92 protein-coding genes and 4 pseudogenes (2 of these 96 cut by a window edge) are annotated in these 115343 nt (G+C 59.0%); 62 read left to right on the top strand and 34 right to left on the bottom strand.

The window, feature by feature from the left end:
• The 3 genes from ACYZTX_RS04750 to ACYZTX_RS04740 form a co-directional block, all read left to right on the top strand.
• Positions 1–3787 carry the 3' end of an Ig-like domain-containing protein gene (locus tag ACYZTX_RS04750; RefSeq protein ID WP_462033168.1) on the top strand. 11663 nt of this gene lie to the left of the window's left edge, so the window shows 3787 of its 15450 coding nt (coding positions 11664–15450); the start codon falls outside the window, past its left edge; the stop codon is at positions 3785–3787.
• A 309-nt stretch (positions 3788–4096) separates the two neighbouring features.
• Complete coding sequence (locus ACYZTX_RS04745) at positions 4097–4414, top strand: transposase (protein ID WP_462036986.1); 318 nt, start codon at positions 4097–4099, stop codon at positions 4412–4414.
• Positions 4415–4449: 35 nt separating this feature from the next.
• A complete protein-coding gene (locus ACYZTX_RS04740; protein ID WP_462033167.1) occupies positions 4450–4836 on the top strand; it encodes a transposase in 387 nt (128 codons plus the stop codon).
• 39 nt (positions 4837–4875) lie between these two features.
• On the opposite strand, the gene tssI is transcribed toward ACYZTX_RS04740, so the two are convergent.
• The gene (tssI, locus tag ACYZTX_RS04735; protein WP_462033166.1) at positions 4876–5991 is read right to left on the bottom strand and encodes a type VI secretion system tip protein TssI/VgrG; all 1116 of its coding nucleotides are present in this window, start codon (positions 5989–5991) and stop codon (positions 4876–4878) included.
• A 289-nt stretch (positions 5992–6280) separates the two neighbouring features.
• On the opposite strand from tssI, the gene ACYZTX_RS04730 reads away from it, so the two are divergent.
• Positions 6281–6583 carry a helix-turn-helix domain-containing protein gene (locus tag ACYZTX_RS04730; RefSeq protein ID WP_462033165.1) on the top strand — a complete coding sequence of 101 codons (303 nt, stop codon included), beginning with the start codon at positions 6281–6283 and terminating at the stop codon, positions 6581–6583.
• A gap of 1256 nt (positions 6584–7839) precedes the next feature.
• Here the strand turns inward: ACYZTX_RS04730 and ACYZTX_RS04725 are convergent.
• Positions 7840–8733: a PA4780 family RIO1-like protein kinase gene (locus tag ACYZTX_RS04725; RefSeq protein ID WP_123369234.1), complete on the bottom strand. Its 894-nt coding sequence runs from the start codon at positions 8731–8733 to the stop codon at positions 7840–7842.
• A gap of 400 nt (positions 8734–9133) precedes the next feature.
• Between ACYZTX_RS04725 and ACYZTX_RS04720 the strand changes: the two are divergent.
• A pseudogene (locus tag ACYZTX_RS04720) lies at positions 9134–10222 on the top strand (cache domain-containing protein); the annotation flags it as partial.
• 90 nt (positions 10223–10312) lie between these two features.
• Positions 10313–11080 carry a methyl-accepting chemotaxis protein gene (locus ACYZTX_RS04715; RefSeq protein ID WP_462036985.1) on the top strand — a complete coding sequence of 256 codons (768 nt, stop codon included), beginning with the start codon at positions 10313–10315 and terminating at the stop codon, positions 11078–11080.
• A 73-nt stretch (positions 11081–11153) separates the two neighbouring features.
• On the opposite strand, the gene ACYZTX_RS04710 is transcribed toward ACYZTX_RS04715, so the two are convergent.
• From ACYZTX_RS04710 to ACYZTX_RS04700, 3 genes are all read right to left on the bottom strand, one after another.
• The gene (locus ACYZTX_RS04710) at positions 11154–12149 is read right to left on the bottom strand and encodes an IS110 family RNA-guided transposase (protein WP_462033164.1); all 996 of its coding nucleotides are present in this window, start codon (positions 12147–12149) and stop codon (positions 11154–11156) included.
• A gap of 300 nt (positions 12150–12449) precedes the next feature.
• Entirely contained in the window at positions 12450–13241 is a 792-nt protein-coding gene (locus tag ACYZTX_RS04705) for an AraC family transcriptional regulator (protein WP_462033163.1), read from the bottom strand.
• A gap of 113 nt (positions 13242–13354) precedes the next feature.
• Positions 13355–14632: an acetyl-CoA C-acetyltransferase gene (locus tag ACYZTX_RS04700; protein WP_462033162.1), complete on the bottom strand. Its 1278-nt coding sequence runs from the start codon at positions 14630–14632 to the stop codon at positions 13355–13357.
• Between the two features lie 120 nt (positions 14633–14752).
• Between ACYZTX_RS04700 and ACYZTX_RS04695 the strand changes: the two genes are divergently transcribed.
• Together ACYZTX_RS04695 and ACYZTX_RS04690 are read left to right on the top strand one after the other, a co-directional pair.
• On the top strand, positions 14753–16105 hold the full coding sequence (locus ACYZTX_RS04695) for a 3-oxoacyl-ACP reductase (RefSeq protein ID WP_462033161.1): 1353 nt from the start codon (positions 14753–14755) through the stop codon (positions 16103–16105).
• Positions 16106–16107: 2 nt separating this feature from the next.
• Entirely contained in the window at positions 16108–16962 is an 855-nt protein-coding gene (locus tag ACYZTX_RS04690; protein WP_462033160.1) for a MaoC family dehydratase, read from the top strand.
• Positions 16963–16994: 32 nt separating this feature from the next.
• On the opposite strand, the gene ACYZTX_RS04685 is transcribed toward ACYZTX_RS04690, so the two are convergent.
• Both ACYZTX_RS04685 and ACYZTX_RS04680 read right to left on the bottom strand, forming a co-directional pair.
• Positions 16995–17408, bottom strand: a complete 414-nt coding sequence (locus ACYZTX_RS04685) for a response regulator (RefSeq protein WP_462033159.1) — start codon at positions 17406–17408, stop codon at positions 16995–16997.
• Positions 17409–17487: 79 nt separating this feature from the next.
• A complete protein-coding gene (locus tag ACYZTX_RS04680; protein WP_462033158.1) occupies positions 17488–17757 on the bottom strand; it encodes a Flp family type IVb pilin in 270 nt (89 codons plus the stop codon).
• A gap of 255 nt (positions 17758–18012) precedes the next feature.
• Between ACYZTX_RS04680 and cpaB the strand changes: the two genes are divergently transcribed.
• The 8 genes from cpaB to ACYZTX_RS04640 are packed head-to-tail and all read left to right on the top strand — an operon-like array spanning position 18013 to position 25510.
• Positions 18013–18960 (top strand): Flp pilus assembly protein CpaB, encoded by a 948-nt coding sequence (cpaB, locus tag ACYZTX_RS04675; RefSeq protein WP_462033157.1) that lies wholly within the window; start codon positions 18013–18015, stop codon positions 18958–18960.
• 21 nt (positions 18961–18981) lie between these two features.
• The gene (locus ACYZTX_RS04670) at positions 18982–20253 is read left to right on the top strand and encodes a type II and III secretion system protein family protein (protein WP_462033156.1); all 1272 of its coding nucleotides are present in this window, start codon (positions 18982–18984) and stop codon (positions 20251–20253) included.
• On the top strand, positions 20250–21440 hold the full coding sequence (locus ACYZTX_RS04665) for an AAA family ATPase (RefSeq protein WP_462033155.1): 1191 nt from the start codon (positions 20250–20252) through the stop codon (positions 21438–21440). The genes ACYZTX_RS04670 and ACYZTX_RS04665 overlap by 4 nt, the downstream gene beginning before the upstream one ends.
• Entirely contained in the window at positions 21437–22717 is a 1281-nt protein-coding gene (locus tag ACYZTX_RS04660) for a CpaF family protein (RefSeq protein ID WP_462033154.1), read from the top strand. Before ACYZTX_RS04665 ends, ACYZTX_RS04660 begins: the two co-directional genes overlap by 4 nt.
• A gap of 9 nt (positions 22718–22726) precedes the next feature.
• Positions 22727–23611 carry a type II secretion system F family protein gene (locus tag ACYZTX_RS04655; protein WP_462033153.1) on the top strand — a complete coding sequence of 295 codons (885 nt, stop codon included), beginning with the start codon at positions 22727–22729 and terminating at the stop codon, positions 23609–23611.
• A complete protein-coding gene (locus tag ACYZTX_RS04650; protein WP_462033152.1) occupies positions 23608–24498 on the top strand; it encodes a type II secretion system F family protein in 891 nt (296 codons plus the stop codon). The genes ACYZTX_RS04655 and ACYZTX_RS04650 overlap by 4 nt, the downstream gene beginning before the upstream one ends.
• A gap of 10 nt (positions 24499–24508) precedes the next feature.
• Positions 24509–25222, top strand: coding sequence for a hypothetical protein (locus ACYZTX_RS04645; RefSeq protein ID WP_462033151.1), 714 nt, complete (start codon positions 24509–24511; stop codon positions 25220–25222).
• Between the two features lie 12 nt (positions 25223–25234).
• Positions 25235–25510 carry a DUF3613 domain-containing protein gene (locus ACYZTX_RS04640; RefSeq protein WP_462033150.1) on the top strand — a complete coding sequence of 92 codons (276 nt, stop codon included), beginning with the start codon at positions 25235–25237 and terminating at the stop codon, positions 25508–25510.
• 441 nt (positions 25511–25951) lie between these two features.
• On the opposite strand, the gene ACYZTX_RS04635 is transcribed toward ACYZTX_RS04640, so the two are convergent.
• Complete coding sequence (locus ACYZTX_RS04635; RefSeq protein ID WP_462033149.1) at positions 25952–26773, bottom strand: response regulator; 822 nt, start codon at positions 26771–26773, stop codon at positions 25952–25954.
• 63 nt (positions 26774–26836) lie between these two features.
• Positions 26837–27307 carry a prepilin peptidase gene (locus ACYZTX_RS04630; protein WP_462033148.1) on the bottom strand — a complete coding sequence of 157 codons (471 nt, stop codon included), beginning with the start codon at positions 27305–27307 and terminating at the stop codon, positions 26837–26839.
• A gap of 75 nt (positions 27308–27382) precedes the next feature.
• On the opposite strand from ACYZTX_RS04630, the gene ACYZTX_RS04625 reads away from it, so the two are divergent.
• Both ACYZTX_RS04625 and ACYZTX_RS04620 read left to right on the top strand, forming a co-directional pair.
• Complete coding sequence (locus tag ACYZTX_RS04625) at positions 27383–27823, top strand: TadE/TadG family type IV pilus assembly protein (protein ID WP_462033147.1); 441 nt, start codon at positions 27383–27385, stop codon at positions 27821–27823.
• Complete coding sequence (locus ACYZTX_RS04620) at positions 27820–30573, top strand: PAS domain-containing sensor histidine kinase (protein ID WP_462033146.1); 2754 nt, start codon at positions 27820–27822, stop codon at positions 30571–30573. Before ACYZTX_RS04625 ends, ACYZTX_RS04620 begins: the two co-directional genes overlap by 4 nt.
• On the opposite strand, the gene ACYZTX_RS04615 is transcribed toward ACYZTX_RS04620, so the two are convergent.
• The 5 genes from ACYZTX_RS04615 to ACYZTX_RS04595 form a co-directional block, all read right to left on the bottom strand.
• On the bottom strand, positions 30543–32525 hold the full coding sequence (locus ACYZTX_RS04615; protein ID WP_462033145.1) for a pilus assembly protein TadG-related protein: 1983 nt from the start codon (positions 32523–32525) through the stop codon (positions 30543–30545). The genes ACYZTX_RS04620 and ACYZTX_RS04615 overlap by 31 nt on opposite strands.
• 113 nt (positions 32526–32638) lie before the next feature.
• Complete coding sequence (locus tag ACYZTX_RS04610; protein ID WP_462033144.1) at positions 32639–33193, bottom strand: DUF4136 domain-containing protein; 555 nt, start codon at positions 33191–33193, stop codon at positions 32639–32641.
• Between the two features lie 53 nt (positions 33194–33246).
• The gene (locus tag ACYZTX_RS04605) at positions 33247–33861 is read right to left on the bottom strand and encodes a DUF4136 domain-containing protein (RefSeq protein WP_462033143.1); all 615 of its coding nucleotides are present in this window, start codon (positions 33859–33861) and stop codon (positions 33247–33249) included.
• Between the two features lie 12 nt (positions 33862–33873).
• A complete protein-coding gene (locus ACYZTX_RS04600) occupies positions 33874–34623 on the bottom strand; it encodes a methyltransferase domain-containing protein (RefSeq protein WP_462033142.1) in 750 nt (249 codons plus the stop codon).
• Positions 34623–34925 (bottom strand): MazG-like family protein, encoded by a 303-nt coding sequence (locus tag ACYZTX_RS04595; RefSeq protein ID WP_462033141.1) that lies wholly within the window; start codon positions 34923–34925, stop codon positions 34623–34625. Before ACYZTX_RS04595 ends, ACYZTX_RS04600 begins: the two co-directional genes overlap by 1 nt.
• A gap of 197 nt (positions 34926–35122) precedes the next feature.
• On the opposite strand from ACYZTX_RS04595, the gene ACYZTX_RS04590 reads away from it, so the two are divergent.
• Both ACYZTX_RS04590 and ACYZTX_RS04585 read left to right on the top strand, forming a co-directional pair.
• Complete coding sequence (locus tag ACYZTX_RS04590) at positions 35123–35416, top strand: hypothetical protein (protein ID WP_033059560.1); 294 nt, start codon at positions 35123–35125, stop codon at positions 35414–35416.
• A gap of 96 nt (positions 35417–35512) precedes the next feature.
• The gene (locus tag ACYZTX_RS04585) at positions 35513–36862 is read left to right on the top strand and encodes an MATE family efflux transporter (protein WP_462033140.1); all 1350 of its coding nucleotides are present in this window, start codon (positions 35513–35515) and stop codon (positions 36860–36862) included.
• On the opposite strand, the gene ACYZTX_RS04580 is transcribed toward ACYZTX_RS04585, so the two are convergent.
• From ACYZTX_RS04580 to ACYZTX_RS04550, 7 genes are all read right to left on the bottom strand, one after another.
• Complete coding sequence (locus ACYZTX_RS04580; protein WP_462033139.1) at positions 36856–37731, bottom strand: alpha/beta hydrolase; 876 nt, start codon at positions 37729–37731, stop codon at positions 36856–36858. The genes ACYZTX_RS04585 and ACYZTX_RS04580 overlap by 7 nt on opposite strands.
• Positions 37732–37749: 18 nt before the next feature.
• A complete protein-coding gene (locus ACYZTX_RS04575) occupies positions 37750–38532 on the bottom strand; it encodes a DUF4123 domain-containing protein (RefSeq protein ID WP_462033138.1) in 783 nt (260 codons plus the stop codon).
• Positions 38529–39845: a contractile injection system protein, VgrG/Pvc8 family gene (locus tag ACYZTX_RS04570; RefSeq protein WP_462033137.1), complete on the bottom strand. Its 1317-nt coding sequence runs from the start codon at positions 39843–39845 to the stop codon at positions 38529–38531. Before ACYZTX_RS04570 ends, ACYZTX_RS04575 begins: the two co-directional genes overlap by 4 nt.
• Positions 39846–40078: 233 nt before the next feature.
• Positions 40079–41992, bottom strand: coding sequence for an arginine decarboxylase (gene speA / locus ACYZTX_RS04565; RefSeq protein WP_462033136.1), 1914 nt, complete (start codon positions 41990–41992; stop codon positions 40079–40081).
• A 217-nt stretch (positions 41993–42209) separates the two neighbouring features.
• Positions 42210–42581 carry a translation initiation factor Sui1 gene (locus tag ACYZTX_RS04560; protein ID WP_462033135.1) on the bottom strand — a complete coding sequence of 124 codons (372 nt, stop codon included), beginning with the start codon at positions 42579–42581 and terminating at the stop codon, positions 42210–42212.
• Between the two features lie 273 nt (positions 42582–42854).
• A complete protein-coding gene (locus ACYZTX_RS04555) occupies positions 42855–43424 on the bottom strand; it encodes an NUDIX hydrolase (protein ID WP_462033134.1) in 570 nt (189 codons plus the stop codon).
• 3 nt (positions 43425–43427) lie between these two features.
• On the bottom strand, positions 43428–44495 hold the full coding sequence (locus ACYZTX_RS04550; protein WP_462033133.1) for a DUF2333 family protein: 1068 nt from the start codon (positions 44493–44495) through the stop codon (positions 43428–43430).
• A gap of 288 nt (positions 44496–44783) precedes the next feature.
• Between ACYZTX_RS04550 and gcbA the strand changes: the two genes are divergently transcribed.
• The 14 genes from gcbA (at position 44784) to ACYZTX_RS04480 (ending at position 63377) form a co-directional block, all read left to right on the top strand.
• Entirely contained in the window at positions 44784–46454 is a 1671-nt protein-coding gene (gene gcbA, locus ACYZTX_RS04545) for a diguanylate cyclase GcbA (protein ID WP_462033132.1), read from the top strand.
• 52 nt (positions 46455–46506) lie between these two features.
• Positions 46507–48453 (top strand): methyl-accepting chemotaxis protein, encoded by a 1947-nt coding sequence (locus ACYZTX_RS04540; protein WP_462033131.1) that lies wholly within the window; start codon positions 46507–46509, stop codon positions 48451–48453.
• A 163-nt stretch (positions 48454–48616) separates the two neighbouring features.
• The gene (locus tag ACYZTX_RS04535; protein ID WP_462033130.1) at positions 48617–50356 is read left to right on the top strand and encodes a protein-disulfide reductase DsbD; all 1740 of its coding nucleotides are present in this window, start codon (positions 48617–48619) and stop codon (positions 50354–50356) included.
• A 131-nt stretch (positions 50357–50487) separates the two neighbouring features.
• Positions 50488–50940, top strand: coding sequence for a type II 3-dehydroquinate dehydratase (gene aroQ / locus ACYZTX_RS04530; protein WP_462033129.1), 453 nt, complete (start codon positions 50488–50490; stop codon positions 50938–50940).
• Between the two features lie 46 nt (positions 50941–50986).
• The gene (gene accB / locus ACYZTX_RS04525; protein WP_282481510.1) at positions 50987–51448 is read left to right on the top strand and encodes an acetyl-CoA carboxylase biotin carboxyl carrier protein; all 462 of its coding nucleotides are present in this window, start codon (positions 50987–50989) and stop codon (positions 51446–51448) included.
• A gap of 17 nt (positions 51449–51465) precedes the next feature.
• Positions 51466–52824, top strand: a complete 1359-nt coding sequence (gene accC / locus ACYZTX_RS04520; RefSeq protein ID WP_462033128.1) for an acetyl-CoA carboxylase biotin carboxylase subunit — start codon at positions 51466–51468, stop codon at positions 52822–52824.
• A gap of 244 nt (positions 52825–53068) precedes the next feature.
• Positions 53069–53947: a 50S ribosomal protein L11 methyltransferase gene (gene prmA / locus ACYZTX_RS04515; RefSeq protein ID WP_462033127.1), complete on the top strand. Its 879-nt coding sequence runs from the start codon at positions 53069–53071 to the stop codon at positions 53945–53947.
• A gap of 30 nt (positions 53948–53977) precedes the next feature.
• Positions 53978–55186, top strand: a complete 1209-nt coding sequence (locus ACYZTX_RS04510) for a DUF3426 domain-containing protein (RefSeq protein WP_462033126.1) — start codon at positions 53978–53980, stop codon at positions 55184–55186.
• A 185-nt stretch (positions 55187–55371) separates the two neighbouring features.
• Complete coding sequence (gene dusB, locus ACYZTX_RS04505; protein WP_462033125.1) at positions 55372–56382, top strand: tRNA dihydrouridine synthase DusB; 1011 nt, start codon at positions 55372–55374, stop codon at positions 56380–56382.
• On the top strand, positions 56379–56699 hold the full coding sequence (fis, locus tag ACYZTX_RS04500) for a DNA-binding transcriptional regulator Fis (protein WP_007907419.1): 321 nt from the start codon (positions 56379–56381) through the stop codon (positions 56697–56699). Before dusB ends, fis begins: the two co-directional genes overlap by 4 nt.
• 81 nt (positions 56700–56780) lie before the next feature.
• Positions 56781–58388: a bifunctional phosphoribosylaminoimidazolecarboxamide formyltransferase/IMP cyclohydrolase gene (purH, locus tag ACYZTX_RS04495; protein ID WP_462033124.1), complete on the top strand. Its 1608-nt coding sequence runs from the start codon at positions 56781–56783 to the stop codon at positions 58386–58388.
• A gap of 156 nt (positions 58389–58544) precedes the next feature.
• Entirely contained in the window at positions 58545–59840 is a 1296-nt protein-coding gene (gene purD, locus ACYZTX_RS04490) for a phosphoribosylamine--glycine ligase (protein WP_462033123.1), read from the top strand.
• 99 nt (positions 59841–59939) lie between these two features.
• A complete protein-coding gene (locus tag ACYZTX_RS04485; RefSeq protein ID WP_462033122.1) occupies positions 59940–62717 on the top strand; it encodes a hybrid sensor histidine kinase/response regulator in 2778 nt (925 codons plus the stop codon).
• 63 nt (positions 62718–62780) lie between these two features.
• A complete protein-coding gene (locus ACYZTX_RS04480; RefSeq protein WP_007937197.1) occupies positions 62781–63377 on the top strand; it encodes a MarC family protein in 597 nt (198 codons plus the stop codon).
• A 53-nt stretch (positions 63378–63430) separates the two neighbouring features.
• Here ACYZTX_RS04480 and ACYZTX_RS04475 read toward each other — a convergent pair whose 3' ends face one another.
• Positions 63431–64234: a hypothetical protein gene (locus ACYZTX_RS04475; protein WP_462033121.1), complete on the bottom strand. Its 804-nt coding sequence runs from the start codon at positions 64232–64234 to the stop codon at positions 63431–63433.
• A gap of 517 nt (positions 64235–64751) precedes the next feature.
• Positions 64752–64859, bottom strand: a pseudogene (locus ACYZTX_RS04470) (hypothetical protein); the annotation flags it as partial.
• A 145-nt stretch (positions 64860–65004) separates the two neighbouring features.
• On the opposite strand from ACYZTX_RS04470, the gene ACYZTX_RS04465 reads away from it, so the two are divergent.
• The 3 genes and pseudogenes from ACYZTX_RS04465 to ACYZTX_RS04455 all read left to right on the top strand — a co-directional run.
• The gene (locus ACYZTX_RS04465; RefSeq protein ID WP_462033120.1) at positions 65005–65775 is read left to right on the top strand and encodes a hypothetical protein; all 771 of its coding nucleotides are present in this window, start codon (positions 65005–65007) and stop codon (positions 65773–65775) included.
• A 137-nt stretch (positions 65776–65912) separates the two neighbouring features.
• Positions 65913–66079, top strand: a pseudogene (locus ACYZTX_RS04460) (IS256 family transposase); the annotation flags it as partial.
• Positions 66080–66277, top strand: a pseudogene (locus ACYZTX_RS04455) (hypothetical protein); the annotation flags it as partial.
• 82 nt (positions 66278–66359) lie between these two features.
• Here the strand turns inward: ACYZTX_RS04455 and ACYZTX_RS04450 are convergent.
• The 3 genes from ACYZTX_RS04450 to ACYZTX_RS04440 form a co-directional block, all read right to left on the bottom strand.
• Positions 66360–73418 carry a TcdA/TcdB pore-forming domain-containing protein gene (locus ACYZTX_RS04450; RefSeq protein ID WP_462033119.1) on the bottom strand — a complete coding sequence of 2353 codons (7059 nt, stop codon included), beginning with the start codon at positions 73416–73418 and terminating at the stop codon, positions 66360–66362.
• A gap of 77 nt (positions 73419–73495) precedes the next feature.
• On the bottom strand, positions 73496–73756 hold the full coding sequence (locus ACYZTX_RS04445; protein ID WP_462033118.1) for a hypothetical protein: 261 nt from the start codon (positions 73754–73756) through the stop codon (positions 73496–73498).
• Positions 73722–80243: a TcdA/TcdB pore-forming domain-containing protein gene (locus tag ACYZTX_RS04440; protein ID WP_462033117.1), complete on the bottom strand. Its 6522-nt coding sequence runs from the start codon at positions 80241–80243 to the stop codon at positions 73722–73724. Before ACYZTX_RS04440 ends, ACYZTX_RS04445 begins: the two co-directional genes overlap by 35 nt.
• Between ACYZTX_RS04440 and ACYZTX_RS04435 the strand changes: the two genes are divergently transcribed.
• The 3 genes from ACYZTX_RS04435 to tnpC all read left to right on the top strand — a co-directional run bounded on the left by ACYZTX_RS04435 (position 80229) and on the right by tnpC (position 82752).
• A complete protein-coding gene (locus tag ACYZTX_RS04435) occupies positions 80229–80510 on the top strand; it encodes a hypothetical protein (RefSeq protein ID WP_462033116.1) in 282 nt (93 codons plus the stop codon). The two genes, ACYZTX_RS04440 and ACYZTX_RS04435, sit on opposite strands and share 15 nt — an antisense overlap.
• 311 nt (positions 80511–80821) lie before the next feature.
• Positions 80822–81181 (top strand): IS66 family insertion sequence element accessory protein TnpB, encoded by a 360-nt coding sequence (tnpB, locus tag ACYZTX_RS04430; RefSeq protein WP_412041168.1) that lies wholly within the window; start codon positions 80822–80824, stop codon positions 81179–81181.
• 17 nt (positions 81182–81198) lie between these two features.
• Positions 81199–82752, top strand: coding sequence for an IS66 family transposase (gene tnpC / locus ACYZTX_RS04425; RefSeq protein WP_462033115.1), 1554 nt, complete (start codon positions 81199–81201; stop codon positions 82750–82752).
• Positions 82753–82887: 135 nt separating this feature from the next.
• On the opposite strand, the gene cobJ is transcribed toward tnpC, so the two are convergent.
• Genes cobJ through cobG form a run of 4 tightly spaced genes read right to left on the bottom strand, consistent with a single transcriptional unit; the run spans position 82888 to position 87248 of the window.
• Entirely contained in the window at positions 82888–84591 is a 1704-nt protein-coding gene (cobJ, locus tag ACYZTX_RS04420; RefSeq protein ID WP_462033114.1) for a precorrin-3B C(17)-methyltransferase, read from the bottom strand.
• Positions 84591–85322 carry a precorrin-2 C(20)-methyltransferase gene (locus ACYZTX_RS04415; protein ID WP_033053597.1) on the bottom strand — a complete coding sequence of 244 codons (732 nt, stop codon included), beginning with the start codon at positions 85320–85322 and terminating at the stop codon, positions 84591–84593. The genes cobJ and ACYZTX_RS04415 overlap by 1 nt, the downstream gene beginning before the upstream one ends.
• Positions 85322–85948: a precorrin-8X methylmutase gene (locus tag ACYZTX_RS04410; RefSeq protein ID WP_462033113.1), complete on the bottom strand. Its 627-nt coding sequence runs from the start codon at positions 85946–85948 to the stop codon at positions 85322–85324. Before ACYZTX_RS04410 ends, ACYZTX_RS04415 begins: the two co-directional genes overlap by 1 nt.
• Positions 85941–87248, bottom strand: coding sequence for a precorrin-3B synthase (gene cobG / locus ACYZTX_RS04405; protein ID WP_462036984.1), 1308 nt, complete (start codon positions 87246–87248; stop codon positions 85941–85943). Before cobG ends, ACYZTX_RS04410 begins: the two co-directional genes overlap by 8 nt.
• Positions 87249–87392: 144 nt before the next feature.
• Here cobG and cbiE point away from each other — a divergent pair, with 144 nt between their 5' ends.
• From cbiE to ureC, 21 genes are all read left to right on the top strand, one after another.
• Entirely contained in the window at positions 87393–88604 is a 1212-nt protein-coding gene (cbiE, locus tag ACYZTX_RS04400; RefSeq protein WP_462033112.1) for a precorrin-6y C5,15-methyltransferase (decarboxylating) subunit CbiE, read from the top strand.
• The gene (locus tag ACYZTX_RS04395; RefSeq protein WP_462033111.1) at positions 88597–89694 is read left to right on the top strand and encodes a cobalt-precorrin-5B (C(1))-methyltransferase; all 1098 of its coding nucleotides are present in this window, start codon (positions 88597–88599) and stop codon (positions 89692–89694) included. Before cbiE ends, ACYZTX_RS04395 begins: the two co-directional genes overlap by 8 nt.
• Positions 89691–90419, top strand: a complete 729-nt coding sequence (locus tag ACYZTX_RS04390) for a cobalt-precorrin-6A reductase (RefSeq protein ID WP_462033110.1) — start codon at positions 89691–89693, stop codon at positions 90417–90419. The genes ACYZTX_RS04395 and ACYZTX_RS04390 overlap by 4 nt, the downstream gene beginning before the upstream one ends.
• Positions 90420–90611: 192 nt before the next feature.
• Entirely contained in the window at positions 90612–90914 is a 303-nt protein-coding gene (locus tag ACYZTX_RS04385; RefSeq protein ID WP_462033109.1) for a type II toxin-antitoxin system RelE/ParE family toxin, read from the top strand.
• Between the two features lie 3 nt (positions 90915–90917).
• Positions 90918–91208, top strand: a complete 291-nt coding sequence (locus ACYZTX_RS04380; RefSeq protein ID WP_462033108.1) for an addiction module antidote protein — start codon at positions 90918–90920, stop codon at positions 91206–91208.
• Between the two features lie 98 nt (positions 91209–91306).
• Positions 91307–91705, top strand: coding sequence for a DUF2946 domain-containing protein (locus ACYZTX_RS04375; protein ID WP_462033107.1), 399 nt, complete (start codon positions 91307–91309; stop codon positions 91703–91705).
• Positions 91706–91753: 48 nt separating this feature from the next.
• Positions 91754–92233: a copper chaperone PCu(A)C gene (locus ACYZTX_RS04370; RefSeq protein ID WP_462033106.1), complete on the top strand. Its 480-nt coding sequence runs from the start codon at positions 91754–91756 to the stop codon at positions 92231–92233.
• A gap of 21 nt (positions 92234–92254) precedes the next feature.
• Positions 92255–92683, top strand: a complete 429-nt coding sequence (locus tag ACYZTX_RS04365) for a DUF2946 domain-containing protein (RefSeq protein ID WP_462033105.1) — start codon at positions 92255–92257, stop codon at positions 92681–92683.
• 84 nt (positions 92684–92767) lie between these two features.
• Positions 92768–94885, top strand: coding sequence for a TonB-dependent copper receptor (locus tag ACYZTX_RS04360; protein WP_462033104.1), 2118 nt, complete (start codon positions 92768–92770; stop codon positions 94883–94885).
• Between the two features lie 131 nt (positions 94886–95016).
• Positions 95017–96396 (top strand): PepSY-associated TM helix domain-containing protein, encoded by a 1380-nt coding sequence (locus ACYZTX_RS04355; RefSeq protein ID WP_462033103.1) that lies wholly within the window; start codon positions 95017–95019, stop codon positions 96394–96396.
• A gap of 272 nt (positions 96397–96668) precedes the next feature.
• Positions 96669–97934: an urea ABC transporter substrate-binding protein gene (gene urtA, locus ACYZTX_RS04350; RefSeq protein WP_462033102.1), complete on the top strand. Its 1266-nt coding sequence runs from the start codon at positions 96669–96671 to the stop codon at positions 97932–97934.
• Positions 97935–98095: 161 nt separating this feature from the next.
• A complete protein-coding gene (urtB, locus tag ACYZTX_RS04345) occupies positions 98096–99598 on the top strand; it encodes an urea ABC transporter permease subunit UrtB (protein ID WP_462033101.1) in 1503 nt (500 codons plus the stop codon).
• Positions 99598–100677 carry an urea ABC transporter permease subunit UrtC gene (gene urtC, locus ACYZTX_RS04340; protein WP_462033100.1) on the top strand — a complete coding sequence of 360 codons (1080 nt, stop codon included), beginning with the start codon at positions 99598–99600 and terminating at the stop codon, positions 100675–100677. The genes urtB and urtC overlap by 1 nt, the downstream gene beginning before the upstream one ends.
• Complete coding sequence (urtD, locus tag ACYZTX_RS04335) at positions 100674–101543, top strand: urea ABC transporter ATP-binding protein UrtD (RefSeq protein ID WP_462033099.1); 870 nt, start codon at positions 100674–100676, stop codon at positions 101541–101543. Before urtC ends, urtD begins: the two co-directional genes overlap by 4 nt.
• Positions 101544–101675: 132 nt before the next feature.
• Positions 101676–102374, top strand: a complete 699-nt coding sequence (urtE, locus tag ACYZTX_RS04330; RefSeq protein WP_462033098.1) for an urea ABC transporter ATP-binding subunit UrtE — start codon at positions 101676–101678, stop codon at positions 102372–102374.
• A gap of 30 nt (positions 102375–102404) precedes the next feature.
• Positions 102405–103244 carry an urease accessory protein UreD gene (locus ACYZTX_RS04325; protein ID WP_462033097.1) on the top strand — a complete coding sequence of 280 codons (840 nt, stop codon included), beginning with the start codon at positions 102405–102407 and terminating at the stop codon, positions 103242–103244.
• 168 nt (positions 103245–103412) lie between these two features.
• Positions 103413–103715 carry an urease subunit gamma gene (gene ureA, locus ACYZTX_RS04320; RefSeq protein WP_462033096.1) on the top strand — a complete coding sequence of 101 codons (303 nt, stop codon included), beginning with the start codon at positions 103413–103415 and terminating at the stop codon, positions 103713–103715.
• A 9-nt stretch (positions 103716–103724) separates the two neighbouring features.
• A complete protein-coding gene (locus ACYZTX_RS04315; protein WP_462033095.1) occupies positions 103725–104258 on the top strand; it encodes a GNAT family N-acetyltransferase in 534 nt (177 codons plus the stop codon).
• Positions 104259–104264: 6 nt separating this feature from the next.
• Positions 104265–104798 carry a GNAT family N-acetyltransferase gene (locus tag ACYZTX_RS04310; protein WP_462033094.1) on the top strand — a complete coding sequence of 178 codons (534 nt, stop codon included), beginning with the start codon at positions 104265–104267 and terminating at the stop codon, positions 104796–104798.
• Positions 104798–105106, top strand: coding sequence for an urease subunit beta (locus tag ACYZTX_RS04305; RefSeq protein WP_462033093.1), 309 nt, complete (start codon positions 104798–104800; stop codon positions 105104–105106). The genes ACYZTX_RS04310 and ACYZTX_RS04305 overlap by 1 nt, the downstream gene beginning before the upstream one ends.
• A 170-nt stretch (positions 105107–105276) precedes the next feature.
• Positions 105277–106977: an urease subunit alpha gene (ureC, locus tag ACYZTX_RS04300; protein WP_462033092.1), complete on the top strand. Its 1701-nt coding sequence runs from the start codon at positions 105277–105279 to the stop codon at positions 106975–106977.
• Positions 106978–107021: 44 nt separating this feature from the next.
• Here the strand turns inward: ureC and ACYZTX_RS04295 are convergent, their stop codons facing one another.
• From ACYZTX_RS04295 to ACYZTX_RS04285, 3 genes are all read right to left on the bottom strand, one after another.
• Positions 107022–112109, bottom strand: coding sequence for an NEL-type E3 ubiquitin ligase domain-containing protein (locus ACYZTX_RS04295; protein ID WP_462033091.1), 5088 nt, complete (start codon positions 112107–112109; stop codon positions 107022–107024).
• A gap of 175 nt (positions 112110–112284) precedes the next feature.
• Entirely contained in the window at positions 112285–112590 is a 306-nt protein-coding gene (locus ACYZTX_RS04290; RefSeq protein ID WP_131058858.1) for a chaperone modulator CbpM, read from the bottom strand.
• Between the two features lie 23 nt (positions 112591–112613).
• On the bottom strand, positions 112614–113561 hold the full coding sequence (locus ACYZTX_RS04285) for a DnaJ C-terminal domain-containing protein (RefSeq protein ID WP_462033090.1): 948 nt from the start codon (positions 113559–113561) through the stop codon (positions 112614–112616).
• A gap of 297 nt (positions 113562–113858) precedes the next feature.
• Here ACYZTX_RS04285 and ACYZTX_RS04280 point away from each other — a divergent pair, with 297 nt between their 5' ends.
• Positions 113859–115133: an Hsp70 family protein gene (locus ACYZTX_RS04280; RefSeq protein ID WP_462033089.1), complete on the top strand. Its 1275-nt coding sequence runs from the start codon at positions 113859–113861 to the stop codon at positions 115131–115133.
• Between the two features lie 134 nt (positions 115134–115267).
• Here the strand turns inward: ACYZTX_RS04280 and ACYZTX_RS04275 are convergent, their stop codons facing one another.
• Positions 115268–115343: the 3' portion of an AI-2E family transporter gene (locus ACYZTX_RS04275; protein WP_282376737.1), read on the bottom strand. The gene runs 938 nt beyond the window's last position; the window shows 76 of its 1014 coding nt (coding positions 939–1014); its start codon lies off the right edge, out of view; it ends in the stop codon at positions 115268–115270.

The following is a 115343-nucleotide window of genomic DNA, read 5'->3' as shown; positions in this document are numbered from 1 at the left end:
GCTGGGAGCCGGCGAAGAGGTACTGTTCAGCATGGATGGCGGCACCACCTACTTCAGCGCCACCGTGTCCGGCACCACCTGGAGCTACGACAACAGTGCCAACACCCTGAGCGATGGCATTTACAACCTCAGGGCGCGGGTCGTGGATGCCGCAGGCAACTTCGTCAACACCGCCAACCAAACGATGACCGTCGATACCACCCCACCGAGCGCATCGATTACCATCACCTCAATCACCACCGACTCGGCAATCGCCACCGACTTCATCACCACCGACACCACCCTGATCTTCTCCGGCACCTTGAGCAGCACACTGGCCACTGACGAACGGGTGGAGATTAGCCTGGATGGCGGAACATCCTGGTCGACGGCCACCGTGACCGGCACCAGCTGGAGCTACAACAACACCGCCAACGTCATGGCCAGCGGCGCCTACACCGTCGTCGCCCGAGTCATCGACATTGCCAACAACCTCGGCCTAAGCACCACCCAAGTGGTGCAGATCGATACCGTAGCCCCAACGGCGACGGCAACCATCAGCGCCATCACGACCGATAGCGGAACCAGCAGCACCGACTTCATCACCAACGATCAAACGCTCACCATCAGCGCCACGGTCACCGGGACCGTGGGCAGTGGGGAAACCGTCCAGATCAGCCTGGACAACGGATCGACCTGGAACACGGCAACACTGGTCAGTGGCTCGCTCTACAGCTTCAACAACACCGCCAACACCCTGGCCGCCGGCAGCTACAACTTCCGGGCCCGGGTCGTGGACACCGCCGGCAACATCGGCACCGTATCGGCCGCCACGGCGGTGACCATTGATCTGGTCGCCCCCGCGATGAGCGCCGTATCACTCACCGCCATCACCACCGACACCACCGCCGGGCTGGTCCTGGGCACAGGCAGCACGACCGACAGTGCGCTAAACACCGACCTCACCACGCGTGATCCGTTACTGACCGTCAATGGCAGCTATACCGGCAACGTACTGACAGGCGAGTTTCTCCAGATCAGCACCGACGGCGGCACGACGTGGACCAACGTCACCACCTTTAACAACACGGCCAAGACCTGGAGTTATACCGATCCGGTGGCCAGAACCAGCGCCACCACCTATCAACTGCGCGCCATCGACATCGCCGGTAACGTGGCAACGGGCACCGCCTCAACGGTGGTCACCGTGGACAGCACCGCGCCGCTGATCACCAGCCTGATTGCCCCGGTACTGACGAGCGCATTTGATACGGGCGTGGTGGGCGACAACATCACCACCACCACGACGGCCATCACGTTCAGCAGTGCGACCAGTGGGCTGGGCGAAGTGGGTTCCACCCTGGTGCTCATCAATGACATTGATAATGACGGTATCTACTCGCAAGGCATCGACTCGATTTTGGCGATGACCACGGTGGCGGCGGGAGGGAGTTGGTCGTTGAGTACGGCGGGGCAGGCGGTGGGCAGTTATCACCTGGCCTTTATGGGGGTGGATGCCGCGGGGAACAGGAGTTTGCAATCGAGCGTAAGTCACCTGAGGGTAGTCAGTTCGGACCTGGCAACTACCGTGTCGGCCCCTTACGGCACCACCCAATTTTCAAATATTGTGGGTCTGAGTGAGAGTGGCAGTTTCAATATAATATTATTTAATAACGCTGGCACATTTATGATTCATCAGCCAGGCATTGTAGTGGGCGACTTCACATCCACCTCAGTTTCAAATGGAGGCAATCCAAACGCTGCAATATTTGTGGATTTCCTGCGAACCGGCTACCAAGGCGTTGTTTCAATTAATGCATCAAATGCCGTCGTTGCTTTAACTACGCTAAATAATGATTCTTATTCTGTCGTTACGTTAAGTGGTAATAATCGGACGTACGGTGGCGTGGTTGCCTATGACAAAACGGGGGATGGCTATCTTGATTTTGCCTTTGGTGATATGGCCAACACTTCGTTGACTTTCGTGACCAATACGTCCGGGACACTTACCTGGATGAATGGCACTGCCACCACAGGCACAGGTCGCCCCACTGGTACGGGAGTAATCAATAACTATGCTGAAGTGTCTGCAGTGGACCTGAACAACAATGGCACGGTCGACATTGTTGAACACACCAATGGTAGTGGTATTTTTGCGCTTACGACATTCATGAACAGCCAGCTGACAACAAATACATTTGTATTGACCAGTTTGGCGGGGGTCTTCGCTACGCCATCTGGTAGTACTAATGCGGTCGCAATGACGTGGGCTGACTTTAATAATGATGGTTTCATGGATTTATACTTGGACAAAGGTCGCAATGTGACCAATACCGCCGATAGTAATGCAGGTCGGATTTACTGGAATAATCAAAGTGGTGGCTTCGGTACCGCTGCGGGAACTGCCGGGGGAACGGCAACCTATTTTAACGATACGCTGAATGGGTCAGGCTCGCTGGCGCTCGATTGGAATCACGATGGCAAAATGGATATAATCGAAGTTCCCGCAAACGGTGTAAGTGGCAATATTGTTTGGTATGCAAATCAGGGGAGTGGTTTTTTTGATGTTGGAGCAAGTATTGGGGTTGCGGCCGCGAGTAATTTTTTAGGGGTCAGCCCTATGGACTTTAATTGGGATGGCGCGGCAGATCTATTTTTAAACGTAGTTCCTTCGGGGTCACCATTCCAGACTTTTATCTATAATAATAAAAATGTTGAAGATGGGACTAGTATGCATCTGCGGATTTTTGACCTTCAGGGTGTCAATGTTTTTTATGGCAATACAGTGCAACTTTTTAACTCTTCCGGTGTGCTGGTGTCCTCCCAAATCATCAACCCGCAATCCGGATTAACCACTAATGACTCGTCTGCGCTGGTGTACTTCTACGGCCTTAGCGCTTCAGAGACCTACACAGCTGTATTATTGAAAAGTGTGGCTGGTGTTTCAAGTGACGTGTCCGGTGTTGCAACGTTGGGTGGCAACAGCATTGAAAACGTCAACACCACCTGGACTGGGTTAACAGCCGGCCTGGCCACTAGCAACTATGTACTGTCCGCGGAAGCCGGCAACAACAATGCCAACGGTAATTTCATCGGTACTGGGTACAATGACACCTTCTTCGCTACTGCAGGCACGGACACCTTCATAGGCGGCGGCGGATGGTTAACCCATTACGGTACACCTGCCTGGCAAATCACTCGCGGCGAAGACATCGTGAACTTCACTCTTGCAGGCACGACCGGGGTGACCGTGAACCTCAACACTGCCACGGCTCAGGCCACCGGTTTTAACACCGTGACCCTGACCGGTATCGAAGGGATCATTGGCGGGGGCGGAAACGACAGCCTCACCGCTAACAGCACCGCTAGCGTGAACTCACTTCTTGACGGACGTGGCGGCAACGACACCTACACCATCACCGCTGGCGGTCATACGCTGCTGACCTTCACCAATGTGAATAACAGCGATGCTACCGGTGGCAACGGTACTGACACAGCAATCGGCTTCGGCCTGGGCAACATCAACAGTGTGGCCGCCGCCGATATGATTGATCTTAGCGCCTTGCTGACAGGCTACACCGGTACGGCCTACGTCTACACCGATGTCACCACCGCCAAACCGGTATTGGATAAAGCCTCAGAGGGGCTGATGAATTACCTGAGTGTCACCAACAACGGGACTAACACCTCGATCAGTGTCGACCGCGACGGTGCAGGTTCAACGTTCTCATCCTCCTTGGTGCTGACACTGAACGGGGTGGCCACGGACATGGAGACCTTGTTGATCAATCACCAGTTGATTGTATAAAGCGACGTTGTGAGAGGGGAGCGTTTTCATGCGCCCCTCTCATGAAGCGGTCATTGATCTCGAAATTTGGGAAAGAAGGGCGCGCAGAAGACGAATCAATACAGGGGGTGTAAAGCGTCGGACGTTAGGTCCGTTTCCCAGCCTGGTGCTTGCTTGTAGCAGATTTATACGATTTCACTTTTAACCCGGCGTAGCCGTCTCCAAATGCGCCGGGTTATTTTTTTGTTAGATGACGATGAGGCACACTGCGAATTTTGCTCATGGTGTTATGAGCGGGTAGAGGCGTGGGTGAGAGTTTGAGTTGATGTACTGTCTTTCCTGGAGCGGCGTCGCCGCTGGAGCCCAGAGCAAAAACTGGCCATGGTTCGCGAGAGCCTTGAGCCAGGGCTAAGTGTTTCGCTGGTGGCTCGGCGTCACGGCATCAATCCCAACCCGTTGTTCCTGTGGCGCAAGCTTGACCAGGAAGGCAGTTTGTCGACGGTCAGTGCCGGTGAAGCCGTGGTACCTGGCTCTGAACTGCGCGATGCGCTCAAGCAGATCCGTGAACTGCAACGGATGCTGAGCAGGAAAACGATAGAAGCAGAAATCCTCAAAGAGGCCGTGGAGATTGCCCGGTCGCGAAAATAGGTTGCGCACTCACCCTTGTTGCCGGAGGGCGACCAGTGAAGCTGATGAGCAAATGTCTCGATGTAGCGCGCTCGCTATTAACGGTTCGAATCAAACCATCGGTATCGCCCAAAGTGCGGCGAAGCAGGCCTGTGGACGATGCTGATCTGGTGGTTGAAATCCAGCACCAGGTCAGCGGGCTACCCAGCGATGGCTACCGTCGGGTCTGGGGATTGCTGCGTCGCGCCAGTGAAATACAGTCGCTACCGGCGATCAATGTGAAGCGGGTTTGCCGGGTCATGCGTGATCATAACTGGCTGCTTGAACGCCGAATCAAGCAGCCCGGTCTGCCGCGCCGGCACGAAGGCCGTATTACGGTGAAACCAGCGATACGGTTTTGTAGAGGCAAGCCCAGTCGGACCATGCGCCTAATTTCACCATGACATTAGGCGTGCAGTGCATCGTTACCCCTAGATAAATGACTAATCTCTCGGGCCACTAGGCTTCTTGTGAACCCGAGGTGGGTGATAGAACAACTCCCAGGGACGTGCAATAAAACAGTTGCGGTAACCATGATGGAAGCCATCCTCATTGTCAGTGCTGCCAATGGTGGCGTTCCCGCTCCATATTGGTGCCTGCTTGCCTTCGTGAAAGACCTTAGTCAGGAGCCATAGATCGTTCAGCTCTTGGCGCGGGTGCCCTGATATTTCCAGGACGTGGCCACTGACCAACTGGGAGTGGTTACTTTGCCCCTCGGCTTGGCAATAAGCAGCGTGGCGGCGTTCCAGCGTATGCAGATTGATTTGTTTACCGGACTCAGGGCCGATAAAACGCATCAAGGCATCCTCGTGCCCCGCGCTTTTCTCACGATGAGAGGATGCGCCTTCCGGAAGGCGCGGCGGCTCAGAATTATAGGTGTGGCGAAATACACAGTGGGTGAGGGTCTTCAACTGTAGAGTGAAGCGTTTGATCAGCGGCTTGTCGGACGCTGGATCACTCTCCGGTCGATAAGGTGTGGGTTGCCCCATCTTCGGAAAAACCGGCTGCTCATCGCCAAAGACCAGCGCGTGGCCTTGAGCGCTGTGCTGGAAGTGGTAATGAATGCCCTCTTCTTCGCACAAGCGTTGAATAAAATGCAGGTCAGATTCTCCGTATTGCTCACAATGTTCGCGCTCAGCATAGATCGAGTTCAGTTGAAACCGATAAGCGTCGCTCAAAATGCCGTGCTCTTCCAAAGTTAAAGCGACGATTTCCGGCACGGAGAGCCATTGATAGACTTTGGTGCTGACACGATGACGCAAGTAGGCTAGATCTGGGACTAAAGCCACGCTGTAGCGCGTAAATTGCTGATCAACACCTCCTTGGACGACGTGGTAAATTCGCCCATGGATGCCGTCTCCCTTCGTGCCAAAAGCCAGGTAAGCCGGTTTGTCAGTAAGGCTTTTGAGGTCTATGTCCGACCGACCGCTAACGAGCTCAACGTTGAAAAAGTAGGGACTGCTGATTGCTTCCTGACCGCTGAACGCAAGCACTTGGAAGTCATGGTCGTAACCGTCGATTGTCAACCTGAAGTGCGGCTGATTGGCTGGGTTGAACATCCGCTGTTCTCTCCTTGATAAAGTGTTGAGTTGGCGCTGTCGCAGATATTGGTATCGGAAACGCTCAGTGAGAGCAGGCCAATGGCCAAACCACTTGTTACGGTCCACACCATCGCAGGCACTGGGGCGATCACGGCCTGTGACTCACTCTCTCTCAGCGAGTTCACCGCTGAAACTACGCACGATCGGCAAAATCACTAATACGCTCGCACCTAGATACTACCAATACGGTAGTATTTAGCGAGCCTTTGATCTGCACGATGTTGTTTTTTACATCTGGATCGATTCGATGGGTATGTTGGGCAAGCGAATCAAGCAAGCACGCGTGCTCGCCGGCCTATCGCAAGAGGGGCTTGGGCTACAGGCGGGGCTGGACGAAATGTCAGCGAGTACCCGAATGAATCGCTATGAGTTGGGGAAAAGAGTTCCCAACCCGGATTTTATGGAGCGTTTAGGCAGAGTGCTCAACGTGCCAGCATCGTATTTCTATGCTGTGGATGACGACGAAGCTGAACTGCTGGTGAAATTCCACAGGCTCAGTCCAGCAGCGCGCCGGCAATTTATGAAGCACCTGACACAGCTGGTTGACTAAAGCCGCAGCCTGCATCAGCCAAATCAGCGATGAGTTGATTCCGTTTGGAGCGCTCAGTGTTGGATCACGAGGGGATCACTAAGGCAACCAGTGCGGGCAGCAGGCACTTTTATGTGAGAAGGGTTGTGAATTCTGGTGAGCAGGTGGTTTTTACGTTGCCTGGACTGCGGCACGTGCGCACGGGGTTGCGTCACGTCCGTAGCCACAGGCAATTTGATTAAATGACTTCGCATCGAAACAACCTCCACGACGAAGGCCGCACTTGCGCCCCGCGAGCCGCGCGAGTGAGTCCGAGATCTTCAGACGATCTTCCGAGTGACGGCTTGGTCGCGCTGGCCCTGTTACGGTTCGGGCGCATCCCGTTGATGTGTTTATTTGCCTTTCCCGGGCAAGGCGTGCTGAGCGCCAGCGCTTTTGCTTACTCGATGCCCGTTACCGAAATGGAACGCTCACTCTTGAGCACCCGGGGCGCAGTGTCGGCGGGGGTTGTTGGCGCACCCGGTGCCTGGGATGGCACCGCATAGCGCAATCAAGCGGTGCAGGTGGTGATCGCTCATTACGCGGATATAACCTTTGATCGGGTGAAAAACCTGGATGTCGGCGCGGGGATCAACATCAGCAAGAACATACCGTTTGACGCTGGGCGAAGTGTCAGATTTTGCAACGAATAATAATACCCGAGGTACTTCTTTCCCCGTGACGTTTGGCGTCACCGGTCGCCCAACAAAAGATGTTGCTGTTGGTGTGGCCGTTGATTATGAGTCGTCGGGAAAGTCTACGGCAGTCTCAGGCACAAAATTCTACGCGCTGAAAAGCGTACGTGGGAAGGTGCGGCATCCCGGACGCTGAACCGGTGTGGAGCAAAATCGACATTGGCTTTAAAACTAGCCACCTCTCCTGCAAAATGATGCGTCATAATAACGCTTCAAACGAGGTGATGAGGTCAATCAACACTTGTAGGGCTTGTGAAGGCTGCGTTGATCTAGCCGAGAGATCAAATAGGTGTCAACACGGGTTGAAAACTGACCCGCCCGGGGGGGGTAAAAACGGTTTTTTCGTGCTCATAGTGTGTGGTTTTCGGCAAACTATGACTGGTTTTTATGTGGTTTTCGTGCTGTGTATGTGTGGTTGTTTCACTCCTTTCGCAAGTTTTTTAGGTGTCCACTTGTCGTGCGGAAAGGCCCATTCTTTCGGTATGTAGCTCAATCCGCACATTTGGAAAATAGATCCCTCCCCCCTAGTTTCTCATCAACCAATCACTGCATCCAGGGCGGAGGCGGCTCTTCGGTTTTGCCCGGTGGCGCATCATCTGCCGCACGCACCGCTTGCTTACGCTCTTCATCCAGGCGTGCCGCCTCGATCTCGCGCATGATCCCGCCAACGTCGGCCAACTCTTCCGGCTCGTCGAACTCGCCGGTCAAGACACTGGCCGGGTGCAAGGTGCCGGCTTCAAACAAAGCCCACATTTCCTTGGCGTACTTGGTCTTTTTCAACTCCGGCGCAAACCGCCCGAAGTAGGACGCCATGTTGCCAACATCCCGCTCCAGCATGCTGAACGCGTGGTTGTTGCCCGCCGCATCCACCGCTTGCGGCAGGTCGATGATCACCGGGCCAGTCGGGGTCAGCAGTACGTTGAACTCCGACAGGTCACCATGCACCAGCCCGGTGCACAACATCAGCACGATCTGCGAAATCAGAAATGCGTGATATTCGCGCGCCTGATCCGGTTCCAGCACCACGTCGTTCAAACGCGGGGCGGCATCACCGTACTCGTCGGCCACCAGTTCCATCAGCAGCACGCCTTCAAGGAAGTCGTAAGGCTGAGGGACCCGAACGCCAGCACCGGCCAGACGGAACAACGCCGCCACTTCGGCATTCTGCCAGGCGTCTTCGGTTTCTTTCTTGCCAAACTTGGAGCCCTTGGCCATCGCCCGAGCCTGACGGCTGTTGCGCACCTTACGGCCTTCCTGATACTCGGCCGCCTGACGGAAACTGCGTTTATTTGCCTCCTTGTAGACCTTCGCGCAACGTAGCTCGTTACCGCAGCGCACTACATAAACAGCTGCTTCTTTACCACTCATGAGTGGGCGCAGCACCTCGTCGACCAGACCGTCCTCGATCAGGGGTTCAATGCGTTTTGGAGTCTTCATCAGCTTTTATTGGGGGTCCTTTATTACCAAACACGCGAAAGTCATTCGTTATACGGCAATCCACTCATTCGGGGGAGGGGTTGCCGACCTATGAACGTTCCCATCGACATCAAGAAACACACACTGTGCCGGATTAATCAGGCAAATCCGACCCTCGTCATCGGCCGCCCCAGATCATAGCTGAACCAGCGTCACGTGTTGCTGTAGGGCTGGGGGGTATTTGCGACAGAAGTTGACACCTCGATTCATACCCTTCGTAGGATTTTTCTTAATAGGCCTCAATTTCCGCCTCCATCAGCCGAATTCATCAGTGACAAAGTGATTTGTCCGACAATCGTTCTGCCAATAATCCGCGAGTCATCTGCACTGCGTGGGCCTACAAGAAAAATCTGGAGCGCGGATGAACATCAAACAGAAGTTGACCTGGGCGTTTGCAATCATCGCCTGCTTGCCGGTGGTGCTGGTCGCTACCCTCGTTGTGATGAACTTGCGCAGTGATGCCAAGGACAATTTCGTCGACGGCAGTGGTCGTGAAATTCGTCAGGTCAGCAACGCCATGCAACTGTTCTTTGACGGCATCAGCCAGAACGTGGATTACCTGGCGACCCAACCGCTGATCAAGAATTCCGACGACAGCCTCAAGACCTATATGAGTGCCAACGCCGAGAGCATTCCGCAAGGCGAGATGGATAAAAAAGTCTTCGCCCTGCTTCAGGACCTGGGCAACAGCCATCCGTCCTACGCCTATGCCATCCTCGGCACCGCGGCGGGCGGTTATGTGTCCTGGCCGGACGATGCGAAGCTGAGCAATTACGATCCGCGCCAGCGACCGTGGTACAAGGCAGCCCAGGCCAAACCGGGCAAGCCGTTGCGCACTGAGGCCTATTACTGGGCCCAGGACGACGTGACTTACGTCAGCACCGTGCGCACCATCGACAACAAGTTGGGCACCCATGGCGGCGTGGTCAGCATCGACGTGACGCTCAAGCAGCTCACCGAAATCGTCAAACAGATCAAGCTCGGTGAAACCGGCTACCTGATGCTTTTGGAAAACACCGGCACCGTGCTGGTCGATCCGAAGCAACCGGAACACAACTTTAAAGCGCTGAGCAGCCTCGGCGACGGCTACGCGCAACTGGCCAAGGCCGGCAAAGGGCTGGTGGAAGTCGAGTTGAACGGCGAACGCTACATGGCCAACGTCTGGCCGTCGGAGCAACTGGGCTGGACCTTTATCGGCCTGATCAAGCAAACCGACGTGATGAGTTCGGCCACTCAACTGACCTGGTTGATCGCGATCATCGCCGCCGTGCTGGCCGTGTTCTTCGCCATCGTCGGCGCCAGTTTCGCCAGCCTCATCGTGCGGCCGATCCGCAGCGTGGCCAGCGGTCTGGAAGGTATCGCCCAAGGTGAAGGCGACCTGACCAAGAACCTGCAAATCCGTGGCAGCGACGAAACCGCTCAACTGGCCAGCTGGTTCAACCAGTTTTTGGCGGCGATTCGCAACCTGATTCAGAGCATTGGCGGCGCCGCGAACAAGATCCTCGCCACCTCCAGGAGTTCGACCCAGGTCTCCAGCGACATGGCCGAAGCGGCCGGGCGTCAGCGTGAAGCGGTGGACATGGTCTCCACGGCGTTCCACGAAATGGTCGCCACCGCCAACGAAGTCGCGCGCTCTTGCAGCCAGGCGGCGGAATCCGCCGACAGCGGCCAGCGCCAGGCGCGCGAAGGTCAGCAGCAGATTGATGCGGCAGTGACCAGCGTCGATCGCTTGAGCCAGGAAATCGAACAGTCGGCCCAGTCGATGCAACAGCTTGAGCGCGACAGCAACGACATTCAGTCAATCCTCGGGACCATTCGCTCGATTGCCGAACAGACCAACCTGCTGGCGCTGAACGCGGCCATCGAAGCGGCACGGGCCGGTGAACAGGGTCGTGGTTTTGCGGTGGTCGCCGATGAGGTTCGGGCGCTGGCCAAGCGGACTGCCGATTCCACGGCGGAAATCGACGGTTTGCTGGGCAACCTCGCCAAGCGCACCAGTCAGGTGACTCAGCAAATGCACGCCAGCCTGCAAGTGTCCCAGCAATCGGTGACGCGGATCGGTGAAGCACGCAGCAGCTTCGGGCTGATTCGCGAATCGGTCGACGTGATCCGCGACATGAACACCCAGATCGCTACTGCGGCGGAAGAACAGCATCAGGTGGCTGAAGACATCAATCGGCACATCAGCCAGATTCATGGTGATGCGCAGTTGGTGGCGGAACTGGCGAACTCGGCGCGGCTGGATTCGCAGAGTCTGGCGGGGTTGTCGAGTGAGTTGGATGGACTGGTTCGGCGCTTTAGAACCTAAAAATCAAAAGATCGCAGCCTTCGGCAGCTCCTACAGGGGATCGTCTTACATCCTGTAGATACTCTGTTCACGGTCAAGCTTTCGCGAGATGTTTTTCGCTAAAAAGTTTGGCCGTATTAAATTCTTCTCCAGATCGCATGCAGGCCCATAACCCGGTCAGGTATTTGCGCATCACTGCTCCGATGGCCTGCATTTTCTTCTTGCCGCGAGCTACCAGCGCCTCGTAAAAGGCCTTCACATTCTCATCACAGCGGATTGCCGTCATTGCCGGCATGAACATCGCTGCCCGTAAATACGCGTTGCCGCATTTGGACATCCGGCCTGGCCGGTTCACGCTGGTGCCTGACTGGGTCAACCTTACGTCGAGCCCTGCATAACGGCTGACCTGTGCCGATTTAAGCGTCACCGGCAGCGTTGTCAGCTCAGCCAGTGCGGCGATGGCCGAGGCTTCCCCCACGCCGGGGGCGGCCATCATGCAGCGAAACTGCAAGCTCAGATCCGGGCATTTGGCGATGGCCTCGCGTGCGGCCTTCTTCAAACGATCAATCCGTGTGTCCAGCGCTGCAATCGCATCTTTTTCATCCTCGATCAGCAGTTCAACACTCGTTTCCGTCGCTTGTAATGCGTGCAACTCGTTCTTGGCTCGGGTCCGATGGCCAATCAGCCGGTTGATATGACGACCAATCGCACGCAGCATCAGTTGATCTGCAGTAGGTGGCACCCAAAGTCTAGGCGCCATGCGTTCACCATATTCGGCCAGCAGTTGAGCATCAATCTGGTCAGTTTTGCTGTTTTGCAGCATCAGCTTGGCAAAATTATGGAAGCTTTTGGGGTTGATCACCGAGACCGGTAGGCCGGCGGCGTGCAACTCCAGCGCAAGGTCCAGGTAGTAAATGCCGGTGGCCTCCATGACCACGCTCAGCGGTTTGAGGCCCAACATCTTGGTCACGGCAGCCTTACGCCCCTTGGGTGTGTGCTGAATGTCCCACTGGCCTGATGTTTTACCGTTCTGCCGCCATCCCATGGCAGACGTTTTGGCACCAATGTCTATGCCGACATGAGTATTCATGCTTTTCACTTCCCTGACTTTCGGTAAGATTGCTTCTGGTTCCCCCGACCTCGAACTTCATGCCACTGCAACCTTGTAATGCGAAGTCCGACTTGTCGGCTTCTCGATACTCTTCGTGGTGGGCAATGAGGCGGGGGGGCCTCTCTACAGACAAGGTCAGGAGCGAATCCTGCCTTCAGGAGCGATCGGCCTCCCCCAGAAACGTACTTGCTGCTGTATGAATCCTTGAGCGTAACCTCTCTCGTTGGAATCAGGGTCAACATACAAGGAGCTGCCGCAGGCTGCGATCTTTTAGCGTCGTCACTGTTTAAACAGTTCTCCGGGGGTAAACCCGAACAGACTTTTGAACGCCGCAATAAACGCCGAAGTCGAGTCATACCCGCAAGACAGCGCGGCATTGGTCACGCTGTTCCCCTCCTCCAGCAAACTCAATGACGACAACAACCGCATCCGCTGCCGCCACCCACGAAAACTCAGTCCGGTTTCACGCTGGAACAAACGCATCAGCGTTTTCTCCGACATGCCCAACCGCTGCGCCCACTCCTGCAACGTCACACTCCGCTCAGGGCTTTCGATCAGTTCGTTGCACAACCCCAGCAACCGTTCATGGCGCGGCAACGGAAGCGAGAAGCCGACTTCCGGCAGATGCGCCAACTGATCCAGCAACACGCCGACCAGCCGCGATTCCTGGCTGTCGCCCTGTGGATACTCCACCGCCAGCAAACAAAAATGCTTGATCAGCTCCCGGGCCAATGGCGTCACTTCCAGCACCCGGCAACGCCCGTCTGCCCATTCACAATCCTCGCGGCGTACATAGAGGCTGCGCATTTCGGCGCGCATCGAGGTCACCACCTGGTGTTCGAGATCCGCCGGAATCCAGATCCCCCACTGCGGCGGCGCAAAGAAACTGCCTTCGGCGGTGTGCACGCCGAGAACGCCGCTGATCGCGTAGGAAAACTGCACCCAATCGTGTCGATGAGACGGCGTCCACGAACCGGCGTTGAGACTTTCCGCACGGGCATAGAGCGGACGCGGCAGCGCCGTCAACGTCGGAATCGTCCGTTCGAGGGTAAGTTGTCCGCTAGCCGGCATTATTTGACCTTATGTCGCAAGACGGTAGATAAGGCCGACGTTAGGCTAAGTCATCAATTCTTACAAATGTATTCAGCGCGCTGAGCTGGCGGCGCAACACAACACCGCGATCCTCAGCGCTCAATAATCGCCGTAACACCTTGGCCACCGGCGGCGCAGATCGAGATCAGCCCTCGGCCCTGCCCCGCTGCATCCAGCAACTTCGCCAGGCTCGCGACGATGCGCCCGCCGGTAGCGGCAAACGGATGCCCGGCCGCCAGTGAACTGCCTTTGACGTTGAGGCGGCTGCGGTCGATGGAGCCCAGCGGCGCATCGAGACCGAGGCGGGTTTTGCAATAGTCCGGATCCTCCCAGGCCTTCAGCGTGCAGAGCACCTGCGCGGCGAAGGCCTCGTGGATTTCGTAGTAGTCGAAGTCCTGCAATGTCAGGCCATTGCGCGCCAGCAAACGCGGCACCGCATACACCGGCGCCATCAACAGCCCTTCGGCGCCGTTGACGAAATCCGCCGCTGCCGCTTCGCCATCGCGCAAATAGGCGAGGATCGGCAAGCCACGTTCCTTGGCCCATTCTTCACTGCCCAGCAGCACCAGCGACGCGCCATCGGTGAGCGGCGTCGAGTTACCCGCCGTCAGGGTGCCCTTGGCGCTTTTCTCGAACACCGGTTTGAGGGAGGCGAGTTTTTCCAGGGTCAGGTCCGGGCGCAGGTTGTTGTCGCGGGTCAGGCCGAGGAACGGCGTCATCAAATCGTTGTGCCAGCCTTCGGTGTAGGACGCGGCCATTTTCTGGTGGCTCTCCAACGCCAGTTGGTCCTGTTCGGCGCGCGGAATATTCCAGGCCTGGGCCATCAACTCGCAGTGCTCGCCCATCGACAGGCCAGTGCGTGGCTCGCCGTTGCGTGGCAGATCCGGGATCAGGTGACGGGGGCGTAGCTGCAGGAACGTTTTCAGTTTGTCGGCGGTGGTTTTGGCGTGGTTGGCTTGCAGGAGGATTTTGCGCAAGCCTTCGTTGACGCCGATCGGCGCGTCGGACGTGGTGTCGACGCCGCCGGCAATACCGCATTCGATCTGGCCCAGCGCGATTTTATTCGCCACCAGCAGCGCCGCTTCCAGACCGGTACCGCACGCCTGTTGAATATCGTAGGCCGGGGTGGTCGGCGACAGCCGCGAGCCGAGCACACACTCGCGGGTCAGGCTCATATCCCGGGAGTGCTTGAGCACCGCCCCCGCCACCACTTCGCCCATGCGCAAACCGTGCAGGTTGTAGCGTTCGATCAAGCCTTCGAGCGCTGCGGTGAGCATCGCCTGGTTACTGGCGGTGTCATACGGCCCGTTGGAACGGGCGAAGGGAATACGGTTACCACCAATAATCGCAACGCGGCGAAGCTGAGTCATGAAAAGCTTCCTATTCTGTGAAGGCTAACAACGCACAAGCGTAGGCCTTATCTGGTGGATCGAACGACTGATCGCCATTCATGGTCCACACTTTGAATCCCAGCTGCTGGAGCGCGTTCCATGTCTGACCGCTATATCGACTTCGCCAATTCGTCCATCGGCCATCGTTTGGTCGGGGCCCTGGGTCTGCCGTCGCCGGTTCGGCTGGAGCGCTGGCAAGCTGGCCACCTGCGCCCTGTTGAAGGGGCGCTGTTGATAGGCGGTGGTCCGCTGGCGGAAAAAGTCAGTGCCTTCGCCAACCGCCTGACCGACGCGATTTACAGCTACGGCACCGAACCCGCACTGGCCACTGCGTGGATTCCCGGCCACGGCCCCAAACTCAAAGCCGTGGTGTTCGACGCCAGTGACCTGGTGCAAACCGATCAACTCAAACAGCTGCGCGAGTTCTTCCAGCCGTTGATTAAAAACCTCGACCACAACGCGCACCTGGTGATTCTGGGGCGCGCGCCGCAGACCTTGAGCGATCCGTTCGCCGCCAGTGCCCAGCGTGCGGTGGAAGGTTTCAGCCGGTCGCTGGCCAAGGAACTGCGCAACGGCGGCACCCTGCAGCTGATTTATGTCGGCGACGGTGCGGAGGATCAACTGGAAGGCCCGCTAAGGTTTTTCCTCTCGCCCAAAAGTGCGTTCGTTTCCGGGCAAGTGATTCGCTTGGACGCCTGCGACACGCAGGTGACGGACTGGACTCGCCCACTGTCCGGCCGCAAGGCGCTGGTCACCGGCGCGGCACGCGGCATCGGCGCCTCCATCGCCGAAACTCTGGCCCGCGACGGTGCCGACGTGATCCTGCTCGACGTACCGCCGGTTAAAACCGACCTTGAAGCCCTCGCCGCACGCCTCGGTGGGCGCAGCATCACCCTGGACATTTGCGCCGCAGACGCTGCCGCGCAGTTGATCGAACAATTGCCCGACGGCATCGACATCGTCGTTCACAACGCCGGCATCACGCGGGATAAAACCCTGGCCAACATGACCCCGGAATTCTGGGATGCGGTGCTGGCGGTCAACCTCAATGCTCCGCAAGTGCTGACCAAGGCATTGCTCGACAACGGCACCCTGCACGACAACGGTCGGGTGATCCTGCTGGCGTCCATCAGCGGCATCGCCGGCAATCGTGGGCAAACCAATTACGCAGCGAGCAAGGCCGGGTTGATCGGTCTGGCCGAGACCTGGGCGCCGTTGCTGAATGAGCGCGGCATCAGCATTAACGCAGTGGCACCCGGTTTCATCGAAACCCAGATGACCGCGCACCTTCCGTTCGGCGTGCGTGAAGCCGGGCGGCGCATGAGTTCGCTGGGCCAGGGCGGCCTGCCGCAAGACGTCGCCGAAGCGGTAGCGTGGCTGGCTCAACCGGGCACCGGCGCGTTCACCGGGCAAGCGCTGCGAGTGTGCGGGCAAAGTGTTTTGGGGGCTTAGGCATGATCATCGATTGGCACACACTCAACCGCGAACCGAGCCTGTCGGGACTGTACGTGCAGGCCGCGACGCGACGCAAAATTACCGGCACCACCCTGCCCGATTCGGGTTTACGCTGCTGGGTCAATGTCGACCCGACGCGCCTGGCGGCCTATCGCAAGGTCTGCGGTTTTGCCGACAACGGCCTGCTGCCGCCGACCTATCCACACATCCTCGCCTTCGCTTTGCAGATGCAATTGCTGACGGCCAAGGAATTTCCGTTCCCGCTGCTGGGGTTGATTCACCTGCGCAACCGCATTCGAATCTTTCGCCCAATGGGCGGCGTGAATCGTGTGCGGGTCAGCGTTCAGGTGCAAAACCTTCAGCCCCATGAAAAGGGCGCAACGTTCGATCTGGTGACCACGCTCGACGATCAGTTGGGGGCGTTGTGGGAAGCTGAAAGCCAGATGCTGTGCCGCGGCGTCACACTCGAAGGCGAGCCCGTCGAGGAGGTGTTGGCATCGACGTTGGAGATGCCAGAGGTGGCCCACTGGAACGCGCCCTCGGACATTGGACGGCAATACGCCAACGTGTCCGGTGACTACAACCCGATTCACCTGAGCGCCGTCAGCGCCAAACTCTTCGGTTTCCCGACGGCCATCGCCCATGGCTTGTGGAACAAGGCCCGAACCCTGGCGGCACTTGCCGATCATCTGCCGGCGGCGAATGTCGAGATTGCGGTGCAGTTTCGCAAACCGGTGCGGTTGCCCAGTGAAGTGACATTGCTGGCCAGTGCGGCGGGGGTCAGTGGGGATTTACGGTTGGTGGGTGCGGGGGATCTGGAGCATATGGTGGGGCATTGGCAGCCTGTTGCCTGATCGCGCGGCAGTGGATGTACACCCTCAAAAAGTCAGGTCCCAACGGATCTCAGTCGGGGCTGGGGAAACAGATTATTAAGCGTCTCCAACAACCGCACGTGATAAATCGGCTTGCGAAACAGGTCCAGCACCTGCAACCGCAACAGGTCACTGACATCCTCCATGTCCGCATGCCCCGACATCACAATCACCGGCAAATGCTGGCGGGACGTATGCTCGCGCAACCGCTTGATCAACGACATGCCGCTCTCCTCCGGCATCCGCAAATCAGTAATCACCAACGCAATATCCGGATGGCGCGTCAGATGTTGCAACGCGAGTTTGACCGAGGTGGCGGTAAAGCAATTGAAGCCCTCGCCCTCCAGCAACTCCGCCAGCTCCAACAACGCGTCCTCCTCATCATCGACCAGAAGAAGTTGTTGTCGTGGGAGTACGGAAGAGATCATGGGCAACACCTGCATGGACTGAGCGCTGACGTTAGAAGCCCTTTGGAGCATTGGCAAGCTGCCGGTGCGTCTTCTCGCTTCAATCGATGACGGCTTTGATGCTGTTGAACAGGTTCGTTATCGAGGTCCCCATCCCTGTACTGAGGCCGGCAATCACCACCGCAACCATGGCTGCAACGATCGCGTACTCAATGCCCGAGGCACCCTCGGTATCTTTGGCCAAGCCTTTGTAAAAAGCGATTTCGGATTTGATCTTCTGCGCAAGCGTGGAAAAGGACATGGCGTTTCTCCTGGAAGACGACGGTTGTTGCACGACTGCAACATGATTCCCCTTCGCCAGCATCAGCATTGTCGGCATTCCCCGTACTCACAACTGTAAGAACGAATTATCACTAAAGTATTAGTTGGTTCATTGACGCCAAAAAAGGCACATTTTCACCCTGGCTGCCTACTTTCGTTAGTTTTTTTCAGACCAGTAATGGCGTTTCGCTCTAGCTGAGCTACCTTCAAATAGCGAAATAGTTCCATGTTCATAGCTGCCTGATTGCGAAGTTGTCTCGTTGCAGGTGACGGGGTCTCAAGCAGCAGGAAAGGGAGAGCCGTCATGAACAGCCGTATTACTCTGGCCCTGGCCGGATTGTTTTTAGTGGGCGCCATCATTGCCGGTTACTGGGGCTTCACCCTCAGCCGTCAACCGGCCCCCGAGCCTGTCGTGCAATCCAGCGTTGTCTCGACCGCGCCCACGGCCCCGACACCTGCGCCGGTGGAAGACACCACCCGCCAACCGGTGGTGGTACTCCTTCATGACGTGCCGCCATTCGCGCCGATTACTGCCGCCGACGTTGCCCTGGAAAAACTCCGTACCGTCCCGGCCGGCAGCCTGAGCCGCCTCGATCAAGCAATTGGCCGAACGCCCTGGCGCGCCCTCAGTGCCGGTAGCTGGCTCAATGATGAAAGCTTCGAAGCCGGCGGCAGAGTGGCACGGATGATTCGTCCCGATGAACGCGCCCTCGCCGTCGCGGTGGATGAAGTGATCAATGCCGGTGGGCAACTGACACCGGGGGACTATGTCGATGTGCTGCTGTTTCTGCGCATGGACAACAACAACCTTCAGCCGTCGGCTCAACTGGTGGTGCCGGCCTTGCGGGTACTCGGGGTGGGCGAACAGATGGGGTTGACCAACGACGGTCAACCCGCCAGCCCGGCCCGCAGCAACGAAGAAAAACTCAGGCAGGAACAATCGCGCGCCAGCGCCCGCAGCGTCTTGCTTGCCGTCCCCGAACAACTACTGAGTCGCCTGATGTTGGCGGCCCAGGCCGGCGTGTTGCGCCTGGCCGTACGCAGCGCCGGTGAAAAACGTCTGGCTCGTTACTGGGCCGGCGAAAGCGATTCATCGGCCAACCTTGCCGATACCAACCGCGAGTTGATCCAGTTCAGCCAACTGGCCATGACGCCCCCACCCAAACCTGTCGTCACCCACGGCGGCACAGCTCCGCGCAAATCGAGCGTGGAAGTCATCCGCGGCAACGAAATTACCCAACAAACCCCCTGAATCGAGCAAGGACGCATCTAAATGCGCAGTCGTTCCATGCCCCTGTTTCAAGGCCTGCTCTGGATCTCTTTACTGAGCGGCGTGCCGCTTGGCGTAACATTCGCAGCCGCCGGCAATTGCGCCGCGCTAGGTTCGCTGCCTGCGGTACTGGAAGTCAGTGAAGGGCTGCAACAGGAGGTGCAATCGCCGGTAGCAATCACTCGGGTGGCGGTGGGCGACCCGAAAATCGCCGACGTGCGAGTCAACGGCAATCAAGCGTTTTTACTCACCGGAGTGGCCCCAGGCGCCACCAGCCTGATGGTCTGGACCGCCTGCGCCAGCGCTCCGCGCCAGAGCATGGTGTTCGTTCAGGGCAAGGCCACCGCGGCGATGACCACCGCTACACGGTTACCCTCTGATGACCCACTGCTACCGTCGCAAGTACAAACCGACATTCGTTTCGTCGAAGTCAGCCGGACCAAACTGAAAGAGGCCGGCACGTCGATTTTCGGCAAGGGCTCCAACAATTTCCTCTTCGGCGCACCCGGCACGGTGCCCAATACCGGCGTGACGCCGGGCGTGGTGCCGCTGTTCAACATTGATCCGCGGATCGCGGTGCCCAGCATTCCGTTACTCAACGACAGTTTCAACATTGTCTGGGGCGGTGGCAGCAGTAAATTTCTCGGCATCGTCAATGCGCTGGAGGGCAGCGGCTTTGCCTACACCCTGGCGCGGCCGAGTCTGGTGGCCCTCAGCGGGCAGAGCGCGAGTTTCCTGGCCGGCGGTGAAATCCCGATTCCGGTGCCCAGCGCCAACAGCGACAGTTACTCCATCGAATACAAGGAATTCGGCATCCGCCTGACGCTGACGCCGACCGTGGTCAGTCACGACCGCATTGTCCTCAAAGTGGCGCCGGAGGTCAGCGAGCTGGATTACAACAACGGTGTGACCATCGGCGGCACCACCGTTCCGGCGTTCACCATACGCCGCACCGACACCAGCATTTCCCTGGCCGATGGCGAGAGTTTCGTCATCAGCGGTTTGATCAGCACTCAAAACACGTCGCAAGTCAGCAAGTTTCCAGGCCTGGGCGATATCCCGATTCTCGGTGCGTTTTTTCGCAACTCATCGGTCAACCGCGAAGAGCGTGAGTTGCTGATGATCGTCACGCCGCACCTGGTCCAACCGTTGGCTGCCAACGCACAACTGCCGTCGTTGCCGGGTGAAAAGCTGCGCAACTATGACCCGAACTGGTATCGCCTGTACTTCCTCGAAAACGGCAACTTCGATAAACGCAGCGGATTATCGCAATGAGCCAGAACCTGAGCCAGACCTTCCTCGCGATTACGCGCAACAGCACCGACCTTGAGTGGCTGCAAGGCGCCCTCGCCCCGTTGGGCCAAGTGGTCAGCGCCGGCGGTGGGAGCCTTGACGAATTGCTGGCGCTAGTGGACGTGACCTTCGCCAGCCTGGTGTTCGTCGGCCTGGACCGCGAACACGTGGTGGCCCAAAGCGCACTGATCGAAGGTGCCCTGGAAGCCAAACCGATGCTGGCGATCGTCGCGCTGGGCGATGGTATGGACAACCAACTCGTGCTCAATGCCATGCGCGCCGGTGCACGGGATTTCGTGGCCTATGGTTCGCGTTCCAGCGAAGTTTCGGGGTTGGTGCGACGGCTGAGCAAACGGCTGCCGCCGGTGGCCTCAAACACCCAACTCGGTGGCTTGACCGTGCTCTACGGTGTGCAGAGCAACGCCGACGGCGCGCTGCTCGCCTCCCACATGGCGCAAGTGGTGCAGAAGAGCGGTCAGCAAACATTGTTGCTGGACCTGGGCCTGCCACACGGCGACAGCCTGGCCTTGCTCGGGCTGGAGAGTTCGTTTCACTTCGGCGATGCGCTCAGGCATTTGCGGCGCCTCGATGCGACGCTGATCGACAGCGCCTTCACCCGTTGCGACGCGGGCCTGCGGATCCTCGCCTACGCCGATCACGATGAACCGCTGGAGCACACCAGTGCCGCCGAGTTGTACATGCTACTCAGCGCCCTGCGCCAACACTTCCAGCACATTGTGGTGAACCTCACCGGCCAGCCGGACAGCGAAGCGTTGCGCACCTTCGTCAGCCATTGCGACAAGTTGCTGTGGTACACCGATCAGAACGTTCTCGACTGCCGCCGCAACCTGGCGGTACTCAACCTGTGGCGTGAAAAAGGCATGAAGCTCGATCACGCCAAGCTGCTGGTGGACCGCTACCTGCGCAACGTTTCACCGGACTCCGAGACCCTGGGCAAAAGCTTCGGCATGGAGATCATCGCGACCCTCGTCTACAGCCCGGAAGTGCGGCTTAACGCCAAGAACCAAGGTGTGACTCTGTTTGAACTGGCCCCCCGCGAAGGCCTGACTCAAAGCCTGCGCGCCCTCGGCGAACGGTTGGCCAAGCGCTCCGAGGGCCTGGCCAAGCCCAAGTCTGGCTGGTTCAACCGCTTGAGGGGTGCGCAATGAGCGGTGAAAAACTCTTCGGCGCGCCTGTCCGCACAACCAGCGGCAACACCGACCACGAAGGCCTGAAACTGGTGCTGCACCGCTACATCATCGACGCCATCGAGGAGTCCGGCAAAAACCTGCTGGAGGGTTCGCGGCAGGTGCTCTCACAGTTCGTCATCGACAAGACTGCCGAGTACATCGCCCGGCTGCACCTGGCGATTTCCCGCTATGAAATGGAGCGTCTGGCCGAAGAAATCGTCGACGAACTCACCGGTTTCGGCCCCCTGGAAGTGCTGTTGCGGGACCCGGCGGTGACGGAGATTCTGGTCAACGGCCCGCACCGGGTGTTCATTGAACGCGACGGCGTACTGCATCAAAGCGACCTGCGTTTCATCGATGCGCATCACGTCGAACGGGTTATGCAACGGATCCTCGCGCCCCTTGGACGACGGCTCGATGAGTCGTCGCCGATGGTCGACGCACGACTGCCCGACGGTAGCCGGGTCAACGCGATCATTCCACCGATTGCCCTCGACGGCCCTTGCCTGTCGATACGTAAATTTCGCAAGGACATGCTCAAAAGCTCTGACCTGATGGCGATGCAAACCATCGATCAGGCCATCTTCGACTTCATTCAGGAGGCCGTGGGCAAGCGCTGCAACATTTTGATCAGCGGCGGCACCGGCACCGGCAAGACCACGCTGCTGAACATTCTCAGCCAGTTGATCAACCCTCACGAGCGAATCGTCACCATCGAAGATGTCGCCGAGCTGCAACTGGGCCACCCTCACGTGGTGCGCCTGGAAACCCGGCCGCCAAATGCCGAAGGTCACGGCGAAGTGAAGGCCAGTGACCTGATTCGCAACGCCCTGCGGATGCGTCCGGACCGGATCATCCTCGGCGAGATTCGTGGCGTCGAAGTGCTGGACGTACTCACCGCAATGAACACCGGCCACGACGGCTCCATGAGTACCGTGCACGCCAACAACGCCCAGGATGCGCTGTTGCGCCTGGAGACATTGGTGGGCCTGACGGGCCGCACCATCGCCGAACGCACCCTGCGGCAAATGATCTGCGCCGCGCTGGATGTAGTCATCCAGCTGACGCGCATGCCCGACGGCCGCCGCTGCGTCAGCGAGGTGGTGGAGGTAGTCGGCATCCGCGATGACGTCTACGTCACCAATACCTTGTTCCGGCTCGACCGGCGCAGCGGTTTCGGTTTTATGCGTGAGGCGGTCAACCCCGCGGGCGACAAACTGCGCCGTGAGTCGGCGCTCTCTCCCTCTGCGTACTGAGGCCACAGCATGCTCAAACCGCTGCTGCTCATTCTCGTTTGCCTGATCTTGCTCGGGCTGTCGATCCGTCTGTTCTACAACGGTATGCGTCAGACCGGCACCGAACGCGTGCTGGGCCGCCTGACTCAGGGGCAACCGGAGCCGGTGGTGGCGAAATCGTCCTGGTCGGGTGTGGAACGGGCCTTTTTGCGCGCCGGCCTGGGGCGTCCCACCGAGCGTCTGGGGGTATGGCTGCTGCTCTGGGCCTTTGGCATCTTGCTCGGATTTGCTACCGGTGGCTGGATCGGCTTACTGGCTCTGTTACTGCTGCCGCCGCTGATTCTGCGTTTGTATGTCAATTGGCGTTATCAGCGCCGACTGCAGCGCATGATCGAACAACTGCCACAAATGCTCGATCACACCGTGCGTAGCCTGAAGTCCGGGCGCACCCTGGCCGATGCGGTGCTGGGCGCCATCGATGCTGCCGAAGATCCGCTGAAAAATGCCATGGGCCGGGTCCAGCGCAACGTGCAGCTGGGGGTCAGCCTGCCGGACGCCGCCTCGGACCTCGCCGAACTGTATGAGAAAGATGAACTGCGCCTGTTCGCGCTCGGGTTGCGGGTCAATCACCGCTATGGAGGCAATGCCAGTGAGCTGTTGGAGAACCTGATCAAGATGATCCGCGAGCGCGAGCAGGCTGCGCGCCAACTCAGGGCCATGACTGGTGAAACCCGTGTGACGGCCTGGGTCCTGGGCTGTTTGCCGATTGGCCTGACCGGCTATTTCCTGGCGACCAACCCCCTCTACTTGCTTGCCATGTGGCACGACGATTCGGGGCAAATCATGCTCGCGTCCGCGTTCGGCCTGCAGGTGGTGGGCAGCCTGGCGCTCTGGCGCATGTTGCGCAGCGTATGAAAATGCCTCTGCTGATCAGCGCGCTGCTATTTCTGGGCGCTACGTTATTACTGCTCGGCAGTTTGCTGGAACAGCAGCGACGGGCTCGTCAGGTGGCCCAACGGCTGGACGGCAAACGGCTGAATGACGACCGTGTGGGTCACTGGCTGCAGGTGCTGGGTAGCAGCCGGATCGGCCAACGCTCGGTCAGTCTGGATAATGAAACCCAGACCCTGCTCAATCGCCTCGGCTGGCGCAGCGCCCGGCGACGTTCGCTGTTCGCGGCCCTTCAGGTGGGCGCCCCGGTGTTGGCACTGGCCCTGAGCTTGATGGCCCAGGGGGTATTTTTCCCGCACGTGGAAAACCAATGGCTCGTCCCCGCCTTTGCCACCGGCATCGGCTACCTGCTCCCCAAACGCCTTTTGGCCGCAGCCGCCCAGCGCCGGCAAAAACAGTTGGCGACCGAGATTTCCACCTTCATTGCGCTGCTGCGCATCCTGTTCAAATCAGGCATGGCGGTGGAGCAGTCGCTGAGAGTGTTGAGCATTGAAGGCAAACAATTATTGCCGGCCCTGACCCATGAGTTGCGTCTGGTATTGGCCCGGGTCGATTCCGGCCTGGAACTGGGCGAAGAACTGAACAATGCCACACGCTTGCTGGCCGTCGATGAGTTCACCGACACCTGCGTGATCCTTCAGCAGTTGATCCATCAGGGGGGCGGCGCGATGAAATCCCTGCAGGCCCTCAAGCAACTGCTCGATGACCGGCGCCTGACGCGTCTTCAGGAATACATCTCCAAGATGTCCGCCAAAATGTCCGTCGTGATGATGCTGTTTCTCTTCCCGGCGTTATTGATCGTACTGGCCGGCCCGGGCTTCACTGCCCTGTCCCGTGCCTTTGCTTCCTAGAGGGAACGTTATGAAAGCCATCATCGCCGGGTTGAGTCTGTTGTTATTAGGCGGTTGCGCAAGTAACGGTGCGACACCCTGGAGCGCCCTGACCAACACCGCCAGTTGCGCCAAGCTGACCTCCGAGGAACAACTGTCGCTGAACCTCGCCGATGACATGGCCAATGACGGCAAACTGCACGCCAGCCTCGCCAACCTGCAAAGCCTGCCCGACAACCTGGCGGATGTGCGCCTGCGCAAGGCCAAGGTGTATCGACTGCTGGGCCGCAGCGAAGCCGAACCGTTATACCGCAGCTTGCTCGGCAGTTGCCTGGCCGCCGAAGCCGAACACGGCCTGGGCCAACTCGCCGCCGCCAGGGGCGACAACGGCCTGGCACAAGCCCACTTGCAAAGGGCCGCACGGCTGGCGCCCACTGACGAGAAAATCCGCAACGACCTAGGCGTGGTGTACCTCAATCAATTGCGCATCGAGGATGCGCGCTTTGAATTTCTGACCGCCATGGAGCTCAAGCAAAGTGATCAGCTGGCGGCGTTGAATCTGGTGACGCTGCTGATCTACCAAGACGACTGGAGCCGCGCCGCCGAACTGGTCAGCCGCCTCGGCCTGAGCCCCGCCCAGGTCACCGAAGCCCAGGCCCGCGCAGAAAGACTCAAGACCCCAAGCAAGCCCGGCCCGACGGCCACGAACCAGGTCGCCGCCGTCGCCACATCGCCCCTTCAATAGGGAGAAGCCCTGATGAAACCGACCGCCCTCTACTGCCTCGGCCTGCTGGCCCTGCCCCTCACCACCCACGCCATCGACCCCGGCCCCGCCTCGCCCCAACAGCAGGAAACCGAAGGCTGGCTGCAACTGCAACGCAGTAACAAGGCGACTTCCCAGAAACCGCAAACCTCAACCGCGACCGAGCGCGAGCTGAGCATGCAGCGCTGGTTGAAAAGCTATCAGCATGAGATCCCGGAGTTCTTTGATCAATATGAGAGCGGGCAGGTAGACGGCGGGACGGGGGGGTAGTCTTGATCCGGGATTTGTTGTGCCTGAACTGCACTTTCGCGAGCAAGCTCGCTCCCACAATAAATCGGGTACGCCTTGCGCTTCTCACCACTCAACAGGCCGAGCGTTAGCTCGCCTGCAGCTTTTGATCTTGATCCACCCGCCCCTTCGGGAGGCTGAGTGGAGGTGTTCATCTGGGGGGAGGCGCGCAGCGCCGTTCGACGAAGTCGAACACATCGAGAGGAGGTCGAAGCGAAGCCGACCGGAGGCGATGCCCCCAGATGAATGCCGGAGCGAAGGAACACCGAGCCTAGGCGAGGGGCCGGACGCTCGGGGCGAGCCTTTTGGGGTACTTTTTTGGCGTTTGAAAAAAGTGCCTCGCCGTAAGGGCGAAACCCTAAGCGGCCGTTACCGCAGCAACGGATATGTACTCAATCAACCCAATACAGGTCGCCCACATTTTCAGTGAGCGGTGACCCGCTGCCGCAACCCGGATTGAATGGGCGTCAAAGCAAGCGCCAACTGCGTCCGATTATGCATATGCGTCAACCGCAACACCTGCGACACATAAAGCTTCACCGTGTTCTCGGTAATCCCCAACTCACAGGCAATCTGGTAATTCGTCTGTCCCTTCCCCACCAACCGCGCCACATCCAACTGCCTTGGCGACAGATGACTGAAAATCGCCGGAATCTCAACCCGATCCACAGCACTGACATCGTCATCAGGGGAAACCGACAACCGCGGCCCACGCCGAACCTTATCCAGATCCTGATACAGATCATCGATCGACTCGGAAAGATACTGCAGCTTCTGATTCAAATGCCCCAGCTGCACACTCTTCTGCCGCTCCTGCAACGCCACTTGCTGACGCGCAATCCCGTCGAGCAACTCATGCAGATCAATTGGCTTCTGATAATAATCGGCAAACCCGGCCCGCAACGCCTTGATCACATCCTGTTTGTCCGCGCGCCCGGTGAGCATGATCGCCTCGAATGCGCGGTGCTTGCCGGATAGCCGCTGCAACGCCTGAATCAATTCAATCCCGTCCAGGCCGGGCATGTGCAAATCACAGAGCACCAGGCCGATCGCCTCGTCCTCACTGAAACGCTCGACCGCCTGCCGGCTGGACTCGCAAGGCACACAGCGATAACCACTGCGCTCAAGAAATTCACAAAGCGGCTCAACGATCAGCCGCTGGTCGTCAACCACGAGGATTTTCATTGCCGAGGTAGGCTTGTTCACGTGCAACTCCCTGCTGACCACTCCTGTACCGATAGCCATAGGCGGTACAACTACTGGTTTGAAAGTAGACGTACTTTCCGACTCTGTACATAGAACGGGCGACTAGTAAAACCAGGCGAGTGTGAGCAACAGGCCTATCAGCACGAAGGGCGCAAAGGGCTGTTTCTTTGACATTCCCGGCTCCAAATAGCGAAGACGATTTCTAAGCCCTTGTCCCATATGAAGCCAGACTCTTGGCGCCAGCAGCAGCCACAGCACACTGGCCAATCCGGCGCCGATGAACACGCCGAGCAGGTGCATGCCATCCGTCGCCAGCCCCAGGCCGGACATCAATTTCACATCACCTGCGCCCAAGCGTTTCAGCGCATAACCGGGCAAGGTAAAGGCCAACGCCAGCAAAAAAGCCCAGCCGCCCTGCACCGCCTCGGCTCCCAGCCAGGTAGTGCCCGTCCACAGCAGATAGGCCAGCGCCAACACGCCTGCGCCAAGGGTCAGGCCATTGGCGATGTGCCGTTCTCGAGCATCCTGTGCTGCGCATAGCGTCAGCCACATCAGTAGGACAAAACTCTGCATTCGGTAATAAACGTCCGTTTTGGCTGAATGATTCTATGCTGATATCACCTAGTGAATGTCAGGGTAGACGCAGTCATGAAAATAGGCCGCCCCCGGAAGCAAAAGGGCGCTGTAGCGATTGAATTCGCTTTGGTGTTCCTCGTCTTTTTCGCCGTGTTTTATGGGATTGTCACGTACAGTCTGCCGCTGTTGCTGATGCAATCGTTCAACCAGTCGACCGCCGAAGCGGTGCGCCGAAGCGTGGCGCTGGATCCGAGCACCCCCGGGTACGACACCGCGATAAAAACCGTCGCCACCACGGAATTGAGCCGGCAACTGGCCTGGATTCCCGCCGCACTGAATTTCAATGTCGCCACCGACACCAGCGCCACCTACGTGGGCGGGGTGTTGAAGGTCAGCATCAACTACCCCACCAGCAAACTGCAGCAGGTCATCCCGTTTCTGAACGTGCCGGGGATTGGCCAAGTGCCCAATCTGCCGGCAAACCTGACCGCCAGTGCGAGCCTGCAATTTTGAGTTCCGCAGACAAGCTCTTCGGGCGCCTGCTCAATCGCCATCCGCCTCAGCCACTGGACACGCCAGACACCCTGAGCGTGCAAGGTGTCGGCTTGCAGGTGCATCTGGATGCCGAAGGTCGAGTGATTCACCTGACCGGCCCGCTGCGGCATGTGCTGGCCCAGCAGAAGCCCGCTGCGCAAGCACCGCACCTAATCGATTTCCTCATGCCCCACAGCGGCCTCGCCGTTGAAGGCTCGCCTGCGGATTGGCCGGGACAGACGCTGGATCTGGATTTCTACAGCCTCAGCGGACAACCCCTGCACTTGCGCGGCTGGGTCCAGCCGTTAGCCGATGCATGGCTGTTGCAGTTACTGGACATCGGTGACTTGCTGCTCGAACGCCGACAATCACGCAGCCGTGAGCAATGCCAATTACTCGCAGCGCAGATCGGCGAACAGTTGCGCCGGTGCAACCTGACGCGCCTGCCCGAGGTGTTGGTGGAACAACTGCAAGGCCTGGCCCAGCGTTTCCACATGCCATGCATTGCGGTAGCGTTGCTCGATGAACAGGAAGAAGGCTGGCAGATACACCAGCATTACGCGGCCTGCGATGCGCCCGACCTGTGGCAAAACGCTCAGCGCCTGGGCACCGGGCTCGACGGCCTGAACGGTTCTGCGCCGCAACGCCTGACGCCCGCTGAACATCCCCGCTTGCAAGGCACCTTCGGCAATGTCGAAGGGTTCGCGGTGCCCTATCACGATGCTCAGGGTGTGGCTGCCTGGTTGCTGTGTGGCTTTTATCCGGTGCAGCAACATGCACCCGACATGAATGATCGCGACTGGTTGCAGCTCACCGCCGCGCTGGCAGGCGCGTTGCTTGAGCGCTTGCGCGAGCACCGGCACCATCTGCAACTGGAACGGCTGGAGTCGCTGCAAGCCTTGCTCGGCACCGGATGGTGGGAGGTGTTCAGCGACAGTCGCGAGGTGCAATTGGCGCCGTCGTTGGCCAGTAACCTGAACCTTGCGATCGCTCGAATGCCGCTGCACGAATGGCTTGATCGGGTGCACCCCGCCGACCGAGAAGAGCTGAGCAGTTGTCTTCAAGCCTTGCAAGACGACGGCATTCCACTGCTGCTGTGCGTGCGCCTGGCACAAACCCCGAACTGGTATCGCCTGCAGGGACAGGCCCTGGGCGTCGGCAAAAACCGGCGACTGGTGGGCTTCATGCTCGACATCAGCGACATCAAAAACCAGGAGCAAAACGCCGCGGCGGCCCATGCCCGACTCGACAATCTGATCGCCAGTTCACCGGCGGTGATCTATGTGCAGCGCTATGTCGAAGGTGCGCTGCAACCGACGTTTTTCAGTGACAGCCTGCTGCCGCTACTCGGCTGGACACTGGCTGATTGCGTGGCGGGGACGTTGGTTGAAAGGGTTCATCCCGAAGACCGCGATCAGTATTTCGAGCGCACCCGACGCCTGTTGCGAGAAGGTTCGGTACGCACCCGCTACCGGTTGCGCGACAGTCGCGGCGATTACCACTGGATGCTCGATGAAGCCAAATTGCTGCGCGATGACCTTGGCCTGCCAGTGGAATCCGTCGGCCTGTGGCTCGACGTCACCGAAGCGACCCTGGCCGCCGAGCAGGTGAAACAGAGTGAAGAACGTTACCGGATCCTGGTGGAAGACTCGCCGGCGATGATCTGCCGCTACCGCCCTGACCTGACCCTGACCTTCGGTAACCGTCCGCTGGCGACGTATCTGGAGTGCCAGCCCGAGCAATTGCCAGGGGTGAATCTGGGCACCTGGATGTCGCAGGAACAGCGCGAAACGTTTCTCCAGCGGCTTGGCCAACTGAGCCCGGAGTTCCCAGTCAGCACCGCGGAAATCAACCTGCAACTGCCGGGACGGGAACATGCCTGGTGGGTCTGGTCGGATCGCGGGGTGTTTGATGAGGACGGCCGCTTGCTGGAAATTCAGGCCGTGGGCCGCGACAACACCGAGGTGCGCCGCTCCCAGCAGCAGCTCACCCAGAGCGCCAAAATGGCCACCCTTGGCGAAATGGCCACGGGGCTGGCCCATGAAATCAACCAGCCGCTGAACGTGATGCGCATGGCCATCGTCAATGTGCTCAAGCGCCTGAACAACGGCGATGCACAAATCGATTACCTGACCGACAAGCTCAACCGCATCGATGCCCAGGTGCAGCGCGCCGCCCGAGTGGTGGATCACATGCGGGTGTTTGGCCGCCGCTCGGAGATCGAGCAGCATCCGTTTAATCCGGCGCAAGCCATCGAAGGCACGCTGTCGCTGCTGGCCGAAGGGATGCGCGGCAAAGGGGTCGATCTGCGGGTCAGCGACACCAGATTCGACGTGCAGGTGCGCGGTTATGTCGATCAACTCGAACAGGTGTTGATCAATCTGATGGTCAACGCGCGGGATGCGTTGCTCGGTAAACGCGAGGCCGACCGCGAGTTCAAACCGTGGATCTCGGTGTACGTCGAACGAGATGCACAGTCGGTGCGGCTGTGGGTCGAGGACAACGGCGGTGGTATCGATCCGCGGTTGCTGGAGCGGATTTTCGAACCGTTCTTCACCACCAAACCCGTGGGTGTCGGCACTGGGCTCGGGTTGTCGGTGAGTTACGGTATCGTCGAGAACATGGGCGGAAAACTGAGCGTCAGAAACTCGGTCGAGGGCGCACGGTTTTGTATTGAGTTGCCGATTGTCCCCGATGCTCAGATCACCAGCGTCGCCCGTCCCGAGTGACAGCTGAGGTTGGCGCCGACATCGACCTTGTTCAGATCGATTCCCAGACTGAGCAGAAGCGTGTTGATCAAGGCGTCGAGTAACGGGCTGAGCACGCTGTTGATCGCGTTGACCAGCAATGTTGTGACGCTGCTGAGGATCACCCCCAGCCCCCCGACCAGACTGCCCGTCGGGCCGTACATGTCGACCTTTATATTGGTCAGCGTGTCGGTAAGGCTGCTGACGATATTGCTGGTGGAATAGGAATAGTAGAACGGTGGCTGGTTGATCTCCGGCAGGCTGGTGGCCGGCGGTGCAGAATAGACGTGGGGCATGTTGGCGTTCTGCGCCACGGTCGTGTCGGCCATGATACTGATGCCGCCACCGACGCCCGGAATCCGTTGGTCGCAGGAAATGGGCAGGAACAGAATCCTCAGACAGGTTTTCACCCCGATATCGATCACCTTCAACGGCTGCACCACTACCGCCGGTGGCGTGGCGTTGCTGCCGAAAGCGGTGGCTGGATCGATCTTGCCGATCTTCAGATTTACCAGCGAAGTGCTGGTGTTGGTGGTCAGGGTTTTGTTGGTGGTACTGACGCAACTGTAGGCAGTGACATAGCTGTTGGCGCTGGCAACGTCCAGCGCCACGTCGATACGTATCGGTGGCGGCAGCACGATGATGTCGGGAGTCTGACAGGGCACGAGCAAGGCACAGGTCAGTGAATCGAGCACTCCCACCAGGTTGAGATTGAGCAAGGCGTTGAGTGTGTTGGTCAGCGGGCCTGCCAGATCAGCCGCCGCATTGAACAGCGCCACGATGGAATCGAGCACCGGCAAGTCGATCGACAGCAATGTCCTGATCTGGGCAGTTCGCACATAGATGCGGTTGGGCCCCAATGGAGCCAGCGCGGCGTTTTTCGGATTGCCAATGGCTGACAGCTGCGCAGGCTCCAGCACCTGCACCCGGGCGGTGATTTGCGTCAGGCCCGCCAGATTGATCGGCAACGTCGCCACCAGGCCGTTTTTCTTGTTGGCCAGTTGCACGACCGCTTCGATCAGGTCGAACACCTTCAGATGGGTCGCCAGCGCCGAAATGTTGCTGCCAGTCTCGACGTGCAGCAGGTTACCGAGTACCACCGTCGTCGTGCCGGCCGCGACCTTGAGCGCCTGTAAACTCCCAATCGTCGCCGACGCGCCGAGCGTGCCGCCAGGGTCCAGCACATTGACGACAGTCTGGATCAGTTGGCTGACGGCAACGGTAGTGCCCAGCACCTGGTCATACCCGGCGGTGCTGAGGTTAAGGTCGATCTTCAGTCGGTCGAGGTAACCCAGCAGGCTGATGTTGGTGTTCAGCAACCCGCTCCAGCCCGCCACAGTGATGTTGACATTGCCGCCCAGCAAACCACCGAACAGCGCGTTGAGCGTGGCGGACTTGCTGGTATCGACGCTCAGCGCCGTACTGCGGATGGTCAGCGAAGCCAGGGGTGGCGGTAATGCGGCCACAGCGGTGGCCGTCAGGTTAATAGTCGCTCCACGTGGGGCGCCACCGAACAGGGCGCCGACACCGCCGGCGAAACTCTGCTGGACCGGACGGCTGGCGATCACCCGAATGGCTTCGCTCTTGCTTGGGTCGGCGCCAAATACCCGAAGGTTATTGGCATCCAGGGTCAAGGCGCCGCAAGCGACCAGCAGATTGCGATTGGGGTCAGGAAGGGTGAAGCCATTACGGTTTGCGCTGGCGGTGGCGTAGACGGTGGCGGTGTTGCCCGCGGCGCAATCACCCCCTCGGGTGGACGCCTCAAGGGCGGCCATGTCCGCAACGCGCTGCAGGTTGCGTTTTTCCAGGTACAAACGACCGCTGTCGACCACGATCAGCAAGAACATAAGGGCCATGCCCAATGTCAGCGCCGCCATCAAACCGATCGCCCCCCGTTGCCGGGACGGGCTGCGAAACTGCAAACGGGGAGACATCGCGCACTCCTTTGCCGGTGCACAGCTGAGGGCTACCTCCTTGGGTGAACAGCAGTGTAGTTGGCGCTTTCCCGGGCTGCTCGCAGATCCCAAGCAAAAGATCGTCCAGCTGTTTATTTGGGTGGGTAGTTGGCGAGGATTCGCCCAACCGTCTCACGTATCGCAGTGCTGCGATCCGACGGATTCGGCGTACGGCTGAGTATCTGCTCGTCACTGCCGCGCCACACCAGTTTTCCGTCCTTGGCATCAAGCAAATCGATCTGGATGGTCGCCACCTTGTAGCTGACATTGCGGGTTTCGTTGTACATCGGCCCACCCCAGTAGCCATTCCACGGATTACCCCAACCGCCGCCGTAGTTAGTGGTCACCTGTTGCTGGCGTTCTTCGACGATCATGTAGGTCTGAACGTTTAAATTACCCTTGCTGCCGGCGGTAGCGGGACGCAGGCCGCGCTGATCCAGCTGATCGGCAACCGCTTGGCGGATGCGTTGCTCAGTCAGGTCGCTCTTGATCCGTGGGTCATCGGGGCGATATTGCAGGGCGGGCTCTTTCCAGCTCCAGCTGCGATAGGCGGCGAAGTCGCGGCTGGCATCGAAGTCATGATTGACCTGGTTGGCGCAGGCACTGAGCAGCACGGCCACAGCCAGTAAAGCGAGACGGCGGAACATGATATTTCTCCGTAGAAGACATGAACCTGCGCAAAGCTTCTTAACGACAGAAGCTAACTAGGAGGATACGCCGACATCGCCTTTTCTACAGCCTCCCGTATCGCATCGGCACGCTCGCTCTGGCTACCTCGGTTACTGGTTTCGGCGCTGGCACTCCACACCGGTTGACCGGTGCCGGCATCAAACAAATCAACTCGTACCACCACGACCTGTTCCTGATAAGTCCGCACGATCGGCACGGTGTTGTACATGCCATAACCGCTGCCGTAGCGGTTGTAACCGCCATATCCGCCGCCGTAATAACCATAGTCGTCCCTAACCTGACGCAGGCGCGTTTCCAGGTGCAGCTCGGCGCTGACAAACAGATCCGCCGGACGATTGTCGTGCAGAGGGCGCAAGCCACGTTGATCGAGGGCATTGCTGACGGCCTCGGCGACCTGCGCCGAATCCGCCCAGGCGGTGCCCGGCGGCAGGCGCCCGTTGAGCCAGGCCCAGCTGCGGTAACGTCCGTAGTCACGCGGCGGTGCCGGGTAGGCGCTGCGGTCAAAAGTGTTGGCCGCCTGAGGCGGCGCGGGTGGCAAGGGGTTGGATGACGCCACATAAGGATTGCTGCCCTGACAGGCCGCCAACCCGAGACAGATCACCAATAACCCCGAACGACTGTTCATTTCGCTCTCCGATCAGACCGGCCGACAGATCCAGTGCAAGTAGCGCCCAAGCCCGGCAAAGCTTGGGTGACGACGGTGGGCCAGCTCCATTTCAAGCAAATCCACCAGTTCGGCGCGGGCCTGGAATTCCACTGGCATGTAGTCGTGAAAAACCCGTACCCCGCTCTGGGTTTCGACCTGCCACAGGCCTTCAAGTTGCGCCGCCAATTCGCGTGGATCAAGGGGCTGCTGCGGCGTCAGGCTTTGCTTTTCGCCGGCCATGTCGTTCTTGCGCATCTTGCGGAAGTGGCCCTTGAGCAAATTGCGGTAAATCAACGCATCGCGGTTGTAGAAGGCCAGGGACAACCAGCCATTTGGCTTGGTCAATTGATGCAGTACCGGCAGGATCGCGTGCGGCTCGGCCAACCATTCCAGCACGGCGTGGCACAGCACCAGGTCATAGGGTTCGGTGAGTTGGCCGAGCAGCTCCTGCCACGGTGCCTGAATGAACGTCGCTGTTTGCCCGGCATCGGCAAAGCGCTGGCGGGCGCCATCGAGCATCGGTTCGGCGGGTTCGGCCAGCGTGACCTCGTGACCGCGCTGGGCCAGCCACAACGACATTTGGCCCAGGCCGGCGCCGATGTCCAGGACTCGCAGCGGCCGGTCCGGCAAGGTTTCGGCCAGGTCGGCCTGAAGCACCGCCAGACGGATCGCACCTTTGGCACCGCCATAGATTTTTTCGGCGAAGCGGGTCGCCAGCTGATCGAAATGACGGTCGCTCATCAGCTGAACCTCCGTTCGCTGTCCGCGAGTTTGCTGCGCACCACTTCATTCATGTCCAACCCCAACTCGCTGCACAGCAGCAGTAGATAGAGCACAATGTCGCCGACTTCCTGCCCGGCATGGGCCAGTTTGTCCGCCGGCAACTGGCGCGACTGGTCTTCGTTCAGCCACTGGAAAATCTCCACCAGCTCGGACATTTCCACGCTCGCGGCCATGGCCAGGTTTTTCGGGCTGTGAAATTGCCGCCAGTCATTGCGGTCACGGATGGCGTGCAGGCGTTCGGTCAGTTCAACAAGGTTCATCGGGCTCTCCTGAAGGCGTATAGCTTCGGGGGGATGACGGGGGAAGGCAAGGGGCAGCATCGTGCTCAAGACTTTGCGCCATACTCAAAAAGATCGCAGCCTTCGGCAGCTCCTACAGGGAACTCGGCAGCATGATCGATAGCCCAAGGCTCAAGTCCGGCAACCATGCCCCCACTTTCATCAAGGACGCTCACGACATGCAGGTAGAAAGTTTTTTCGAATGGCTCGGCCAGGCACTCGGTTCGGTTATCCGTTTCATCGTTGACGGCCTCAGTGGCTTGTTCAATCTGTTGAGCCATGCCGGCAGCAACTTTGTCGAAGGGCTGTCCCGTGCGCTGGGTATGGACGCGTCGATTATCAGCATCATTGCGTTGATTCTTGGGTTGATGCTGTTGTGGTCGGCGATTCGGGCGTTCATGAATGCGTCGATCATCATGGGGATTATCTGGTTGCTGCTGGGGCTTTGGTTGTTGAGCTGGATTATTCACTAACACCACCAATCCCCTGTGGGAGCGAGCTTGCTCCCACATTGGATCGCGGCCTTTCCTAATGTGTCGCTACAATGCCCGCTCCCCGAAGGAGCCTGCATGTCCAGCCTGATCGCCGACTGGCGCGACCGCCCAACCCATCGTCGAGTCTGGGCGCTCGCTGCCCCCATGATTCTCTCGAACATTTCCGTGCCGCTGGTGGCGCTGGTCGACAGTACCGTCATCGGCCACTTGCCCCACGCTCATCAGTTGGGCGCCGTCGCGGTCGGGGCCAGCCTGTATACCTTTCTCGCCTGGGCCATGGGTTTTCTGCGCATGGGCTCCACCGGGTTCGCCGCACAGGCCGCCGGGCGTGGGGACGGCGCGGCGTTGCGGCAGATTTTGCTGCAGGGTCTGTTGTTGGCCATGGGCCTGGCCATTGTCCTGGGCGCACTGGGTGTCCCGTTGAGCGGCGTCGCGCTGCACTTCATGCAGCCATCGGCGGAGCTGGATCAGCTGACCCGCGAGTTTTTCCGCACACGCCTGTTTGGTCTGCCGGCAGCGCTGGCCAGTTATGCGCTGGTCGGCTGGTTCCTCGGCACTCAGAACGCCCGGGCACCGCTGGCCATTCTGCTCAGCACCAACCTGGTGAATATCGCGCTGAACCTGTGGTTCGTCCTCGGGCTGGATTGGGGCGTAGTCGGTGCGGCCCGAGCGTCGGTGATTGCCGAATGGACCGGCGCGCTGATCGGCCTTCTGATGACCCGCAACGCCCTGCGCGCCTATCCCGGTCACATTGCCTGGGCCGCGCTGGCGATGTGGCAGAGCTGGCGGCCGCTATTGGCGGTCAACCGCGACATTTTCATCCGTAGCCTGGCGCTGCAATCGGTGTTTTTCCTGATCACGGTGCAAGGCGCGCGGCTGGGCGATGCCACCGTCGCTGCCAACGCTTTGCTGCTCAATGGCTTGCTGCTGACCGCACACGCGCTGGACGGTTTGGCCCACGCCGTGGAAGCCCTTTGCGGGCATGCCATCGGTGCTCGCAATCAAGAGGCCTTGCGCCGCTCATTGGTGGTGGCCTGCGGTTGGTCGTTACTGGCGAGCCTGGGGTTTGCCGTGCTGTTCCTGTTCGCCGGGCATCTGTTTATCGAAATGCAGACCGACATTCAGAGCGTGCGCGACACAGCGTTTATCTACCTGCCCTACCTCGCCGCGTTGCCACTGATCGCGGTCGGGAGCTACCTGCTCGACGGGCTGTTTATCGGCGCCACCCGTGCCCGGGAAATGCGCAACGGCATGCTGCTGACAGTGATTCTGTTACTGCCGTTTGCCTGGGCGTTGAAAGGTTTTGGCAACCATGGACTGTGGATAACGTTTCTGTTGTTCATGTTGCTGCGCAGCCTGACCCTCGGCGCTTTTGCCTGGCATCTGCACAAGAGCGACGGCTGGTTCGCAGGCAAAGCTCACTGAGTCGGCGTGGCGTTGATGAAGGCCGTGACCTCATCCAGCACCGGAGCCAAACCGCGCATGGGCCGGGACAGCGTCGCCACCAGCGTGGCGTGGCTGGTGCGCGAGAAATACAGATCCTGCACCGGCACGCCCGCCTCGCGCAGTTTAAGAGCCAGACCACCAGTGTTGCGGGCCGGGTTGACCAGCTCATCGTCGCTCGCGGCGATCAACAAGGCCGGCGGCGCGCCGCGACTGACGTGATTGATCGGCTGCGACTGCAGCGGTGAGTCCGGCCAGAAAAACACCGGACGCACCTCCGGATTTTTAATGGGCAGAAAATCATAAGGCCCGGCCAGGCCGATCCAGCCGCTGAGGTTGTGTGGCGACAGGCCCACCGCCCCCAGTAACCCGGGGTCCAGTGCCAGCATCGCGACGTTGTAGGCCCCGGAACTATGGCCCATCAGGTACAACCGCTGCGGATTCCCGCGATACTGCCGAATGTGTTCATGGGTCCAGGCCACAGCCCGGGCGCCATCTTCAAGGAACAGCGGATAACGCACCTGCGGATACAACCGATAGTCCGCCAGCACCGCGACTATCCCCCGAGACGCCAGCGCCTCGCCGACAAACCCGTAATCGCTGCGCGAACCGCTGTTCCAGCTGCCACCGTAGAAAAACACCACCACCGGGGTGTTTTCCATGGGATGGCGCGGCACATACACATCGAGTTTTTGCCGCGGATCACTGCCATAGGCAATGCCCTCGGTCTTGTCGAAGGTTCCGCTGGGGGTCAGCACATTGAGCAACTTCAGTGGCGAACATGCCGTCATCGCGGCAAGTAAAACGCCGCCGATTGCCAAGCCGAACAGCCGCCGGAGTGTGCTCGCCATCAATGTCGAACCTCGTGTTCAGGGCTGATCGTTCTGCCACAGATTGCGCAGGTTATCGAGACGCTCCTGCTGGGTGAAGCCCGGCAACGGTAGCGCAGGGAACGCGCCGGGGTACTGCAAGCGTAGCCATAACCAGCCATCGAGCACCCGACGTTCGCTGAAACCCAGCGCCAGTCCTTCCTGCACGTGGGACCACAGCGTGTGGTATTCGGTCCCGGTAGATTTGCTCCAGTGCCAAGTGTGCTGTTCCAGCACGCAGGTTTGCAGTTTTTCCCGATGTCGAGGGCTGAGGTTTTCTTCAACCGCCAAAGGGCTGACGACAAGCCCAGGATTGACCAACTGCTGCCAGCCCTGACTGCCGACTGCGCGGTCGGCCCATGTCCCGCCGAACCAGCGCAACTGGCTGATCGGACCCAGCCAGCGGCTCAACTCCAGAGCATCGCAGGCATCAAAAAAGTAACTGGCGGTGTGTGGGTTGTAGTAACTCAACAAGGCCCGGTGAGGTGGGTCGAAAGTGACCGTGAGCATCCGGCGCAAATGCGCCAGCAACTGCGACGACGACGTCTCACTGGCGACCAGCAAGCCTCGCCAGAGTAACGCTTCGCTTTGGCACAACCCGGCCAGCGCAGGGCATGTCCGAAGGTCGATCAGGGCCGGTCCGACTTCACGCAATGCATGCCACTCAGTGCCTTCGAACAACCAGAACCACCGGGCATGCGCAAACTTCTGTTGCAGTGTCGCCCGGGCCTGTGGCGCACCCGGTACATCCAGCAATAGCCATTGCGGGGTCGCGGCGATCATGCCGCACCGCTCCGGCCAAACCGCATCGCCGCCCGGCAGGTGCAAAGGGTTTGCGTGCAATGGCTGAAACTGCCGCCACCGGGCAGCAGGCACAGCAACATCAAGGGCTCGCCCGATTGCAGCCATCCCGTCACGCCTTCAATGGACGGGCAATCATCGGTCGAGACGGGTGTTTTAGCCTCTTCAACAGGCGTTGGCAGGTGAATAAACCCGGTGATCAACGGCTTATCCGGATCACCCTCGATAAAGCTCACCACGACCTCAGCCCCCTCACTCAACGGCGTGAGGGCCGCGCCCCCCAGTTCAGCGGCCAACGGCAGCCAACAATGACTGGGCGCCGCACCCTCGCCCTGATAGAGCCAGTCAAATTGCACGGCAACCGGTCTGGAGGCATCGGGCGGCGATTCATCGATGTCGACTACCCAAGCCCGTTGCAGGCTGTGCATCGTTGGTTTCGCTGCAGAGTGAGGCGATACAAAAGGCACCTTCCAGTGAACCGCGCGGATCTGGTTGCTGTAAGGGGCCATGGGGTCCTGGCTCCCCTGATGCTCGACATGGGTCAGCAGCCAGAGATGATTCCAGTCGGCGATCGGATGGCCGGACAGCGGCATCAGCTGACCGCTGCGCAGCGACGTCAGGTCCGTACGACCTTCGGCATTTTGCGGAGCTCGTCGCCCGCCCTGAAGCTCGAACTGGCGCACTGCCGGTTGCTCGTTCTCGACCTGGAAGCGGGCATTTTCACCGAGGCGAAAATACCCCGGACCATCACCGAAAACCACGCAGCTCGCGTTCGCACGGTGTTCGAAGTGGTAGTGAAGCTGTTCCTGGGCACACAAGCGCTGGAGAAATTGCAGATCCGATTCCCGATACTGCGTACAGAAATCACGGGACGGGTAATCGCCACTCAGCTCGAAACGCCGATCCTTGCCGACAATGCCGTGTTCCTTGAGCACCTGATCAAGAATTTGCGGTACCGAGCGCGCGCTGAAGATTCGCTGACTGAAACGCAGGGAAAGACAAGCCAGCTTCGGCCTCAGACGTATGCGGCAAAGTCTGACAACCGGGGCATGGTCATGCTGGACGAGTTCATGCAATTGTCCGTGGAAGCCGTTTCCCGCAGGCCCGACGTGCAGAAAGGCCGGACGGTACAGCAGGCTTGCAAGGTCGAGTGTCAGGTCATCGATGAGCAGATCCACGTCGAACACAAAAGGCTCGCTGATGGCTTCTCGACCGGTAAACGCCAAGACCTCAAAGGGGTCGGGCAGACCCTCTACATCCAGACGAAATGACGGCTCGTTGACTGGATCGAACATCGGCGATTCTCTACAGGAGGGGCGGCAGGCGATTCTCTCCGAGAGAGTTGGCCGAGTAGAGTGCCGAAGTACAACTTAGGAAATGACCTACGCGAAAAGAAGACCACATCGCTTGGATGGCCAAGAATGTGAGTCATATCGCGTGAAATCAGGGAGGAGTCCCACCAAGTCATCTGAAATTTCCGCAATGAGCGGTACATTTTCAGACAACCTGATGAGAGCGGTGCCTTACCTCAAGAAGACAGGTAAGACGAACGGGTCAGGCCCAGACGAAGAGCATCGAGGAACTGGGTGCGCTCGGCGGCGGTGATGCGCGCACTGGCGCATTTGTCGCGGTAGTGGGTCATCAACTCTTCCGGCGACAAATGCACGTAACGCAGCATGTCTTCGATGGTGTCGTGGGTTTCGATACCCGCGTGGTACACGCTGCCGTCGGCGTTCTGATAGATGTTCACCGAATCGGTGTCACCGAACAGGTTGTGCATGTCGCCGAGGATTTCCTGGTAGGCGCCGACCAGGAAGATACCCAGCAAGTAGTCTTCGCCTTCGTTCAAACCGTGAACCGGCAGGCTGGTTTCGATGCTCTGCTCGTCGACGTACTGCTTGATCTTGCCGTCGGAGTCGCAGGTCAAATCTTGCAGCACGGCACGGCGCAGCGGCTCTTCGTCGAGACGGTGCAGCGGCAGGATCGGCAGCACCTGACCGATGGCCCAGGTGTCCGGCAGGCTCTGGAAAACCGAGAAGTTGCAGATGTACTTGTCGGCCAGCTTGTCGTTGAGTTCGTCGAGCACCTGACGGTGGGAACGCTGACGAGCCTTTAACGAGTTATGCAGGCGACGGCACACGGCAAAGTAGCATTGCTCGGCCAGGGCTTTTTCAGCCAGGGTCAGCTTGCCATCGGCGTATTGGGTCGCCACGTCGCTCATGTAGTGAGTGGCGCGCCAGTAGGTCTCGGTGACCATTTCGATGTCGGTCGGACCCAGCAGGTCAACCAGCCATTGCACGGTTTCCGGCAGTTCTTGTTTATTGTCGATCTGCGGCACGTCGTCGTTGTGTTTCTCGACGTCGGTCACCTGTACCACCAGCATGGCGTGGTGAGCGGTCAGCGAGCGGCCGCTTTCGGAGAAGATGTTCGGGTGCGGCAGGCTCTGCGCATCGCAGAACTCCTTGAGCATCCCGACCACGACACCGGCGTAATCGTCCATGTCGTAGTTGATCGAACTGGCGTTGCGCGAGTGCGTACCGTCGTAGTCCACGCCCAAACCGCCGCCGACGTCGATGTGGTCAACCGGCAGGCCGAGGTTGCGCAGTTCGCCGTAGTAGCGAATCGCTTCCTTGAAGCCGTGTTGGTAGTCCGCCAGGTTGGCGATCTGCGAGCCCATGTGGAAGTGCAGCAGGCGAATGCCCTGATCCAGGCCAGCCGCGCGGAAACGCTCGACCACCGACAGCAGTTGCGCAGCCGACAGACCGAACTTGGATTTCTCGCCACCGGTGTCGGCCCACTTGCTCGACGCCAGGGACGACAGACGCACGCGCAGGCCAACCTGAGGCTTGACCTTGAGCGAGGCGGCTTCCTCGATGACCAGCGCGACTTCGGATTCTTTCTCGATCACGATGAACACGTTGTGGCCAAGCTTCTGGCCCATCAGCGCCAGACGAATGAACTCGCGGTCCTTGTAACCGTTGCAGACAATGGTGCCGCCCTTCGGCGCCAGGGCCAGCACGGCCAGCAGCTCAGGCTTGGAGCCGGCTTCCAGGCCGATGGACACGTCTTGGGTCGCAATGATGTTCTCGATCACCGCTTCCTGCTGGTTCACCTTGATCGGGTACAGCGCGGTGTACTTGCTCTGGTATTCCAGACGCTCGATGTTGGCGTCGAAGGCGCCGGTCAGCTGACGCACGCGGTCTTGCAGAATGTCAGGGAAACGCACCAGCAGTGGCAAGGACAGGCCGCTTTTGCGCAGCTGGTCAACTTGCTCGAACAGGTCGATAGGCGAACTGGTCGGACCGTTCGGACGAACTTCGACGCGACCGGCGTCATTGATCGCGAAATACCCGGCCCCCCAATGGCGAATCCCGTAAACACTGCGGCTGTCCGCAACTGTCCATTGGCTGCCATCGTCTTTGCGTGTGCGTCGTACGGACATTGAAGTCCCCTATAAAGAAGTCATAGAGCGTCGCCTGGGTTCAGGCCGGCGCAGTCTAAAGAATGAAAATGACGGTTCGTCAACGAGGGATAGACCTCGCTGACCGCAGTGAGTTTAGAAACCGGTCAGAACAGGCTCTGTGAAAACCATGTAGACGACGCCAGACCAGAGTTGAATCGGGTCTGGATCAAGCCGAGGGTGGTTTTCACAGAGGCTGCTAGCCGCCGGACTTCTTCGCTTTGAAACCGTGTTTGATCAGCTCGGCCAAGAGTAGCTCGACATGATCGCCCTGGATTTCAATGATTCCGTCTTTCAGCGCCCCACCGGTCCCACAACGTTTCTTCAACGTGGTGGCCAGGTCCTTGAGCGCGTCTTCGGGCAACGGCACGCCGGTGATGGTGGTCACCGTCTTGCCGCCACGCCCCTTGCTTTCGCGACGCACGCGAGCGATGCCGTCGCCGGCCGGGATAACGGTCTGTTTGCAGATGCAGGCATCCACCGGTTTACTGCAATCCGGGCAATGACGACCTGCGTCGGTGGAAAATACCAGGCCACCAAGGGCGGCGAAGGATGCGGCTTTTTTGGCCACCGGCAATCCTCTTGGGAGGACAAAGACTGGTCGCGGCAACTTGGGCTAGTGCCATCGACCGCGAAGCCCCACTCAGGCAGGGGCAGCGCTACTGAAACGGTACAACACTGCGTATGCGTGTAGGAGCTGACGAGTGCAACGAGGCTGCGATCTTTTGATCTTGATTCAATGGCAAAGTCAAAAGATCGCAGCCTCGTTGCACTCGTCAGCCCCTACAAGGTCGCGCAGTGTAACGGCAAAAAGCCGACTTGCTAAGAGCCAATCGGCGCCAATTTATACCTCTGATGCGACGTCCGACCCACGGGCCCGGAGATAGCGCTTCAACGCGGCCAGAGAGTCCGGGCAATAAGGCTTTTGCTGGATTTCCAGCAGGACCTGATCGACGGGAATAAAACGCGCTTCAAGAACTTCTTCGGGTTGCAGGCTCAACGGACCGTCCCACACCGCCGAAAACGCCGAACACCAGAGCCGATTGCCAGTGTCTTCGAAGTAAAAGTGATCATGGGCAGTCAGTTCCACGCCGCTCACGCCCAGCTCTTCTTCCAGCTCGCGGGCGGCCGATTCGGCGTAGGTTTCGGTCGCGAGCACCATGCCCCCCGCCGCCACGTCCCAGAAACCTGGATAAATGGCTTTGCTCAGCGTGCGTCGATGCACGCAGAGTTCACCGGCAGAATTGAACAGCATGATGTAGGTGCCACGCCCGATCAGCCCGCGTTCGCGCAGGTCGGAGCGGACCAGGGCGCCGAGCAGGTTGTCCTGCTCGTCAACCCAGGCGATCTGTTCGGCATCCGAGGCCGCACGATGGGCGGCCTCCCGCATGTTATCGACGGAGCTATCAACCATGACTCAGCCCTGATTGAGCAATTGACGCAAATCGATCACTGCGGCGTTGGCGCGAGAGATGTAATTGGCCATGACCAGCGAGTGGTTGGCCAGCACGCCGAAGCCACTGCCGTTAAGGATCATCGGGCTCCAGACCGGTTCTTGCGAGGCTTCCAGCTCACGAATGATCTGGCGCACGCTGACCGTGGCGTTCTTCTTGGCCAGCACGTCGGCGAAGTCGACTTCGATGGCCCGCAGCAGGTGGGACAAGGCCCAAGCCTGACCGCGGGCTTCGTAGAACACGTTGTCGATCTGCATCCACGGGGTTTCGACGATCTCTTCGTCTACCTGCGGCACCTGGCCTGGAGCGACGACTTCAGTTTTCAGCGCGGTGTTGAGCTTGACCCGGCCAACACTGGCCGACAGCCGTTGCGACAGCGACCCCAGACGGGTGCCGACATCGCCCAGCCAGTTGTTCAGGTTGTCGGCGCGGGCATAGAACAGCGCATTTTTTTGCGACGGATCGGACAGGCGCGCCTGATAACGGCTCAGGGAATTGATGCCTTCCTGGTACTCGGACTCACTGGACGGCAACACCCAGCTCTTATTGTCAAAGTTGAAACGCGGCTCGGCCTTGGCCAAATCGGAGTCTTCGGCCGATTGCGATTGCGAGCGGGCGAAGTCTTTACGCAAGGCACGCGTCAAGTCACGGACCTGGACCAGCACGCCATATTCCCAGCTCGGCGTGTTGTCCATCCACAGGCCCGGCGGGAAACGGTCGTTGGAAATATAGCCACCCGGTTTGGTCAGCAAAGTACCGGCGACGGTCTTGAGGGTTTCGACCGTGGTGTAGCCGATGACCATTTGCTTGCCTTCTTTCTCGGCAGCCATCTGGGCATTCTGCTGAACCGGGAACAGCGCAGGTTCCTGGCTCCAGTACCAGCCCAGCGCAATAGCCACCAGCAAGTAAATGGCAATCAGAGTGGCCAGCGCCCGGCTGAACAACAGCCCACCCAAGTAACTGCGGGTGGCCGATTTCGGTTCAGCGGCACGTTCAGGCGCGCTGCCCGCGCGGTTCTTCCAGTCCAGCATGGCGATATCCTTTCAATCACTTGAGTTCATCGGTTCGACCACAACCCTATCTCATCGTGCCTCGTTTGCCGCACATTAATCCTGCATAAAACGGCTACCGCACAATGACCGCGATCGAAGGCCTACTATAAATGAAGCACAGCGCTGAGCCTATTAGACCAGTCGGTCATAAACTGAATTACGTCGCTTTGCAGTTTATTGACATGCGACACTCATGCGATCGAAAAAGAGGTGCTAGCATAGAGCCACCAGTCGATCTCAGCATGCACCCTAACTAGTAGTCAGGATATGACCGAGCCAGAAGACCCCAGCCGTGAGCGCCTCAAGCACCACTTTGCCCAGCGGGTAATTCATCAGGCACGTCAAATTCTTGAGATATGGCAGCGCCTGCAATGCAGCGAGTGGTCCACCACCGACTTATCGGAACTGAGCGAGGCCAATCTGCGCCTGCTGCGTTTCGCCGAGCGCTTCGAACAACCTGAACACTCCCAACTGGCGCGCCACATCGGTCTGTCGCTGGAGGCTGTCGACGCCAATCGCGGACGTTTGAGCAGCGGACTGATCACTGATCTCAATCGTTTGATGCAGCGCCTGTCTCGCACCGGCCTGCGCCATGGCGATCAGCTGGACCAAACCTTTCTGCCCCCCCTGCGCAAACCGATCTACGTGATGTTGCAGGATCACGACCGCGCCGAGCGTCTGGCCAAGCAGCTGGAATTTTTTGGGCTCAGCGCTCAAGCCCTCGACAGCGTTTCGGCGTTCCGTTCCTCAATGGTCGAGCGCTTGCCTGCAGCGATCGTCATGGACGTGGACTTCAGCGGCCCCGGCATCGGCCTGAAACTGGCGGCCGAAGCCCAGGTTGGTCTGGATGAACCGTTGCCACTGCTGTTTTTCAGCCTGAACGAAACCGATACCCCGACCCGCCTCGCCGCCGTGCGCGCCGGTGGCCAGGAATTCCTGACCGGCACCCTCGAAGCGTCAAGCCTGCTGGAAAAAATTGAAGTCCTGACCTGCGTCGCCCAGTACGAGCCTTATAAAGTGTTGATCATCGACGACTCCCGTGCCCAGGCCTTGCACACCGAGCGCCTGCTCAACAGTGCCGGGATCGTCACGCGGACCTTGATCGAGCCGATCGAGGCCATGGCCGAGCTCGCGGACTTCCAGCCGGACCTGATCATCCTCGACATGTACATGCCGGCCTGCACCGGTACAGAATTGGCCAAGGTGATCCGTCATAACGACCGTTACGTCAGCGTGCCGATCATTTACCTGTCCGCCGAAGATGATCTGGACAAGCAGCTCGATGCCATGAGCGAGGGCGGCGACGACTTCCTGACCAAACCGATCAAGCCGCGACACCTGATCACTACCGTGCGCAACCGCGCGGCACGGGCACGCAACCTGAAATCGCGGATGGTTCGCGACAGCCTCACCGGGTTGTACAACCACACGCACATCCTGCAATTGCTCGAAGACTGCAGCTTCCGCGCCCGCCGCGAGTGCAAGCCGTTGAGCTTTGCGATGCTCGACATCGATCACTTCAAACGGGTCAACGACAGCCACGGCCACCCCATGGGCGATCGGGTGATCAAGAGCCTGGCGCTGTTTCTCAAGCAACGCTTGCGCAAGACCGATTTCATCGGCCGTTATGGCGGTGAAGAATTTGCCATCGTCATGCCGGACACCGATCTCGAATCGGCACACAAGGTGCTCGACGAGATCCGTCGACGCTTTGCCGAGATTCACTACCCGGCCCAACCGCAGGACCTCTGGTGCACGTTCAGCGCCGGGGTGGTGGAACTGTGCGAAAACTCCGACAGCCTGATGATGGCCAGCCAGGCAGACGAAGCGCTGTACCGCGCAAAGGACGCCGGACGCAACCGAGTTCAGGCCGCGCGGACATCAAAGCAAAGTGCCACTTTTTCATCGGAATCGACCCATTCAGTCATAACGCTGTAACAGAAACGCAATAAATTCAGGCGCTTACCATTCTTCCGCTGGTAGACCCGCGATGCGCCTGAAGCTGCTGACCAATCTCAATACCCTCCTTTTAGTCGCCGTGTGCGTGGCCCTTGGCGCCACACTTTGGTGGTCGCAAAAGGCCCTGGAGCGCCCCTATTTATTGATGGAGCGTTACTTGGGCTTATCCCAGCAATTTCAAAATGAAGTCGCGCGCAACATCGGGGACTATCTCGCCAGCGGCGATGCCCTGCGCCTGAGCAGCGCCAGCCAGGCCATCGACGGCCTGCAAAAGGAACTCGGCGAGTTGCCGCCGGCATTGGCCGACACCTTGCGTCCGAGCCTGTCAAACCTGGACGAGTTCAGCAAAACCGATCTGCTGGCGGCCGGCAAACTGGCCGGTGATCCGCAAGCGCTGTTGCTGCAAGCCGAACGCGAACTCGGCGCCAGCCTCGATCAACTCAGCCAATACGCCAGCGCTAACGCGGCGTATCTGACGCCGCTGCTCGCGGCCTCCCAGCACTTGGGCAAACTGTCTCTGGCCCGGGACAAACTGGTCAGCAGCGGCCGCAGCGAACTGGCCGTCGATGTCGAGCGCGAAGTCAGCAACATCCGCACCCAGGCTGAGCTCCTGGACACTTTGCCGCTGCTGGGCGTGACGAGCACAAGTGAATCGAACACGGATGATTTCGCGGCGATGATGGGCCTGGAGAACACCGAAAAAGCCGTCGCCGAAGATGCCGGCGTCGGCCTCAAGCGTGAACTGAACAGCCTTCTCACTCGCTACCCGGCCGAACTGGCACGCACACGCGACCAGATCCAGAAACGCACCGACCTCAGCGCCGCCACTCACCTGAAAATCGCCGCCGTGCAGCAGGCCATCGCCGGGCTGGAACCGGTGGTTCGCGCCCAGCACGGACAGATCCAGGGCGAAGTGCGGCTGATGCAAGGGGTGATGATTGGGCTGATTCTGTTGATTGCATTGCTCATCGACACCCTGCAACGACGCTTGGCCCGAACCCTGACCAACCTCGCGCCGGCCCTCTCGACCTGGGCCGAGGGCGACTTCAGCCGGGACATTGAACTGGGTAAGACCAATCGCGAATTGCATGACATTCAAGCATCGCTCAATCGCTTGCGCGCCTATCTGGTCGACTTGGTTGGGACCATTCGCCTCAACGCCGAACAGGTCGCCGGGAGCAGCCGAACCCTGGCCGAGTTGAGCAATGACTTGCACAGCGGCGCCGAACATCAGGCCGGCGACACGGCACTGATCCGCGACTCCCTCGGCGAACTGGAAGCGACCATTCAACAAGTCGCCGGCGATGCCAGCCAGGCTGCCGATGCCAGTCGCCATGCCGGATTGGCGGTGGAACACGGACAGAAAGTCATCGGCCTGAGCCTCACCGGCCTGCATGCGCTGGTGGGTGAAGTGCAAGGCAACGCACAGATGATCGAGCACTTGGCCGAGGAGTCGGCGACCATTGGCGGCGTGCTGACGGTGATCCGTTCGATTGCCGACCAGACCAACCTGCTGGCGCTGAACGCCGCCATCGAAGCGGCCCGCGCCGGGGAAATGGGTCGAGGTTTTGCGGTAGTGGCCGAGGAAGTTCGCTCACTGGCGCAACGCACCGCCGGCGCCACCGCAGAGATCCAGACGTTGATCGCGGGACTGCAAACCGCCGCACGCCAATCAGTGGAAGGCATGCGCGCCCAGGTCGAACACGCTGAAGCCACTGCCAATCAGGCCCAGGCCGCCGACGGCGCACTGGATAAAATCGTCGGGGCGATCCAGACCATTTCCGACACCGCCGTGCGCATCGCCGATGTCACCGCCCAGCAGAGCGGAGCCGTCAGCGAAATCCGGGATCACAGCGAACGTATTCACCAATTGGGTGGGGACAACTTGCTGAGGATTGGAGAGGGGCGCGTGCAAGGGGAGAATTTGTTGGTGCTGGGTGGACGGTTGCATACCGCCGTCCAAGCCTTCCGCGTCTGACAGATCGCCATCGCGGGCAAGCCCGCTCCCACAGGGGTACGCATTCCATTGTGGGAGCGAGCCTGCTCGCGAAGGCGTCATAGCAATCACCGCAAGACTCCCCGCTCTGCACACCCGACCGCTGTCCGCTATGATGCCCTCACTTTCGATACGCGAGATTGTCATGCGCCGTTTGCTCTGCCTGCTGCTTTTAGTGCTTGCCCTGCCGGCCAACGCCGCCGGGTTGCCGGACACTCGGCCCAGTTCGACGCTGGGCTCGATCAACAACAGCGCCGACTTCCTGCCGGTGCGTGAAGCCTTTCAGTTGAGCCTGGTAGAAAGCACGCCGCAATCGATCAAGCTGCGCTTCGTCGCTACAGAGGGTTACTACCTCTATCGCCACCGCTTTCAGTTTCGCGCTGATCCGGCCGACGTTAGCCTGGGCACCGCGCAACTGCCCAAGGGCGAACAGAAACACGATCAGTACTTCGGCGATGTCGAGGTCTACCACGGGGTTCTCGATGTAGAGCTGCCGCGCACCGATCAACGCGCCTTCACCCTGGCCGTGACCTATCAGGGTTGCGCCGATAAAGGGCTGTGTTATCCACCCGAAACCGAGCGACTGAGTATTGATGGCGGCGCAGGCGCGACACCCGCCTGGAGCTGGCGCGAACTGGCGCTGTTTTTCCTCGCAGGCCTGGGCCTGACGTTTACACCGTGTGTGCTGCCAATGCTGCCGATCCTGTCCGGCGTTGTGTTGCGCGGCCAAGTGGGTGGTTTGCGCGGCTTCAATCTGTCCCTGGCCTACGTTCTGCCAATGGCCGCCTGCTTCGCTCTGCTCGGCGCGTTGATGGGGATGTTCGGCGCCCAGCTCAATCTTCAGGCGCGGCTGCAATCGGCGTGGGTGCTGGTGCCGTTCGCGATGTTTTTTGCGCTGTTTGCCCTGGCAATGTTTGGCGTCTTCGAACTCAAGTTGCCGCATGCCATCAGCAGTCGCCTGGACCGAATCGCCGGTCGCACCGAAGGCGGTTCGTTGTGGGGCGCCGCCGTGCTGGGCGTGGTTTCCAGCCTGCTGGTTTCACCCTGCGTCTCGGCGCCGCTGGCCGGCGCGCTGCTCTACATCAGCGCCAGTGGCGATGCATTGGGCGGCGGTCTGAAATTGTTCATGCTCGGTCTGGGCATGGGCGCACCACTGTTGCTGGTCGCCACCGGGGGCGCCGCCTGGCTACCGAAAAGCGGACCCTGGATGATTTATGTGAAAAACGCGATTGGCGTTTTGTTACTGGGGCTGGCGATTGGTCTGCTCAGCCGAGTACTGCCGGGCCAGATCACGTTGCTACTGATCGGCTTGCTGGCCGGTGGCGTCGGGTTGTTCATGGGTGCGCTGGAGCTCGTCTACAAACCGCCGAGAAAACGCCTGAGCCAATTGCTCGGGATGTTCCTGCTGTTTTACGCGCTAGCGTGTTGGTACGGCGCATTCAGCGGCCAGACCGATCCGCTCAATCCGATTGGCCAGCCGCGCATCACCACGGGCAACGAGCCAACGCAAAACATCAGCGCCTGGCAAACCATCAGCACTCCGACGGAACTGGACCGCGTCCTCGCCGAAGCCAAATCTTCAGGCACCCCACTGCTGCTCGACTGGTACGCCGACTGGTGCATCAGTTGCAAAGTCATCGAACGTGAAGTGCTCACCGACGCCAAGGTCGTCGAACGCCTCAAAGGCTATCGACTGATCCGCTTCGACATCACCGCCAGCAACGCCGAGCAACGCGCCCTGCTCGACCGCTACAAACTGTTCGGCCCGCCGGCGCTGATGTTTTTCGGCAAGGACGGGGTCGAACACACCGATGTGCGGGTAATCGGCGAGATCAACGCCAGGGACTTCGCCGAACGTGTCGCGAACGTAAATGACCGGATTTAATAAGCCGGTCACATATTTCGCGCAAACATCGGCCATCGTGCTGGCTATTGCATAGAACTGGACAGTCACAAAGGCTTTGCGGCATAGTCGCCGAGTTCTGACAATTGCACACAGATAACAAGGAACAACAGATGGCGACGCTACTGGTTCTGCACGGACCCAACCTGAACATGCTCGGCACCCGTGAACCGGGCACCTACGGCGCTACGACTCTGGCGCAGATCAACCAGGACCTGGAACGCCGTGCCCGTGAAGCCGGTCACCATTTGCTGCACCTGCAAAGCAACGCCGAGTACGAATTGATCGACCGCATCCACGCTGCTCGCGGCGAAGGTGTGGACTTCATTCTGATCAACCCAGCAGCTTTTACGCACACAAGCGTCGCATTACGTGACGCGCTGCTGGCGGTGAGCATCCCATTCATCGAAGTGCATTTGTCTAACGTGCACAAACGCGAACCTTTCCGCCATCACTCTTACTTCTCCGATGTAGCGGTGGGAGTGATCTGCGGCCTTGGCGCCAGCGGTTATCGACTGGCCCTGGAGGCTGCCCTGGAACAGCTTGAAAGACAGGCAACAGCTTGAACAACAAGCGTAACGCCCCTGACCGACCCTTGGGAGTTGATGATTCATGGATATCCGTAAAGTTAAGAAACTGATCGAATTGCTGGAAGAGTCCGGCATCGACGAGCTCGAGATCAAGGAAGGCGAAGAGTCCGTACGCATCAGCCGCCACAGCAAGACCCCGGCTCAGCAGTACTACGCTCCAGCGCCAATGCACGCTCCGGCGCCGGCGCCTGTTGCTGCTGCCCCGGTTGCCGCTGCCGCTCCTGCTGCTCCGGCCGCGCCAGTGCTGAACGGCACCGTTGCCCGTTCGCCTATGGTCGGCACCTTCTATCGCAAGTCTTCGCCAGGCTCGCCGTCCTTCGTTGAAGTCGGCCAGACCGTGAAGAAAGGCGACACCCTGTGCATCGTCGAAGCCATGAAGATGATGAACCACATCGAAGCTGAAACCAGCGGTGTGATCGAATCCATCCTCGTCGAAGACGGCCAGCCGGTTGAGTACGACCAACCGCTGTTCACCATCGTTTGAACCGCGGAGAAACTTTGATGACTGCGAAGTTGGAAAAAGTTCTGATCGCCAACCGCGGTGAGATCGCCCTGCGGATCCTGCGTGCCTGCAAAGAGATGGGCATCAAGACTGTCGCCGTTTACTCCAAGGCCGACAAAGAGCTGATGCACCTGGGCCTGGCAGACGAATCCGTCTGCATCGGTCCGGCCTCGGCCGCGCATTCCTACCTGCACATTCCGGCAATCATCGCCGCAGCTGAAGTAACCGGCGCTACCGCCATTCACCCAGGCTACGGTTTCCTTGCGGAAAACGCTGATTTCGCTGAACAGGTCGAGAATTCCGGCTTCGCCTTCATTGGCCCGAAAGCCGAGACCATTCGCCTGATGGGCGACAAGGTATCGGCCAAGCACGCGATGATCGAAGCAGGCGTGCCAACCGTTCCAGGCTCCGACGGTCCACTGCCGGAAGACGAAGAGACGGCGCTGCGCATCGGTCGCGAAGTCGGTTACCCGGTGATCATCAAAGCCGCTGGCGGCGGTGGTGGTCGCGGCATGCGCGTCGTGCATAAAGAAGAAGACCTGATCTCCTTCGCCAAACTGACCCGCACTGAAGCGGGCGCAGCGTTCGGCAACCCGATGGTCTATCTGGAAAAATTCCTGACCAACCCACGTCACGTGGAAGTTCAGGTACTTTCCGATGGCCAGGGCCACGCCATCCATCTGGGCGACCGCGATTGCTCGCTGCAGCGTCGTCACCAGAAGGTTCTCGAAGAGGCGCCGGCACCGGGCATCGACGAGAAAGCACGCGCTGAAGTCCTCGCTCGCTGCGTCAAGGCCTGCATCGACATCAACTACCGTGGCGCGGGCACTTTCGAGTTCCTGTACGAGAACGGCGCGTTCTATTTCATCGAAATGAACACCCGCGTTCAGGTTGAGCACCCGGTATCGGAAATGGTCACCGGCATCGACATCGTCAAGGAGATGCTCAGCATCGCCGCTGGCAACAAACTGTCGTACACCCAGGATGACGTGGTTATCCGCGGTCACTCGCTGGAATGCCGGATCAACGCCGAAGACCCGAAAACCTTCATGCCGAGCCCAGGCACGGTCAAGCATTTCCACGCTCCAGGTGGCAATGGCGTTCGCGTCGATTCGCACCTGTACAGCGGTTATGCCGTTCCGCCGAACTACGATTCGTTGATCGGCAAGCTGATCACCTACGGCGCAACCCGTGACGAAGCGTTGGCGCGCATGCGCAATGCGCTGGACGAAATCGTTGTCGACGGGATCAAGACCAACATCCCGCTGCACCGCGATCTGGTCCGCGATGAAGGCTTCTGCAAAGGTGGAGTCAACATCCACTACCTGGAACACAAGCTGGCTGGCGACAAGCATTAAGATGTGATCCGGACCACAAAGCCGCTTTCGAGCGGCTTTGTTGTTTCTGAAGGTTTCATCAAGCAACACAATCCCCTGTGGGAGCGGGCTTGCTCGCGAAAGCGGCCTGTCAGTCACATCAATGTTGGATGTGCCGCCATCTTCGCGAGCAAGCCCGCTCCCACAAATGCTCCGCGCTCGCGTAAACTTGCGCGCTTCGCGCAGCCCGCTAGGCTGCAATCAACATTTTTCAAAGGTGCCCGCCATGCCTTGGCTGCAAGTCCGACTCGCCATCAGCCCAGAACAAGCCGAAACCTACGAAGACGCTTTCCTTGAAGTGGGCGCCGTATCGGTGACCTTCATGGACGCCGAAGATCAACCAATCTTCGAGCCAGAACTCAACACCACGCCGCTGTGGTCCCACACGCACCTGCTGGCCCTGTTCGAGGATGGCACCGAAGCCGCCAGCGTACTGGCCCACATGGAATTGCTGACCGGCAGCCCGCTGCCCGAGCATCACAGCGAAATCATCGAAGACCAGGACTGGGAACGCAGCTGGATGGACGGTTTCCAGCCAATGCGTTTCGGTCAGCGTCTGTGGATCGTCCCGAGCTGGCACGCCGCACCCGAGCCTGACGCCGTAAACCTGCTGTTGGATCCGGGCCTGGCGTTCGGCACCGGCACCCACCCGACCACCGCACTGTGTCTGGAATGGCTCGACGGTCAGGACCTGAAAGACTGCAATGTGCTGGACTTCGGCTGCGGCTCGGGGATTCTGGCGATTGCCGCCCTGCTGCTGGGCGCCAAGGAAGCTGTCGGTACCGATATCGACGTGCAAGCCCTGGAAGCTTCTCGCGACAATGCCGGTCGCAACAATATTGCTGAAGAACTGTTCCCGCTGTACCTGCCGGAAGATCTGCCGCAGGTTCAGGCCGACGTGCTGGTGGCCAACATTCTTGCCGGCCCGCTGGTTTCCCTGGCGCCGCAATTGTCCAGCCTGGTCAAGCCGGGCGGCCGTCTGGCGCTGTCGGGCATCCTCGCCGAGCAAGGTGAAGACGTCGCCAAAGCCTACGCTCAAGACTTCGATCTGGACCCGATCGCCAATCGCGATGGCTGGGTGCGCATCACTGGCCGTCGGCGCTAGAATGAGTGCCTGCATAAACCGGATCGCCGCATGACCGACAGCTTCGTCACCCAGTGCCCGCATTGCCAAACCAGCTTCCGCGTCAGCCATACTCAGTTGAGCGTGGCCCGCGGAGTGGTTCGTTGCGGCTCGTGCTTGCAGGTGTTCAACGCCGCCAAGCAGCTGCTTGAGCAACGGGCCGGCAAGGACGCGATCCCGCCGGCTGCCCCGGCCATCGCCGAACCACCGGAGCCGCGGGCCATCAGCCAAAAGCAATGGAGCGCCGCCGAGCTGGATCTGGACAGCCTGGACCTGGACGAAGAGCTCGCCCGCCTCGAACAACGGGAGATCCAGCCGACCACGGAATTCGCCCGACCTCGCGAAGACAACCTGAGCGCTAGCCGCGATACCGCCGGGCACGACGAGGCGTCGTGGCCCGACAGTCTGTTCAGCGAATCGGCTGCCGATCGCGCACAGCCCGCTGAAGACGATTTACCGGAGCTCGAACTCGAGCCGAGCAAACACTCGCGCACCGAACCTTCGCTGTCCCTGGAACCGGTGGAACTGGACGACGAGCCTCTGCCGCCACAGCTGCGCCTGCACGACCCGCTCGACGCACCGATGCATCACAAACGCCTGTCGGCGACCGATGAAATCGATGACGATCTGCCCTCGATCGAGCCCCTGCGCAAAAAGCGTGAACCGGCTATCCGCACTGAAGCCCTGCACGACCTGACCGATGACCCGCTGCAACTGGACTGGCAAAAACGCCGCTCACCCTGGGGTCGCCGACTTTTCTGGCTGCTGCTGATCCTGCTCGGCGCGGCGGCGCTCGCCGGCCAGTACATCGCCTACCATTTCGACGAACTGGCGCGCCAGGATCAGTACCGTCCGTGGTTCCAGCAACTGTGCCCCCAGATCGGCTGCACGGTGCCGTCCAAAGTCGACATCGCCAAAATCAAAAGCAGCAACCTGGTGGTCCGCAGCCACCCGGACTTCAGCGGTGCACTGGTGGTCGACGCGATCATCTACAACCGCGCGCCCTTCTCCCAGCCTTTCCCGCTGCTGGAGTTGCGTTTTGCCGACCTCAACGGTCACCTGATCGCCAGCCGTCGCTTCAAACCCGGCGAGTACCTCAACGGCGATCTCGAAGGGATGGTGGAGATGCCTCCGCAAACACCGATCCACATCGCACTGGATATCCTCGATCCAGGTTCCAAAGCGGTGAATTACAGCCTGAGTTTTCATTCGCCCGAGTGAAACGGTTCATCGTTACGGCTTTGACGGCATATTTCTGACTTTGACCGCTCGTACCAAACCGCTGGCGCTAACAGAATTACTGTTCAGATTTTGTTCAATTCAGCCTTTATCCAGTCATCGAGAGCGGGTATCATGCCAACCCTTTTTCGAACTCTCATGATCCGGCCCCACAACAGGGAAGTCCTATGTCGGCGGTACGCATCGGTCCATATACATTGCACAACGGCTTGATCCTCGCCCCGATGGCGGGGGTCACCGACCAGCCCTTTCGTCAGCTGTGCAAGCGACTGGGCGCAGGGCTTGTAGTCTCGGAAATGGTCACCAGCGACATGAGCTTGTGGCACACCCGCAAATCGCGGATGCGCATGATCCACGAAGGTGATCCCGAGCCTCGCTCGGTACAGATCGCCGGTGGGGATGCCCGGATGCTGGCGGATGCGGCCCGGGCCAACGTCGAACTGGGCGCACAGATTATTGATATCAACATGGGTTGTCCGGCGAAAAAGGTCTGCAACAAGGCCGCCGGGTCCGCGCTGTTGAAGGATGAAGCATTGGTGACCGAGATCCTGCAGGCCGTAGTGTCTGCGGTTGATGTGCCGGTCACCCTGAAGATCCGCACCGGCTGGGACCGGGACAACAAGAACGGTCTGACGGTGGCGAAGATCGCCGAGCAGGCCGGCATTACGGCGTTGGCGGTTCATGGCCGCACCCGTGCCGATCTGTACACCGGCGAAGCCGAGTACGACACCATTGCCGCGATCAAGCAGGCCGTGTCGATTCCGGTCTTTGCCAATGGCGATATCGATTCGCCAGAGAAGGCCCGGTACGTGCTCGATGCAACCGGTGCCGATGGCCTGCTGGTAGGCCGGGCCGCCCAGGGGCGGCCATGGATTTTTCGTGAGATCGATCATTTTCTGCGTACCGGCGAGAAGCTCCCGGCACTGGAATTGATCGAGGTGGAACGCATTCTGCTAGAGCATCTGGCCGCGCTGCACGTTTTCTATGGAGACGTCATGGGCGTACGCATTGCTCGAAAGCATGTGGGCTGGTATCTCGCAACCTTGCCGGGCGCCAGGGAGTTTCGCGCCCACTTCAATCGTTTGGAAGATACGGAAGCACAATGCGCCAACGTTCAGGGCTTCTTCGCCGAACGTAACAAGAGCCTGACAGGGGACGGAGACGAGGTGGCCGCATGACGATGATGACCGAGACTTTAGTGAGTGGAACAACACCCGTGAGCGACAATGTGAATTTGAAACAGCACCTCAATACGCCGAGCGAAGAAGGTCAGACCCTTCGCGGGAGTGTCGAGAAAGCGCTGCACAATTATTTCGCCCACCTTGAAGGCGCTGCCGTCACGGATGTGTACAACCTGGTGCTCTCCGAAGTCGAGGCTCCCCTGCTCGAGTGCGTGATGAACTACGTCAAGGGCAACCAGACCAAGGCCAGTGAGCTGCTCGGCCTGAACCGAGGCACGCTGCGCAAGAAACTCAAGCAGTACGATTTGCTGTAAGCATTCAATCAAACCAGAAAGGCGCCCGCGTAAAACCGGTCGCCTTTTTTGCTGACTCCTTTGCTTTTGATGGAAATTGAAATGACCGACCAGACTACCCGCCTGCCGATCCGCCGCGCCTTGATCAGCGTTTCTGACAAGACCGGGATCCTCGAATTCGCCAAAGAGCTTGAAGCCCTGGGCGTCGAGATCCTCTCCACTGGCGGAACGTTCAAGCTGCTGCGCGACAACGGCGTTGCCGCAGTGGAAGTCGCGGATTACACCGGTTTCGCAGAAATGATGGACGGCCGGGTGAAAACCCTGCACCCGAAAATCCACGGTGGGATCCTCGGTCGTCGCGGTATTGACGACGCCATCATGAACGAACACGGCATCAAGCCGATCGACCTGGTCGCGGTCAACCTGTACCCGTTCGAAGCCACCATCAACAAGCCAGGCTGCGACCTGCCGACTGCTATCGAGAACATCGATATCGGCGGCCCGACCATGGTCCGTTCGGCTGCAAAAAACCATAAAGACGTGGCCATCGTGGTCAATGCCAGCGACTACGCCAACGTTCTGGAAAGCCTCAAGGCCGGCGGCCTGACCTACGCTCAGCGTTTCGACCTGATGCTCAAGGCCTTCGAACACACCGCCGCCTATGACGGCATGATCGCCAACTACATGGGCACCGTGAACCAGACGGCTGACACCCTCACTACCGAAGGTCGCAGCGAATTCCCGCGCACCTTCAACAGCCAGTTCGTCAAGGCTCAGGAAATGCGCTACGGCGAGAACCCGCACCAGAGCGCGGCGTTCTACGTTGAAACCAAGCCTGCGGAAGTCGGCATCGCCACCGCGACCCAACTGCAAGGCAAAGAGCTGTCGTACAACAACGTGGCCGACACTGACGCCGCGCTGGAATGCGTGAAGAGCTTCGTCAAACCGGCCTGTGTGATCGTCAAGCACGCCAACCCGTGCGGCGTTGCCGTCAGCCCGGACGCCGAAGGCGGTATCCGTCAGGCTTACGAACTGGCCTACGCCACCGACACCGAATCGGCCTTCGGCGGCATCATCGCCTTCAACCGCGAGCTGGATGCTGAAACGGCCAAGGCTATCGTCGAGCGTCAGTTCGTCGAAGTGATCATCGCGCCAAGCGTCAGCGAAGAAGCCCGTGCCATCGTGGCTGCAAAAGCCAACGTGCGCTTGCTGGCCTGCGGCGAGTGGTCGGCTGATCGCGCCGCTGCCTGGGACTACAAACGCGTTAACGGCGGTTTGCTAGTGCAGAGCCGCGACATCGGCATGATCGGCGCCGACGACCTGAAAGTCGTGACCAAGCGTGCCCCGACCGAACAGGAAATCCATGACCTGATCTTCGCCTGGAAAGTCGCCAAGTACGTCAAGTCCAACGCCATCGTCTACGCCAAGAACCGTCAGACCATCGGTGTCGGCGCAGGCCAGATGAGCCGCGTGAACTCCGCTCGTATTGCGGCGATCAAGGCTGAGCACGCCGGTCTGCAAGTGCAGGGTTCGGTCATGGCGTCGGATGCGTTCTTCCCGTTCCGCGACGGTCTGGACAACGCGGCCAAGGTAGGTATCACTGCGGTGATCCAGCCAGGCGGCTCGATGCGTGATAACGAAGTGATTGCAGCGGCCGACGAGGCCGGCATCGCCATGGTCTTTACTGGCATGCGCCACTTCCGTCACTAAGTACGACGATCAACTGTGGGAGCGAGCCTGCTCGCGAAAGCGGTCTTTCAGTCACATTGATGCTGGATGTGCCACCGTCTTCGCGAGCAGGCTCGCTCCCACACAAGAGCACCCCAGCGGTGCTATCAAGAATTAGCGTCATCCGAGGTTTTTGAAATGAATGTTTTGATCATTGGCAGCGGTGGCCGTGAACACGCACTGGCCTGGAAAGTGACTCAAGATCCGCGTGTGCAGAAAGTGTTTGTTGCCCCGGGCAATGCCGGCACCGCCATTGAAGCCAAGTGCGAGAACGTCGCCATCGACGTGCTGGCCCTTGAACAGCTGGCCGACTTCGCCGAGAAAAACGTTTCCCTGACCATCGTCGGCCCGGAAGTGCCGCTGGTCGCCGGCGTCGTCGATCTGTTCCGCTCCCGTGGCCTGGATTGCTTCGGTCCGACCGCTGGTGCTGCCCAGCTGGAAGGTTCGAAAGCCTTCACCAAGGATTTCCTGGCGCGTCACAAGATTCCGACTGCCGACTACCAGAACTTCACCGAGATCGAGCCTGCCCTGGCTTATCTGCGTGAAAAAGGCGCGCCGATCGTGATCAAGGCCGATGGCCTGGCTGCCGGTAAAGGCGTGATCGTTGCCATGACGTTGACCGAAGCCGAAGACGCCGTGCGCGACATGCTGGCTGGCAACGCATTCGGCGACGCAGGTTCGCGCGTGGTGATCGAAGAGTTCCTGGACGGCGAAGAGGCCAGCTTCATTGTCATGGTCGACGGCAAGAACGTATTGCCGATGGCCACCAGCCAGGACCACAAACGCGTCGGCGACGGCGACACCGGACCGAACACTGGCGGCATGGGTGCTTACTCCCCGGCCCCGGTCGTTACCGCCGATGTCCATCAGCGGGTCATGGACCTGGTGATCTGGCCGACCGTGCGTGGCATGGCCGAGGAAGGCAATGTCTACACTGGTTTCCTGTACGCCGGCCTGATGATCGACAAAGCTGGTAACCCAAAAGTCATCGAATTCAACTGCCGTTTCGGCGACCCTGAGACCCAACCGGTGATGCTGCGTTTGCAGTCGAGCCTGGTGTTGCTGATCGAAGCAGCCCTGGCACAAGCCCTGGACAAGGTCGAAGCACAATGGGATCCGCGTCCGAGCGTCGGCATCGTGCTGGCCGCTGGCGGCTATCCTGGTGACTACGCTAAAGGCGTTGCCATCAACGGCCTCAAGGCAGCCGCAGCACTGGAAGGCAAAGTCTTCCACGCCGGTACTGCGCTCAAGGATGGTCAAGTGGTGACGGCCGGTGGCCGGGTACTCTGCGCCACTGCAATGGGTGCCAGCGTCGATGCCGCTCAGCAGCAGGCTTACAAGCTGGCGGCCAAAATTGACTGGGAAGGCTGTTTCTATCGCAAGGACATTGGCTACCGTGCCATTGCCCGCGAGCGAGGCGAAAATCAGGAATAAGAGCGCCATTCGGCCAGGCAAGGGCTTCGGGCTCTTGCCGGGCTATTCCGGCGCCGCGCATAGTTATACTCTGGCATCAACCTACGAAGGGATTTCGCCGTGCGCTGGCTCAGGATTGCCATAGGTTTCACCGTCACTCTGCTGACCTTGCTCTGCATGCTCCCGGCCCAGGCCGTGCAAGGCAGTGGCTGGGCGGTATTGCTCGACGAACAGGGCGACCTGCAGCTAAGCGACATCCGTTCCGCTCGCTACACCAATCAATTCAGCCCCATTGAACTCGACCGCCTCACCGCCGCCGAGCCCGATGGCGCTTTATGGCTGCGTTTCAGACTCGCGCCCGGCAAGCACGAACAGTTGCTGCGGGTGTTCGCTCCTGACCTGTCGCACCTCGATCTCTATGTGCTGGACGGCGACACGCTGATCGAGCAATTGAACACCGGTACCGGACAGCCTCAGGCTGAAAGACCATTGCCCAGCAGTGACTTCATGTTGCCGCTGCCGCAAAGCGAAAAAAACCTCGACGTTTACCTGCGACTGGTCTCCGACCATCAGTTAAGGCCTTATATCACCCTGCAGTCGGCGGTCATGACCGCGGCCAGTCAGAATCAGACGCTGATCTATGGTCTGTTGTTCGGCTGTATCGCGATGCTGATCCTGCACAACATCATTCGGTATGCCTACACCCGCTCGCGCAGCAGTCTCTGGCTGGCTGGCTGCGAAGGGCTGTTGATGCTCTGCCTGGTCCTGCTGCTGAACGTAGCCGGACCGTGGTTGCCGAACTGGCATGCGGTCCAGACGCCGGGGGCTTACCTCGCGCTGCTGCTGACAGCGCCCTGCGGTCTGATGTTCGCCTATCGCTTCTTCGCCCCGCTCGGCCCGCACCCACTGAACAAGCTGCTGCTGGGCGACATCCTGCTCATCAGCGTCTGCGGCTTGCTGCTGTTGTTCGTCAATACGCTGCCGCTAAACTTCATCACCTACGCACTGGTCGCCCTCGCGGGCCTGACCATGTTGTTCGTCAGCGCCTATCACTGGCAAAAAGGCTATCGCCCGGCACGTCTTTTCGTGGCGGCAATGGTGGTGTTCAACGCCGGTACGCTGATTATCCTGCCCGCCCTGCTGGGGCTGACCCTGGTGGAGCCTCAAGGTCTGATCATCACGTTGCTGGTGTTCATCTGCATCAGTGGCCTGTTGATGAGCATTGCCTTGAGCGAACGTCAGCGCAGCATCACCGAAGACCGTTTCAGCGTCAGCCGCGACCTGGCCGCCAGCAATGCCGAGATCAACGCCAAGGCCGAATTCCTGGCGAAAATCAGCCACGAAATCCGCACTCCGATGAATGGCGTGCTGGGCATGACCGAGCTGCTGCTGGGCACGCCGCTCTCGGTCAAGCAGCGCGACTATGTGCAGACCATCCACAGTGCCGGCAACGAACTGCTGACCCTGATCAACGAGATTCTCGACATCTCCAAGCTCGAATCCGGGCAGATCGAACTGGACGATGTGCAGTTCGATCTCAACGCGTTGATCGAAGACTGCCTGAGTATCTTCCGCGCCAAGGCCGAACAGCAGAACGTCGAGTTGATCAGCTTTATCCAGCCGCAAGTGCCGCGCGTCATCAGCGGTGACCCGACGCGCCTGCGCCAGACCCTGCTGAGCCTGCTGGAAAACGCCCTGAAGAAAACCGACGAGGGCGAGATCCTGATCGTCGTCGCGCTCGATGAGCGCAGTGCCAAACCGCGCTTGCGCATTGCCGTGCAGGACAGCGGTGAGCCGATGGACACCGAAGAGCGCGACGCATTGATGCACGCCGAACTGCACAGCAAGCACTTCCTCTCGGCCACCCGTTTGGGAGGCAATCTGGGGCTGGTGATCGCCCGTCAGCTGATTCGCTTGATGCAAGGGGAGTTTGGCATCAAGAGCGGCGCCAACCAGGGCAGCACCTTGTGGCTGACCCTGCCGCTGGACCCTGACCGCCTCGAACACCCGACGTCCGACCTCGATGGCCCACTGCAGGGTGCACGGGTGTTGGTGGTGGACGACAACGACACCTGCCGCAAGGTGCTGGTGCAGCAGTGCAGCGCCTGGGGCCTGAATGTCAGCGCCGTAGCGTCCGGCAAGGAAGCGCTGGCGCTGCTGCGCACCAAGGCCCACCTGCGTGATTACTTCGACGTGGTCCTGCTGGACCAGAACATGCCCGGCATGACCGGTATGCAACTGGCCGCCAAGATCAAGGAAGACCCAAGCCTGAACCACGACATCCTGCTGATCATGCTCACCGGCATCAGCAATGCGCCCAGCAAGATCATCGCGCGCAACTCCGGGATCAAACGCATCCTCGCCAAACCGGTGGCCGGCTACACCCTCAAGACGACGTTGGCCGATGAGCTGAACCAGCGAAACAAGGGCCTTTCCTTCTCGCAGCACCTGCCCGCCGGTCCGACTTTGCCGGTGAAGGTGCCGAGCGATTTCCGCATCCTGGTGGCCGAAGACAACAGCATTTCGACCAAGGTGATTCGCGGCATGCTGGGCAAGCTCAACCTGCAGCCGGACACCGCCAGCAATGGCGAAGAAGCCTTGCAGGCGATGAAAGCCCAGCGTTATGACCTGGTCCTGATGGACTGCGAAATGCCGATCCTCGACGGTTTCTCCGCCACCCAGCAACTGCGTGCCTGGGAAGTCGGCAACCAGCGCACTCGCACCCCCGTGGTGGCGTTGACTGCGCACATCCTCGCCGAACATAAAGAGCGCGCGCGTCAGGCCGGCATGGACGGACACATGGCCAAACCCGTCGAGCTGTCGCAACTGCGCGACCTGATCGAACATTGGGTTGCCCAGCGAGATCAGCAAATCCGGGCAGCGACTCAAACGTCCTGAGCCGACAGACTCCGCAGCGCCTGATAGACTCCCCTCGACTTCCCTCGCCAGTGAGCTTGCACCATGCTCCATGTGTTGTTCAGCGTTTACCTGAAGATGCTGGTGCTCTACAGCCCGTTCTTCGTGTTGTCCTGCTTCATCAGCCTGACCCGCGGTTATTCGCGCAAGGAACAGCGTCGCCTGGCCTGGAAAGTGGCAACCGCCACACTGGTTTCCAGCGTCTTGCTGTACCTGTTCGGGCGGGTAATTTTCAGTGTCTTCGGCATCACCGTGGACGCGTTCCGCATCGGTGCCGGCAGTGTGTTGTTCATTTCCGCACTGGGCATGGCCCAGGGCAAGTCGGCGGTCCAGACTGACAACGTGCAGCAGGACGTGACCATCGTTCCGCTGACCATTCCGCTGACGGTCGGCCCCGGCACCATCGGTGCCCTGCTGGTGATGGGCGTGAGCCAGCCTCATTGGGACGACAAACTCACGGCCATTCTCAGTATTGCCCTGGCCAGTTTCACGGTCGGCGTGGTGCTGTATCTGTCGAACCGTATCGAGCGGATTCTGGGTGATCAGGGATTGCAGATTGTCAGTCGGTTGATGGGGCTGTTCGTCTGCGCCTTGGCGGCGCAGATCATTTTCACAGGGGTGAAGGGTTATCTGGTGCCATAACGGCAGCGATGACTAGAAGCCAGAGGCGTGATGCCTCTGGCAACCGAAATGATTTAAACCGGCGAAAACTCCATAAAAATAGTTTCTCTGAGATCGTCGAGGAACTTGATGCTCTTAGCCTCGTTCCTCAAGTCCTCTTCGTGAATGGTAAAGAGTGCTTTACCCTGATAGATCTCGACATCAGAACTGTTCCATTCGACAAAAATAACTTTTGTATTGTTAGCCGATGTGTCATAGCGCACCGTGCCTACGGCCATCGCGACTTCAGCATCATCGTCTTGCTTGCAAACGGAAACACCAAAATTTGCGCCACTGGCTTCAATGGCATGACGCTCGAACAGTTTGACCGCATCGGGTTGTTTCTTTAGCGCTTCAATGGTTTTATCCGCTACAACTTTCAATGCGGCCCCAGCGGCACCGCCCAAGCCACCGATAGCAGAGTGAACAATATCCAACGCTACGTTATCCATCGTCAACCTGGAGGTAGAGGACTTGTAGTTAGTAAAGGCGCCGTGGTATTCGGTCCAGCCCATGGCGAACATCAGTTTCTTGAAGGCTTCGTAACGGGCGACTTTATCAACTTTGTTTGGAAACATCAGCCTTGAGGCAATATCGGAATAAGCATATGTATTTTTTACGATGCGTTTGTTACGCCGTGTCATCCCCTCCAGAAAGCCAACGATACCGCTGCCCATGATCGCGGAATTCAATTCATCCTTATCAATCGGCAACTGCACTACCGAAGCGATCGACCTCTTTGCCAGAATTTTTGGACCGATCAGCTTTAGTTTAGCCTGGCACTCTTCAAGGCACTGATCGAAATAGGCGTCCAGCTCAACTTTATTCATATTATTCATTTCTAAATCCATTTAATTTAAACAAGTAAGATAACCCGAATCAGGTCATCCAATAAAACTTATCGCACCAAACAAAACTTTTCAACACCATAAAAAAATCAGAAACTAAACTCACACCAAGAACAATGATTCAGTTACAACAACTAACAACAAGACGCATAAAGCCAGATGCGCTTGAAACCAAATGAATACGCATACTTGAGCTTCCCGCATCAATAAAACGAAAACCCGGCCTACAAAAAAAAGGTAACTAATTCTACTCACCAAGATACTCAGCAAGTAAAAATCCCCGGGGAAAACAGGAATTAACCTACACGCTTGGGGCATTTTGTCACTCGATCAAAAAGAAAAAGTCACGGCAATTCGAGCGGTCATTCGGCTGCCATGGTTTTTCAACGAAGAGTAAATCTTCAGCAGGGAGGTTCTCTCCGTACCACTGTGGGGTGTATACCCAATCACCGCCACCCGCCCGCGAAAATACGCAGGTCGTGGAGGATCCCACCAGAACCATGTGCGCATGCCGGGCGAGGCTGGCGCTGACGCCGAAGAACATCGGGTCGCCGCTGGCCAGCACGCAGGCCGGTTCGCCGCTCAGGGCCAGCAATGCGTCGAGGGATAATGGACTCGATCACAACTTGCGTTCGGTCGGCAGTGAGTGCGAGTAATAGAATGTTTTAAGTTGGCTGTTACAAGTGGTGGATGGTGATTTCGAAGTTGTATAGCCTAAACCTTCTTATCTGACTTATTTAATAGTTCAAAAGGAATTAACTATGGAGTTTAAGAAAACAGGATGCCTGGACTTGACGGCGTATTCCGAAGCGTTCGAACGTGACTTTTCGGTAAAGAAGACAAAGACTGTTCAGAGAATGGCAACGCTGAATTCGCCAGGGGCCGCCGGATCGTTGTTGGGGGGTAATCTGATCAGCACGGCAAGTGGCGTGTCACGTCAGGACAAACGAGACGTCAACGCCAGTGTGCGGTATGCGCAGTGGTACGCGAGTCAGGAGCGCGATCGCCAAACAGACCCCCAGGGTTGGTTCTCCCTGTTTGCCATCACGCTTTGGACTATGGGCTGGGAATACGAAGATGAAAAAGTTGTCGAGAACTATTACAGAAACTTTTCTGGCCAACTAAGCCAGGCTTATTTGAATGCGATATCTGCCGTTAACCGCCCCATGGCAAAAATTACCAGTGATATGTTCAATGCGTTATCGGCTAATACATCAGCCCTTTGGTCATTGTCCAAAGGAAGCCTGCATGGCAAGGAGTTTGTGATTGCGCCCGCTCAATATGACAGCCTGGGGCGATTGTCATTGGGTTTGAATGATTACTCGTTGTGGGCGCGAGTCCAGCGCGAAAAGTTTCTGTTTTGGGACTGGAACGAGGACAACGTAACGCTCACGCATCGTGCCGTGCCATTCATTCTGAACAGAGCAAAGTTTGAAGAGGTCCGTCCAACGTTACATGACCGACTCGACATTATTGCTGACGCAATATTCGAGTTTTATTCGGAACGTCTGCGAGGGAGGCCGAATGATTGATTGAGGGGAGGAAGCGTTTGCGACACGCGGTCTCAGGAGAGGGTGTAATTAGTTTTTTTGTAAACGGTCATTTGGCAGGAGACTGCCTACCCCAAGGAAATCCAATGACCTAGACAAAACCCAAGCGCGCCAAGCGAATCAAGCCTGATCCTGAACTGGTTAAACTGGCCGACAGTCTGCTGGCCAATTACAAAAAGCCCGAAGATCTCATCGGCGAAAACGACCTGCTTAAACAGCATCACCAAGATGCTGGTTGAGCGGGCTCTTTGAGACCGAGATGACCGAACACCTAGGGCACGGCAAAAGCCTGCGTAAAGTGATAAAAACCCGTGCGTCATTTCCGACCGATGAGACGGTGATGAAGCTGTTTTATCTAGCACTGAACAACATCAGCAAGAAGTGGACAATGCCGATCAGGGACTGGAAGGCGGCCAGTTTTCTTTGTGGAAGAGGCAGTCTAAACCCTGCGATAAATGAGCCCCGGAAGACGTTGCTGCTCTGATTGAAGCAACAACGCCCCGTAGAGGCGCGCAACGCAAGACTGGCCATTCCACTGACCATCACCATTGCGCTGCAGCTCATCTTTAATGGGGTAAAAGGTTATTGGGTTCCCTGACAGCCATCTTCGTCATGAGTGCCGCAAGCTGATTGTCTCCGTCTTCGATAGCCAACGCTTGCACCAAGTCATCCTGGGTAATAGTCATCGTAGCGCCATGGACCTGAAGACGCAGCTTCACTGGGTTGTGCGAGTTTGAATCGGCGAACTGATCGCGCACGATCAGAGTGTGCCCGGTGGCCGGGTCAGTCAGCAGCAACTGCCCTTCGACCCAGCTGACCCGCCAGGCATCCTGCGCGCCCGTCTCTACAATCAAGGTGCTCGGCATCACCGAGCGGCGACAATCAACCACAATGCACTCAAGCTGTTGCCAGACAGCGCCGGACACATTACAGCTGATTGCATCCGGCCCATAACTCAAGATCAACTGACTGACGCCATCAGGTATCAACGGCATCAGGTCCTTTAATTCGCCCTGAAACTCCAGCAACAATACCTCGGACTCCCGACGTGCAACGCTGTTCTCCAGCCACACGTCCCTCGAAGCGCTGTAAGTCAGTTGGCTGGGCACTTCATGGAGCAAGGCTGTCTTTTTCTTTCGAACACCCAGCAGTCGGGTTGACAGGCCCGTGTTGATTTCGCCAACCACCTGATCAATGGCCGCGACGTACCATTGATACTCCGAGTAACCGACAACCGCTATAAACGCTTCGTGGGGATGCTCGCTCACTAATGCTTTCAAGGCGCGCCTCACACCCGTATGGTAAGGATCACTCGTTCCCTGCGTCGCCCGAACCCAATCTCCCGTGACGCCGACGATACGTGCCGGCTTGCCGAAATGCATCTCGAGTTCGACTCCCTCAAGCGTCCGCCCTCGCAGACCGGCCTCATGTGCCCACACCTGAGCAAAAGACCATTGCGACCATACCTTTTGTGGCGTAGGCAGCAGGTCCTGCCGCAGAAGTTGCAGGCCATTTTCAAAGAGTGTCGGTAGTTGTTCAGGCTCAAGAAACGCTTGACGATAGAGCTGACCCGCGGACACATCCAGCAGCCAGCCCGCCTGTTCATCTCGCGTCGTTGCCACTAACCGTACTTGCTTTTCCGGTGCCATGTCAGCAATCAACCATCGATGGTCGGTGTACCAGGCGAACAGTTTTGCATCCCCCCTGCCGCTACCCAGACCAAGAATCGCAAAGCTCGACGCTTGATAGTCCTTGGCAATAGCCTCGACCTCTGTCCACCATTCAAAACCAATACCCAACGGCCCCCTGGCATCATCCAGCCAGTTTTCAGTTATCGCGGCCAGCTGCGATTGCCCTTGGTCATCGATATCGAAATACAGCCCCTGACCGGTCAACGCGACGTAGCGCCCTTCATTGGCGATGACCTCAATCACATTGTAGGGATCGATGCGCTCAGACTGCGTATCCACGCCAGTGACCGCCGGCCCGATCTTCTGGCGATAGAGAGTGCGATTGCTCTTGTCATAGAACAGGACGATATCGCCTGCACTCGTCACGGGTGTCAGCAATAGCGGACTCACCGGTCCGCCCGGCCCTTCGGTCTGGGACATATTGGGACGGATCAGCAGGCCGTCGGCATCACGCACCCAAGTGCTGACCGGATCTTTTTTACCCTCAGTCAAGGGTGTGATCGAGACAAAAGCTGCCGGCATATAGTCCACGACCTTCACTTGGGTCAAAGGCCAAAGTTTCGAATCCCGGACCAACAGTTCGTAATCCCAAAAGAAGTTTGACCACCTTCCCATCACATCCTTGAGCAGCAGACTGCGCTGACGTTCGGTCAGGTGGCCTGCGATTGCCATCAGCTTCACTTCATCCCCGCCCAGCAGGTAGATCACCTCGGCTTCACGCCCCGTGCGCTGTGTCACCTGCTGAACAATACGGATGACCCCCTGCCCGAGATCTTGAAACACCGAAATACTCGAACCGGGCACCGGATCCATCAGACGATAGAATCGATTGACCTGCCCCGTGACCACGTCAGAGCGCCAGACGAGTGCTTCCCGCGGACAATAAAAATACGCCTGCCCACCCATAACCGCGCCCAGCCTGGCTTGGTTTGCCAGCGCTGACGGTAAGTCGCGAGCGTAGATAAAACGATCACGGGCCTGCTCATAAAAAGCCGTGGTCAGTTGTGGATCTTGCGGGTCTGCGAACGGAACCGGGAAATTCTGTACCGCTGTGAACGGGCTGGCCAAACGATGGGTGCTGGCCAGTTCCCTGACCCGCGCCTGGACAATCGCAGTGTCGACAGCCGGGTCGGTCTCCAATTCTTCGAGCAGCAACTGCCGGCGTGTCCAGTCAACCCGAAACGAATTACGCGATGTCTCGATAATCAATTCAGGCGTACCGGTGATCTGGACGTCGACAGCACCCAGCTTCAGCTGGCCCTCGCCGACAACAATATCCACTTCGTTCAACCAGAGCGCATGCAGCGTCCAGGCCATAGGACGAGATTTCTGAGCCTGTGACAGACTGACCAATCGTACGCCCGGGGTGAGTGTCAACGCGCAATGGCCGCCCAAACCTTCAATGCTGTAGGACAGTTTGCCGTGCAGTATTTTGGGTAGCTCGGGCACCAGCAACGAACGCGGAGCCTCATCCAGCAAGATGTTGATCGTTGTCTCGACTTCCACCGGATACAAGTTATGCAAGATGTACTCGGAGGGAAACTTGTAAAAGGTAAACCAGAACTGGCGACTGCCTGCAGCGTCGTACTCCAGCTTCAGCGCGGTTTCAAAATGCTCGGAACGCGTGGTCGAAAACGGCAGCGCCGAGTAATCGTACCCGAACCAGGTCTTGGCCACGCAAGGCAATACGATCGCCTGAAAGATCGTCGGGTCGGTAATCGTGGCATGCTCCGGCAACCCGAGTTGTTGTCGAATGTTGATGGCTTTTGAACGATCCGGATCATGATCCGGCGGATTCAACGTGTAGGTGTTTGCCGAGAGAATCTCCTGACTATCGAAGGTGATTCGCTTCTTGCGCAAATCAATCTCGCGGATATGCGCGTATGGATTGGCATAGAACATCCCTTCCTTGATCGAGTGCCCACCCGTGCGATAAGCCTTATTGACGCGATTCAGGTACTGACCGATCCGCCGCCCTCGCTCCAATGTGCCGTTGAACCCCTCTACCAGCGCGCCCACGCCAATGGCTAGCCCGCCCAGGATCACGCCGGCTCCGCCAAGAAATGCAGCCGTCGTAGTCGCGCCTGCGAGACCCGCGCCTACGCCGGCCACCGACAGTGCCAGACCTGCCGAATCGAACGCCAATTGCGTGCCGTATTGCGCCTGTTGCAGATCGTCCTTGGCATTGGTCAGCAGGTAGATATCAAAACCAAGAGTGGCGAGTTGCAGTACCGTGGCCAGACCATCCCTGGCAATATGCCCCAGCGCATTGACTACCACCGAGGAGGTGGTCCGGGCCACGAGTGATGCGTCGCTCAACGCCACCTGGAACACCTTGACCAGCTCTACGACGTCGAGCAAATTGCCATGGGCCAGCTGCGCGTAACTGAGATAGCCATGCATTTGCACGGCAGTCGTCAGGCTCCGGTCCTCATTGAAGTCGGTGACTTGCTCGTGGGATTTGAGCGCCATCAGTAGCGCCTGAACCGTAAAGGCCGCATTCAGGGTATGCACAGCGCTGACGCCGGTCGGGTCGACCTTGCCCGGTACTGACGGCTTGACCGACAGTGTCTGGAAGGTTTCCGTCAGATAAGAGCGGATTCGCGACAAGACACTGTCAGTGCTCGATACCCTGACGATGCGCGCGGGGTCCTTGAGATGGACCAGGCTGATTTCATAGTGACCGCCAGGCATTTCTCGCACACTGTCGAACACCGGAGTGAAGTCTCGCCCCAGGTTGCTTTCCGTGTGTAGACGAGCAGCGCTGTGCTGGATCTGTTGTGCCCAGTAGCGAGCGTCCAGTTCGTTCAGTCCACGCCCCAGTCTCGCATTTTCCGACAACGAACGGGCCCTCAATGCGGCGTGATGCTCCCATGGTGTCACCGTCACACTGGCACTGATCGGATCATGGCTCAGCAAACCCGACACCGTATGGTGCGACGCAAGCGGTTGATCGGCGATACGCGGGCCATTGAGGTCGACGACGTTGAACGTCGCGTCCATCAAGTGACTGATGTCATACAGTCTGGACAGCTCCGGGCTGCTCAAAAATTGCTCAAGACCACGGTGCAAGCCCTGTGCCTGTTCAAACCCGAAGACACCAAAATTCGGATCGTAGAAGCGGTAGTCACTCGACGCCCCATTGACGATTTTTGCGACCAGCAGGGAATGGCTTTCAGTGTTGAGCATCAGGGTGCTGGTGGATGTCCTGGCCTCCAGTGTCTGCATGACCTGATCCAGGCGGGACGCCCCCAACAAGGTGCCGGACCGCGCCATTGGCACCGTGCGCAGCTCATCGAGGGTTGTTAGAAACGCATGGGTTTCATTGGCATCGGGCGAGAGGTTGGCATTGGCCAGCCTGCCGCTCAGAGCGTCCACGGCAGAAGGGCCTTTTTCGAGGGCCGCCGCCATGGCCAATACCAGTGGATAACAGCGTCTTCCGGGATCACCTTCCCCCCTGATCAGCAATCCCTGAGGCATCAACCTCCCGCCGGAGGCGCCCTGCGCGATGAAGGTTTCCAACACCGTGGCACTGCGCTCGAAGATAAGGTGACGCAGCTCGTATTGGGTCTGGAACCTGATCCTGGCAATGTGCTCACCCCATTGGCGCAAGCTCAGCGGCGTCTCGAATGCAAGTGCCTTGAGTACCTGAGCGCTGTTCTTCAATGGCTCAGTAGACATCCGGGCCAATGCAAATCCGGCTTCAAATGCAGGATGCCTACCCGTGAGCAAGGCTTGCTCGATAGCTACATAACGCTGGGAGAAACCGAGATCGGCGGTGCTCTCTGCGAGAGTCCGGATTTGCTGCCAGGCGCTGTCGAAACCGATGTTATCCAGCGTCTGCGCGCCGAACAATCCACCGAGCAGCACTCGATGCACAGGGCTCAACTGATCGAGCGGCAGAGACCCGTGACCAATGCGGACAATCATTTCATTCAAGTTACCGATCGGCTCAAAGCCGTGAGCGACCGGAAGGTCGACATTGCCTTGTGCCAGTATCCGCTGACGCTCATCGAAGCTCAGGGACCAAGGCCGATCGAAGCTCAGATCACCACTGAGCTTTTCGTTCATGGCGCGGATCAAAGGGGTGCCCAGGTCATCCAGCAATCGCTGCAAGACGTCGGTCAGCAGTACCGGGCGACCTTCAATCACCGGCCAACCTTTTTCGAAGGTCAATAGCTGACCTTTTAGCAGCTCACTGATGTTGCCCTTGAAATAGGATTTATAGCCACCCTGCCTGCTTTTTTCGATTTCAAGATTGAACCAGTCCTCCTCAGTCTTCGCATTATCTTTCCAGCTGTGATGGGTTTCTTCTTCGGTGGCGAGGTTGAAGCCGTCGAACAGGTCAACCCGATCGCTGATTAACTGGCGGGCCTCAAGGACCGTATGGTTGTCGGCGAAGTCACTTAATCCGTTGGATACCGCCGAAGGCCCGCTCATCACAATGGCCGATTGGGCACCGAATTTGATGCCATCGGCATCATAGTCATTGATTGCCTGCAAAAAGCCGTCGAGGCTTTGCAAATTCATTGTCCAGGTTGAAGTCGGACCGTATTGTTTTTCCAGCTCACGGATAATCAGATCGGGAAATGCCTGGCGATCCTGAAGCGATACATTGCTGCTTAAAGCCTGCGCAACTACCCGGTCCCTAAACTGGTAGTTGCTGCGAATTTTTTCCATGATGGCAGCCAGCTGTGCAGAACCCGCATGACCGCTCAACAGCGCATTGGATAAGCCGTTGAATGGCGTTTTTATTTGATTCGTCAGCAAATCGGGAGTGTTTTTGTTCCCTACGCGCAGACCATCCGACGCAACCATTACGTCATTGAACGGCGCAAAAATATCGCCAAGGGACGGCATGCTTTGGGCAAAGGCTGTCAACGCTTCTCTGTGTAGCTGAGGCACCCTGGGACGAAAATCCGCATACGCATTGCCCCGACTCGGAAGGATTTTCGGGTTGTGATCGAGCAGTATCTGCATCACACCTATACGTTCTTCGGCATTGAAGCCAGCGAGATCCACGCCACCGAGCTGCTTATGCAGCGCCGGCAGCAAATCCGTATCAAGGTAGGTTCCACTTTCGATATTCACTGCCTGTAAACGCGTGATATCGGATGCGGCGGCCAGATTGGTGCGAAAAGAAATTTCACGTTCATAAATATCGAACAACGGCTGGTCGAAAAGCTCAACGCGAATGTCCCGACGTGCAACTCCCACCCCCTCCAAAGATTGAAGATTGCGAGCTTTTAGCGCCTTGAGCGCAACTTCGTCCTGGCCATAGGCACTGACCAAGAGATCGATTCTGGCCTGATCGGCGCTTCCTCCGGCCCGAGTGACGGACTGGATATGATCGAACATCTGCTGTCGCAACACGCGAGTCCGTTCGATATAACGACGGGCCAGAGCAGCAGCCGTATCGACGGTGCTCTGCATTCCAAGCGCCTTGGCTGACTCAACAATAATTCGATTGGTCTCATGGGCCAGCAGAGCATCGCTGTCATACCACAGATTGAGGCTATACCCCTCTGGAGCCAGCAGTTGCCTCCAGACATTAATGTAATCTCCCTGAATTGCGCCAATGCCGCCGCCCACCCAGACAAAGTGCAACTTTTTGGGTACAGGCTTGGCAGTGCTCAGCAGTTCGACGGTTGTATTTAGACGCCGGAAATAGTCCGCCAACTTACCCTGAACTGTTTGCAGAACGGTACTTGAACCACTTGGATTTATTGATTCAAGTATTTGCTTCAAGAGACTTACTGGCGTCAGCTGGGCCTGCAGAGTCGATGCTTCGACAGCACCTTCGTAGTAACGCAAGGCCGCATTATGCTCCGGCATGGATTTGAAACCATTCAACGCCGATTCCAAATCGCGGCGCCCTAACAACGTCGAAAAGAACTCAGTCTGCGTTAGCGTTACAGAAGCTTTACTGTTCATTATCATTTCCTTATGAAAACAAACCGACAGCCACTCACACATTGAACAGTGTCCAATGTGTGAGTGGCTTTCAGAATTCAACTTACTACTGCTTCAACTTTTCCGACCGGCAAAAGCTTATTTAGCAACACGCTATTCAAGGTGTCCTTTCTGGCGAGCAGGGCCTTGACCACTGTCGATACCGCAAAGGACTGATAGCCGTCCAATGCCAGAAACACATCTCCACGCAGGGCTGGATCCACTGCAAATACTTGACGAAAGATCAGACTGTGTCCGCTGTTGGAATCAACAATAACCAAATGCTCATCGACCCGGTTCGCCCATAATTGATCCGCCACCACGATATCCCAGATCAATTTTCCTGGAGCCGAAGGCGGGTGATCGAGTGAATAGCGGCAATCGACACTGCAAGTAGTCAGGGTCTTTGACAGAAAGAAAATCAGCGCATCGATGTCCGTTCGCCAGCGCCGCCAGGCCTTCACGCAATTCACCTTCCAGTGCCGCGACCCAATGGGTATCAACGCCCGTAATCCGTGCGGGTTCGTTGTGCTGTAAATCCATCTCCAGGCCTTCGAGAGTCGTTGCCCTCAGACCAGCGCCTTCCACCGTCACGTCGATAAAGGTCCAGGGCGCCCATTCCTGCGTGGGGGCCGGCAATGCCTCCGCCTGTAACAGCTTCGTTCCCTGGGCAAAAGCCGCGTTCAAGTGGTCCGGATCGATAAAGCCCTGGCGAACAATCTTGCCGGTTGAAAGATCGAACAGCCAGACGGCCTGGTTGTCCGGGGTAATACTCAGCAAACGTACTTCTTTCCCATGCCCCAGGTCAGCGAGTAGCAGTCGATCCTCAAGGTACCAGGCGCACAAACGGGCATCGCCCTGAAAGCCAGTCAACCCTAGAATGGCAAAGCTCGACACCGGGTATTGTGTCGCCACCGTTGCCAGTGCGGACCACCACTGGGGCCGGTTTTTGAACCAGGTTTCGGTCAGTCCGCCCAAGCGCAGATGCCCATCCGGCATCATATTGAAGAATAGGCCGGAGTCGGTCAGCGCGAGATAGCCCTGCTCAATAGCGATAACATTTTTCAAACCTTCAGGGGCAATTTCTCTGGAAGACCATTGGGCGCGACCATCTACCATCGACTTCTGCTGTCGCACAAGTTTTCTGGCTGACTTGTCGTAGGTGACAAACACTTCGCCCTCGACCCCTGCGGGAGCGATGAGCAGAAGATCGGTTAAAGCCTTGATCGAATCTTTCCATCCCCGCGCATGACGCCGCCGAGTAGGCGCACGAAGAATCAACCCGTCACTGTTCCGGACCCAGATCAGATCCCGGTCCTTGTCCTCCAGTTGCCAACAAATCGATACCAGTGCACCGGGACGCCAGTTCACGGTACTCGCTGATTCTTTCTGCAAGAAATAGTCGCCCAGCACCTGCTTCCAATCAGTCAATCTGTCCCCGTCCAGAACTGACTGCAGTGCAGGAACCATACCCAGGGTGATTGAGCTCAGCCACACACCCCCGTCATGGATCAGATAGGTGAGTTCATCATTCTGGCCGGTCTTTCGAGTGAGTTGCTGCACGATCTGAATACCGCCATTGGCCACGGCCTCACAGCGGAGACTCGCCTGGTCATTTCTTACAAGCAAACGATAGCGCTGAATCAGCGTTCCCGCGGTTGCATCAACCTGCCAGACATAGAAAGACTTGGGGTGATAGAAGTAGGCTGAGCCCTCCACCATCGCCCCCAATATAACCTCATCGGCAAATAGCTCCTCCGGGTCGCGTATATACAGAAAACGATCCTGGGCCGAGTCGTAATAGGCGGTGACCGTCCTGGGCTCGTCCGGACTTTCGAATGGAACCACGAACTCATGAACGGAGGTATAAGGCATGGCGAGTCGATGTTCACGGGCCAGTGACTTGAAATGATCCAGCAACGCTTGCTCCCCGAGCGCCGCATCCGCATCCTCTTCGACCAGCTCCAACCGCAGGGCAAAAAGATCAACACGCATGATCTTGTTGCCAGCCAGCTTGAGCAATACATCGTGAGCGCCGCCACCACCAAATTTCACACTCAACGTGGCTGACACAAGACGACCCACAGATTCTATCTGGATATCTTCCTCTTTCAGCCAGGGAGCGAGTAGAACCCAGCGAGCTGCGATGTGGAGTGGTGTATTTAGCTCAAGACCAACGCCTGGATTGAGCAGCACGGAACATTGAGCACCCGCACTTTCAATCCGGTAGGTAATCATGTCATGCCACACTTTGGGTAGAGCAGGCACCACCAGCGAGCGCTCAATGTTGTCGAGACGAACATTGAAAACTGTTGGTTTGTAGACAGGGTTCAATCGATAGGCAACGTACTCACCGGGAAACGAGTAGAACGAAAACAGAAACTGCCATTGCCCCTGTTTGTTCTTTTTCTCCAGACGACGTGCCGTATCGTATCCACCGGCATGACGAAATGTGACAAACGGCAGTAACTTGTACTCGTAGCCGTACCACGTCTTGGGCGTGCAAGGCAGAACGATCGTTTGCCCGGCCTTGGGTGAAAAAGGTGCCGAGTCGGGCAATTCAAGGCCCTGGCGAATATCGGTGGCACGTGCGTAATCCACATTGAAATCCGGAACGCCGAAATGGTCTCGCAGCGGGAACAGTTTCGGGCTGTCGAAGCGGACGGTGGATTCATGCAAATCCAAATCGGCGAATACCAGCAATGGATGTGCAATCCAGGCATTCGACGCCTTATCCAGGTGATAGCCGCCTTCTAAATAAGCTTTTTCCAGACTCTCAAAAAACCGCGCGACCTCCTTGGCCTCCTCCGCAATGGTGGCAAAACCTTCGGCCAGTGCAGCAACACCCACCGCCAATCCGCCCAGAATCACTCCGCCGCCCCCCAATACCGCAGCAACCGTGCCCGCACCTGCAAGTGCGGCGCCCAGGCCTGCGGCGGCCAATACCACGCTGGCGGAGTCGAACGCCAGCTGCGTGCCGAACTGGGCCTTTTCAATATCATTGTTCGCGTGGCTCAATTGGTAAATATCAAACCCGACATTCACCAGTCCCAACACAGTCCCCACCCCTTCGTTGGCAATATGCCCCAAGGCTTTTTGTACAAGCGGTACGCTGGTTCGGGCGATCAGCTTTTCATCGTCCAGTGCCTGGCGAACCAGTTTGACAATGCCAATGACATCCACAACGTTGCCATGGGCCAGTTGGGCATAGTTCACATAAGCATGCAGGCGAATGGCTGTGGTCAGCGCATTGTCACCACCGCTTGCCGCGCCTTCATGATGGCGCAACGCGTTCATCAAAGCCTGTAGGGTGAAACCGGCATTGAGCGTATGGACACTGCCCGCGTCAGTCGGATCGAACTCGGGGACTGGCGACTGTTGTTTGTTGGCCAACGTCTCGAAAAGCCCGGAGAGAAACTCCTTTATCCTGAGAAACCGGTGATCATCCGTTGTGACATGCGCCATGGCCTGTCCAGCTTTGGGGTCGACCAGACTGATCTTGTATTCCCCGGCCGGTGTAATCTCCAGCGTCTCGAACAGCGGTACGGAATCCGACGACAACGTGTGTTGGACCTGCAACTGCCTTGTCGCCTGCGCGATCTGCTCTCCCCACCAGTGGGCATCCAGGTCTCGCAAGGAGCTGCCCAGCGCCACATTGCTCACCAGCGATCGCCCACGGGCACTGGTATAGCGTTGCCGAACCCCTGACAGCGTTTGTTCAGGCAACGCGCCGGGCTCGAACAAGCTTGACACTTCGATACCGGACGCAAGCACCCTCTTGTTGAGGCTGACCCCGTCGAGCTCGATCAGATCAAAGGTCGGCCTCTGCGCATCGCCAAAGGCTGCGTAATACCTGGCCATCTGCTTGCTGATGAAAAAGTGCGTCAATGCATCATTGAACGCCAGCGGTGTAACAAATTCGAAGATCCCGAAATTCGGGTCGTAGAGCAGATAAGTGCTGTGCTCGCCTTCAAAAGTTTTCGCCACCAGCATCGAGTGGTTATCAGAGTTGAGCATCAAGGTAGCGGTGGCTGTTTTCTCTTCCAGCATCGCTACGATCCGAGTCAGATCAGAGCGCATCAATGATTTGCCTATATCACCAACAGAGGCATCACGCAGCTCTTCGATGATGTTCACAAACACCCTCGAATCACTCGCCTCAGGCTCAGTGACGGCCAGGTAAAAGCGTTCCCGCAGTGTGTTTGCCGCATTGTTGCCTTTGTGAAGCGCAGCAGCCATGGCCAACGCCAATGGGTAACAGCGCCCGGCGACCCGGTCGCCCGCGCCTTCGAGCAACAAGTCCTGCGGCACCATTTTGAAACTGCCATGATCGAAGCTTGCCAGCACTTCTCCCATTTGCTCGCTGATCCGGTCGCGGTATTCGAGTTTCGCCACGTGCTGAATTCTGGCGACCCGACGCCCCCACTCAACCAAAGTCAGCGGCTGATCGAGCGCCTGTTGCTTGAGTTCGACACTGGTTTCAGACAGGGTTGCGTTCGGGTTGGAAGTACTCGCCAACCCCGCCAGGAATGCTGGATGGTTTTGCTTGAACAGCTCCTGTTCAATAGCCCCATAACGATGAGAAACGCCCAATTCCGACACCGTATTGGCCAGGTTCTCCAACCGCGCGCTGACAACATCAAAGCTGCGTTGATCCAGTGCCTTTGCCCCCACCAACGCACCCATCAACAACCGTTGCAGAGGGTTCAGTTGCTCGACCCGCAAGGAGCCCTTGCCTATTTGGCGAAGAATTTCATCGATCGGCAAATCCCGAGTCGCTGCCTCATTGGGAAACGCCGGCGGCGGGAACTCAACCTCTTGCGCAATGATAGATTGCCGTTCATCGAAACCCAGCTGCAGTTGCTGTTCGAACGTTATTTCACCATCGGCACGTTGGCTCATTGCCTGCAAAAATGGTTTGCCAAGACTACCCGCCAAGGACTGCAGCAGGTCAGTCGACAGCACATGCCGACCTTCGATCACCGGCCAGCCATTGTCGAAATGGATTGCCTGGTTTTTGAGTAACTGATCCAGTTTGCCGATATAGCGCGCCTTGAACTGCCCCGCCTCCCAACGCTGTTTTTCTCTACTCAGCCATTGAGTGGTATCGCTCTCATTCTCCTTCCAGGAATGATCCAACTCTTCCTCAGTCGCCCGGTTGACGGTTCCGATGGCGGCAATAGAGACTTCTGCTCGGGACGCTACAGCGCCCAGCGGGGTGAAATGCATCTTTTCGTAGTCCGCCAGTCCATCGCGCATCGCCGCAGGCCCGGTCAGATAGATCGTCACTTCACTCTGCGGACGGATACCGTCGCTGTAGTACGCAGCGGCAGCCTGAACCAAGAAACTGACCGATATTTCCTCCTCCTGCAGCTCATGCAAGGGGCCGAATCTTTTCTCGACCACCTCCTCGGCCAGACCACTGACTGCTTGTGCGTCGATAAGCGCAATCTTTCTTTCAATGGCCAACCGGGCGGTAGCATCAACCACCTCATAGTTGAACCTGAAACGATCAAGAACGGCCTTGAGCATTGCGGAACCGGGATGAGCCATCATGAATGTATTGCTCAACGTGCTTTGCACGGCGACTGCTCGCAGCCCATCCGGCCGAACCTGACGCTCTACCGGAGGGCGGAAAACACCGCTGATATCAGGGTTGCTTTTGGCAAAACTCTCCAGCGCTTCACGGTGCTCCAAGGGAATTTGCTTGAAATAGCTTGTGTACTTGCTGCGTATAACCTGTCGACCTGGCATCCACTCAGGACTGTGGTCAAGTATCAACTGCAGAACCCCCATGCGGGCATCCGAGCCAAACCGGCTGATATCCACCCCACCCAGGTTTTCTAACAGCGGCGGCAGGTTATCCACATCTGCATAGCTACCACCTTCGGCGAACAGCGCTTCGGCGCGTACAACATCTGAGGCAGCCGCAAAATTGCCTCGCAAGCTGATTTCTCGTTCGTAGATATCTTGCAAGTACAGCGGTGTCGCCTCGGTGGCGAGATCGCGCAGAACAATACCGCCCTCACCCAATGCCAACAGACTACGGCGGTTGTTTTCCCTCAAGGCTTTCAAACGGCCTTCATTTTGGCCGAAGCCTCGAACCAACAGTCCGATTCTGGCGTCGTCAGCGTTCTCGCCGCTTTCTACTGCTTTGTTAATGTGCGCAAACATCTGTTGCTTGAGGGCGATGGCCCGTACTTCATACTTGTCGCCCAGTTCAATAGCGGTACTACTGGCCTGCCCACCACTAAGCATGGCATCAGCCTTGGCCGCCTCGACAATAATCCGGTTGGTTTCGTAAGCCAGCAGCGCATCGCTGTCATACCAAAGCTTGAGGGTGTAACCCTGCCCGGCCAACGTCTGTTTCCAAATATTGATATAGTCGCGCTGAATATCTCCTATACCGCCGCCGAGCCAGACGAAGTGCAAATTGTCAGGCACTTGGGTTGCCGGGGTTTGTAATTGCTGAACCCCGTTCGCGAGACGAACCTCGAAACCGTCAAGTCGTTCGTAGATATCTGACAGGTTGGGGGCTGCGCTCTCGGGAAGAGATTCTGTGGTTCGCCGCTGTCGGCCGACAGGCCCGATGAAAGAAGCCAAAGCCTGCTTTAACAAGCCGAGCGGTTCCAGCAGCCTGGGGGAATCGAGCAAACCGATGCAACCAAAGTAATACCTGAAGACGGCGTCGTATTCGGCCGTTCCTTTGTGCGAAATCAAAGCGCGCTCAAGTTCTGCAACTTTAAATAAATTAACAAACTTGATGTGGCTACTCAGGGGCGGGGTATAGAAATGACTATTAGACAAAATGCTCTCCTACCATCAATCATGCAAATAAATATTGAAAACCAGACACGCACAACAGGCTATCCGGCTTCTATCAACAATGAAGATCGTTATCTTTCAGTCGCACAAATACTGCCCGGCAACCAGGGTAAATATCTCGCCTTCTTTTCGAACAAAACCAAACCAATATGGCAAAGCGGCCGCTTCACACGAGAGACACTAAATCGTGTGAACGGGCACATCAAATGTGAAGAAATTCAATTAATTTCAATGCAGCAAAACTTATGAAGAAATAAAACTTCGTATTGCAGTAGTTACATAAATGCACACATCAGCCGAAACCCTGAACCCTGCGATAAACAGGCGACTCTGCCATTCATGCGCAAGATTGAGACATTCAACTATAGAAAAGGACTACACGAACAGTGGAAAGTAGCAATAAGCACCCGTCGAATTTACTCTCAGCAAGAGTAATAAATCCGACAACAACTGTTGAAATAGATGACGATTCAATCGTATCCGCTCCACGAACCCCACATTCCAAGCGAATAGCTGACAACGGATGCTGTACTCCCGATTTCCATCAGGAGCCCATCACCATGATGCGTCCCAATGCCAGTGTTGAAAAAGTGTACCTCTACCCCAAACCGGTGGACTTTCGAAAGTCCATCGACGGCCTGGCTGCGCTGGTCGAACTGGATATCAAAGTCGCGGTGTTTGACCCCGTGCTTTTCGTTTTTCTGAATCGCCACCGCAACCGCGTCAAGGTGTTGTATTGGGAGCGCAACGGCTTCTGCCTTTGGCTCAAGCGTCTGGAGTCCGAGCGGTTCAAAACTTCACCCGATGAACTGGATGAGGCCATCGTGCTGACGGTGCAAGAACTGAACTGGTTACTGGATGGGTTTGACCTCTGGCGCAACCGGCCGCACAAGGTTTTGACTCCAAGGTTTGTTGCCTGACGGGTATAATCCAGGGCATGCGACCATTGCCCGAAAACCTTCCTGACGATCCTGTACTGCTCAAACAGATGCTGCTTGAGAGTTACGAAGCACGCTCGCGCGAGCAGGAAGTCAAAGACGCTTACGCCACCCACATTGTTGATCTGAAAGAACAGATCAAGCTGTTGCGTGACCGTATCTTCGGGCGCAAATCCGAGCAGACGGTCGAGCCCAACACACCGCAACTGGCACTGTTCAACGAGCCCGAAAGCGAGCCGATGCCTTCAGTCGGCGACGCTGACGAAGAAGTCGTTGCTCCGACTCTACGCCGTGGTAAGCGCAAACCCTTGTCGGCTGATCTGCCGCGTATCGAAGTCATCCACGAACTGCCCGAACACGAACTGACCTGTGCCTGCGGTTGCCGCAAGCATGTGATCAGTGAAGAAACCAGCGAACAGCTGGACATCGTGCCGATGCAGATCCGCGTGATCAAACATATCCGCAAGGTTTACGGCTGCCGTGGCTGTGAAACAGCGCCGGTCACCGCCGACAAGCCCGCTCAATTAATCGAAAAGAGCATGGCCAGTCCAAGCGTGTTGGCGATGCTGCTGACCACCAAGTATGTCGATGGCTTGCCGCTGCATCGTTTTGAAACGGTGCTAAGCCGACATGGCATAGAAATCCCGCGCCAAACGCTGGCCCGCTGGATTATCCAGTGCGGCGAACATCTGCAACCGTTATTGAATCTGATGCGCGAGCGGTTGCTGGAAAGTCCGGTCATCCACTGCGATGAAACCCGCGTCCAGGTACTCAAAGAGCCGGATCGAGACCCGACCAGCCAATCCTGGATGTGGGTGCAAGCAAGCGGCCCGCCGGATCGCAAAGTCGTGCTGTTCGACTACACCTCCAGCCGTGCGCAGGACGTACCGCTGCGTCTGCTGGAAAGTTATCGCGGCTACGTCATGACCGACGATTACGCAGGCTATAACGCGCTGGCGTTGCAGCCGGGCGTGGAACGTCTGGCGTGCATGGCTCATGTACGTCGCAAGTTCGTGGAAGCACAGAAAGTGCAGCCCAAGGGCAAGACCGGGCGTGCCGATATCGGGCTGACGATGATCAACAAGCTGTATGGCATCGAGCGTGAGCTGAAAGACGTCAGCGACGAGCAGCGATTTATCGGTCGGCAGGAAAAGAGCTTGCCGATCCTCGCCCAGTTGAAAAGCTGGCTGGATAAAACGCAGTCCCAAGTGACACCGCAAAGCGTGCTGGGTAAAGCGGTTAATTATCTGGCGAGCAACTGGCTTCGGCTGGAGCGTTACGTTGAAGCTGGTTTTTTACCTATCGACAACAACGCGGCGGAGCGTGCAATAAAGCCGTTTGTGATTGGGCGCAAGGCCTGGCTGTTCAGCGATACACCCAAAGGCGCCACCGCCAGTGCGCAGATCTATAGCTTGGTCGAGACCGCCAAAGTCAACGGCCAAGAGCCCTATACGTGGCTGCGCCACGTACTTGAGCGCTTGCCGCATGCCTCGTCGGTGGAAGACTACGAAGCCTTGCTGCCGTGGAACTGCTCACCGGAAATGCCACGGTAAACGAGAGGCCCACCTGGCGATAGGTGTGCTTCATGGATCGGATACATTCAATCGTCGAAACAATCGAAGCGAAAGGCAGGCCGCCAAAAGGGTACAGACGTTAAGGACAAGCGGCCCCAACGGGGCCGCTGTGGTTCAGGAGGCAGGCTTGTTGCCATACCAGCGCGGTGTGTAGACCCAGTCGCCACCTTCGGCGCGGGGGAACACGCAGGTGGTGGACGAGCCGATCAGCACCATGGTGCGCATGTCCACTTGCTCAGGCGTGAGAGCACCGAGTGTGGTAATTCGCAGCGTCTGGCCGGGCCGGCCGATATCACGCCCCAGAACCACCGGGGTTTGCAGCGTACGATGCTGTGCGACGATTTCCAGAGCACGGCCCAACTGCCACGGTCGCGAGCGGGAAATCGGGTTGTAGAAAGCCAGCGCCAGATCGGCTTCGGCGGCCAGGTCCAGACGCTTCTCGATGATCGACCACGGCTTGAGGTTGTCCGACAGCGACATCACGCAGAAGTCATGCCCCAACGGTGCACCGGCCTGAGCGGCGGTCGCGAGGGAAGCAGAAACCCCCGGCAGAATCTCCAGATCGACGCTATGCCAGGCCGCCTCACTCGACTCGTGCAACGCTTCCAGCACCGCGGCCGCCATGGCGAACACGCCGGGGTCGCCGGACGAGACCACAATCACCGAACGCCCTTGGGCCGCCAGTTCGAAGGCGTGACGGGCACGCTGCATCTCTTCGCGGTTGTCGGTGCAATGCAGCACTTGATCCGGCCGAAATGGGCCGGCCATGCGCACATAGGTTTCATAACCGAGCACGTCAGTGGCTCTGGCCAGTTCGGCTTTCACCGCAGGCACCATCAGTTCGGCAGCACCCGGGCCCAGGCCGATCACCGCCAGTCGACCACGAGGGCGGCCGATCTGCGTAACGTCCAAGGGCTGTTCGGCGATCGCCAATGCCAGGTTCGCGTCGATCGGGATAATTGTCGCGCCGGGAATAGCCCCGCGAGCCAGCTCGCTGGCATCACTGGCAGCCGATGCAAAACGCAGCGCCACACCCAGCTCAAGCGCCGCTTCGCGCAACGCCGGACTGGCCATTTCCGTGGCTGGCGCCAGCAAGCACGCCAGCGATTGAACGGCGACTCGCGCCTGGCGCAGCGCCGCGCGAATCGCCTGGGGCAAATCCGGCACACTGGCGCTGACCGCCAACAACACATTGCGCGGGTAGATCAACAATTCATTGGCAGCCGGTGTCCGCTCGGCATTACCGACATGGATCGACAGATGCGCTTGAGGATCTTCCGGCAACTGCGCCTGCGCCAGCCACGGCGCAGCACCTTCGACGCGTACGCTTTGGCCAGCGAGCAAATCCGAGACAAAGCGCTTGCCCAGTTCCAGATCGCCGAGGGCGTAACCGCTGGGTGGATTGAGCAGGCAGGTGCCGAAGCGCAACTCACCGCTGGTGGTGATCGCCGCAGCAACCTCGAGACCGGCGGCAATCTCGCGAGCCATAACGTTCACGCCACCGAGGCCACCGAGCAGCGGCACCACGGCGCTGCCGTCTTCGGCCACGGCCAGCACTGGCGGCTCGGCGCCTTTTTCCAGCAGTAACGGCGCCAGGGTACGGATCACGATCCCGGCTGCACACAACGCGATGATCGGCGTGTCCTGTTGATAGAACTCACGCAAGGTGGCGCCGAATTCGTGATAGACGCGGTCCGCACCTTCCACCCGCTCGGCCAGACCATGGATCAATGCGCCAGGGTAAAGCTGCGCAATCTTGCGCGCAGTCGCAAGGCTGCCATTGCCCAGGATGACAATCGCCGGAACTGGACGGGACATCAGCCTTGCCACCGTTCGCCGGGCACAATGATCAGCGAGAAGTACGGCGACGACATCGGCTCGACCTGATCCAGCGGGACGATTTTCTGGTTGGCCATGGTCGCGCGTTCAACGTACAGCGCTCGCTCCGCCAACCCGAGCTCTTCGAGCACCTGACGGACCTTGGGAAAGTTGCGCCCCAATTTCATGATCACGGCGGCATCGGCATCGGCCAGACGACGCTTGAGATCGTCGGCGGGCAATACACCCGACAGGACCGACAAACTCTGATTGCGATACACCAGCGGCGCACCCAGCACCGAGGCACCACCAAGCATCGAGCAGACACCCGGCACGACTTCGGCTTCATAGCGCTCAGCCAGACGATCGTGCAGGTACATGTAGGAGCCGTAGAAGAACGGATCGCCTTCGCAGATCACCGCCACGTCACGGCCAGCGTCCAGGTGCGCGGCAAGTTCTTCACCGGCCGCATCGTAGAAATCGCTGATCACTTGTTCATACGACAGCGGCGCCGGCAACGCTTCGGTGGTCACCGGATACACCAGCGGCAGCAGTGTTTGCGCGTCCTGCAAATGCGCCTCGATGATGCCGAAGGCGTTGCCTTTTTTGCCCTTGGCGACGAAGTACGCCACCACCGGCGATTCGCGCAGCAGGCGCAGGGCTTTGACGGTAATCAGTTCCGGATCACCGGGGCCGACGCCAAGACCGATCAAACGTCCAGGTTGCTGCATCATTCGATCTCCGTGGCGAGGGCGTTGACGGCGGCGGCGGCCATGGCGCTACCGCCCAGCCGGCCTTGCATGATGACGAAAGGCACGCCACGACTGTCCGCGGCGAGCGCGGCCTTGGATTCGGCGGCGCCGACGAAGCCCACCGGGAAGCCTAGGATAAGTGCCGGTTTCGGTGCGCCGGCGTCGAGCATTTCCAACAGATAAAACAGTGCGGTCGGCGCGTTGCCGATCACCACCACACTGCCTTCCAGATGCGGACGCCATAGTTCCAGCGCAGCAGCGGAACGGGTGTTGCCCAACTCCCGGGCCAGATCAGGAACGCTGTCATCGCGCAGGGTGCAGATGACCTGATTGTTCGCTGGCAAACGCGTGCGGGTCACGCCTTCGGACACCATCCGCGCGTCACACAGAATCGGTGCGCCGGCGGCCAGCGCATCACGCCCGGCCTTGCCCGCGCCTTCGGAAAATTGCAGCCCGTCGATGGCGTCGACCATGCCGCAGGCGTGGATCACACGGACCGCGAGCTTTTCCAGATCCGCCGGAATACGCTCGAGGTTGGCCTCGGCACGAATGATCGCGAAGGAGTTGCGATAGATCTCCTGACCGTCGCGGATGTAATCAAGCATCAAGGGGGCTCCGTGAGCGGGCGTCGAGCAAGGCTGCGACCGCTTCAATAGTAAGGTTGCGTGCGTGCAGCGCGCCGAAACCCGGCTGCGCTGCGTCGCGAAAATAGAGGTCGTAGTGACCGGGAGAAACCGCCAGCAAAGTGGCCGGCGCTATGTGCGCGGCCGCGCAGGAACGCTGACAGCCGGACAGATGCAGGTTCAGTGTCTGGCCGTGACGTTGCAGCAATGCCGCCAGTTGTCGGGCATCGCCTTTGGTGTCGGCCAGGCCTTTGCCGCAACCGGTCGAGCCGGTGCAGGCGATCAGGTGCGCCAAGGCATCGTCGGCCGAGCAACGCAGGCCGAGTTGTTCAAGACGGTGGATAACTTCGCGAGCATCGTCGCCATGAACACCGGGCAATAACAGGCTTTGCCAGGGTGTGAAACGCAGGCTGCCATCGCCCTGGTCACGTGCCAGTTGTGCGGCGCCTCTGAGCATCGCGCGATTGAGGCGACCCAGTGGCGGAACCGCGCCGATATACACACGCTCGGCCTCGCGCTGTGGATGAACGCCGATGTGCATGACACCCGGACTTACCTTGCGCTGCCAACCCGTGATCGGCATCAACGGCATACGTTCGGCCAGACGAGCGAGAAACCCGTCGAGCGAGCATTCAGCGAGCAAATGCCGCATGCGTGTCTGGTCGGGACGCGCCAGGTCAAGAAACAACTCAAGTACCGCGACCACCACGGCATGTCCCTGCTCAAGCGACACGGTGCCTGCCGGCGTGTCCACGGGACACCCTGCGAGCCCGAATGCGAACACTTGCTCGCCCTCGCGTTCAGTGGCGGACAGCCACAGATCATGAGGATGTTCGAGCATCGCCAAACCTTCACCACCATCCAGCTGCACGGCGAACTTGGCACTGAGGTCGTGGAAGCGCTCATGGCTTTGCAGCGTGACGAGGATCTGCTCGGCCAACGGGCGCGTGTCGAACAGCATGTGCTGATCAATTCCCGCACTCGGGCTGAGCATCAGGTTGCGCACATCGTCGCCAGCGGCGGTGCTTGGGCCCAATCCGGCAGCCATCAGGCCATCGATCAAGGCGCCCTGTTCACTGCCAATCCCGCGAATTTGCAGATTGGCGCGGTTGGTCGCCTCGATCACCCCGCCAGCGAAACGCTCGGCGACATCGGCCACCGCGTCGGCCTGAGCCGCACTGATCGAGCCGCCATTCAACTTGATCCGGCAGATACCGCCGTCCAGCGCCTGGACGATACGCAGCAACCCCGGACAGGCCGAGGGGCGTAAGGCGAAGGACATCGGGCGTTTGTTCAAGGGGGCGACCGGCAGTGTGGGAAAGGCGCTTCGCGGGTGAAGGCGCGGTATTATGCCTGCTTTGTTCGACGGCATGAAAAGCCTGCCCGTCGGAACAGTCCGTTTGAGGACTTTTTTTGAGGACGGCAGATGTCACCCTGGCTGACAGTAGTAGGTATCGGTGAAGACGGCTTCAAGGGCCTGGGCAAAAACGCCCGGCACGCGCTGCTGCGCGCTTCGCGGATCATTGGCGGTCAGCGGCAACTGGATTTGCTGCCGGTGTGCATCCGTGGCGACCGGCAGTTGTGGCCCAGTCCATTCTCCCTTGAACCGGTTTTGGCGCTGCGCGGCGAACCGGTCTGCGTGCTGGCCAGCGGCGATCCGATGTTCTTTGGTGTGGGCGCCAGCCTGGCCCGGCAGGTATCCGGCGATGAAATGCGAGTACTGTCGGCGCCGTCCTCTTGCTCGCTGGCGGCGGCACGAATGGGCTGGCCGTTGCAGGATGTGGTCACGCTTTCGGTGGTTGCACGGCCCATCGCCGCCCTCAATGCGCAGTTGTTCAGCGGCGTGCGTTTGCTGGTGTTGAGCAACGACGGCAAGAGCCCGGCCGCTATTGCGACGTTGCTGCGTGAACGTGGTTTCGGCCCGAGTCGCCTTACCGTGCTGGAGCATCTGGGCGGTGCAGCCGAACGACGCATCGAGGGGGTCGCTACTGACTGGAACGACCCTCGGATCGCCGACCTGAACCTGATCGCCATCGAGTGCATCGCGGAACCTAACGCGCAGCGCCTCTCCCGACTGGCCGGCCTGTCGGACTCAGCCTTCAGACACGATGGCCAACTGACCAAACGCGACGTGCGCGCCATCACCCTCGCGCGTCTCGCCCCCATCCCCGGCGAAGTGCTGTGGGACGTCGGCGCCGGCAGCGGCTCGATCGGCGTTGAATGGATGCGCGCTCACCCAAGTTGCCGGGCGCTGGCCATCGAAGCCGATGAAGGGCGGCAGTTGTTGATCGAACACAACCGCGATGCCCTCGGCGTCCCCGGCCTGCAATTGATTCGCGGCAGTGCACCGCAAGCCTTGGCCGGGCTCGAGCGTCCGGATGCGATTTTCATCGGTGGCGGCGTCACCCGCGAGGGCGTGCTCGACACGTGCTGGGCTGCACTCAAACCCGGCGGCCGACTGATCGCCAACGCCGTCACGTTGCAAAGTGAAATGACCTTGATGGCCTGGCGCGAGCAGCACGGCGGCGAACTGACGCGCATCCATGTCGCGCAGGCGCAACCGTTGGGGGACTTCGATACGTGGCGTCAGGCGTTACCGATAACCTTGCTGGAAGTGACGAAGCCTTTCGATGCGTGACGAAACCGCCGAACAACCCGCACCGCTGCGCAGTGGCCTGACCACTGGCAGCTGCGCCACCGCCACCAGCCTGGCCGCCGCGCGCCTGTTGCTCGGCGGCATGTCTGCCGACGCGGTGCAGATCGTGTTGCCCAAAGGCAAACAGGTGCAGATGCGCCTGGAGTTCTGCCGGTTGACCGATGACGGCGCCGAAGCCGGAACCCTCAAGGACGCAGGCGACGACCCGGACGTGACCCACGGCGCCCTGCTCTACTCCCACGTGCGCCTGAATGCCCAACCGGGTATTCGCTTCAATGCCGGTCGCGGCGTCGGCACGGTGACCCGGCCGGGGCTGGTGCTGGGCGTCGGCGAACCCGCGATCAACCCGGTGCCACGCAAGATGATCACCGATCACTTGACCCTGCTCGCGGAAGAGCTCGGCTACAGCGGTGGCTTTGAGGTGACCGTCAACGTTGAGGACGGCGAGGCGCTGGCGCTGAAAACCATGAACCCTCGACTGGGAATTCTTGGCGGGCTGTCGATCCTCGGTACCAGCGGCATCGTCCGGCCGTTTTCCTGTGCGGCGTATATCGCCTCGATCCATCAAGGCATCGACGTCGCCAAAACCAACGGTTACCTGCACATCGCCGCGTGCACCGGCAATGCCAGCGAAAACACCATGCGCCGGGTCTACGACTTGCCAGAAATCGCCCTGATCGAAATGGGCGACTTCGTCGGCGCCGTGCTCAAACATCTGCGCAAAGTACCGGTGGATAAACTCAGCCTGTGCGGAGGCTTCGGCAAGATCAGCAAACTGGCGGCCGGGCACATGGATTTGCACAGTCGGCATTCGAGCATCGACCTGCCGCAACTGGCCGAATGGGCGGCGGCGGTCGGGGCGGATGAGTTGCTGCAATCAGCGATTCGCGAGGCCAACACCAGCCAGCAAGCGTTGGCGATGGCCAGCGCTGCGGGGATCGCCCTCGGTGATGCGGTGTGTCAGCACGCCCTGGACTTTGCTCGCAGCGTGGTGCCGGCGCAGGTTCAGGTCGAAGTGTTTGCCATCGATCGCCAAGGCGGGATTGTGGGCCATGCGGGAGCTTTTCAATGAAGCGCATATTGCTGCTTGGCGGCGTGACGGAAGCCTTGGCCATCGCTCGTACCCTGGGGCCGGAACACATTTATAGCCTGGCCGGTGTCGGTCGCGTGCCGAGCGATTTGACCTGTCAGGTTCGCGTTGGTGGCTACGGCGGTGCCGAAGGCTTGGCGCAGTTCATTCGCGATGAACGAATCGATCTGCTGCTGGACGCAACCCACCCCTACGCAGCACACATCAGCCAGAACGCCGCCACCGCCGCACAGTTGAGTGGCATTGCGTGCTGGGCGTTACGGCGTCCTGCCTGGCAGCCACAGGCTGGCGATGACTGGCGGGATGTCGGCGATTGGGCCGATCTGATCGAAGCACTGAAACCCTTTCACCGACCGCTGTTCACTCTCGGTCGCGAACCGTTGCAGCACCTGCATGAAATCCCGCCAGAGCAGTTCTGGACCTTGCGTGCACTGGACGTGTACCCGGGCAACGAGCGCTGTGAAGTCATCGGCGCGCGTGGGCCGTTTCTGATCGAAGATGAACGTGAGTTGTTTGAGCGTCGGCAGATTGATGTACTGATCAGCAAGAACAGCGGAAGTACGGCGACCGAGCCGAAACTGGAAGTGGCACGGGAGCGTGGGGTGCCGGTGATTGTTTTGCAGCGGCCGGTGTTGCCGGGGGTTGATCGGGAGTTTGGGTCGGTGGGTGAAGTGCTGAGAGCACTGTTGGTGTCAGACGATTCCTGATTCCTGCCTAACCCCGCGACTTTGCCGGCAACACTCTCGGACGGAGCCGGCTATCCACTCTATGGCTTCAATCCTATAGTCCGGGCCCTCTGATCCTAACAAGCACACCAACCTTGCATGCTAAGGGACGACTAAATTCGGCCCGAGGAAAGTGCGGCTTGCCAACCTGTATCCCAAGGAATACGATCGAACATGATCGACTTCGAACGATCCCGAGCTTTTGCCGATTGGCTTGATTTACTGAGAGACACCATTGGCAAGGCTCGGATCATCGCCAGGCTCCGAGCTGCCGAACATGGAAATTTTGGTGATTGCGAACCGGTAGGCGGAGCTGTTTATGAAATGCGTGTGCATTATGGTCCCGGCTACAGAATGTATTTCACCCGCCGAGGTGAAGTGGTTTATTTGCTGCTGGTGGGAGGTGACAAGTCGACTCAAAAACGAGACATCAAACGCGCCATTCAAATGGCGCAAAACATCGGTAATGAGGAGTAAATCATGGCCGAACAATTCACCCGTTTCGATGCCGCCGAATTTCTAAAAACACCAGAAGAAATGGCTGCCTACCTGGACGCCTGTTTTGAAGAGGATGCTGGCGACGGAGTGCTCATACGTGCCGCACTTAACGACATAGCCCGAGCAAAGGGCATGACACAGATTGCCCGCGATTCAGGTCTGGGTCGTGAAAGTCTGTACAAAGCATTGGGCAGCACTGGCAATCCGGAATTCGCGACTATCATGAAGGTTGTGAAAGCTTTGGGTCTGCGCTTGCACGCCAGCGCACTCTGATCGCGCTGCGACACCACACCGCACGCCGCTTTTTTACTTATCGGCCCTGATCAGGCTAAATGGCCGCACCTGATCGCCCACCCAACCGGATTTGCCTCATGTCCCGACAACGGCTCGCATTTGCCTGGATCGCCTGCTTCGCAGTGCTGTTCAACATGCTGGCCATGCCGATGACCGGAGCGATGGCGCAGACGGCGAAATCACCCGCCGACCAGTTGTTGTGGGGCAGTTTCTGTTCGTCCAGCGGCACGAAGATGGTGGCGATTTCCCTGGGCGACATCGAACAGAAAGCCCCGCAGAGCGACGATCATTCCAACATGCAACATTGCTGGTGTTGCTCGGGCTCCGCGCCTTTAGTGGCGTTGCCCGGGCATGTGCCGCAGCTGTATTTCGCGCATTTCGATGCCAATCGAAGCCTGCCCACCACCTCTCTCGATACACCGACACCGCGCCAGCAATGGCCGAGCCTCAACCCCCGCGCCTCCCCTCTGGTGTGATTCCTTCTCGCAATTGACCTGCGTTTTGAATCGCTCTGGAGAACTGCCATGTTGAACAAACTCATCGTCCTGGCCGCGTTGCTGTTGCCTGCCTGCTTTGCCAATGCCCACGAATACAAGGCCGGGGAGCTGGAAATCGCTCACCCCTGGTCGCAGGAATTGCCGCCCAACGCGCCAACCGTAGCGGCCTATTTTGTCATTCAGAACACAGGCAAAACCTCTGACCGCCTGCTCAGCGTCGACTCGCCGATTGCAGGCATTGCTCAACTGCATGAGCACGTCAAGCAAAACGACCTGATGAAAATGAAGCAGGTGCCAAGCGTCGAAATCCCGGCCGGTGGCGAAGTCACTTTTGCGCCGATGGCCTACCACGTGATGCTGCTGGAGCTGAAAGACCGCAGCCTGTTGAGCGACGGCAAACGCTTCCCGCTGACGATGCACTTCGAGAAATCCGGTGACGTGACGGTCGACGTCGCGGTGCAGAAAAAAGCACCGGACGGCATGCAAGCACACGCGCACGCCCAGTAATCGACAGCGCTGAAAACGCCCATGCGCCCGCTTAGCGCCAGGTCATCCGCACACCGTCGTCATCCGTTAAGCCTGACGCGCGGCAGCTGGATCAGCCTGTTCGCCATGTTGATGATCTTTATCGGCCCGCTGATTTCTCAGTCGATGCCGATGGATCAACGCGCGTCAATGTCCATGAGCATGGACATGTCGGCGATGGAGCACGCCGATCATGGCGCGCAACCCGCTGCCGAGCACTGCCCGCCAAAAGCCGAACATCACGCGCTCTGGGAAAAATGCGGCTATTGCAGCCTGCTGTTCAATTGCCCGGCGCTGACCGGCGGCCAGTCCTTCATCGCGTACGACACGCCAACAGCCACCACTTTCACCCCCCCTTCCCCCCGACAGGGCCACGCCCGGCCAACCTTCTTCCCCGGCGCCCGCACTCGCGCCCCACCCATCGACGCGTAAACACCCACATCCGCTCTCACACGATTTAGAAGACAGCCCCAGGCTGCCGGCCGTGTCGTTTACGACTGTTCGATGGAAATTGTCATGTCCAGGTTTTCTGCTGACACACGCTTGCGCCCTGCCCAAGCTTCTTTTGCCCCGAACGAATCGAGTATTCGTTTCAGGCACGTCACCGCCTTCCTTTGCGGTGCACTGCTGACACCGATGGTGCTGGCCGATGAACACGCAGGTCACAGTGAAGAACTGAGCCCAACGGTGATCACCGCCATCGCGCCGAGTTCGCCGCTGACCATCGTCACCAACCCCAAAGACCCGCGCCAACCGGTGCCGGCCAGCGACGGTGGCGACTACCTGAAAACCATCCCCGGCTTCGCCCTGGTGCGCAATGGCGGCACCAACGGCGACCCGGTGCTGCGCGGTATGTTCGGTTCGCGGCTCAACATCCTCACCAACGGCGGTCAGTTGCTTGGCGCCTGCCCCGGCCGAATGGACGCACCGACCTCGTACATCTCGCCGGAAACCTACGACAAACTGACCGTCATCAAAGGCCCGCAAACCGTGCTCTGGGGACCCGGCGCATCGGCCGGCACCATCCTCTTCGACCGTGAGCCGGAGAGCTTCGGCGAACTCGGCACCCGAGTGAACGCCAGCCTGCTGGCTGGCTCTAACGGGCGTTTCGACAAGGTGGTGGACGCCGCTGCCGGCGGGCCGCTGGGTTACGTGCGAGTGATCGGCAACACTGCGCATTCCGACGACTACCGAGACGGCAACAACGACACCGTGCCGTCGCGCTATGACAAATGGAACGGCGATATGGCAGTTGGCTGGACCCCGGACGCTGACACCCTGCTGGAACTGACCGCCGGCAAGGGCGATGGCGAAGCCCGTTACGCCGGGCGCGGCATGGACGGCTCGCAGTTCAAGCGCGAAAGCCTGGGCCTGCGTTTCGAGAAGTCGAACATCGGCGATGTGCTGGATAAAGTCGAAGCGCAGATTTACTACAACTACGCCGACCACGTGATGGACAACTACACCCTGCGCACGCCGTCCGGCACCGGAATGATGGCCGGCCCGATGGCTTCCAACGTCGACCGTCGAACCCTCGGCGCACGGATCAAAGCCACTTGGCGCTGGGCCGATGTGCAGTTGATCAGCGGCATCGATGCGCAGACCAACGAACATCGCCAACGCAGCGCCATGGGCATCGACGTCTACAAGGATCTGCCGCGCAACAAGGACGCCGACTTCCACAACTACGGCGTGTTCAGCGAATTGACCTGGTACGCCGCCGACCGTGATCGGTTGATTACCGGTGCACGCCTGGACCGCGCCTCGGCCAAGGATTATCGGCAGACCACTGGCTCAGGAATGATGACTCGCGCCAACCCGACCGCCGACGATACCCGCGCCGACACCTTGCCAAGCGGTTTCGTCCGTTACGAGCATGATCTGGAGGACAGCCCGACCACGTTGTATGCCGGCCTCGGTCACACCCAGCGTTTCCCGGATTACTGGGAGCTGTTTTCGCCCAAATCGGGGCCCGCCGGATCGGTGAACGCCTTCGATTCGATCAAGCCTGAGAAAACCACCCAGCTCGACTTCGGCCTGCAATACAAGACCGACGACCTCGAAGCCTGGGCCTCGGGATACGTCGGGCAGGTGCGCGATTACATCCTGTTCAACTACACGCCCGCAATGATGGGCATGACCTCGCAAGCACAAAACATCGACGCACGAATCATGGGCGGCGAATTGGGTGCGGCCTACAGGCTGACCAGCCATTGGAAAGCCGACGCGACCCTGGCCTATGCCTGGGGCAAGAACAGCAGCGACGGCAACGCACTGCCGCAAATGCCGCCGCTGGACGCACGTTTCGGCCTGACCTACAGCGCAGACAACTGGAGCGCAGGTGCCTTGTGGCGGGTGGTTGCGGAGCAAAACCGCATCGACCAGAACAAGGGCAACGTCGTCGGCAAGGACTTCGACAAGACCTCGGGTTTTGGCGTGTTCTCGCTCAACGGTGCGTACCGGATCGACAAAAACTGGAAGGTCAGCACCGGCGTCGACAACCTGTTTGGCAAGGCCTACGCCGAGCATTTGAACCTCGCCGGTAACGCCGGTTTCGGCTACCCGGCCAATGACCCACAAGCCATTACAGAACCGGGGCGCACGCTCTGGACCAAAGTGGACATGAGTTTCTAACAAGAAAAGTCAAAAGATCGCAGGCTACGCCAGCTCCTACATTGGAACACGTACACCCCGTAGGAGCTGTCGAGTGAAACGAGGCTGCGATCTTTTACAGACAATTGAATCGCCAAAGCGGAGCACACGTGATGAAACAGCCCACAGTGAATTTCTACAACCTGGCCTGGCGCTGGCATTTCTATGCCGGTCTGTTCGTCGCGCCTTTCATGGTAATGCTGGCCCTGACCGGCATCATTTACCTGTTCAAACCGCAACTCGACCCGTTGATGTACGGCAGCCTGCTGAACGTCCCGGCCGGGCATCACAGCGTCCCGGCCGACGACCTGCTCAAGCGGGTAAAAGCGGCGTATCCACAGGGTCAGATCAAGCAGTACCTGCCGCCGGTCAACGCCGAACGCAGCGCGCAATTTGTCGTGCTCAATGCCGGCAATGAGCTGAACGTGTTCGTCGATCCCTACCAGGGCGACATCCTCGGCGAGCAAGACGCGAAGAAGAATCTGCAAGCGGTTGCGCGAGCGATTCACGGCGAGTTGATGATCGGCACCGTCGGTGATCGACTGATCGAATTGGCCGCCGGTTGGGGCGTGGTGCTGGTGGTCTCCGGCGTCTTTCTGTGGTGGCCGCGTGGCCAGGCGGCCGGGATTTTGTGGCCACGTTTGAGCAGTCGCGGTCGAGTGCTCTGGCGTGACTTGCACGCGGTAACCGGGTTCTGGGGCGCGTCGTTGCTGTTGGTGATGCTGCTCAGCGGCATGACGTGGACCGGGTTCTGGGGCAAGCAATACGCCGAAGTCTGGAATGTCTTTCCGGCAGCGATGTGGGACGACGTGCCCAAGTCCGATGTCGAGGCGCGCAGCCTTAACACCGCCACCCGCCAGACCGTGCCATGGGCGATGGAAAACACGCCGATGCCGATGTCCGGCGACCACGCCGAGCACATGGCCCACGACGGCGCGCAAGCCGGCCCCGCCGCGCCGACCATCAGCTTGCAGGACGTGCAGAACATCGCTGCGCAACGCAAGGTCGAACCGGGTTACAGCATCACCTTGCCGACGACCGCCACCGGCGTGTTCACCATCGCAGTGTTCGCCGACGACCCGCGCAACGACGCCACCTTGCATATCGATCAGTACACCGGCGACGTCCTCGCCGACGTGCGCTACGAACAATACGGCACCGTCGCCCGCGTAACGGAAATCGGTGTGATGCTGCACGAAGGCAAAATGTTCGGTCCGCTCAATCAGATCATCGTGCTGCTGATCTGCCTGATGATTGTGCTCAGCGCCGTCAGCGGTGTGGTGATCTGGTGGAAGCGCCGTCCAGAGGGGCAATTCGGTGTTCCACCGTTGCGCCACGACCTGCCGCAATGGAAAACCGCGATGGTCATCATGTTCGCACTGGCGGTGGCGTTTCCGTTGGTAGGCGCTTCGCTGGTGGTGGTCTGGCTGCTCGACCGGGTGCTTTTGTCGCGCCTCAACCGGCAAACTGAATCGGCTTCATCGTCTTCGTAAACAAGATCAAAAGATCGCAGCCTGCGGCTGTGTAGGAGCTGCCGCAGGCTGCGATCTTTAGATGACTTCAAAATTTCAAGGCACCAATGTGGCGCACCTCTTCGCACCAACGCGCCAGGCGCGATCCTTCATGGTGCGCCGCCCAAACCGCGCAACCGCTCTAATACGACATTTTCCCTGCCTTTTGCCGACCAGGCACAGCCCTTGCTAAAGACCCTTCAGTAGTCCGCATCTGCCACCCATAAAATTCATAAGTTCATGGAGATCGCACAATGAAGCGTCGCAGCTTGATCAAGGCTTTCACACTATCGGCAAGCATTGCCGCGATGGGCATGACCTGGACTGTCCAGGCCGCCGAGACCATCAAGGTCGGTATTCTGCATTCGTTGTCCGGCACCATGGCGATCTCCGAAACGTCGCTCAAAGACATGGCATTGATGACCATCGACGAGATCAACGCCAAGGGTGGCGTGAACGGCAAGATGCTCGAACCCGTGGTCGTGGACCCCGCGTCGAACTGGCCGCTGTTCGCCGAAAAGGGTCGTCAGTTGCTGACCCAGGACAAGGTTGCGGTGGTGTTCGGTTGCTGGACGTCGGTGTCGCGCAAGTCGGTATTGCCGGTGTTCGAGGAGCTCAACGGCCTGCTGTTCTACCCGGTGCAATACGAAGGCGAAGAGATGTCGCCGAACGTGTTCTACACCGGCGCCGCGCCGAACCAGCAGGCGATCCCGGCGGTGGAATACCTGATGAGCGAAGAAGGCGGCAGCGCCAAGCGCTATTTCCTGCTGGGCACCGACTACGTCTACCCGCGCACCACCAACAAGATCCTGCGTTCGTTCCTGCACTCCAAAGGTGTGGCGGACAAGGACATCGAAGAGGTCTACACCCCGTTCGGCCACAGCGACTATCAAACCATCGTGGCCAACATCAAAAAATTCTCGGCCGGTGGCAAGACAGCGGTCATCTCTACCGTCAACGGCGACTCAAACGTGCCGTTCTATAAAGAACTGGCCAACCAGGGTCTGAAAGCCACTGACGTTCCAGTCGTGGCGTTCTCGGTCGGCGAAGAGGAACTGCGCGGCATCGACACCAAACCATTGGTGGGCAACCTCGCGGCGTGGAACTACTTTGAGTCGGTCGAGAACCCGGCGAACAAGAAGTTCGTCGCTGACTGGAAAGCCTACGCCAAGAAACACAACCTGCCGGGCGCCGACAAAGCGGTGACCAACGACCCGATGGAAGCCACGTACGTGGGCATCCACATGTGGGCGCAAGCGGCTGAGAAAGCCAAGTCCACCGACGTCGACAAAGTCCGCGAGGCCCTCGCCGGCCAGACCTTTGCCGCGCCGTCCGGTTACACCCTGACCATGGACAAGACCAACCACCACCTGCACAAACCGGTGATGATCGGCGAGATTCAGGCAGACGGTCAGTTCAACGTGGTGTGGCAGACCGAAGGGCCGATCCGTGCAGAGCCTTGGAGCCCGTTTATCTCGGGTAACGACAAGAAGCCGGATTATGCGGTGAAGAGCAACTAAGCCACTGGGTGTCGGGCCTGAGCGCTTCTCTCGGGCCTGACGCACCCCTGTGGGAGCGAGCCTGCTCGCGAATGCGGTGACACATCCAACATACATGTGACTGACACACCGCATTCGCGAGCAGGCTCGCTCCCACATTTAGTCCGCGTAAGGCCAATGATATGCCCACCGCCCTTTACCGCTTCATCCTCGCCCTCGCGCTCTTACTGCCGATGGCCACTCACGCGGGCGACGCCGAAGACTTCGTCGCGGCCAATCCCGTGCAGCAAGCCAAGCTTCTCGAAACCTGGGCCGCGCAGCCCGATCCGGCTCGCATCGAACTGATCAACGCCCTGCAACAAGGCGCGCTGACCGTCGAAGGCCAACCGAAAACCCTGCGCCTGAACAACCGCCTGCGCGGTCTGATCGACACCGCGCTGGCCAGCCACCAATTGCTCGCAACCGACGCCAACCTCCGTCTGGCCGCCGCGCAGCAATTGCAGAAAAGCGCTAAACCTGCGCAGCTTGCATTCCTCGACCAGCAACTGGCTGGCGAAAAAGACCAAAGCGTCCACGCGGCTTTGAGCCTGGCGCTGGCCAATCTGCAACTGGTGGACACCAACCCGGCCGTGCGACTTGCCGCTGTGCGTCTGCTCGGTGAAACCGGTGATCCACTGGCTCGCACTCGCCTCGAAAGCCTGCTGCAACCCGGTGTCGAAGCCGACGCCAATGTGCGTACCGCTGCCGAAACCAGCCTCGCTCAAGTCAAACGCAAGCTGCTCATCGGCGAGGTCCTCGGACAGGCTTTCAGCGGTATGTCACTCGGTTCGATCCTGTTGCTCGCGGCCCTCGGTCTGGCGATCACCTTCGGTCTGCTCGGCGTCATCAACATGGCTCACGGCGAAATGCTGATGCTCGGCGCGTACTCGACGTACGTGGTTCAGCTGATGTTCCAACGCTTCGCCCCGCAAGCCATCGAGTTCTATCCGCTGATCGCCTTGCCGGTGGCGTTTTTCGTGACCGCTGCTATCGGCATGGCGCTGGAACGCACGGTAATTCGCCACCTCTACGGCCGTCCGCTGGAAACCCTGCTCGCCACGTGGGGCATCAGCCTCATGCTGATTCAGCTGGTCCGATTGATGTTCGGCGCGCAGAACGTTGAAGTGGCCAACCCGGCGTGGCTGTCGGGCGGGATTCAGGTGCTGCCCAATCTGGTGCTGCCGTACAACCGCATCGTGATCATCGCCTTCGCCTTATTTGTGGTGGTGCTGACCTGGTTGCTGCTGAACAAGACGCGCCTCGGTTTGAACGTTCGCGCCGTGACCCAAAACCGCAACATGGCCGCCTGCTGCGGCGTGCCGACCGGTCGCGTGGACATGCTCGCCTTCGGCCTCGGCTCGGGCATTGCCGGGCTTGGTGGCGTAGCCCTCAGTCAGATCGGCAATGTCGGCCCGGACCTTGGCCAGAGCTACATCATCGACTCGTTCCTGGTGGTGGTGCTCGGCGGTGTCGGGCAGTTGGCCGGTAGCGTGCTGGCGGCCTTCGGCCTGGGCATCGCCAACAAGATTCTCGAACCGCAGATCGGTGCCGTGCTCGGCAAGATCCTGATCCTCGCGCTGATCATTCTGTTCATTCAGAAACGTCCGCAAGGCCTCTTCGCACTGAAAGGACGGGTGATCGACTGATGAACCAGCCCCTGCTCGTTACCGCAACACAAAAAGCCGGTCCCAAGGTCACGATTGCCGTTGGCGCGCTGATCCTCGTTCTGTTGCTGGCGTTGCCGCTGCTGTCGTTGTTGTCGCCGGACAGCGCGTTTCATGTCTCGGCTTACACGCTGACGCTGGTGGGCAAGATCCTCTGCTACGCGATTGTCGCGCTGGCCCTCGATCTGGTCTGGGGTTACGCCGGCCTGCTGTCCCTTGGTCACGGTTTGTTCTTCGCCCTCGGCGGCTATGCGATGGGCATGTACCTGATGCGCCAGGCCTCGGGCGATGGCTTGCCAGCGTTCATGACCTTCCTGTCGTGGACTGAATTGCCGTGGTACTGGACCGGCACCAGCAGCTTCCTCTGGTCGATGTGTCTGGTGGTATTGGCGCCGGGGTTGCTGGCGCTGGTGTTTGGCTTCTTCGCCTTTCGCTCGCGGATCAAGGGCGTGTATTTCTCGATCATGACCCAGGCCCTGACCTTCGCCGGGATGCTGCTGTTCTTCCGCAACGAAACCGGGTTTGGCGGCAACAACGGCTTCACCAACTTCCGCACCATTCTTGGCTTTGGCATCACCGAACCGGGCACCCGCGCGGTGCTGTTTTTCGCCACCGTGGTGTTGCTGGTGGCGAGCCTGTTCATCGGTTGGCGCCTGGCGCAAAGCAAGTTCGGCCGGGTGTTGACGGCGCTGCGGGATGCGGAAAACCGCCTGATGTTCTGCGGCTACGATCCGCGTGGTTTCAAGCTGTTTGTCTGGGTGCTGAGCGCAGTGTTGTGCGGCCTGGCCGGCGCGCTGTACGTGCCGCAAGTCGGGATCATCAACCCGAGTGAAATGTCGCCGACCAACTCCATCGAGGCCGCGGTTTGGGTTGCGCTGGGCGGTCGCGGCACGCTGATCGGCCCGCTGCTCGGCGCCGGTGTGGTCAACGGCATGAAGAGCTGGTTCACCGTGGCGTTCCCGGAGTACTGGCTGTTCTTCCTCGGCGCGCTGTTCATCGTCGTGACCTTGTACCTGCCCAAAGGTGTAATCGGTTTGCTGAAAAAAAGGGGTGAGCAATGAGAGTGACTGCGACGGCTGAATTCATGCTCGAACCGGCGGTTTTTCCAGTGGAGCCCAACAAGGACGCCGGCAGCAGCCGCGATGCGATCGGCCTCGGTCAGCGCGTCGGTCCGGGCCTGAACACCCGCCACGGCACGATCCTGACGCTAGAAGACATCAGCGTCAGCTTCGATGGTTTCAAGGCGCTGAACGACTTGAACCTGTACATCGGCGTCGGCGAATTGCGTTGCATCATCGGCCCCAACGGCGCGGGCAAGACCACGCTGATGGACGTGATCACCGGCAAGACCCGCCCCAGTCACGGCAAAGCCTGGTTCGGCGAAACCCTCGACCTGACGCAGATGAGCGAAGTGCAGATCGCTCAGGCCGGCATCGGCCGCAAGTTCCAGAAGCCGACGGTGTTCGAAGCCTTGAGCGTTTTTGAAAACCTGGAGCTGGCGCAAAAAACCGACAAGTCGGTGTGGGCCAGTTTGCGGGCTCGCCTGAGTGGCGAACAGAAAGATCGCATCAGCGAAGTGCTGGACACCATTCGCCTGACCGGCTCGGTCAATCGCCCGGCGGGCTTGTTGTCCCACGGTCAGAAGCAGTTTCTGGAGATCGGCATGTTGCTGATGCAGGACCCGCAACTGTTGCTGCTCGACGAGCCGGTGGCAGGCATGACCGACGCCGAAACCGAGTTCACCGCCGAACTGTTCAAGCGCCTGGCGGGCAAGCATTCGCTGATGGTGGTGGAACACGACATGGGTTTCGTCGGCTCCATCGCCGACCACGTCACCGTGTTGCACCAGGGCAGCGTGCTGGCCGAAGGATCGCTGGAACAGGTGCAGGATAACGAGCGCGTGATCGAGGTGTACCTCGGTCGGTAGACCTGTGAATACATTCCAATGTGGGAGCGGGCTTGCTCGCGAATGCGGTGTGTCAGGCAGCACAAATGTTGAGTTTAAGTCCGCCTTCGCGAGCAAGCCCGCTCCCACAAGGGATTTGAGGAGTATTTGAGAATGCTGCAAGTCGACAAGCTGCACCAGTATTACGGCGGTAGCCACATCCTGCGGGGCCTGACGTTTGAGGTGAAGGTCGGTGAAGTCACCTGCCTGCTCGGCCGCAACGGTGTGGGCAAGACCACGCTGCTCAAGTGCCTGATGGGCCTGTTGCCGGCCAAAGAAGGCGCGGTGAACTGGGAGGGCAAACCGATCACCACGTTCAAGCCACACCAGCGGGTGCATGCCGGAATCGCCTATGTGCCTCAGGGTCGGGAAATTTTCGGCCGGCTGACCGTGGAAGAAAACCTGTTGATGGGTCTGTCGCGATTTCCCGGCTCTGAAGCCAAGGAAGTCCCGGCGTTCATCTACGAACTGTTTCCGGTGCTGCTGCAAATGAAGCAACGGCGCGGGGGGGATTTGTCCGGTGGCCAACAGCAGCAATTGGCGATCGGCCGAGCGTTGGCCAGCCGTCCACGCCTGCTGATTCTCGACGAACCCACCGAAGGCATCCAGCCGTCGGTGATCAAGGAAATCGGCGTGGTGATCAAAAAGCTCGCAGCCCGTGGTGACATGGCAATTTTGCTGGTAGAGCAGTTCTATGATTTCGCCGCTGAACTGGCCGATCAGTACCTGGTGATGTCCCGGGGCGAGATCGTGCAACAGGGACGTGGAGAAAATATGGAAGCCGAGGGTGTACGCGGTTTGGTAACGATCTAATCTCTAGCGTCCTGACGATAATTAGAAACCATGAATTTACCTGTTCCCACCGCCGTGTTTACCCCCAGCTGGCACGCCGAGCTGGAGCTCTGCTACGCCCGATTCGGCGACAGTACGCGCCCGGTTCAGCGCCGCCACAAAGGCCCGCTGCGGGTGCAGAAGCATCTGTATGCCGAAGGGCCGGAAGTTTGCCAGCACATCATCGTGCACCCGCCGGGCGGGATTGCCGGCGGTGATCGGCTGGACATCTCGGCCAGTCTCGGCACGGACGCCTGGGCGCAAATCACCAGCCCTGGCGCGGCCAAGTGGTATCGCGCGGCGGGCCCCGCCTATCAGCAGCTGAATTTGAAAGTGGCGACCGGTGCGACACTGGAATGGTTGCCACAAGAGACGATCATTTTCAGTGCCGCGCAGGCAGAACTCAGCACCTGCATCGACCTTGAAGGCGATGCCCGATTGCTTTACTGGGACGTGGTGGCGCTCGGGCGCCCGGCCAGTGGCGAGCGTTTCGACCTCGGACATTTTCAGGCGCAGCTGGACATCCGCCGCGACGGCCAGTTGCTCTGGCATGAACGCCAGCGCATTGTCGGGGGTGACGGATTGCTTGATTCGCCGATCGGGCTGGATGGGCAACCGGTGTTTGCGACGTTGTTGGTGACTGGGGAGGTTGATAGTGAATTGCTGGAGAGGTGCCGTTCGTTGACCCATGACGTGCGGGGGGATTTGACGCAGTTGCCGGGGCTTTTGGTCGCTCGGTGCCTGACGGGTGAAGCACTGTTGGCCCGCGGCTGGCTGATTGAGTTGTGGCGGTTATTGCGCCCGGCACTGTTAGGCCGTGAAGCCGTCCCACCGCGAATATGGGCCACCTGAACACACACCCCCTGTAGGAGCTGTCGAGCGGAGCGAGGCTGCGATCTTTTGATCTTCAGCGGTGCCGAAAAAGACCAAAATCAAAAGATCGCAGCCTCGCTCCGCTCGACAGCTCCTACGGGGCGCTCGACTCAAGATTTGTTTAACTGCCGATATGGATTCCAAACGATGGACCTGACCCCACGCGAAAAAGACAAGCTGCTGATCTTCACCGCCGGCCTCGTGGCCGAACGGCGTTTGGCTCGCGGCGTGAAACTCAACTACCCGGAAGCCATGGCCTACATTTGCGCAGCGCTGCTCGAAGGCGCCCGTGACGGCCGGACCGTGGCCGAGCTGATGCATTTCGGCACCACCCTGCTCAGTCGCGAACAAGTGATGGAAGGCATCCCGGAAATGATTCCGGAGATCCAGGTCGAAGCGACCTTTCCCGACGGCACCAAACTGGTCACCGTTCACCAACCGATCGCTTGAGGCCGCGCCATGAATTACGCCATTCGCGATGCAGCGCATGCCGACTTGCCGGCGATCCGCGACATCTACAACGACGCCGTGCTCAACACCACGGCCATCTGGAACGAACAGGCCGTGGACCTGGGTAACCGCCAGGCCTGGTTCAGCGCCCGGCAATCCCAGGGTTACCCGATTCTGGTGATCGCCGACAGCGACAACACTGTCCTGGGCTACGCTTCATTTGGTGACTGGCGCCCGTTCGACGGATTCCGCCACACCGTCGAGCACTCGGTTTACGTGCGCAGCGACCAGCGTGGCAATGGCCTCGGCCCGCAATTGATCAGCGCGTTGATCGAGCGTGCCAAAAGTTGCGACAAGCACGTCATGGTCGCTGCCATCGAAAGTGGTAATGCCGCCTCTATTCGCCTGCATGAGCGAGCCGGTTTCGTGACGACCGGCCAGATGCCTCAGGTGGGCACCAAGTTCGGTCGCTGGCTGGACCTGACCTTCATGCAACTGACCCTTAATCCTGGCGCGGAACCGCCGACTGCCAACAAGGAGTAATTTCCCATGAACGCCGCCCAACTGCGCCGCGTCAATGTTGAAAGCTTTGCGCACTATCGTCAGGGCTTGATTGATCTGCTGCTCGACGCCGTCGGCTATGGTGCCAGCGTCGGGTTCATGGCCAATCTGGACGCCACCGAGGCCCGAGCCTATTTCGATGATGTCCAGGAGAACCTGAACAAGGGCAACGTGCTGCTGTGGGTGGTGGTCAAGGACGAGCAAGTGCAGGCCAGTGTGCAACTGACCCTGTGCCAGAAAGCCAATGGCCTGAACCGCGCCGAAGTGCAAAAACTGCTGGTGCGTGAACATGCACGCCGCCGAGGTTTGGGCCAACAGTTGATGAGCGCTCTGGAGCAGGCCGCGCTCCAGCACAAGCGCGGCATGCTCTACCTCGACACCGAAGCCGGCTCTCCCGGCGAAGACTTCTACAAGGCTCTGGGTTACACCCGCGCAGGTGAAATTCCCGACTATGCCTGCGACCCGAGCGGCCTCTACAAACCGACCGCGCTCTACTACAAGATTCTCCAGGGAGCCCATTGATGATTCCCGGTGAATACCAGATCCAGGCCGGCGACATCGAACTCAACGTGGGCCGCCGCACCCTCAGCCTGAAGGTGGCCAACAGCGGCGACCGGCCGATCCAGGTCGGCTCGCATTACCACTTCTTCGAAACCAACGATGCGCTGACGTTCGACCGCGCCGCCAGCCGTGGCATGCGCCTGAACATCCCCGCCGGCACCGCCGTGCGCTTCGAACCAGGCCAGAGCCGCGAGGTCGAGTTGGTAGACCTGGCCGGGCATCGTCGGGTGTTCGGGTTTGCCGGACGGATCATGGGGGATCTCGACTGATATCTGCGGTGCGCCTGAAAGATCGCAGCCTCGCTTCGCTCGACAGCTCCTACAGGGGCCGAGCAATCGGGAATTTGCGCGAACACCTGTAGGAGCTGTCGAGCGCAGCGAGGCTGCGATAGCGAGCTATGCGAGCGGTCTCAAATCCAATTGAATCTCAAGGCAAGCGCATGAAAATCTCAAGACAAGCCTACGCCGACATGTTCGGCCCCACCGTCGGTGACAAAGTCCGCTTGGCCGACACCGAACTGTGGATCGAAGTGGAAAAGGACTTCACCACCTACGGCGAAGAAGTGAAATTCGGCGGCGGCAAAGTCATCCGCGACGGCCAGGGCCAAAGCCAATTACTCGCCGCAGAGGTCGTCGACACCCTGATCACCAATGCACTGATCATCGACCACTGGGGCATCGTCAAGGCCGACGTCGGCCTCAAGGACGGTCGCATCGCCGGCATCGGCAAGGCCGGTAACCCGGACATCCAGCCGAACGTGACCATTGCAGTCGGTGCCAGCACCGAAGTCATCGCCGGCGAAGGCATGATCCTCACGGCGGGCGGCATCGACACGCACATCCACTTCATCTGCCCGCAGCAGATCGAAGAAGCGCTGATGAGCGGCGTGACCACCATGATTGGCGGTGGCACCGGCCCGGCCACTGGCACCAATGCAACCACCTGCACGTCCGGGCCGTGGCACCTGGCGCGCATGCTCCAGGCCGCCGATGCGTTCCCAATGAACATCGGCTTCACCGGCAAGGGCAACGCCAGCCTGCCGGAGCCGTTGATCGAACAGGTCAAGGCCGGCGCCATCGGCCTGAAGTTGCACGAGGATTGGGGCACCACCCCGGCGAGCATCGATAACTGCCTGAACGTCGCCGACCAGTACGACGTACAAGTGGCGATCCACACCGACACCCTCAACGAATCGGGCTTCGTCGAAACCACCCTCGCCGCCTTCAAGGGCCGCACCATCCACACCTATCACACCGAAGGTGCGGGCGGCGGGCATGCCCCGGACATCATCAAGGCGTGCGGCTTTGCCAACGTGCTGCCGAGTTCGACCAACCCGACCCGGCCGTTCACCCGCAACACCATTGACGAACACCTCGACATGCTGATGGTCTGCCACCACTTGGACCCAGGCATTGCCGAAGACGTGGCCTTCGCCGAAAGCCGCATTCGCCGTGAAACCATCGCCGCCGAAGACATCCTCCACGACCTCGGCGCGTTCTCGATGATCAGCTCCGACAGCCAGGCCATGGGCCGCGTCGGTGAAGTCATCACGCGCACCTGGCAGACTGCCGACAAGATGAAAAAGCAGCGCGGCCCGTTGCCCGGTGATGGCGAAGGCAACGACAACTTCCGCGCCAAACGCTACATCGCCAAGTACACGATCAACCCGGCGATCACCCATGGAATCAGCCATGAAGTCGGCTCGGTCGAAGTGGGCAAATGGGCGGATCTGGTGCTGTGGCGCCCGGCATTTTTCGGGGTCAAACCGACGCTGATCCTCAAGGGGGGCGCCATTGCCGCCAGCCTGATGGGCGACGCCAACGCCTCGATTCCAACGCCGCAACCGGTCCACTACCGCCCGATGTTCGCCAGTTACGGCGGCTCGCTGCACGCCACTAGCCTGACGTTTATCAGCCAGGCGGCGCGGGAGGCCGGATTGCCCGAAGCCTTGGGCCTGAAAAAGAAAATCGCCGTGGTCAAAGGCTGTCGCGCGGTGCAGAAAACCGACCTGATCCACAACGATTACCTGCCAGAGATCGACGTTGATCCACAGACCTATCAGGTCAAGGCTGACGGTGTATTGCTGTGGTGTGAACCCGCAGAAACCTTGCCAATGGCCCAGCGTTATTTCCTGTTCTGAACAATGAAAGAAGCCCCGGACGCCAGGCGTTCGGGGCTTGCGGGTCAACTACCGATTTTGGTATTCACCTTGTCCAGTCTGGCTCGGTTCAGAGCCTGTTGGGTCAAGGCTTTTTCGAGATCCTTGAGGGCCTTGAACACCTCTTCATCCTCAGCGTTTTCCAGCCTCAGCTTGAGGTCATCGAATTCCTGACGATAGGTCGTTTCCATGAAGGTTTGCCAGATCGGTTGCTCAAGGATCCGCTCGGCCAGCAAGCCTCCTTCTTCCAGAGCAAGCACACGTTGATAGGCTGCCTCGATCATCTCCTTGCTCACCTTGGAAATAGCTCGAAACTGCATGCCTCGCGCTTGCCATGGCAGGTCCAGGCGTTCCGCCAGATCCGTCATGTAGGCCAAATGCACCTCGACTTCATCGATGGTTCCACCTTCAGTTCCGCGGCGATAAAAGGTTTCTCCGGCCCGCAAGCGCTCAGCGACACGCTCGCGGGCAATCCTGCCCAGTTCGTCCAGACGCGCCTTGCCCCTCGCCAGTTGCAGCAACTCGGCTTCCACCAGCCCCGGATTGGCCAATCCATGGGCCTCGTGCACTAATACTTCGACGCCCATGGCATTGAACAACTGAGTGCCGCCATCCACACAGTTGGTGGTGCTGGTCGCCTCGGCAAAAAGTTTCTCACGCAGTTCAGTGTTCTCGGCCATGGCCTCGAGCATGCGCCACACTTTGGCGGTGAGTTCGGTACGATAACTTTTGTCGGCGGCCTTGAAATCATAGGACTCGGTCAACCGCCGGATTTCATTGAAAAACGGCACCGAGCCATGCTCGTCTTCGACGTTGTCCCAGACTTCCTGTTTCGCATTCCACTCTGCGTTGCTCAGCCCTTCTCCCCAATCGGAGCTGTCGAGTACGCCGCGTGGGGGATAAGCGCGATCAGGGTCCAGACCGAGCGATTCGATGTACGTGCGCATCTGCTCAAGGTTCTCGGGCGAAATCCATGGCTCCTCGCGAGTAAAGAATGTGCGCGCCAGCAACTCCGCACGGAAGGAACCGGGCGCCACTTCGGGAATCTGCGTGAGCCTGTTGAACTCAAGGTTCAGATAAATGTTGCGCGGGCGATTGCGGCCAAGATAACCCGTGGGCCAGGTATTAAGCTGACCATGGTCAAGGGTAATTGCCTGCAACCTGGGCATAAGACTGACATCAGGCGGCAAGCGCAACGGGTTGTTACTCATACGCAACATACGCAAGTGGGTCAGTCCTCTGAGGTGGGCGATCCCCGCGCTGTCCAGAGAGATGTTGTTCTTGTTGAGCATCAGATGAGTCAGCCAGCGCAGGTTGCCGACCTCTTGAGGAAACACGGTCAAACTGTTTTGCCTCATGCTCAATTGCCGCAATTGCCGGAATGGCCGCAGGAATCCGACATGCTCATTACGCAGTCCTGCATTGTTCAGGTGGAGTTCGGTGACGTGATCAAAACTGCCCGCCAGTTCAGGCATCGTCGTCAAATGCCTGTCCAGAGGAAAACCGTCCAGATTCAGTGCCTGCGGCGCCACGATGCCTGGTGTCTCAACGCCCGCCGGTCCGGTGCGCTGCCAGCAGCGGCGGAGCTTCGTGTAGATGTCGTTTCTGGAGTTCCATTCCGAGATTCCTTCGGGCGTAAGACGCCAAGCCTGGGTAGGCCGGTTGAGCCATAGGCGCATGGAATCATTGAAGCGGTTGAATTCGGTTTCCAGCGCAGTCAGTCGCTGGTCGGCCCACTCACCAAAACCGTTCATCAGCGCTTGTACCTGACGGTCATCCAGGCCTGGATAGAGTGATCGTGTGCGAGTTCGCAAAAGATCCGCATCTTGTGAGCGCACCCTGTAAGTGCGCATTCCGCCACGCAAACGCATGATCTGCGGGTCGTAAGCGGGCTTGCGTATCGGGTGATCCAGCAGCGTTTCCGAGAACGTGTCGTGTGACAGCGGCGTTTGTTTGACGGCCTGACGCAGCTGGGCTCCCTGATTGATCTCATACCCCAGCGTTTTGCGGTCGGCATCGGGCAAGGCATGCAGCAATGCCCCGTACAGATCGTCCGCTCCATGCAGATGGCCCCCCTCATTGCCGTAAGCCTCATAACGCCCGTCCTCGCGCAATACCAACACCTTGCGCGCCGAGGCATCGACCGGACCAACGCTGTCATGCAGTGCACCGGTGAAGGAGAACTCGCGAACTTCGATGCGCATATTCTTTGGCCATTTCGGCCAGTTTTCCAGGGTATGCAGCGCCAGCCGGCCGGTGTCGGCATTGATCAATTCGTCTAGATAAAGCCCTTCATAGGCGCGACTCAGACGCAAGCCGAACACAGACTTTCGCGCCATTTCGCGCAAGCGCAACGGGATCCGTCGGTCTCGGGTCAATTTCAACAACTCGGCTTCAGCGGCATCGTCCAGCAGGGCTTGCGCGGCGGCGTTCGACAGGTCCGGAAAATCCCCTTTCAACAGGTTTATCCGCGCATCATTGGTGGTTTCCCGGGCCTTGTACAACGTATCGAACAGCGTTTTTTTGCTGTCTTGCGCCTGGCGGGCGATGCGTTTTTGCAGCTCGGCAATACGCGCCGAGCGTTCTTTCGGGACTTCACTGCCGAACCAGTCCTGCAACTGAGTCTCGCTGAGGGCGTCAACCACCCGTGTCGGCAGGCGGCCTTCGCAAACATCGGCCCGGGACATGTTGAGGGTATTTTCAGGCGTAGCCTCGGTCGCACCGAAACTCAGTGACGGTCGGCCCGAAGCGGCATCGGCCTCCAGCACCAGGGCCCTGGATTGCGGCCAGCCAGGTAACTCTGTGACAAACCCCGTCACTTTCTCCGACAGTTCCTGCGGCACCTGACCATTCAGGATCTGCGCACTCAGCTTGTCGGCGTCCGCGTAAGCCTTGAAGCGCTTCAGCGTGTCCATGAGCAAAGGAGCCGGTTGATCATTTTCGACATGCATACGACGTAGCACGCCTTCGTCCACACCGCTGACATGCCTTGCCTGATCCAGCACTTCGTCACTGATCCCATCCACGGATGGACCGAGGCGCCGCAACAGCTTGCCCTTGCCCCATGCCATCGGTTCTTCGAACTCCGTGTGCCAGGCGCCAGCACCGTTGTGTTCGATGTTCAGCTGATAGGCATCCGGGCGCCTGGAATGTTGCAGTCGAGGCTGTCCGGTGAGCGGATCCTCCTTGAGCACGAATTGCTTGTCCTCGAGCGGCAGCACTTTACGCCCGTCATGCTCGATGACGCCGAGAGCATCGGGCGTTGCGGTTTCGGGCAGCGTCAGGCGGTGCTCGTAAGGCGCATGGTCGGGTTTGATCAGACGCGTTTTTCCGCCGGGCAGTTCCACCGGTTTAAGGCTGTCTATCAGGGGGGATGATCTGATCGGCGTGGGGCCTTTGGGCAGCACATGGCCCATGAACATCAGGGCCATTTGCGCACCGTTGATCAACACGCTGTTGATGTGCACCGCGCCCTCTTCGACGTCACCCTTGCTCCAGTCTTCGATGCCCTCGACCAGCTCAGCCAGCAATTGCGCGGCCATCAGGCCTATCATTGCCGGGCCCAGTACCGGTACCAGCATCGCGCCAAAATTGAACACGTTCCAGGCGATGTCCAGATAGCCGCTCAGGCGTTTCCAGCGAGCGGTGGCGTCTTCGTCATCGGTCGGCACCGCGATCAATCGGGCATCGGCAATGGCTTTGTCGCGGCGCTCACGAAACAGACGACCCCACAGGTCGTCGCTGATCAGATAAGTAACAGGTTGCGCATCAGGGTTTTCGACCGGCGTTTCTCGCCACCATGGCCCCATGTCCAGCGGTGCGCGCTGCTGCCAGGTGATGGTCTTGAGCCGTTCATTGACCCGGCTGAAAAAAATCGCCTTGTCTTTCTGTGCGACAAAACGACTGAAAAAACTCTGGTAATCACTTTCACGCAGTTGGCCGATCAGCGTCTTCATGAAATCGGTGAGTGAGGCATATTCCTTCAGCGGATGATCCGGGTCATCCGGTACCCAGGCAATCAAATGCCCGCTCAGCCGATTCTGGCGGTAGATTTCGTCCTTGCGCAGCATCTCTTCCACCACGCCTTTCGGGCCGTTGGCGAAAAAAGCCTTGAGCATGCGAAAGGTATCGAAGCCATTGGATAGCGGGGAAGTGGCCAGTCGGGAGAAATCAAGCCATTGCTTGAGTGCATCGGGCGCCAGGCCATCAATGGCCTTTTTGACCGCCGTTGGTTCGGCCACCGCGCTGAACAGCACAATGCCGGTTATCCGGCAGCCCATCAGCGACAAACGATGACTTTGTAGCGGACGGCCATACCACTGGAGGCCAGAATTGCCGTCGATCAGTGCGCCTATCGTTGTGTAACCGTGCAGGCCGATATCGCCCTTGAGATACGCCGTCATCAACGCCAGTTTGAAGGCCGCTTTGTCACTGGCGATCGAACGCTCGTTGAGCAGGCGAGCGGCGTTGGCATCTGCGGGAGTGAGCAATGATTTGATGTGGGTCTGGTATTGCCCGCCAATGTCGAGGCGGCGGCATAGCGCTGCAATTTTTTGCGGGGTGATGACCTTGATCTCGTGCAGGTCACCACGAACATTCTTGCGCAACACGGCTGAGCCGCTGCGAAACGCATCCTCGCGGGTTTCATCCTCTTCGAAGTTGTGCAGTGCCGCTTCGAGCAGTGTGGAGCGACGGATAGTGCTGGCCTGGGTATCGATCCCCCCGACGATTTTGTTCGGCACATACAGGCGCAATTGCAGATCGCCCGGATCGCCATGCTCGTAGAAGTTCGAGAGCAACATGGTTTTGAGCAACGGCTCGGCAAAGGCCTTGATGTCGTGTTGCAAGTCGCCGAGCAATTCGTCCAGCGGTCCTTGCAGGCGCCAGCGCTCGTCGATGAGTTGCTTGAGATAGTCGCGATCCACCGGTCGGGCTTTCAGATACCAATCAGGAAACGCCGGCTGCACCTGCGCCGCAGACAGGAGCCTGGCCCGTGGTGCCTCGGTGATTGCCTTGGGGATCAACGGTTTTATTCGCGGGTAGTGGACCCCCTTGTCGTCCTTTTCGGCCGGACTTGATGGCACGTTTGGATTGCTTCCTTGCAATTCAGGCATGTCTTTAACACCTTAAAACCAATGTTGGAGTCCTATGGTCAGGCGTTGATCCAGTGAACAAAAGCGCAAAAAGTTGTTGATTTGCCACGCAAAAAAGACTCCACGCAGTCGAAATCAAGGAGCAGAAAACAACTATGTACCGCACCAGACACGCCGAACAGGTCAATCAGAACGATTATTCAACCACCAACCGCCCCAGCCGCTGCTTGAGCATGCGGTTCTCGGCCCGCAGTTGCTGGACTTCCTCAAGCAGGTCCAGCGCCAGGGCGACGCCTTCCCACTCCAGTTCCAGTTCGCGACGCAGCTTCGCGGCGCGCTTGGCCAGTGCCAGCTCATAATCGTTGAAACGCCAATCCTTGGGCTGGGTGCCCTGAGGTTCGAGGATGCCGTGTTCGACGATTTCGATCACGTAGACGTCCGACAGGTCGGTCGCCTCACAGAATTCTGCCATGTCCAGTTGAACGATCAGGGGGTTGCTCATGATGGGCTACTCCGTCTCTGGGATCAGAAGTTTTCTCTCGGGTTGAAAGCCGCTTTTTGGGCCAGCTCCTGCCACAACGCCTTGACCTCGTCATCCGAGGTTTTAGGCATGACGGCCTTGAGTTGTACAAACAAATAACCGCGATGACCGGCCTTGTTCAGCAATCCATGGCCCTTGGCACGCATGCGCTGGCCGTTCTGACTGCCGGCCGGAACCTTGAGATTGATCTTGCCCGTCAGGGTCGGCACTGCAACTTCGGCGCCCAAGGCCAATTCCCACGGAGCCAACGGCAAGGTAATGATCAGGTCTTCGCCTTCGACGTCGAACTTGGGGTGCGGTGCAAAGCGAATGATCAAGAACAAGTCGCCATTGGCCCCGCCACCAACGCCCGGCGCACCCTGGCCCTTTAGGCGGATTCGCTCGCCGTCGGCCACGCCGGCCGGGATCTTCACGTTCAGACTTTTACTGGTGTTGCTCACATGCTGGCCGGCAGCGTTGTACTGCGGCACCTGGAAGGTGACCTTCTTCGATTCGTTCGAGAGGGTTTCTTCCAGAAAAATCCCAAGTTCCATTTCCACGTCTTGCCCTCGACGCCCGGCGCTGCGGCCCGACTGTCCACCACCAAAACCAGGGCCACGGTTGCCGAAGATCGAACTGAAGAAGTCCGAAAAATCGCCCGTGTCCTGACCACCACCGAAACCGCCTGCACCACGCCCCTGCCAACCCGGCGGGCCCTGGAACGGTTGGCCATGCTGGCCGTATTTGCGCAAGTCGTCGTATTCGGCGCGCTTGTCGGCATTTTTCAATGCTTCATAGGCTTCCGAAGCATCCTTGAACTTGGCCTCGGCGTCCTTTTCCTTGCTGACGTCGGGGTGGTATTTGCGCGCCAGCTTGCGATAGGCGGCCTTGATCGCCTTATCGTCCGCGGTCGGCTCCACACCGAGAATCTTGTAATAGTCTTTGAAGTCCATCGCGGGAATCACCATCCGTTATCGATATCGCGCCACCACTGGCAGCACGCGCGCATTGCCAGCCGCCAGGTTGACCGATCTCAAGCTTGAGACCGGGCAGCGCATCAGAAGTTTATCGGCAGCGGCGGGCGGTTCTTGCGACCGTCCTGTGGCTGCCAGGCCCAATGCAGACAAGTTTGGGGCGAAGGATAGTCTTTCAAGGCGCTAATAGCTGAGATTTAGCGGACAGTCGGCCTTCGAATCTGCGCCGCACTGACATACACTGCGCGGCCGTTTTTTAACCGGAACTCGAAAGACATGAAAAACGCATCTCCAGCCCGTGCCTGTGGTATCGACTTCGGCACGTCCAACTCCACCGTCGGCTGGCTGCGCCCCGGCATGGAAACGCTGATCGCGCTGGAGGACGACAAGATCACCCTGCCTTCGGTGGTCTTCTTCAATATGGAAGAACGCCGCCCGGTGTACGGCCGCCTGGCGCTGCACGAGTACCTGGAAGGCTATGAAGGCCGATTGATGCGCTCGCTCAAGAGCCTGCTGGGCTCCAAGCTGATCAAGCACGACACCAGCGTCCTCGGCACCGCGATGCCGTTCAAGGACCTGCTCGGGCTGTTTATCGGTCAGCTGAAGAAGCGCGCCGAAGACGCCGCCGGTCGCGAATTCGAGGAAGTGGTGCTGGGTCGTCCGGTGTTCTTCGTCGATGACGATGAGCTGGCCGACCAGGAAGCGGAAAACACCCTGGTGGACGTGGCCCGCGCCATCGGCTTCAAGGACGTTTCGTTCCAGTACGAACCGATTGCAGCGGCATTCGACTATGAGTCGACCATCGAAAAAGAAGAGCTGGTACTGATCGTCGACATCGGCGGTGGTACGTCCGACTTCTCGCTGGTGCGCCTGTCCCCTGAACGCCGTACCCACGACAACCGTCACGATGACATCCTCGCCACCGGTGGCGTGCACATCGGCGGGACCGATTTCGACAAGCAGCTGAGCCTGCAAGGCCTGATGCCGCTGTTCGGTTACGGCAGCCGGATGAAGAGCGGCGCTTATATGCCGACCAGCCACCACATGAACCTGGCGACCTGGCACACCATCAACTCGGTGTACTCGCAGAAGTCGACCCTGGCGCTGGGCAGCATGCGCTATGACATCGAAGACACCGGCGGCATCGATCGCCTGTTCAAGCTGATCGACCAGCGCGCCGGCCACTGGCTGGCCATGGAAGTGGAAGAAACCAAGATCCAGCTGACCCACGCCGACAGCCGCCATGTGCCGCTGGACCGCATCGAACCGGGTTTGAGCGTGGAGTTGAGCCGGGCACTGTTCGAATCGGCCATCGACAACCTGCTGGAGCGTGTGCGCAACAGTGTCACGCAAATGCTGAACGACGCTAACGTACGCGTTGATCAGGTGGACACGGTGTTTTTCACCGGAGGTTCGAGCGGAATTCCGGCACTGCGCAACAGCGTCTCGGCGATGTTGCCGAATGCGCGGCATGTGGAAGGAAACATCTTCGGCAGCATCGGCAGCGGCTTGGCGATTGAAGCGATGAAGCGCTACGGCACGATGGATTGATCAGAAAACCGCGGCGCCTGCTTCGCGAGCAAGCCCGCTCCCACATTTGACCGCATTCCATCTGGAGGAACTCGGTCAAATGTGGGAGCGGGCTTGCTCGCGAAGGGGCAATATCAGGCACCACATCTGCCTGATTAAACCATCCCCACCTGCTTCAACTCACTCTTCAGATACGCGTAATAAATCGGCCCCGCCACCACCCCCGGCAGG

It is taken from the genome of Pseudomonas sp. MDT1-17 (genome assembly GCF_054898105.1).
Note: the sequence above shows the minus strand (reverse complement) of the source record. Positions and strands in the feature narration are given on the sequence as shown.

Excerpts from the sequence above, each read along its gene's own strand:
- ACYZTX_RS04385 (WP_462033109.1), top strand. The coding sequence starts at position 90,612 with ATGATCGACTTCGAACGATCCCGAGCTTTTGCCGATTGGCTTGATTTA.
- ACYZTX_RS04610 (WP_462033144.1), bottom strand. The coding sequence starts at position 33,193 with ATGTTCCGCCGTCTCGCTTTACTGGCTGTGGCCGTGCTGCTCAGTGCC.
- ACYZTX_RS04730 (WP_462033165.1), top strand. The coding sequence starts at position 6,281 with ATGGGTATGTTGGGCAAGCGAATCAAGCAAGCACGCGTGCTCGCCGGC.
- tssI (WP_462033166.1), bottom strand. The coding sequence starts at position 5,991 with ATGTTCAACCCAGCCAATCAGCCGCACTTCAGGTTGACAATCGACGGT.
- ACYZTX_RS04380 (WP_462033108.1), top strand. The coding sequence starts at position 90,918 with ATGGCCGAACAATTCACCCGTTTCGATGCCGCCGAATTTCTAAAAACA.
- ACYZTX_RS04295 (WP_462033091.1), bottom strand. The coding sequence starts at position 112,109 with ATGCCTGAATTGCAAGGAAGCAATCCAAACGTGCCATCAAGTCCGGCC.
- ACYZTX_RS04555 (WP_462033134.1), bottom strand. The coding sequence starts at position 43,424 with ATGGTTGATAGCTCCGTCGATAACATGCGGGAGGCCGCCCATCGTGCG.
- cobG (WP_462036984.1), bottom strand. The coding sequence starts at position 87,248 with ATGTCCTTCGCCTTACGCCCCTCGGCCTGTCCGGGGTTGCTGCGTATC.
- ureA (WP_462033096.1), top strand. The coding sequence starts at position 103,413 with ATGGACCTGACCCCACGCGAAAAAGACAAGCTGCTGATCTTCACCGCC.
- ACYZTX_RS04595 (WP_462033141.1), bottom strand. The coding sequence starts at position 34,925 with ATGAACCTTGTTGAACTGACCGAACGCCTGCACGCCATCCGTGACCGC.
- ureC (WP_462033092.1), top strand. The coding sequence starts at position 105,277 with ATGAAAATCTCAAGACAAGCCTACGCCGACATGTTCGGCCCCACCGTC.
- ACYZTX_RS04360 (WP_462033104.1), top strand. The coding sequence starts at position 92,768 with ATGTCCAGGTTTTCTGCTGACACACGCTTGCGCCCTGCCCAAGCTTCT.
- cobJ (WP_462033114.1), bottom strand. The coding sequence starts at position 84,591 with ATGTCCCGTCCAGTTCCGGCGATTGTCATCCTGGGCAATGGCAGCCTT.
- ACYZTX_RS04705 (WP_462033163.1), bottom strand. The coding sequence starts at position 13,241 with ATGCCGGCTAGCGGACAACTTACCCTCGAACGGACGATTCCGACGTTG.
- fis (WP_007907419.1), top strand. The coding sequence starts at position 56,379 with ATGACGATGATGACCGAGACTTTAGTGAGTGGAACAACACCCGTGAGC.
- urtC (WP_462033100.1), top strand. The coding sequence starts at position 99,598 with ATGAACCAGCCCCTGCTCGTTACCGCAACACAAAAAGCCGGTCCCAAG.
- ACYZTX_RS04325 (WP_462033097.1), top strand. The coding sequence starts at position 102,405 with ATGAATTTACCTGTTCCCACCGCCGTGTTTACCCCCAGCTGGCACGCC.
- ACYZTX_RS04690 (WP_462033160.1), top strand. The coding sequence starts at position 16,108 with ATGATCATCGATTGGCACACACTCAACCGCGAACCGAGCCTGTCGGGA.
- ACYZTX_RS04365 (WP_462033105.1), top strand. The coding sequence starts at position 92,255 with ATGCGCCCGCTTAGCGCCAGGTCATCCGCACACCGTCGTCATCCGTTA.
- ACYZTX_RS04535 (WP_462033130.1), top strand. The coding sequence starts at position 48,617 with ATGCGCCGTTTGCTCTGCCTGCTGCTTTTAGTGCTTGCCCTGCCGGCC.
- ACYZTX_RS04710 (WP_462033164.1), bottom strand. The coding sequence starts at position 12,149 with ATGAATACTCATGTCGGCATAGACATTGGTGCCAAAACGTCTGCCATG.
- ACYZTX_RS04605 (WP_462033143.1), bottom strand. The coding sequence starts at position 33,861 with ATGAACAGTCGTTCGGGGTTATTGGTGATCTGTCTCGGGTTGGCGGCC.
- ACYZTX_RS04315 (WP_462033095.1), top strand. The coding sequence starts at position 103,725 with ATGAATTACGCCATTCGCGATGCAGCGCATGCCGACTTGCCGGCGATC.
- ACYZTX_RS04465 (WP_462033120.1), top strand. The coding sequence starts at position 65,005 with ATGGAGTTTAAGAAAACAGGATGCCTGGACTTGACGGCGTATTCCGAA.
- ACYZTX_RS04630 (WP_462033148.1), bottom strand. The coding sequence starts at position 27,307 with ATGCAGAGTTTTGTCCTACTGATGTGGCTGACGCTATGCGCAGCACAG.
- accB (WP_282481510.1), top strand. The coding sequence starts at position 50,987 with ATGGATATCCGTAAAGTTAAGAAACTGATCGAATTGCTGGAAGAGTCC.
- ACYZTX_RS04590 (WP_033059560.1), top strand. The coding sequence starts at position 35,123 with ATGCAGGTAGAAAGTTTTTTCGAATGGCTCGGCCAGGCACTCGGTTCG.
- ACYZTX_RS04390 (WP_462033110.1), top strand. The coding sequence starts at position 89,691 with ATGAAGCGCATATTGCTGCTTGGCGGCGTGACGGAAGCCTTGGCCATC.
- ACYZTX_RS04310 (WP_462033094.1), top strand. The coding sequence starts at position 104,265 with ATGAACGCCGCCCAACTGCGCCGCGTCAATGTTGAAAGCTTTGCGCAC.
- ACYZTX_RS04600 (WP_462033142.1), bottom strand. The coding sequence starts at position 34,623 with ATGAGCGACCGTCATTTCGATCAGCTGGCGACCCGCTTCGCCGAAAAA.
- ACYZTX_RS04635 (WP_462033149.1), bottom strand. The coding sequence starts at position 26,773 with ATGGCTATCGGTACAGGAGTGGTCAGCAGGGAGTTGCACGTGAACAAG.
- ACYZTX_RS04725 (WP_123369234.1), bottom strand. The coding sequence starts at position 8,733 with ATGAAGACTCCAAAACGCATTGAACCCCTGATCGAGGACGGTCTGGTC.
- aroQ (WP_462033129.1), top strand. The coding sequence starts at position 50,488 with ATGGCGACGCTACTGGTTCTGCACGGACCCAACCTGAACATGCTCGGC.
- purD (WP_462033123.1), top strand. The coding sequence starts at position 58,545 with ATGAATGTTTTGATCATTGGCAGCGGTGGCCGTGAACACGCACTGGCC.
- ACYZTX_RS04655 (WP_462033153.1), top strand. The coding sequence starts at position 22,727 with ATGCTCAAACCGCTGCTGCTCATTCTCGTTTGCCTGATCTTGCTCGGG.
- ACYZTX_RS04395 (WP_462033111.1), top strand. The coding sequence starts at position 88,597 with ATGCGTGACGAAACCGCCGAACAACCCGCACCGCTGCGCAGTGGCCTG.
- ACYZTX_RS04625 (WP_462033147.1), top strand. The coding sequence starts at position 27,383 with ATGAAAATAGGCCGCCCCCGGAAGCAAAAGGGCGCTGTAGCGATTGAA.
- speA (WP_462033136.1), bottom strand. The coding sequence starts at position 41,992 with ATGTCCGTACGACGCACACGCAAAGACGATGGCAGCCAATGGACAGTT.
- cpaB (WP_462033157.1), top strand. The coding sequence starts at position 18,013 with ATGAACAGCCGTATTACTCTGGCCCTGGCCGGATTGTTTTTAGTGGGC.
- ACYZTX_RS04550 (WP_462033133.1), bottom strand. The coding sequence starts at position 44,495 with ATGCTGGACTGGAAGAACCGCGCGGGCAGCGCGCCTGAACGTGCCGCT.
- ACYZTX_RS04615 (WP_462033145.1), bottom strand. The coding sequence starts at position 32,525 with ATGTCTCCCCGTTTGCAGTTTCGCAGCCCGTCCCGGCAACGGGGGGCG.
- ACYZTX_RS04660 (WP_462033154.1), top strand. The coding sequence starts at position 21,437 with ATGAGCGGTGAAAAACTCTTCGGCGCGCCTGTCCGCACAACCAGCGGC.
- ACYZTX_RS04670 (WP_462033156.1), top strand. The coding sequence starts at position 18,982 with ATGCGCAGTCGTTCCATGCCCCTGTTTCAAGGCCTGCTCTGGATCTCT.
- urtE (WP_462033098.1), top strand. The coding sequence starts at position 101,676 with ATGCTGCAAGTCGACAAGCTGCACCAGTATTACGGCGGTAGCCACATC.
- ACYZTX_RS04715 (WP_462036985.1), top strand. The coding sequence starts at position 10,313 with ATGGCCGAAGCGGCCGGGCGTCAGCGTGAAGCGGTGGACATGGTCTCC.
- ACYZTX_RS04570 (WP_462033137.1), bottom strand. The coding sequence starts at position 39,845 with ATGTTCGATCCAGTCAACGAGCCGTCATTTCGTCTGGATGTAGAGGGT.
- tnpB (WP_412041168.1), top strand. The coding sequence starts at position 80,822 with ATGATGCGTCCCAATGCCAGTGTTGAAAAAGTGTACCTCTACCCCAAA.
- cbiE (WP_462033112.1), top strand. The coding sequence starts at position 87,393 with ATGTCACCCTGGCTGACAGTAGTAGGTATCGGTGAAGACGGCTTCAAG.
- ACYZTX_RS04680 (WP_462033158.1), bottom strand. The coding sequence starts at position 17,757 with ATGCTGATGCTGGCGAAGGGGAATCATGTTGCAGTCGTGCAACAACCG.
- purH (WP_462033124.1), top strand. The coding sequence starts at position 56,781 with ATGACCGACCAGACTACCCGCCTGCCGATCCGCCGCGCCTTGATCAGC.
- ACYZTX_RS04280 (WP_462033089.1), top strand. The coding sequence starts at position 113,859 with ATGAAAAACGCATCTCCAGCCCGTGCCTGTGGTATCGACTTCGGCACG.
- ACYZTX_RS04450 (WP_462033119.1), bottom strand. The coding sequence starts at position 73,418 with ATGAACAGTAAAGCTTCTGTAACGCTAACGCAGACTGAGTTCTTTTCG.
- urtA (WP_462033102.1), top strand. The coding sequence starts at position 96,669 with ATGAAGCGTCGCAGCTTGATCAAGGCTTTCACACTATCGGCAAGCATT.
- ACYZTX_RS04580 (WP_462033139.1), bottom strand. The coding sequence starts at position 37,731 with ATGGCGAGCACACTCCGGCGGCTGTTCGGCTTGGCAATCGGCGGCGTT.
- ACYZTX_RS04585 (WP_462033140.1), top strand. The coding sequence starts at position 35,513 with ATGTCCAGCCTGATCGCCGACTGGCGCGACCGCCCAACCCATCGTCGA.
- ACYZTX_RS04665 (WP_462033155.1), top strand. The coding sequence starts at position 20,250 with ATGAGCCAGAACCTGAGCCAGACCTTCCTCGCGATTACGCGCAACAGC.
- ACYZTX_RS04650 (WP_462033152.1), top strand. The coding sequence starts at position 23,608 with ATGAAAATGCCTCTGCTGATCAGCGCGCTGCTATTTCTGGGCGCTACG.
- ACYZTX_RS04645 (WP_462033151.1), top strand. The coding sequence starts at position 24,509 with ATGAAAGCCATCATCGCCGGGTTGAGTCTGTTGTTATTAGGCGGTTGC.
- ACYZTX_RS04640 (WP_462033150.1), top strand. The coding sequence starts at position 25,235 with ATGAAACCGACCGCCCTCTACTGCCTCGGCCTGCTGGCCCTGCCCCTC.
- gcbA (WP_462033132.1), top strand. The coding sequence starts at position 44,784 with ATGACCGAGCCAGAAGACCCCAGCCGTGAGCGCCTCAAGCACCACTTT.
- ACYZTX_RS04540 (WP_462033131.1), top strand. The coding sequence starts at position 46,507 with ATGCGCCTGAAGCTGCTGACCAATCTCAATACCCTCCTTTTAGTCGCC.
- urtD (WP_462033099.1), top strand. The coding sequence starts at position 100,674 with ATGAGAGTGACTGCGACGGCTGAATTCATGCTCGAACCGGCGGTTTTT.
- ACYZTX_RS04375 (WP_462033107.1), top strand. The coding sequence starts at position 91,307 with ATGTCCCGACAACGGCTCGCATTTGCCTGGATCGCCTGCTTCGCAGTG.
- ACYZTX_RS04355 (WP_462033103.1), top strand. The coding sequence starts at position 95,017 with ATGAAACAGCCCACAGTGAATTTCTACAACCTGGCCTGGCGCTGGCAT.
- ACYZTX_RS04510 (WP_462033126.1), top strand. The coding sequence starts at position 53,978 with ATGACCGACAGCTTCGTCACCCAGTGCCCGCATTGCCAAACCAGCTTC.
- accC (WP_462033128.1), top strand. The coding sequence starts at position 51,466 with ATGACTGCGAAGTTGGAAAAAGTTCTGATCGCCAACCGCGGTGAGATC.
- ACYZTX_RS04290 (WP_131058858.1), bottom strand. The coding sequence starts at position 112,590 with ATGAGCAACCCCCTGATCGTTCAACTGGACATGGCAGAATTCTGTGAG.
- ACYZTX_RS04285 (WP_462033090.1), bottom strand. The coding sequence starts at position 113,561 with ATGGACTTCAAAGACTATTACAAGATTCTCGGTGTGGAGCCGACCGCG.
- ACYZTX_RS04475 (WP_462033121.1), bottom strand. The coding sequence starts at position 64,234 with ATGAATAATATGAATAAAGTTGAGCTGGACGCCTATTTCGATCAGTGC.
- ACYZTX_RS04435 (WP_462033116.1), top strand. The coding sequence starts at position 80,229 with ATGACTATTAGACAAAATGCTCTCCTACCATCAATCATGCAAATAAAT.
- dusB (WP_462033125.1), top strand. The coding sequence starts at position 55,372 with ATGTCGGCGGTACGCATCGGTCCATATACATTGCACAACGGCTTGATC.
- ACYZTX_RS04695 (WP_462033161.1), top strand. The coding sequence starts at position 14,753 with ATGTCTGACCGCTATATCGACTTCGCCAATTCGTCCATCGGCCATCGT.
- ACYZTX_RS04415 (WP_033053597.1), bottom strand. The coding sequence starts at position 85,322 with ATGCAGCAACCTGGACGTTTGATCGGTCTTGGCGTCGGCCCCGGTGAT.
- prmA (WP_462033127.1), top strand. The coding sequence starts at position 53,069 with ATGCCTTGGCTGCAAGTCCGACTCGCCATCAGCCCAGAACAAGCCGAA.
- ACYZTX_RS04685 (WP_462033159.1), bottom strand. The coding sequence starts at position 17,408 with ATGATCTCTTCCGTACTCCCACGACAACAACTTCTTCTGGTCGATGAT.
- ACYZTX_RS04410 (WP_462033113.1), bottom strand. The coding sequence starts at position 85,948 with ATGCTTGATTACATCCGCGACGGTCAGGAGATCTATCGCAACTCCTTC.
- ACYZTX_RS04700 (WP_462033162.1), bottom strand. The coding sequence starts at position 14,632 with ATGACTCAGCTTCGCCGCGTTGCGATTATTGGTGGTAACCGTATTCCC.
- ACYZTX_RS04305 (WP_462033093.1), top strand. The coding sequence starts at position 104,798 with ATGATTCCCGGTGAATACCAGATCCAGGCCGGCGACATCGAACTCAAC.
- ACYZTX_RS04480 (WP_007937197.1), top strand. The coding sequence starts at position 62,781 with ATGCTCCATGTGTTGTTCAGCGTTTACCTGAAGATGCTGGTGCTCTAC.
- urtB (WP_462033101.1), top strand. The coding sequence starts at position 98,096 with ATGCCCACCGCCCTTTACCGCTTCATCCTCGCCCTCGCGCTCTTACTG.
- ACYZTX_RS04370 (WP_462033106.1), top strand. The coding sequence starts at position 91,754 with ATGTTGAACAAACTCATCGTCCTGGCCGCGTTGCTGTTGCCTGCCTGC.
- tnpC (WP_462033115.1), top strand. The coding sequence starts at position 81,199 with ATGCGACCATTGCCCGAAAACCTTCCTGACGATCCTGTACTGCTCAAA.
- ACYZTX_RS04575 (WP_462033138.1), bottom strand. The coding sequence starts at position 38,532 with ATGATCGCCGCGACCCCGCAATGGCTATTGCTGGATGTACCGGGTGCG.